Origin of the sequence: Pseudomonas mangiferae (assembly GCF_007109405.1) — a bacterium.
Lineage (GTDB): Bacteria > Pseudomonadota > Gammaproteobacteria > Pseudomonadales > Pseudomonadaceae > Pseudomonas_T > Pseudomonas_T mangiferae.
This window is the reverse complement of the sequence record NZ_VJOY01000004.1, coordinates 57,361-169,177: the sequence shown is the minus strand read 5'-3', so window position 1 is coordinate 169,177 and position 111,817 is coordinate 57,361. Positions and strand designations below refer to the sequence as shown.

Below are 111,817 nucleotides of genomic sequence, written 5' to 3'. Positions count from 1 at the left end.
CACGTCGGCCGTGACCAGATGGCGCTGCAGCCGCTGGGGATCGATGTCCTCGGGCTTCAGGCGGCCCGCCTGGACTTCCCGGGCAAGGTACTGGGCGGCCTGGGTGATGTCCCACTGCCCCCCGTAGTTGGCCGCCACCTGCAAGGTGAAACGGCTCTGCCCGGCGGTCAGCGCCTCGGCATCGCGCATGGCGGCCTGCAGCTCGGGATGGAAACGCGAGCGATCACCGATGATCCGCAGGCGGATGCCATTGTCGTTGAGTCGCCGCACCTCCCGGCGCAGCGCCGAGAGGAACAGTTCCATCAGCGCGCTGACCTCGTCGGCGGGACGCTGCCAGTTCTCGCTGGAGAAGGCGAACAGGGTGAGCACGTCCACCCCGGCCTCGGCACAGGTCTCGATCACCGCGCGCACCGCGTCCACCCCGGCCTTGTGGCCGGCGACGCCCGGCAGCAGGCGCTTCTTCGCCCACCGGTTGTTGCCGTCCATGATGATCGCCACATGGCGCGGCACCGCCGGCGGCGCGCTCTTGCGCTGACTTTTGTCCATGACGCGCGTCCCGGCCGTCAGACGGCCATCAGATCCGTTTCCTTCGCCTCCAGGCCCTTGTCCACCTCGGCGACGAACTTGTCGGTGAGTTTCTGGACTTCGTCGGCGGCGCGGCGTTCCTCGTCCTCGCTGATTTCCTTCTCCTTCACCAGGTCCTTGAGCTGTGCCAGGGCGTCGCGGCGGATGTTGCGGATCGCCACGCGCGCCTGCTCGGCCTCGGCGCGGGCCTGCTTGGTGAAGCCCTTGCGGGTTTCCTCGGTGAGGGCCGGCATCGGCACGCGGATGGTGGTGCCGGCGGTGGCCGGGTTGAGGCCCAGGTCGGAGGTCATGATGGCTTTCTCGACCGCCTGGATCATGCCCTTGTCGAACACGCTCAGGGCCAGGGTGCGGGAATCCTCGACGGTGACGTTGGCCACCTGACGCAGCGGCGTGTCGGCGCCGTAGTAGGACACCATGACGCTGTCCAGGATGCTCGGGTGGGCGCGCCCGGTGCGGATCTTGGCGAACGCGTGATCCAGGGATTCCAGGGTCTTCTTCATGCGTTCCTGAGCGTCTTTCTTGATCTCGTTGATCATTGTGCGTTCTCCTCGATCAGAGTTCCTTCCGCGCCGCCGACCACGATGTTCAGCAGGGCGCCCGGTTTGTTCATATTGAAGACCCGCAACGGCATCTGCTGGTCACGGCACAGACAGATGGCCGTCAGGTCCATCACGCCCAGCTTACGGTCCAGCACCTCGTCGTAGGTGAGGCGCTCGAACTTCTCCGCGTTCGGGTCCTTGAAGGGGTCGGCGGTATACACGCCGTCGACCTTGGTGGCCTTGAGCACCACGTCGGCATCGATCTCGATGGCGCGCAGGCAGGCCGCCGAGTCGGTGGTGAAGAACGGGTTGCCGGTGCCGGCCGAGAAGATCACCACTTCGCCGCCGGCCAGATGGCGCATGGCCTTGCGACGGTCGTAGTGGTCAGTCACGCCGACCATGGAGATGGCGGACATGACCAGCGCCGGGATGTTCGAACGTTCCAGCGCATCGCGCATGGCCAGGGCGTTCATCACGGTGGCCAGCATGCCCATGTGGTCGCCGGTGACCCGGTCCATGCCCGCCGCCGACAAGGCGGCGCCGCGGAACAGGTTGCCGCCGCCGATCACCAGGCCCACCTGGACGCCGATGCCCACCAGTTGGCCGATCTCCAGCGCCATGCGGTCGAGCACCTTGGGATCGATGCCGAACTCTTCGGCCCCCATCAGGGCCTCGCCGCTGAGTTTGAGCAGAATGCGTTTGTAGCGAGGTTGACGACCACTCACCTGCTGAGCCATTGCGTATCTCTCCTGCGGCGTGAATTAGCGGAGCCCGACGCTCCGGCGGTTGGCACACGAGGCGCGCGGCGCCCGGGTTGGCCACCGCGGGAGCCGGCCCGATTCGGCTCCCCAGTTTGACGAAGAGGCCGCACGCGTGAGCGGGCAGCCTCTTGCGGGCGACAGTGCGGGACTGTCTCGTGCTTACTGCTTGGCGGCGGCGACTTGCGCAGCAACCTCGGCAGCGAAGTCAGCCTCGGCCTTCTCGATGCCCTCGCCCACTTCGAAGCGGATGAAGGAAACGATCTCGGCACCGGCTTTCTTGGCCAGGTCACCGACCTTGACGTCCGGATCCTTGACGAAGGCCTGCTCGACCAGGCTGGCTTCGGCCAGGAACTTCGAGATACGGCCTTTGACCATGTTCTCGACGATGTTTTCCGGCTTGCCGGCGATCTTGTCGGCGTTCAGGGCCAGGAAGATTTCCTTTTCCTTGGCGACGGCTTCCTCGGACACCTGCGACGGGTCCAGGAATTGCGGGTTGCTGGCCGCGACGTGCATGGCGATGTCACGCGCCAGTTCGACGTTGCCGCCCTTCAGGGTGACCAGCACGCCGATGCGGTGGCCGTGCAGGTAGGCGCCGACCACGTCGCCTTCGGCACGGGCCAGACGGCGGATGTTGACGTTCTCGCCGCACTTGGCGACCAGCGCCTCGCGAGCGGATTCCTGCTCGGCGATCAGCGGAGCGGCGTCGGTCAGTTTCTGCTCGGTGGCCTTGTTCAGGCTGTCGGCGACGAAGGCCTTGAAGTCATCCTGCAGGGCCAGGAAGTCGGTCTGCGAGTTGACTTCGATGATGGTGGCAGCCTTGGCGTCGTCGGCGACTTTCACCGCGATGGAGCCTTCGGCGGCGATGTTGCCGGCCTTCTTGGCGGCCTTGATGGCGCCGGATGCGCGCATGTCGTCGATGGCTTTCTCGATGTCGCCTTCGGCGGCTACCAGTGCCTTCTTGCACTCCATCATGCCCTGGCCGGTACGCTCGCGCAGTTCTTTGACCAGTGCTGCAGTAATCTCTGCCATTTCGAAATCCTCTTGAAGGTGTTCAACACAGTCCACCCGGCGCACCGGGTGCTTCGAATCCAAGGTGGCAAAAAGGGGGCCTAGCCCCCTTTTTGCGCACTGGCTAACGCTTGACGGTCCGGCCTCAGCCTTCGGCGGCCTCGGAAGCGGCTGCTTCCTCGACGAACTCGTCGGCACCACCGGCACCGTTCTGACGGCCGCGCAGGACGGCGTCGGCCATGGCGCTCAGGTACAGCTGAACCGCGCGGATGGCGTCGTCGTTACCGGGGATGATGTAGTCGATGCCTTCCGGGCTGCTGTTGGTATCGACAACGCCGATGACCGGAATGCCCAGCTTGTTGGCTTCGGTGATAGCGATGCGCTCGTGGTCGACGTCGATCACGAACAGTGCATCCGGCAGACCGCCCATGTCCTTGATGCCGCCCAGGCTGCGCTCGAGCTTCTCGAGGTCGCGGCTGCGCATCAGCGCTTCTTTCTTGGTCAGCTTCTCGAAGGTGCCGTCCTGGGACTGGGTTTCCAGCTCGCGCAGGCGCTTGATGGAGGCACGGATGGTCTTGTAGTTGGTGAGCATGCCGCCCAGCCAGCGGTGGTCGACGTACGGGGAACCGCAACGGGCGGCTTCTTCGCGGACGATCTTGCCAGCGGAACGCTTGGTGCCGACGAACAGCACCTTGTTCTTGCCTGCAGCCAGCTTCTCAACGAAGGACAGGGCCTCGTTGAACATCGGCAGGGTTTTTTCCAGGTTGATGATGTGGATCTTGTTGCGCGCGCCGAAGATGAACTTGTTCATTTTCGGGTTCCAGTAACGGGTCTGGTGGCCGAAGTGCACACCGGCCTTCAGCATGTCGCGCATGTTGACTTGGGACATTTCTATTCCTCGATAAGTCGGGTTAGGCCTCCACGCATCCCGATATCCAACCCTCGCGGGCACCCAGGATACCGTGTCGATACGTGTGTGGGTTCTAGGCGTTCCGGGCGACTGCCCGCAAAGCGGCGCGTTTTATACCACAGTCGCGCCGCCGCGGCTAGGGACCGGTGCCTTTTCCCGGGGCGGCGCGCCTGCAGCGGCCCGCCGCGTTCTGGTAGAATCGCCGCTTCACCATCTTTGCCTTGCGCCGCGCGCGCCTTTCCAGAGAGTCCGCATGACCGTCACCATCAAGACGCCCGAGGAAATCGAAAAAATGCGCATCGCCGGCCGCCTGGCCGCCGAGGTGCTGGAAATGATCGGCGAGCACGTCCGGCCCGGCGTCACCACCGAAGAGCTCGACCGCATCTGCCACGACTACATCGTCAACGTGCAACAGGCCATCCCCGCCCCGCTCAACTACGGTGGCGCCCCGGGCCGCATGCCCTTCCCGAAATCCATCTGCACCTCCCTCAACCACGTGGTCTGCCACGGCATTCCCAACGACAAGCCGCTCAAGGACGGCGACGTGATGAACATCGACGTCACCGTGATCAAGGACGGCTACCACGGCGACACCAGCAAGATGTTCATGGTGGGCAAGGTACCGGAGTGGGCCGAGCGGCTCGCCCGGGTCACCCAGGAGTGCATGTATAAAGGCATCGAGGTGGTCCGCCCCGGCGCGCAGCTGGGGGACATCGGCGAGGTGATCCAGAAGCATGCCGAGAAGAACGGCTTCTCGGTGGTCCGCGACTACTGCGGCCACGGCATCGGCCGGGTGTTCCACGAAGAGCCCCAGGTGGTCCACTACGGGCGCGCCGGCACCGGCATGGAGTTGCGCGAAGGCATGATCTTCACCATCGAGCCGATGATCAACCAGGGCCGCGCGGAAACCCGCCTGCTGGGTGACGGCTGGACCGCCATCACCAAGGACCGCAAGCTCTCGGCGCAGTGGGAGCACACCATCCTGGTGACCGCCGACGGCTACGAGATCCTCACCCTGCGCAGCGACGACACCCTGCCGCGCACACCGGCCTGAGGCCGCGCCATCCCCGCCGGGTCGCCAGGCCCGGCCGACCCGCCGAGCGAGGAGGCAGCCATGCCGCAGATGGATTCGGAATTGTTCGACCACGGCCAGTTCCAGGCGGAACTGGCGCTGGCCTCCAGCCCCATCGCCGCCTTCAAGAAGTCCATCCGCCAGGCCCGCGAGGTGCTGGACCGCCGCTTCACCCAGGGCCGCGACATCCGCCGTCTGGTGGAGGACCGGGCCTGGTTCGTCGACCAGATCCTGCGCGCCGCCTGGCAGCGCTTCGCCTGGGGCGACGACAGCGGCATCGCCCTGCTGGCGGTGGGCGGCTACGGCCGCGGCGAGCTGCACCCCTACTCGGACATCGACCTGCTGATCCTCCTGGACGGCGGCGATCACGAGCGCTACCGCGGCGCCATCGAGGGGTTCCTCACCCTGCTGTGGGACATCGGCCTGGAAGTGGGCCAGAGCGTGCGCTCGGTGGAGGAATGCGCCGAGGAGGCCCGGGCCGACCTGACGGTGGTCACCAACCTGATGGAAAGCCGCACCATCGCCGGCCCCGAGCAACTGCGCCTGCGCATGCAGCAGGTCACCGACAGCGCCCACATGTGGCCGAGCCGGGAGTTCTTCCTGGCCAAGCGTCGGGAACAGAAGGCGCGCCACGCCAAGTACAACGACACCGAATACAACCTGGAGCCCAACGTGAAGGGCTCGCCGGGCGGGCTGCGGGACATCCAGACCATCCTCTGGATCGCCCGCCGGCAGTTCGGCACCCTCAACCTCCACGCCCTGGTCCAGCGCGGCTTCCTGGTGGAAAGCGAGTTCAGCATCCTGGCCTCGGGCCAGGAGTTCCTCTGGAAGGTGCGCTACGCCCTGCACATGCTCGCCGGCCGCGCCGAGGACCGCCTGCTGTTCGACCACCAGAGCCGCATCGCCGCCCTGCTGGGCTACGAGGACAACGACGCCAAGCTGGCGGTCGAGCGCTTCATGCAGAAGTACTACCGGGTGGTGATGGGCATCTCCGAGCTGAGCGACCTGGTCAACCAGAACTTCGAGGAAGCGATCCTGCGGGACGGCGAGCCCGGCCCGGCGCAGCCGCTGAACAGCCGCTTCCAGGTGCGCGACGACTACCTGGAGGTCACCCACCCCAACGTCTTCAAGCGCACGCCGTTCGCCATCCTCGAGATCTTCGTGCTGATCGCCCAGCACCCGGAGGTCCGCGGCGTGCGCGCCGACACCATCCGCCTGCTGCGGGACAGCCGGCACCTGATCGACGACGACTTCCGCCGCGACATCCGCAACACCAGCCTGTTCATCGAGCTGTTCAAGTGCAGCCAGGGCATCCACCGCAACCTGAGGCGGATGAACCGCTACGGCATCCTCGGCCGCTACCTGCCGGAGTTCGGCCACATCGTCGGGCAGATGCAGCACGACCTGTTCCACATCTATACGGTGGACGCCCACACCCTCAACCTGATCAAGCACCTGCGCAAGCTGAAGTGGCCGGAGCTGGCGGAGAAATTCCCCCTGGCCAGCAAGGTCATCGACAAGCTGCCCAAGCCCGAGCTGATCTACCTGGCCGGGCTCTACCACGACATCGGCAAGGGCCGCGGTGGCGACCACTCCGAGCTGGGCGCGGTGGATGCCGAGGCGTTCTGCAGCCGCCACCAGCTGCCGGCCTGGGACACCCGGCTGGTGGTCTGGCTGGTGCGCCACCACCTGGTGATGTCCACCACGGCCCAGCGCAAGGACCTCTCCGACCCCCAGGAAATCTTCGACTTCGCCCGCCTGGTGGGCGACCAGACCCGCCTGGACTACCTCTACGTGCTGACCGTGGCGGACATCAACGCCACCAATCCCAGCCTGTGGAACTCCTGGCGCGCCAGCCTGCTGCGCCAGCTCTACACCGAGACCAAGCGCGCCCTGCGCCGCGGCCTGGAGAACCCCCTGGACCGCGAGGAGCAGATCCGCCAGACCCAGCACGCGGCCCTGGACATCCTGGTGCGCAACGGCATCGACGAGGACGACGCCGAACAGCTCTGGTCGCAGCTGGGGGACGACTACTTCCTGCGCCACACCGCCAGCGACGTGGCCTGGCACACCGAGGCGATCCTCCAGCACCCGGCCGGCAACGACCCGCTGGTGCTGATCAAGGAGACCGCCCAGCGGGAGTTCGAGGGCGCCACCCATATCTTCATCTATGCGCCGGACCAGCACGACTTCTTCGCCGTGACGGTGGCCGCCATGGACCAGCTCAACCTGAACATCCACGACGCCCGCATCCTCACCTCCACCAGCCAGTTCACCCTGGACACTTACATCGTGCTGGACGCCGAGGGCGGGCGGATCGGCGACAACCCGGCGCGCATCCGGGAAATCCGCCAGGGGCTGGTGGACGCCCTGAAGAACCCCGACGACTACCCGGCGATCATCCAGCGCCGGGTGCCGCGCCAGCTCAAGCACTTCGCCTTCGCGCCCCAGGTCACCATCTCCAACGACGCCCAGCGCCCGGTGACCCTGCTGGAGGTCATCGCCCCGGACCGGCCGGGCCTGCTGGCGCGGATCGGCGGGATCTTCCTCGACTTCGACCTGTCGCTGCAGAACGCCAAGATCGCCACCCTCGGCGAGCGGGTGGAAGACGTGTTCTTCATCACCGATGCCCATAACCAGCCGCTGTCCGACCCGGACCTCTGCGCGCGGCTACAGGCCGCCATCGTCGACAACCTGTCCCAGGCCGACGGCCAGACCATGGATACGCTGCGCATCAGCATTTGATCGACCGGGCGCGCCGCCGCGCGCCCGCCTCCAGGAGACCCGATGAACGACGCCCTTTCGCAGTTGCAGCCCTACCCGTTCGAGAAGCTCCGCGCACTCCTGGCCGACGCCCGGCCGCCCGCCGACAAGCGCCCGATCCCGCTGTCCATCGGCGAGCCCAAGCACCCCTCGCCGGCCTTCGTCGCCGAGGCCCTGGCGTCCAACCTCGATCAACTGGCGGTCTACCCCACCACCCTCGGCCTGCCGGCGCTGCGGGAAAGCATCGTCGCCTGGTGCGAGGGGCGCTTCGGCGTGGCCAGCGGCTGGCTCGACCCGGCCCGCCACGTGCTGCCGGTGAACGGCACCCGCGAGGCGCTGTTCGCCTTCACCCAGGCAGTGGTGAACCGTCGCGACGACGCCCTGGTGGTGAGCCCCAACCCGTTCTACCAGATCTACGAGGGCGCGGCCCTGCTGGCGGGCGCCACGCCCCACTACCTGCCGTGCCTGGAGGAGAACGGCTTCAACCCGGACTTCGAGGCGGTGCCGACGGATGTCTGGCAGCGCTGCCAGATCCTGTTCCTCTGCTCGCCGGGCAACCCCACGGGGGCGCTGATCCCCCTGGAGACCCTGGAGCGGCTGATCGCCCTGGCCGACGAGCACGACTTCGTGATCGCCGCCGACGAGTGCTACAGCGAGCTGTATTTCGACGAAGGCGCGCCGCCGCCCGGCCTGCTCAGCGCCTGCGCGGCCCTGGGCCGCAAGGATTTCAAGCGCTGCGTGGTGTTCCACAGCCTGTCCAAGCGCTCCAACCTGCCAGGGCTGCGCTCCGGCTTCGTCGCCGGCGACGCGGACATCCTCAAGGCGTTCCTGCTGTACCGCACCTACCATGGCTGCGCGATGCCGGTGCAGACCCAGCTGGCCAGCGTGGCGGCCTGGAACGACGAGATCCACGTGCGCGCCAACCGCGACCTGTACCGGGCGAAGTTCGCCGCCGTGCTGGAGCGGCTGGCGCCGGTGCTGGACGTGGGCCTGCCGGACGGCGGCTTCTACCTGTGGGCCAGGACGCCGGGGGACGACACCGTGTTCGCCCGCGAGCTGTTCGCCCGCGAGCACGTGACGGTGGTGCCCGGCTCCTACCTGTCCCGCGAGGTGGATGGCGTCAACCCCGGTGCCGGGCGGGTGCGCATGGCCCTGGTGGCACCGCTGGAGGAATGCGTGGAGGCGGCCGAGCGGATCAGGGCCTTCCTCGGCGCCTGAACGAGGCGGGGCTCAGCCCCGCTGCTGCATGGCCTCGCTGATGTCCAGCTCGCGCAGGATGTCCCGCACCACGTCGTCGTCGATCAGGTGTTCCCGGCGCAGGCGATACAGCTCCAGGCGCTGGGCCCGCAGCGCCTGCAGGCGCAGCCGCTGCTCCAGGGCGTGGGCCGCCCGGTAGCGAGCCTGGGACTCGCCGGTGTCGCTGGTCTCCAGCTGCTTGCGGTACTCGGCCATGATGTTGGCCTTGACCTCGGCCCCCAGGGCGGCGGTCTCGGCATCCTCCGAGCGGTCCTCGGTCTGGGTCTCCAGGGCGCGGATCGCCGCCGCGGCGGTTTTGCGCCAGATCATCCGCCGCTCCCGCTCGCGCCACTCCTCGTCGTCCGGTGGCAGGCCGCGCAGCAGCAGCGGCAGGCCGACGCTGGCCATCAGCAGCGACAACAGGATCACCCCGGCGGCGATGAAGATCAGCAGGTCGCGCTGGGGAAACGGCTGGCCGTCGCCTCCCAGCAGGGGCAGCGACAGCACGCCCGCCAGGGTCACCGCGCCGCGCACGCCGGCCAGGCTCAGCACCACCGTCAGGCGCATGTGGGACTGCCCGGCGAAGCGCCGCGGCCGCCCGCGCCAGTCGCGCACCCGCGCCGACAGCCGCCAGTAACCGTACATCCAGAGAAAGCGCAGCAGCATCAGCACCAGGAAGATCGCCAGCACCTCGCCGGCGAGGGTCGCGACGTTCAGCCAGGAGGGCTCGTCGAGGGCGGTGGCCGCCTTGACGATGTCCGGCAGTTGCAGCCCCAGGAGCAGGAAGATCAGGCCGTTGAAGGCGTACTCCAGCATCGCCCAGACGCTGTAGTTGAGCAGGCGCGTGGCGGTCTGCCGCGGCAGCAGGTCCACCCGGCTCTGCATCATGCCCGCCGCCACCGCCGAGAGGATGCCCGACAGCCCCAGATGCTCGGCCGCTACGTAGGCGGCGAACGGCAACAGCAGCATGAACACCACGTGGGTCGCCGGGTCGTCCCAGCCGCGGCCGATCATCCAGGCCCGCACCCGCCCCACCACCGCGCTCAGCAGCATGCCCATGGCCAGGCCGCCCAGGGCCACCAGGAGGAAACTGAAGCTGGCGTCCCCCAGGGAGAACACGCCGGTCAGCGCCGCGGCCACGGCGAACTTGAAGGTCACCAGGCCGGACGCGTCGTTCATCAGCGCCTCGCCCTGCAGGACGTGCATCAGCGCCCGTGGCAGGCGCCCCTGGACGATGGCCGAGACCGCCACCGCATCGGTGGGCGAGAGCACCGCCGCCAGGGCGAAGGCGGCCGGCAGCGGGATGCTGGGGATCAGCAGGTGAATGAACCAGCCGGCGCCCAGCACGGTGAACAGCACCAGACCGAACGCCAGGGTCAGGATCGGCGTGCGCAGGCGCCAGAACTGCCCCTTGGGCATGCGCCAGCCGTCAACGAACAGCAGCGGCGGGATGAACAGCAGCAGGAACAGCTCGGGGTCCAGGCGCACGTGCAGGCCGAAGGCCGGCAGGGCCAGCAACGCGCCCACGGCGATCTGGATGATCGGCAGGGGAATGGGGATGAATTGGCTCGTGAGACGGGTGCCACCGACCACCAGCAGCATGATCAGAATGGTGTAGAGCAGTTGCATTGAAGGCTTCCATGGCGCGGGGACGCCCGGCGGCGTCGCCGGACGATTGACAAGTCTAACGGCCAAATGGCTCCGGAAGCCGGGCCACATCAGGCGTTTTTTTCTGACCGCGCCGGGTCGCCCGGCCCGGTGCCGCAGTCGTCCTCAGGGCTGCGCCGACGCCCGGGCGCTGTAGATGCGCGTGGTGAAGCCGCCCGCCTCCACCGTTTCCATGTCCCATTGCCGGGGGTCGAAGCCGCCGGGGCAGGCGGGCGTCGGGTAGCCGTAGGGCGACACCGCCCCCACCAGCACGTAGGCGGGCCGGCGGGCGGCGATCAGCGCGGCCACCGTGTCGCAGTACTCCGCCTGGGCCGCCGGGTCCTGCAACAGGCGCAGCGGCACGATGATCGGCTTGTAGCGGACCTCGGCACGCTTGCGGAAGAACAGGTTGGTACCCATCACCCGGGTATCCGGCCCGCTGGCCGCGGCCAGGGCCTCGATGCGCGCCAGGGCCACGCCGTCCGACACCGGGTGGCGCGCGGCGTAGGCCTGCAGGGCCTCGTACTTGGCAGGCAGGTGCGCCACCGTCACCAGCGCCAGCACCGCCAGCATCAACCCGCGGGAAAACAGCGACAGCAGGCCCCAGCCATAGGCCACCAGCAAGGCGCCGGGCAGCAGCACCAGGCGATCGCTGATCAGGAAGGACAGGGCCGTCAATCCGTAGAACACCAGCACCAGGCCCACCGCCAGGCCATGGCCGGCACGCGCCGTGCGGCTCCGGGCCAGCAGCCCCGCCAGCAGGCCACCCGCCCCCAGGGCGAGTACCAGCGTGGCGCGCCAGCCGTCCAACTGGAGGAAATTGCGGGCGAAGCCCACTTTGAAGTAATCCACCAGCACCCAGGCGGTCTTGCCGATGAACAGGTCGGGGTGCTGCGCCAGTTCCTTGGACAGCACCGCGCGGGCAGCACTGCGCAGCGCATAGGTGTCGTAGCCCTCCGGCACCGGCAGGCCCAGGGTCGCCCGGTACTGGTAGTAGGAGAACAGCAGGTTGCGCCAGTTCTCCGAATAGAACGGCTCGCCGAACACCCACAGGTTGACCAGCGCCGCCGGCAGGTAGCCCACCGTGAAGCCCAGCAGCACCAGGCCGGCCTGGTGCGCGCAGCCCAGGGGCGACCAGGCCTCGCGCCGGCCCAGCAGCAGGACCACCCCGAGGGGCAGCAGCAGGAATAGCGAGGTGTAGCGCACGCCGGTGGCCGACCCCAGCAGCAGCCCCAGCAGGAGCAGCTGGTTGCGGTTTAGGGGCAATGCCTTCGCCAGCCGCAGGCTCAACAGCAGCGCGCCGGTGAGCAGGGCCCAGAACAGCATGTCCGAGGCCACCCGCACGCTGGCCATGACCAGGGGCAGGCTGCCCAGCAGGAACAGCAGCACCGCCAGCTCGGCGCCGCGGTTGAACAGCTGCCGCACCAGCCGCCCCACGAGCACGTAGAAGGCCATGCCGCTGCACAGGGAAATCAGCTGGCCGGCGAGGAACCCGTCCCGCACCAGCAGCGACAGCAGCGCGCCCAGCAGCGGGTAGTTGGCGGGCCGGAAGCGGTCGGGAGGGAAGATCAGCTGGCAAAAGCTGTCGATCTTCAGCGCGTAGGCGTCCAGCTCGGGGTTGTCGCCGATCCAGTCTTCCAGCACGTGGTAGCGGAAGGCGATGTACAGCAGCAGCACAGCCTGGAGGGCGTAGAGCAGGTAGCGCGCGCCGTCCAGGCAACGCGCCGGGTCGGCCATCCGTGGAAAGCGGCCAAAGACGGTAGTCGGCATGTGGGGTCCCCTGGGCCGGCATCTGCCGGCCGGAGGGGCGACGATACCTGCTGCCCCGGTCGACGACCAGTGGGCGCCGTCCGGCCGCGCCAGAGGGTGAACGAGAGACGACTGAAAGGCACTGCGCGCCGAAGGGCGCGCAGTGGAGGGAACGGGATGCGGCGGAATACGCCGCCGGATCAGCCCTTGCTGTGCTCGGGCGAGCTAGGGGCCTCGACCACGCCACGGGGTCCGGCGACGCCCCAGGCGACCAGCCCCACCACCGGCAGCACGGCGATGGCCAAGGCCCAGACGGCCTTGACGTTCACATCCTTGTCGCTGCGGAACACGCTGACGATGGCCCACAGATCGAGCACGACGATGGCACCCGCCAGGGTGATCGCGGCAATGGACATTAGATCGTTCATGGCTTTTCTCCTCTCGGCGCTTACTGGATCAGGCTCCACCCGGTCCGCGCAGTTCCCGCCTTCCGTCCGCCGGCGCGGTGGCGCGCGCGGGGTCCGAACGCGCCCGCGGGGCGGCAGGGCCGGAAACCCGTGGCATAATCCCGCCATCGTTTTGCAAGAATTCCGCAGGAGAATGGGGAAGCCCTCGCGACCCCTCGTCACCCATGACCTATACCCTCTACGGCATCAAGGCCTGCGACACCATGAAGAAGGCCCGCGCCTGGCTCGACGAGCAGGCCGTCGACTACCACTTCCACGACTACAAGACCGCTGGCATCGACCGCGCGCACCTGCAGCGCTGGTGCGACGAACAGGGCTGGGAAACCGTGATCAACCGGGCCGGCACCACCTTCCGCAAGCTGGACGAGGCGCAGAAGCGCGACCTCGACGCGGACAAGGCCATCGCCCTGATGCTGGCCCAGCCGTCGATGATCAAGCGTCCGGTCCTGGAACTGGACGGCCGCATCCTGGTGGGCTTCAAGCCCGACCGCTACGCCGAGGCGCTCGCGCACTCGGCCTGACCTCTATTTCCGCGCGGCGCCCGGCGCCCGCCTCCCTTTCACAGGAGCCCCTTTTTCCATGTCTACTTCCCTGTTCAGCCTTGCCTTCGGCGTCGGCACCCAGAACCGCCAGGGCCACTGGCTCGAAGTGTTCTACGCGCAGCCGCTGCTGCACCCGGCCGCGGAGCTGGCCGAAGCCGTGGAGACCTTCTTCGGCGAGACCCAGGGCAACCGCACCCTGCCCTTCAGCACCGCCCAGGCCGCCAGCCTCGCCACCGCCCTGCGGGACGTGGCGCCGGCCCAGGCCTCGCTGCTGACCCGCCTGGCGGAAAGCAACAAGCCGCTGGTGGCGGTCCTGCTGGCCGAGGACGCGGCCCCCGCGTCCACCCCCGAGGCGTACCTCAAGCTGCACCTGCTGTCCCATCGCCTGGTGAAGCCCCACGGCGTCAACCTCTCCGGCATCTTTCCCCTGCTGCCCAACGTGGCCTGGACCAGCCAGGGCGCCATCGACCTGGGCGAGCTCGCCGAGCGCCAGCTGGAAGCGCGCCTGAAAGGCGAGTGGCTGGAAGTGATCTCGGTGGACAAATTCCCCAAGATGACCGACTACGTGGTGCCGGCCGGGGTGCGCATCGCCGACACCGCGCGGGTCCGCCTGGGTGCCTACGTGGGCGAAGGCACCACGGTGATGCACGAGGGCTTCGTCAACTTCAACGCCGGCACCGAAGGGCCGGGGATGATCGAGGGCCGGGTTTCCGCCGGGGTGTTCGTCGGCAAGGGGTCCGACCTGGGCGGCGGCTGCTCCACCATGGGCACCCTGTCCGGGGGCGGCAACCTCGTCATCAGCGTCGGCGAGGGCTGCCTGATCGGCGCCAACGCCGGCATCGGCATCCCCCTGGGCGACCGCAACATCGTCGAGGCCGGCCTGTACGTCACCGCCGGCACCAAGGTGGCTCTGCTGGACGAGCAGAACGCCCTGGTCAAGGTGGTCAAGGGCCGCGACCTGGCCGGCCAGCCGGACCTGCTGTTCCGCCGCAACTCCCAAAGCGGCGCGGTGGAATGCAAGACCAACAAGACCGCCATCGAACTGAACGACGCGCTGCACGCGCACAACTGACGAAGCCCGCCGGCGCCCGACGGGCGCCGCGCGACGCGCCGGAATCCCCATGACCCTGTCCTCGCCCTGGCGAACCGACTTCCCGGCCCTGGCCGCCCTCGACGCCCAGGGCCAGACCTACCTGGACAACGCCGCCACCGCCCAGAAACCCCGGGCGGTGCTGAAGGCCCTGTCCGCCTATTACCTGAACGGCGCGGCCAACGTACACCGCGCCCAGCACCTGCCCGCCGACCGCGCCACCCGCGCCTTCGAGGCGACGCGCCTGGGCGTGGCGCGGGCCTTCGGCGCCGCCAGCCCGGCGCAGATCGTCTTCACCCGTGGCGCCACCGAGGCGTTCAACCTCCTGGCCTACGGGCTGGAGCGGCATGTAGGGGCAGGCGACGAGATCGTCGTCAGCGCCCTGGAGCATCACGCCAACCTGCTGCCCTGGCAGCAGTTGGCGAAACGCCGCGGCGCACAGCTGGTGGTGCTGCCCCTGGACGACCGGGGCGACATCGACCTGGCAGCCGCCGCCCAGCGGATCGGCCCGCGCACCCGGGTGCTGGCGGTGAGCCAGTTGTCCAACGTGCTCGGCCGCTGGCAGCCGGTGGCCGAGCTGGCCGCCCTGGCCCGGCGGCAGGGCGCGTTCAGCGTGGTGGACGGCGCCCAGGGCGCGGTCCATGGCCGCCACGACCTGGCCGCCCTGGGGTGCGATTTCTATGCCTTCTCCAGCCACAAGCTGTTCGGCCCCGAGGGGGTCGGCGTGCTGTACGGCCGCGAGACGGCCCTGGCGGCCCTGGCCCCCTGGCAGTTCGGCGGCGAGATGGTGCGCGAGGCGGACTACCAGGACGCGCTGTTCCATGACGCGCCCATGGGCTTCGAGGCCGGTACCCCGCCGGTGGCCGGCGTCATCGGCCTGGGCGCCGCCCTGGACTACCTGAACGGCCTGGACGCCCTGGCCCTGGCGGACCACGAGGCGGCGCTGCACGCGGCCCTGCTCACCGGCCTCGCCGGCCGCGACGGCATACGCCTGCTGGGCGAGCCCCACACCGCCCTGGCCTGCTTCCGGGTCGACGGCGTGCACCATGCCGACCTCGCCCACCTGCTGGGGGAGCAGGGCATCGCCATCCGCGCCGGCAGCCACTGCGCCATGCCGCTGTACCGGCGGCTCGGCCTGGACGGTGCGATCCGCGTGTCCCTGGCGCCCTACACCGACGGCGACGACCTGCAGCGCTTCTTCCAGGCCCTGGACCGGGCCCTGGAGCTGTTGCGATGAGCGACTCCCTGCCCGCCCCGGCCCAGGCGGCGCTGCAGGCCTTCGCCGACCAGCCCGGCTGGGAACAGCGCGCACGCCTGCTGATGCAGTGGGGCGAACGCCTGGAGCCGCTGGACGTGGCCGAGCGGGACGAGCGCCACCGGGTCCGGGGCTGCGAGAGCGCCGTCTGGCTGGTGGCACAGCGCCGTGGCGCCGGCTGGCAGTTTCGCGCCGCCAGCGAGGCGCGCCTGCTGCGCGGCCTGCTGGCGCTGCTGCTGGCCCGGGTCGACGGCCTGCCGGCCGCGGAACTGGCGTCCCTGGACCTGGCCGACTGGTTCGCCCGGCTCGGCCTGTCCCGGCAGCTCAGCCCGTCCCGCAGCAACGGCCTGAACGCCGTGCTGGCGCGCATGCGCGCGTTGATCGCCGAGGACGGTCGCGCCACGGATGGCTCGCCAGGGGCCGGCCCGTCGGAGAACGCCCCGCCAGGAGCCTGACCCGGCGGAACCGGGTCGCCGGCGGTGCAGTCGGACCCTGTATCCCCTCCGCCTGCGAGACGACCATGGCAGACATCCGCATCGGCATCTCCGGCTGGCGCTACGAGCCCTGGCGCGGGGTGTTCTATCCGGAAAAGCTGCGCCAGGCCGACGAGCTGAACTATGCCTCGCGGGCGGTCGGCAGCATTGAGATCAACGGGTCCTTCTATTCCCTGCAACGCCCGGAAAGCTGGGCGAACTGGTACGAGGACACCCCCGAGGACTTCGTCTTCAGCGTCAAGGCGCCTCGCTATATCACCCACATCCGCCGCCTGAAGGACATCGAGAAGCCCCTGGCCAACTTCTTCGCCTCCGGCGTGCTGCGCCTGCAGCAGAAGCTCGGCCCGGTGCTCTGGCAGTTCCCGCCCACCTTCCGCTTCGACCCGGAGCGCTTCGAGGCCTTCCTGCGCCAGCTGCCCCACGACACCGAGCAGGCGCTGCACCTGGCGCGCAAGCGGGAAGCACGCATGGAGGGCCGCGAGCACCTGGCCATCGACGAAGCCCGCCCGCTGCGCCACGCGGTGGAAATCCGCCACGAGAGCTTCGAGGACCGGGCTTTCGTCGACCTGTTGCGGGACTACCACGTGGCGCTGGTGGTGGCCGACACCGCCGGCAAGTGGCCATTGAAGGAGGACGTGACCAGCGACTTCGTCTACCTGCGCCTGCACGGCGAGGAAGAGCTCTATGCCAGCGGCTACACGGACGCCGCCCTGAAGGATTGGGCGCGGCGGATGAAGGCCTGGAGCGAAGGCACCCAGGTGGACGACGCGCGGCTGATCGTCGAGCGCAAGCCGCCATCCCGCAAGCACCGCGACCTGTACTGCTATTTCGACAACGACATGAAGGTCAAGGCGCCCTTCGACGCCGGCAAGCTGGCCCGCCACCTGGGCCTGGACGGCGCCCCCGCGTCCCTGGCGGACCGGGCCGCGGAGGCCGACCGGATCATCGCCGCGCGCGGCGGGCCGCGGCGCAATCCCTCCAAGCCGCGCAAGCAGAAGCCCACGCCGGACGCCTGATCCAACGCTTCCAAGGGTCGGTTTGGAGTCACCCGGCTGCGGGCCTGCGCTGCACGATCGGTCCAGTCTCCAGCGCACCGTGCGCGGCAATGATCGCGGGCCGTTACCCGCGCGGGTGGGGACAGAAGCGCTCAGGCGTCCGGTCGCGTGCGCTCGGCGGGGCGGCGGCTGCCGGCCACCAGCTTGTCCACCGCCTTGGCGGCGGCGGCCATGCCGAAGCTGGCGGTGACCATCATCACCGCGCCGAAACCGCCGGCGCAGTCCAGGCGCACGCCGTCACCCACGAACTGCTTCTGCTGGCACACGCCGCCCTCCGGGCTGGGGTAGCGCAGTTGCTCGGTGGAGAACACGCAGGGCACGCTGTAGTGACGGCCCGGGGTGCGGGAAAAACCATAGTCCCGGCGCAGGGTGGAGCGCACCTTGGCGGCCAGGGGATCGTTGAAGGTCTTGTTCAGGTCGGTGACGCGGATCTGGGTGGGGTCGATCTGCCCGCCGGCGCCGCCGGTGGTGACGATCTGGATCTTGCGCCGCTTGCACCAGGCGATCAGCGCCGCCTTGGCGGCCACGCTGTCGATACAGTCCAGCACGCAGTCCAGGTGTTCGGTGATGTGCTCGGCGAGGGTCTCGCGGGTCACGAAGTCCGCCACCGGGTGCAGGCGGCAGGCCGGGTTGATGGCCGCCAGGCGCTCGGCCATGACCTCCACCTTGGGCCGCCCCACCATGCCGTCCAGGGTGTGGGCCTGGCGGTTGACGTTGCTCACGCAGACGTCGTCCAGGTCGAACAGGGACAGCTCGCCGACCCCGGAGCGCACCAGGGCCTCGGCCGCCCAGGAGCCCACGCCGCCGATACCCACCACCGCCACGTGGGCCGCCGCCAGCCGCTCCAGGCCCTGTTGGCCGTAGAGCCGGGCGATGCCGCCGAACCGTTGCTCGTCCACCTTCGTCATGTGCGCGTCCCCCTGCCGTCCGGCGCGCATTATTGAGGAAGACGCCCCCCCGGTCACCCCCGCCGCCGACGAACTTCTGCGGGCCGCCAGGGACAAACTCTGCAAGGTTCCGCAGCGCCCGCGGCGGCTGGGCGCGGAACCTATACAGTCACAGGTCCGCGGAGTAGCATGCGCGCCGTCCGGCAGCCTGCTGGGCCTTCCCCCGTTCCACGCATCGGAACCCTTTACGTCTATGCCAACGCATAAGTTAGGACTCAACCTGGTGGTCTTCGTGGCGGTGGCCGCGTTGTTCACCGGTTTTTGGGCACTCTACAACCGCCCGGTCAGCGCGCCCGACTGGCCGGAACAGATCTCCGGCTTCTCCTATTCGCCCTTCCGCCAGGGTCAGAACCCGCAACGAGGCATCTACCCCGACGACCAGCAGATCCGCGAAGACCTGGAACTGCTCAGCAAGCACACCGACAGCATCCGCACCTATTCCGTGGACGGCAGCCTGGCCGACATCCCGCGGATCGCCGAGGAATTCGGCCTGCGGGTGACCCTCGGCGTGTGGATCAGCCCGGACGAGGAACGCAACGAACGGGAGATCGCCAAGGCCATCGAGATCGCCAACGATTCCCGCAGCGTGGTGCGGGTGTCGGTGGGCAACGAGGCGCTGTTCCGCCGCGAGGTCACCACCAAGCAGCTGGTCGGCTACATGGACCGGGTCCGCGCCGCGGTCAAGGTGCCGGTGACCACCTCCGAGCAGTGGCACATCTGGAAGGAATACCCGGAACTGGCCGATCACGCCGACCTGATCGCCGCCCACGTGCTGCCGTACTGGGAATTCGTGCCCATGCAGCAGTCCACCCAGTTCGTGCTGGACCGGGCGCGGGACATGAAGAAACTGTTCCCGAAGAAGCCGCTGCTGCTCTCGGAAGTGGGCTGGCCCAGCAACGGCCGCATGCGCGGCGGTGCCGACGCGTCCCAGGCGGACCAAGCTATCTACCTGCGGACCCTGGTCAACAAGCTCAACGCTCAGGGCTACAACTACTTCGTCATCGAGGCCTTCGACCAGCCGTGGAAGAGCGGTGACGAGGGATCGGTAGGCGCCTACTGGGGCGTCTACAACCTGGACCGCCAGGCGAAGTTCGCCTTCACCGGCCCGGTGGTGGCCATCCCGCAATGGCGCCTGCTGGCCATCGCCTCGGTGGTCCTGGCGCTCCTGGCCCTGACCCTGCTGCTGATCGACGGCAGCTCCCTGCGCCAGCGCGGCCGCACCTTCCTGACCTTCGTGGCCTTCGCCGGCGGCTCCGCCCTGGTGTGGATCGGCTACGACTACAGCCAGCAATACAGCACCTGGTTCAGCCTGACGGTGGGCATCCTGCTGGGTATCGGCGCCTTCGGCGTGTTCATCGTGCTGCTCACCGAGGCCCACGAACTGGCCGAGGTGGTCTGGGTGCACAAGCGCCGGCGGCCGTTCATGCCGGTGGCGGGCGACAGCTCCTACCGACCCAAGGTGTCGGTTCACGTGCCTTGCTACAACGAGCCGCCGGAGATGGTGAAGCAGACCCTCGACGCCCTGGCCAACCTGGATTACCCGGACTACGAAGTCCTGATCATCGACAACAACACCAAGGACCCCGCGGTGTGGGAGCCGGTGCGCGACTACTGCGAGCAATTGGGTCCGCGCTTCCGCTTCTTCCACGTGGCGCCGCTGCACGGCTTCAAGGGCGGCGCGCTCAACTACATCCTGCCCCACACCGCGCCGGACGCCGAGGTGGTGGCGGTGATCGACTCCGATTACTGCGTCGACCGCAACTGGCTCAAGCACATGGTCCCGCACTTCGCCGACCCGCAGATCGCCGTGGTGCAGTCGCCCCAGGATTACCGGGACGACAAGGAAAGCCTGTTCAAGAAGCTCTGCTATTCGGAATACAAGGGCTTCTTCCACATCGGCATGGTGACCCGCAACGACCGCGACGCGATCATCCAGCACGGCACCATGACCATGATCCGGCGCAGCGTGATGGACGAGCTGAAGTGGGCCGACTGGACCATCTGCGAGGACGCCGAGCTGGGCCTGCGGGTGTTCGAGAAGGGCTATTCCGCCGCCTACGCCCACGACAGCTTCGGCAAGGGCCTGATGCCGGACACCTTCATCGACTTCAAGAAGCAACGCTTCCGCTGGGCCTACGGCGCCATCCAGATCATGAAGGGCCACGCCCGCAGCCTGCTGATGGGTAAGGGCTCCAAGCTCACCGAGGGCCAGCGCTACCACTTCATCGCCGGCTGGCTGCCGTGGATCGCCGACGGCATGAACATCTTCTTCACCCTCGGCGCCCTGCTCTGGTCGGCGGCGATGATCATCGTGCCGCAGCGGGTCGACCCGCCGCTGCTGATCTTCGCCATCCCGCCCCTGGCGCTATTCTTCTTCAAGGTGGGCAAGATCGTGTTCCTCTACCAGCGCGCGGTGGGGGTCAACCTCAAGGACGCCTTCTGCGCGGCGGTGGCGGGCCTGGCGTTGTCCCACACCATCGCCAAGGCGGTGCTCTACGGTTTCTTCACCAAGAGCATCCCGTTCTTCCGCACGCCGAAGATGGCCTCCAACCACGGCATCCTGGTGGCGCTGGCGGAGGCTCGCGAGGAGGTCTTCATCATGTTGCTGCTGTGGGGCGCGGCGGTGGGCATCGCCATCGTCCAGGGCCTACCCAGCAACGACGTGAAGTTCTGGGTGGCGATGCTGCTGGTGCAGTCCCTGCCCTACCTGGCGGCGCTGATCATGGCGCTGCTCTCTTCGCTGCCCAAGCCGGAGGAGAAGGTCGAGCCGGCCACCGCCTGACGGCGACCGGTTCGGCGAACGGCGGCCTGCGGGCCGCCGTTTTCGTCTGTGCGGAAAGCCCGCCGCGGCGCCACCGTGTCGCCCCGGCCTTGCTAGAATGGCGCCCCTCCCCCGACCGCTAGCCCGCTGGAGCCGTCATGTCCGTCGCGTCCTCGCCCCTCTCGCCCACCCTGGCCCTGGCCTGCCAGTTGATCGAACGCCCGTCCGTCACCCCGCTGGACGCCGGGTGCCAGGCGCTGATGATCGATCGCCTGGAGACCCTGGGCTTCGCGGTGGAGCGCATGCGCGTCGAGGACGTGGACAACTTCTGGGCGACCCATGGCCGCGAAGGCCCGGTGCTGTGCTTCGCCGGCCACACCGACGTGGTGCCCACCGGCCCGGTGCAGGCCTGGCAGACCCCGCCGTTCCAGGCCCGCATCGACGAGCAGGGCATGCTCTGCGGGCGCGGCGCGGCGGACATGAAGGGCAGCCTGGCGGCGATGCTGGTGGCGGTGGAGCGCTTCGTCGGCGAATACCCGGACCACAAGGGTGTGATCGCCTGGCTCATCACCAGCGACGAGGAAGGTCCGGCGCTGCACGGCACCCAGGCGGTGGTAGAGCGCCTGCGGGCGCGGGGCGAGCGACTCGACTGGTGCATCGTCGGCGAGCCGTCGAGCACCGCCCTGGTTGGGGACATCGTCAAGAACGGCCGCCGCGGCTCCCTGGGCGGCCTGCTCACGGTGCGCGGCGTGCAGGGTCACGTGGCCTACCCGCACCTGGCGAAGAACCCGATTCACCTGGCGGCGCCGGCGCTGGCGGAACTGGCCGCCGAGCACTGGGACGACGGCAACGACTTCTTCCCACCCACCAGCTTCCAGGTCTCCAACCTGAATGCCGGCACCGGCGCCACCAACGTGATCCCCGGCGAGCTGCAGGCGCTGTTCAACTTCCGCTTCTCCACCGAATCCACCGTGGACGGGCTCAAGGCGCGGGTCGCGGCGATCCTCGACCGCCACGGCCTGGACTACCAGGTGGACTGGACGCTCTCCGGCCTGCCGTTCCTCACCGAGCCGGGCGAGCTGCTGGACGCGGTGTCCGCCAGCATCCGCAGCGTCACCGGCCGCGACACCCTGCCTTCCACCAGCGGCGGCACTTCCGACGGCCGCTTCATCGCCACCCTGGGCACCCAGGTGGTGGAATTGGGACCGGTCAACGCCACCATCCACCAGGTCAACGAACGGGTCCTGGCCAGCGACCTCGACCTGCTCACCGACATCTATTACCAGACCCTGGTGCGGCTGCTCGCCTGATGCTGATCTGTCCGCTCTGCTCCAGCCCTCTGCAGGACGCCGGCAACGGTGTCGCCTGCGCCGCCGGGCACCGCTTCGACCGGGCCCGCCAGGGCTACCTCAACCTGTTGCCGGTGCAGCACAAGAACAGCCGCGACCCCGGCGACAACGCGGCCATGGTGGAGGCGCGCCGGCGGTTCCTCGACGGCGGCCACTATGCGCCCCTGGCCACCCGCCTGGCGCAGCTGGCGGCCGAACGCCAGCCCGCTCGCTGGCTGGACATCGGCTGCGGCGAGGGCTACTACACCGAACGCCTGGCCCGAGCGCTGCCCGCGGCCGACGGCTACGCCCTGGACATCTCCCGGGAAGCGGTGAAGCGCGCCAGCCGCCGCGCCCCGGACCTGCATTGGCTGGTGGCGAGCATGGCCCGGGTGCCCCTGGCCAACGGCAGCTGCACGCTGCTGGCCAGCGTCTTCAGCCCCCTGGACTGGCAGGAGGCGCACCGCCTGCTGGCACCGGGCGGCGGCCTGCTGCGCATGGGGCCGACCCGGCGCCATTTGCTGGAACTGCGCGCACGGCTCTACGACGACGTGCGCGACTACGACGACCGCAAGCACCTGGCGCTGATCCCCGACGGCATGGCCGCGGTGCACAGCGAGGAACTGGAATTCAGCCTGCCGCTGACCGAGGCCCAGAGCCGGGCCGACCTGCTGGCCATGACGCCCCACGGCTGGCGCGCCAGTGCCGAACGCCGGGCGGCGGTGATCGATCAGCCCTTCGAGGTGACGGTCTCCATCCGCTACGATTGGATCGAACGTTTGCCCTGAGCGGCCCGCGTGCCGAGGCTCGTCGCCCGCCGCCCCGCTCCCCCCACGAGGACGCCATGCGCCAACCGGATATCGAGATCTATGTGAAGGATGCGGACCTGCCGGCGGTGAGCGCCTGGCTGGAAGGCGCACTCGGCCCCTGCAGCACCTGGCGCCAGCAGGGCCAGGTGTACAAGGCCACCGCCGAGGGCGAGGGCGCAGCCTTCCGCCTGGCCTGGCTGCCCAAGGCGGTGGGCAAGTGGCACAGCCTGTTCATCGACAGCCCGGCCACGCCCTGGGAAGACGACCGTGCCTGCGCACGGGCAGCGTTCGCCGCGCTGGGGGTGGAGATTCGCTGCGCCACCGGCGGCTGGGACGAGGAAGAAGACGAGGAAGCGGCCGACCGCTGGGTGAAGGTCGATGCCGAGGGGGAGCGGGAATTCGTCTGGCGTACCGACTGAGCGCCGGCGGCATCACCTATCGGAAAGGCAGAGGCCCGTGGCGACGGGCCTCGTGCCGGGTGCGTCAGACGCGGGACACGTCTTCCGCCTGCAGGCCCTTCTGGCCCTGGATCACCGCGAATTCCACCTTCTGGCCTTCCACCAGAGAGCGGTGGCCGTCGCCGCGAATCGCGCGGTAGTGCACGAACACATCCGCACCGCCGTCCCGTTGAATGAACCCATAACCCTTGGCGTCATTGAACCACTTGACGGTTCCGACTTCACGATCAGCCATTACCACTCTCTCCAACTCGCGATATTTGATCGCCCCTCCCCGTCTGGGAGCGGGCGCCTCGACGGTGCGACGGCGGACGGGCTTCTTGTTGTAACCGCGCTCGGCCGGAGTGAGCCGAGGCGGAATGTCGAATAACGTCCCCGACGCGACCGCCACCGGAGTATGAAAGCAGAAACCGGGCCTGGAAAGCCTTTTTTTCCGCGCCCCGGAACCGCTCGAAAGCCCCGTTCCACCTGCCCTTTACTGGGTCGCGCAGGCACGAAAACAGGGCACGCCGCGGCAGGTTGGACATCGTGGCGACGGTCTGTCTCAGGGCTTCGCCAGGAGACGGTCGAGGGGCGTCGCCAGGGCCTGGTAGCGGTCATCGTCCAGGCGATAGGCCCAGTCGGATCGCCCCGGCCATTGGCCGTCCGTCAGATCGGTACGGCTGTCCAACACCAGCCAATGCTGGTCGCCCTGGGCATAGACGCTGCCGGTGGCCTGCCCGCCGGCGAAGGTTCGCAGGCTGAAGGTGAGCACCGGCGGCGCCTTGAAGGTGGCCTGCTGGCGCGGTGCGGCATCGGCGAAGTCCAGGTCGGCGAACACCGCCGGCAGGCCGTTGGCGACGTCGACCCGGGCCAGATGCCGGCCCACGGGCAGCGGCGCCACGCCGAAGCCTGCGTCGCCAGAGTGCTCGCGGCTCAGGGCCAGGTGCTCGCCGGTGGCGTGCCGGACCTCCAGGCGCTGGATGTCCGCCAGCGGCAGCGCCGCCACCCGCCGGTCCAGCCAGGCCAGTTCCGTGGGCGGCAGCTCGATGTCGCGGTCGATCAGCCAGGCCTGGGACTCGCCGGGAACCCGCACCCACTGGCCCTCCTCCTGCCGGGCCGGCCTGCCCACCAGCAGCGCCAGGGGCGCGCCGCCCTCGCGCTCCAGGTCCAGACGGGTCGCCTGGTTCGCCGGGTCCCCGTCCTCCGCCAGGCCGGGCAGCGCCGGGCTGGCGTTCGTCGCCTGCACCTTGCGCGCACCCGCCAGGGCCTCGAGCAGTTCCACCACGGCTTGCGTCCGGGCCGGGTAGCCCGCCTTGGCCGGCACCCTCCAGCGCTGCCCGTCTTCCCGCTCGACCCGTACCGCCGGCTCGCCCGGACGGTGCACCTCGATCGCCCGCACGCCGGCCGACGGGCTGGCGAAACCGGGGAACAGCGCCTCGCGCTCGACCCGGGCCGGCTTCTCGTCCCGCTGCAGCCAGGCGTACGGCGCGGCCAGCACTGCCACCAGCAGCGCCAGGCCGATCAGGTGCTTGCGTCCCATGGAAAGACTCCTGGTATCCGTTGAAGCCGGGGTGGGCGAGTGCCCGAGCGATCCGCACCGACCACGCGTCGGCGCAGCCCTTACCGCGGCGGCAAGCCTTGTGACCGCGACGAATGCCGGGGGCGACGGGCATCCGGTCGGACGGCTGCGCTCGATCCGCCCCATCGTGCAGCAAGCGCTGCCGCATCGAGGCCGTGCCACCCTCATGGAGGTGCGGCATGTCCTGACCCGCCCGCCGGCGCTTGGTTCCGGCGCCGGGCACGCCCCGGAACCTTGCCGGCTGACCGGTCAGAGGCTAGCGCGCCACCGCGACGGCCGTCGGCGGCCCCTGGCCGGCGGTCCGCCCGACGTGCCGAGCGCGCCGCGCCCACCGTCCCTGCATCCTCCCACCCCGTTCTCCGCCGGCCCGGCGGAGCAAGGAACCCGTCGATGAGTGCCTCCATGGAACGGCTCAGCCAACTCAACCTGAATCACCTGTATGGCTTCGTCGCTGTCGTCGAACACCAGAGCTTCACCGCCGCCGCCGAGGCCCTCGGTTTGTCGAAGTCCCTGCTCAGCGAACAGCTCGCGCGCCTGGAGGCCAGCCTCGGCACCCAGTTGCTGACCCGTACCACCCGGCGCATGGCCCTCACCGACAGCGGCACGCGGCTGTTCGACGTGGCGCGCCGCCTGCTGGGGGAACTGGACAGCGCGGTGGCCGACGTCCGCGATCCCCACGGCGAGCCCAGCGGCCGCCTGCGCATCACCGCGCCCCTGGATTTCGCCAAGCTGCACATCAGCGCCGTCGCCGCCGACTACATCAAGCGCTTCCCCAAGACCCAGGTGGAGATGATCGGCGACGATCAGGTACTGGACCTGGTGGGCCAGCGCATCGACCTGGCGGTTCGGGTCGGCTGGCCCAAGGACTCCGGTCTGCACGCCAACAAGCTGGCCACCTTCGAACAGACCCTGGTGGCGGCCCCGGACTACCTGGCGCAGCACCCGCCGCTGCGGGAGCCGGACGACCTGGCGCGCATCGAGTGGATCGCCCACACCCGCCTGGCCTCGCCCTGGCAGTGGACCTTCCGCCGCGGCGAGGCGCTGCGGGAGGTACGGACCCACGGCCGGCTGCAGGCCAACACCACCCTCTCGGTCTACCGCCTGGTGCGGGCCGGCGCCGGGCTCAGCGTGCTGCCCAGCTTCCTGGTGGCCGGCGACCTGGCCAGCGGGCGGCTGGTGCGGGTCCTGGAGGACTGGAGCCTGCCCCAGGGTGGCATCTACGCCCTGTACCCCTCGGCGCGCTACATGCCGGCCCGAGTCAGGGCGTTCATCCACAGCCTGCGGGAGCGCCTGGACAACGACCCGTTCGGCGCCGTGGCCCGCAGCGCCTGAGCTCAGCGCAGCCCGCTGAGGTAGGCCGCCATCCGCTCGATCTCGGCGTCCTCCAGGGGCTTCGCCACTGCGGCCATGATTGGGCTGGTGGCACGGCTGCCGTCGCGAAAACGCTGCAACTGGGTCGCCAGGTACGGCCGCCACTGCCCCGCCAGCCGCGGCGCCTGGGTCGCCGCCAGGCCCTGGGCGGCGTCGCCATGGCAGGTGACGCAGGCCGGCACGCCCCGGGACGGCGCCCCCTGGCGGAACAGCGCTTCGGCGTCACGCCGGGCCGCGGGCGACAGGTCATCAGGGTCGCCGGGTGCCATGGGCTGGCCGGCAAAGTAGGCGGAGATGGCGTCCACTTCCGCCTCCTGCAGCCGTTCGCCGCGGCCGTCGGTGGCCGGGTTCGGCCGGCGATGCGCCTTGAGGTCGTAGATCTGCTTGCGCAGGTAGTCCTCGCTGAGGCCAGCCAGCTTGGGGTAGGCCTTCACCGGCTGCGGGCCACCATTGCCATCCTCGGCATGGCAGCGGGCGCAGGCCCGCTGGTTGACCGCGGCCCCTCGGGCCAGCCGCTCGGCGTCGGGGTCATTCCCGGACGGCCGCGGGGCAGTGTCGTCCGGCGCGATGGCCGCGGGCAACGGTGCGGCCAGGACGAGCGCGACCGGGCCCGCCCCCACCAGCAGGCACCCCAGCGCCAGGCCCGGGATACGGCGAGCGAACACCCGGCTCATCGCCACGGCCCTCCGCACCAGCCCTGCAGGTCGTAGTCCGCCATGCAGCGCTCCACCAGGGCCTCGCAGGCGCCCAGGTGGCCCCGGCGTCGCGCCCAGTTCAGCGAGTCCAGGCGGATCTGCTCGGCATTGCCCGAGTAATGGCTTTCGTAGACCGCATGGCGCGCGCCGAACTCGCTGCCGGTGGCGTCCCAGATCAGCTTGAACAGCTTCAGCCGCTGTTCCGGCTCCAGAGCCGCGCCTCGGTAATAGCGGTCCACCCAACCGCGCAACTCCGGGTCCAGCAGGTCGGCGGCCGCGGAAACCGTCACCAGGGGCGAGCCGCCCAGGGCGGTTTCCAGCAGTTCGCGCACCCGCTTCCAGATCAGCGGCACCTGGATGCGCAGCGCCGAGGCGTACTCCAGGCGCGGCACACAGGCCCCGGCGGCGGTGCGCTCCGGGTCCCGAGCCATGGCAGCGGTGAGGGCCTGCAGCAGGTGCTGCAGGGCGATCAGTTCCCCCAGGGCCGCCTGGATGCCGCGAAACCCGTCGGTGCCGTTGGCTCGCACACCCAGGGAAAGCAGGCCGATCATCAGCTCCAGCTTCACCGACAGGCGAATGCCCGACTGGAAGTTGTAGAGGTTGGCGAAGCCGGAGCTGGCGTAGAAGCCGGTGGCCCGCTCCCGGTCGCGGTGGACCAGCACGTCCTCCCAGGGAATCAGCGCCTGGTTGAACAGCAGCACGCTGTCGTTCTCGTCGAAGCGGCTGGACAACGGGTAGTCGAACGGGCTGCTGGCCCGCGCCTCGTAGGACGGCCGGCACAGCAGGCGCAGCCCGGGGTTGTCCATGCGAGCGAAGAACACCAGGGCGAAGTCGTCGGCCTTGCCCGCCTCCAGCGCCGCCGAAGCCACCGGGGCGACGAAGGTGGCGTTGGTCAGCGCGCTACCGGTGGCGAGCATCTTGCTGCCGCTGACGATGAGGCCGGCATCGGTCTCCCGCTCGACGTGAACGAATACGTCGCGCATGTCGTGGATCGCCTTGCTGCGGTCCAGGGGCGGGTTGATGATCGCGTGGTTGAGGAACAGCCCCTGCCCAGTGAACGCGCGGTGCCAGCGGCGGGCATTGTCCGCGAAGTCGCCGTAGTAGTCGGCGCCGATGGCCAGGCCGGACATGAACGCCGCCTTGTAGTCCGGCGTGCGCCCCATGAAGCCGTAGGTCATCGTCGACCAGTGGCGGATCGCCTCGCCGGCCGCCTGCAGGTCGGCGGCGTCCCGGGCCGGGGTGAAGAAGCGATGGGTGCGCTGGCCGAAGGCGTCTTCGCAGGTCAGGCGCTCGCGGTGCTCGCCGTGCAGGACGTCGTACAGCGCGGCGATGCTGCGCGCCGCGTTGCGGAAGGCGCGGTGCTCGGTCACGTCGGCCACCCGCTCGCCGTTCAGGTAGACCTGGCGGCCGTCGCGCAGGCTCTCCAGGTAGCCGGAGCCGGTCATCAGGGTCATGGCGTGAGCCCTCCTTGCGCCAGGTGGGGGTTGGCCAGGGGCGGCTCGGCATGGACGTGCACCCGCCGCAGGTGGCGCGCGCAACCCGAGGCGAAGGCCTCGCGGCCGTGGAGCAGGGTGAAGTTGTCGGCGATCAGCAGGTCGCCGCTCTGCCAGCGGTGGGCGTAAAACGCCCGCGGGTCATAGAGCGCCTGGCGCAGGCTGCCCAACAACCGGCCGCGCTCATCCCCGCCGAGGCCCTCGAACCGGTATTCCGAGGGGTTGATGAAGGCCGGGTCGCCGTCGACCGGCGGCTCGCAGACCCGCAGCACCGGGTAGTGCCGGCGCGGATGGCGCTCGATGAGCGGCGCCCGGGCCACGCTGCTGTAGTGGGCGGCGCTGCGCTGGTAATGGCCCTGGGTGCCGGCCCAGAGCGCGCGGCTGGCCTCGTCCGCCAGGCGCAGCGCCAGGGGCGTGTGGGCGAAGGTGGTCCGGCCGCCCTCTCCCTGCGCCGGCGCCGAAGCGCACTGGAACACCTGGAATTCCGGCACCTGCTGCAGGTACATGCCGTCCCAGTGCAGCGGCACGTAGTGGCTGGCGAAGATGTGGTCCTCGGGGGCGGCTTCTTCCCGCAGCTCCAGCACCGCGCCGAACGGCCAGTACAACAAGGGACCGAAGCCTTCGCAGTAGCGGGTCATCGCCTCGCCATCGGCGAAACTCGAGAAGCCCCGCAGCAGGACCAACTGGTGCAGCCCCGCCAGCTGCTTCAGCCAGGCCACCGGCACCTCTCCCACATGCATGCCGGGGCGGCGCGGTTGCAGCATCACGCCGAATTCCGGCGGCGTGCCCTCCTCCACCGGCAGCGGGCCGCAGGCGAGCAGGCGTTCGTGCAGGCAAATGTCCATGTCCACCTCCTTCACGCCGACAGCGCCGCGGGCGCGGCCTCGCAGCAGCGGTAATGACTGGGCCGGCCGTTGATCTCCACCAGCTCGGCGCCCAGGGCCAGAGCCTCGCTGCGCTTCATCAGGATGAAGCGGTTGTCCGCGTTCACCGCCACCCCGTGCCAGGGGGTCAGCCAGTCGTCCCGGGTCGGCAGCATGTGGATGCCCAGCTTGAGGCTGTCGGCCGGCTGCGGGTGGATGGACAAGCGGATCGCCCGGGGGAAGTATTCGGCCAGCAGGTTGCCCCAGGCCCAACTGCGCTGGATCACCCCCAGCGCGCGCTCCTTGGCGTCCCGCTGCAGGGCGGTGCGGGAGCCGGCATAGTCCGGGGTCAGGCCGTCTTCCAGCAGGAAGCGGCTGATGGCGCGGTACAGCATCACCCCTTCGTCGCTGGCCATCAGGGTTCCCCGCACGCTGTCCAGGGAATCGGCATGCTCCCGCAGCAACCGCTCCCGCAGCCAGTCGTGGTCGTCGCCGTGGTCGCCGTAGGCCGCCACGTCCTCCAGGTTGAACAGCCCGATGTGGGTCGCGCCGATCTCGTGGATCAGGCTCGCCAGGGCGTCCTGGTAGGCGCTGATGTCGGTATCGTCGATCTTCACCAGGTCGCCGAACACGCGCCCGTCGGAACACACCACCAGGCGCGCGCCCGGTGGGTAGAACAGCTGGATGCGCTGGCACAGGTGGTTGAGGAACGACAGCGACAGGCGCTCGGCCATGTCCGGCAGGCGGTGCAGCACCTTGCCCGGGTTCGGCGACTTGGCCGGGAAGGCCGGCAGCACGAACTCGATGGGCTGTCCGTCGGCCACGAACGCCGCGATCCGCGGCAACTGCACCGCGGCGATGCGGCGCGCCTCGTCCACCGGATCGCGCCCGGCATGGGCCGGGTAGCGGCGGCGGTAGAGCAACAGTTCATCCAGCACCCGGCGGGCGATGGCGTCGTGTTCGGCAAGAGACATCGGATTTCCTCCCTTGGGTTCGCCCCGAAGGCGAACGGTTTCCTGGAAGGCCGCTATCCTCCGAACCCGCCGGCGGCGGATAAACGCCGGATGGCCGAAAACAGCGTTCGGCCTGGCTGAACAATGGTCGACTGGCGCGTGTTTTCCGGAGGTGGCGCACAGACCGATTGCGCGCCAAGGACTACCCTGGCGCGCTGTTCCGAAAGGGGTACTTCTCGACGACTACTGCCCCCTTTACGGGGTGACGGGTGCTGGCCTTCAGCAACGGCACCGGAGGTAGCGTTGTTCCGGTAAATCACGACTCCTGGCCGTATAGGGGGGTGACAACAGCCTTTTCCTGTGCAGAATTCACCCCCCGCCTGGAACCGGCCTGGACTGACGATGGGTTACGACCTCGATACCCGGGCAACTGCCGGCGGTAGGGTCATTGACCGCTCAGGGCTACCAATGAATCGCCTTGATCTGCCTGGACCAGAACCGATCGTTATCCTTGCTCAAAATATCGGAATTATCTCTAGCGAAATTTATTAAGCATTCACGCCAAAAAACTGCCCACACTTGCAGCCAATTTTATAAATCATGAAAACCCAAGCAAAAGCCAACAAAAAAACAGCCATCCTCATGACTATACTAAAATTCCTCACCATATATATAGTGGTAAAATACCTTTCTGAATACAATGACAAAAAAGCATGGGCCACAATACGAAAAATCGAAACACAACAAGGAAAAGAAACAGTAGAAAATTTCAAATTGATAAAAGAACCCTTTGACACTGACTACGACATATTGGCAATGCCAACGAACGACAAGGAATACCCTATTCTCTGGGCAGTCATATATGACAGAAAATCCTACACTATATTGCCGCGCGACACCGCTATCAAACCAAACTGCAATACGATAGGCCGTTTGCCGCCTGAAGTAATAACCGATAGCACTTCCATGAGAATCATTAGGAGATTTTGTGGAAGCAAAGGGTATGGAATATCCCGTTGAGGTATTGGCTTTCGGATACTTGACCAAGCGCCGTAGAGAAATATTGAAAGCAACGCGCCTGTTCCAAGCTTGCCAAGCTGTGGACCACATGCTGCTGCAGACATCGGATCAGATTTTCCTGCCCGCGATGAACGCCTCTTGAAAGCGCTACGTATAACCGGGTATCTGCGACTGGGAGGCTCGCCGCAGAAAGGCCGACCCCGAGCGGCACTTCTGCTGTCCCCACGATGAGCTCAAATGCTGGAGCAGCAGGGGCGCTACCGTAAAGTTCAAGCGTGTATGGGTCCCAAAGGTACTCAGTTTCATCCTTTACAATTTTTACCATTTCTCGGCTGCTTCACCGCCCGAACCTGCTAGCAGCAAAAGCAGAAAATTTGTTGACCACTTTATTTTGAAATGCTCCAAATAAGCAAACTGGAAGTCCACTATGCTACCCTCTGCGGCTTGAAAGCGGACGTTTCCGCAAGCGTTTCAAAAATTATCGAAACCTGTCAAACCCCCTGGGCGACCCAATGAGCTATAAAGTCACCATGCCAGAGGACCAGAGGACCAGAGGACCAGAGGACAGAATGGAGAAAAGCTTATCCGATTCGTCTTCGATGACGAAAAGAAGGCTTTTTATATCCTGGCCAAGAACGAAACCACTTTATCTTCTCAGGTGCAATTTCAGTTCGGAGGACCTGATGAAACACATGATCGATAACAGTCTGGGCACCAATGAGTCGACGACGATTCTTCATCGAGCTGTACAAGGCGCCTAATAGGGCACAGCGCTCCCTAGTCGACCATCCGCGCTATTTGAGCAACGGGTAGAAGCATTGCGCTCATACAAGGGCTCGAATGATTTCTCTGAAATAGGGAATGCCAAAAACAAAATAGGGATGACCCGCCGCAAGTCAGCGGTTTAATGTCAGCGCACACCTGCTCACTGAGCTCCAGCGATTTTGCCGGCCGCAGGCGGATACGGCACACTAGCGGCCCCGCGCCCGGCGCCGTAAAAGAACACAAGCCGTATGACCCGTTCCCCGTTCCGTCGCCTCGTTTTCGGCACGCTTCGTCGTCTGCTGTACCTGTGGGTCCGTTCGGAAACCATCAACCAGTCGGCCTTCACCCTCAAGCTGGATCGTAGCAAGCCGGTGCTGTACGCGTTGCAGCAGGATTCCATCAGCGACCTGGCGGTGCTGGATACCGAATGCCGCAAGGCGGGGTTGCCGCGGCCGGTGTTGCCGGTGCGGGTGGGCGACCTGCTGGAGCCGGCGGCATTCTTCTACCTGTCGCCGGACCCGGACTGGTTTGGCCGCCAGGACAAGCGCAGCAGCGCGCCGGCGCTGGTGCGGGTGCTGGGGGCGATCCAGCAGCAGGCGGTGGAGGATGCCCAGATCATCCCGGTGAGCGTGTTCTGGGGGCAGTCGCCGGACCGTGAGACCAGCCCGTGGAAGCTGCTGTTCGCCGACGACTGGGCGGTGACCGGACGGCTGCGCCGGCTGGTGACCATCCTGATCCTCGGACGCAAGACCCGGGTGCAGTTCTCCGCGCCGATCCACCTGCGGGCGCTGGTGGACCAGGGCAAGGGTCCGGAGCGCACCCTGCGCATGGTGCAGCGCATCCTGCGGGTGCATTTCCGCAACCAGAAGACCGCGGTGATCGGCCCGGACGTGTCCCACCGGCGCAACCTGGTGAAGGGCCTGGTGCACGGGCCGCAGGTCCGCCAGGCCATCGCCGAGGAACACGAGCGGGACAAGGTGCCGGTGGAGAAGGCCGAGGTCCAGGCCCTGCGCTACGCCAACGAGATCGCCTCGGACTACACCTACACCGCGATCCGCTTCCTCGAGGTGGTCCTGAGCTGGTTCTGGAACAAGCTCTACGAGGGCATCCGGGTCAACCACATCGAAGGGGTGCAGGACGTGGCCCAAGGCCACGAGGTGATCTACGTGCCCTGCCACCGCAGCCACATCGACTACCTGCTGCTGTCCTACCTGCTGTTCCGCAACGGCCTGACGCCGCCCCACATCGCCGCCGGCATCAACCTCAACATGCCGGTGATCGGCGGCCTGCTGCGCCGCGGCGGGGCCTTCTTCATGCGCCGCACCTTCAAGGGCAACCCGCTCTACACCGCCGTGTTCAACGAGTACCTGCACACCCTGTTCAGCCGCGGCTTCCCGGTGGAGTACTTCGTCGAAGGCGGCCGCTCGCGCACCGGGCGCATGCTGCACCCGAAGACCGGGATGCTGGCCATCACCCTGCGCAGCTTCCTGCGCTCGTCCCGCCTGCCCATCGTCTTCGTGCCGGTCTACATCGGCTACGAACGGGTGCTGGAGGGTCGCACCTACCTGGGCGAGTTGCGCGGCGCGAGCAAGAAGAAGGAGTCGATCTTCGACCTGTTCAAGGTCATCAGCGCCATCCGCCGGCAACGCTTCGGCTCGGTGTCGGTGAACTTCGGCGAGCCGATCAAGCTGGCGGAGTTCCTCGACCATCAGCAGCCGGACTGGCGTGAGCAGCCCCTGGCGCCCCATTACCGTCCGGACTGGCTCAACGGCGCGACCAATCGCCTGGCGGTGACGGTGGCGCGCCGGCTCAACGACGCAGCCGCCATCAACCCGGTCAACCTGGTGGCCCTGGCGCTGCTGTCCACCAGCCGGCTGGCCCTGGACGCACGCGCCCTGGCGCGCATCCTCGACCTCTACCTGGCGCTGTTCCGCCGGGTGCCCTATTCGCCCCATGCGACCCTGCCCGAGGGCGACGGCCAGACCCTGATCGAATACGTGCGCAGCATGGACCTGTTGGCCGAGCAGACCGACGCCCTCGGCCGCATCCTCTACCTGGACGAGCAGAACGCGGTCCTGATGACCTACTACCGCAACAACGTCCTGCACGTGTTCGCCCTGCCGGCGCTGCTCGCCAGTTTCTTCCAGAGCAGCTCGCGCATGAGCCGCGAGCAGATCCTGCGCTACACCAAGGCGCTCTACCCCTACCTGCAGGCTGAGCTGTTCATCCGCTGGGACGTGGAGGAGCTGGATGCGGTGGTGGACGAGTGGCTGGCGGCCTTCGTGGAACAGGGGCTGCTGCGGGCCGAGGGCGACGTCTACGTGCGCCCGGCACCCAGTTCGCGGCAGTTCGTGCTGCTGACCCTGGTATCGCGGGCCATCGTGCAGACCCTGCAGCGCTTCTACATGGCCATCGCGCTGCTGCTCAACGGGGGGCAGCACGCGCTGACCGCCGAGGAACTGGAGAACCTGTGCACCGTCATGGCCCAGCGCCTGTCGATCCTGCATGGCCTGAACGCCCCGGAATTCTTCGACAAGAGCCTGTTCCGGCACTTCATCCAGACGCTGCTGGAACAGCGGGTGCTGCGCCAGGACGAGGCCGGCAAGTTGAGCTACCACCCGTTGCTGGGCGAGGTGGTGGAGGGTGCGGCCAAGCGCGTATTGCCCGCCGAAATCCGCCTATCCATCCGCCAAGTGGCGCAGGATCGGCCGGGCGAACCGGACGAGCTGCAGGAGCCCCCACCGGCCGCCGCCTGACGGAACGGCGCAACTTCCCTGGCCGCGAGGTGTCCGACGGGCGTTCTTCGCCCGTCATGAGATCGCCATGCTCCGACCCGCCCTGTTCCTGTCAGCGGCCCTGCTGCTCTCCGCCTGCAGCCTCGGCCAGGCACCGGCCAGCCTGCGGGGCGAGGTCTTCTACCACACCCATGACGACCTGCCGGAAGATGCCGTGCTCAGCATACGGCTGCTGGACCTGACCCGCGCGGACGAGCCGCCCCGGGAGCTCGCCCGGCAGCAGGAATGGGTGCGCGGCCCGATCCCCCGGCGCTTCCACCTGCTCTACGATCCCGCCGACATCCAGCCCGGCCACAGCTACGCGGTTCAGGCGCGCATCCAGTACGGCGAGCACCTGTTGTTCGTCAACACCGTGCACCATGGCGTGCTGCTGGATGGCAGCGACCCGCAGCCGATCCGGGTCCGCGTCGCAGCGCTGGAGTAGGCACTCGGAAAGGCGAACCGGCGTGGTAGCACCCGGCGCATCCTTCGATACCGCGAGTGAACGATGCGTCCACCCCCGGCCTCCTCGAGCTCGCCTTGGTACTCCCCCTGGCAACTGCCGCCGGGGGCGCCCGCCTCGCTATTTCTTCGCCTGCTGGTACAGCGGCAGCACCTTGGGGATCGCCGCCTTCAGCGAGGCGATGCGCGACCCCGACGACGGGTGGGTGCTCAGGAACTCCGGCGGCGCGCCCTCGCTGGCCTTGCTCATCTTGTCCCACAGGCTCAGGGCCGCGTTGGGGTCGTAGCCGGCGCGGGCGGAAAGCTCCAGGCCGATCAGGTCCGCCTCGTTCTCGTTGGCGCGGCTGTTGGGCAGGGTCATCAGGTATTCGACGCCGGTGTTGGCCAGTTGCAGGCTGCCCTGGCCAACGCCCATGGCCGCGCCCACCTGGGACGCCAGCTGCACCCCGTAGGCCTTGGACATGGCCTCGCGACCGTGCTCGCGCAGGGCGTGGGCAATCTCGTGGCCCATGACCGCGGCGAGTTCGTCGTCGGTCAGCTTGAGCTGATCGATCAGGCCGCTGTAGACGATGATCTTGCCGCCTGGGCCGCAGTTGGCATTGAGTTCCTCGCTGTCGATGACGTTGACTTCCCACTTCCACTGGGCGGCATCCGGGCGGAAAACCGGCGCTTGGGCGATCAGCCGGCGGGCCACCGCGTCGACCCGCTTGGCGTCCTGGCTGCTCTTTTCCAGCACGCCCTTGCTGGAGGCTTCCTGCAGGGTCTCGGCATAGGACTGGGCATACATATCGTCCACCTGCTGGCTGGACAGCATGCTGAACATGTACTGCTTGCGCTCCACCCCCACCGCGCCGCCACTGGTGGTGTTCACCGCCTGGCAACCGGCCAGCAGCAGGGGCGCGAGCAGAACGGGCAAGAGACGATCGGAACGGGTCATGACGGACTTCCTCGGAAAGGCGGCCCCTGGCGGGCACGTTGAGTTCGGTCGCGGCTTGCGAGAACGGGCGCCAGCATCTTTGATTGGTGGCAAGCGCCCGATTTTCTGCATGGAAGATCGCCGGCGGCGGTCCGCGCAGGCGGGCGGCAGGGTCCCCACCTGGTTCGGCAGGTGGTCCGTCCCGCACCCTTCTCCTGCCGGCCCCGCTCAGGCTTTTCACCCGGCGCCCTCACGCTCGTCCGCCGCTCGCCGATAAGGCCGGAACGGGCGCAACTGAGACCTCGGGAGCCATTATGAAATTCAAATCCATTCAGTTCACGGTGGCCGCCTTGGCGGGCGCCTGCGTGCTGGCCGTAGTGGTGGCGCTGGTGCTGTACGCCCTGTTCGCCGGGGCACGCACCCAGGAGACGATCCAGGCGCGCACCCGGACCCTGTTCGAACAGGTGATCAACGAGCGCCTGCTGGCCATGGCCCAGGAGCAGGTGGGCGAGATCCAGCGCAGCCTGGCGTACCCGCTGACCGTGGCCACCGGCCTGGCCCAGACCAATGCGCTGATGGGCCAGGCCGACCCCAGCGGCGCGCCGGCCTTGAGCCTGAGCCGCGAGGAGCTGTCCAGCCTGCTGCGCAATACCGTGGCCACCAACGCCAAGGTGATCGACGCCTACATCGGCTGGGAGGCCAACGCCTTCGACGGCAACGACGACCTCTACGCCAACCAACCGGGGTACGACGCCAGCGGCCGCTTCGCCCCCTGGTGGTACCGCGGCCCCGACGGCACGCCCATGGTGGAACCCCTGGGGCCCACCATGCTCAGCGAGAGGCGCCTGCCCACCGGCGTGCGCGAGGGCGAGTACTACCTCTGCCCGCGGGAAACCAAGGCCACCTGCATCGTCGACCCGGCGCCCTACGAGATGGGCGGCAAGATGGTGCTGCTCTCCTCCTTCAACGTGCCAGTACTGGTGAACGGCGAATTCCGCGGGATCGCCGGCGTCGACCTGTCCCTGGACTTCATCCAGCAGGCCCTGGTGGCTGCCAACCAGCAACTCTACGGCGGTGTCGGGCAGATGATGCTGATCTCCACCAACCAGCGCCTGGTGGCCTATACCGCCGACGCCCGCCAGCTCGGCGAACCGGTGGACGCGGTGGGTAATGAACTGGCCGGCGAGCTCAAGCGCCTGCAGGGCGACCAGCCGTTCTACCGGGTGGACGACGCCAATGGCCGCATCATTCTGCTGGTGCCGTTCAAGGTGGCCGACACCCCGACCCGCTGGGTCTTGGGCATCGACCTGCCGATGCAGACGGTGATGGCCGACCTGCAGGGGCTGCAGGACGCCTTCAGCGCCCGGCGCGACGAGGAAATCCTCGGCATGACCCTGACCGGCCTGCTGGTAGCCGGAGTCGGCCTGCTGGTGGTGTGGCTCCTCGGCCACCGCATCGCCCGGCCGCTGCGGCAGATGGTGGCGATGCTGGATGACATCGCCCAGGGCGAGGGTGACCTGACCCGCCGCCTGCGGGTGAACCGGCGCGACGAACTGGGCGCCATCGCCACCGGCTTCGACACCTTCCTGGGCAAGCTGCAGGGCATGATCAGCCAGGTGGTGAGTTCCGTACAGAAGGTCAGCGACGCCTCCGAGCACACCGCCGACATCGCTATTCGCACCAACCAGGGCATCCAGCGGCAGATGACGGAGATCGACCAGGTGGCCACGGCGATCCACCAGATGACCGCCACCGCCCAGGACGTGGCGCAGAACGCCAGCCGCGCGGCGGAAGCGGCCAACCGCGCCGACGACGCCGCGAACCTGGGCCGCCAGGTGGTGGACAGCACGTCCCGCGCCATCGCCGACTTGGCCGGCGAGATCGGCCGCGCCGTAGCGGTGGTGCAGACCCTCGCCCGGGACAGCGAGAACATCAACGCGATCCTGGTGGCGATCCGCAGCATCGCCGAGCAGACCAACCTGCTGGCACTGAACGCCGCCATCGAGGCGGCCCGGGCCGGCGAACAGGGCCGGGGCTTCGCCGTAGTGGCCGACGAGGTGCGCAACCTGGCCCAGAAGACCCAGGAGGCCACGGGGGAAATCCAGAACATGATCCAGCAGCTGCAGGGCGGGACCCGGCAGGTGGTGAAGGTCATGGAGGACAGCCAGGCGAAGACCGACGACAGCGTGCGTCATGCCCGGGAAGCGGCCAGCGCCCTGGACGCCATCACCCGGGCGGTGTCGGTGATCACCGACATGAACACCCAGATCGCCAGCGCCGCGGAAGAGCAGAGCGCAGTGGCCGAGGACATCAACCGCAACGTCACCAACATTGGCCAGGTGGCGGCGGAAGTGGCCAGTGGTGCCGACGAGGCCAGCGTGGCCAGCGGCGAGCTGACTCGCCTGGCGGAGCAGCAGCGTCGGTTGGTCAACCAGTTCAAGGTCTGAGCCCAGAGCGGGATGCCCTCGCATCCGCTCCCGAGCGGTAACCCGCGGCGGGATTTTTCAGGCCGAGGTCAGGCACTCCGGGCCATCCAGGGCCGGGTCGTTGACCAGGGTCGCCAGGGCCCGCTCCCGCAGGACGGGCCCCGGCCGCAGCAACAGGCACTGGAGGTCGTCCAGGGGCGACTGGGGGTCCAGCCAGACGCGCACGCCGGCCTCGTCCAGCACCAGGGGCCGGCGCAGGCTGGCCACCGGCTGGGTGATCATCGCCACGCTGAGGTACTCGCGGTCACCCGCCGGATAAGCCTCCCAGACCGCGGCCAACTGCAGCAGGCCACCGTCGCCGCTCACCCAGTAGGGCCGCTTGCGCACCCCGCGCCACTCATAGAACCCATTGGCCGGCAGCAGACAACGCCGCAAGCGGAAGGCTTCGCGAAACATCGGCTGCTCGGCGAGGGTCTCGGCCCGGGCATGGGCCGGCGTGCGGGACAGGTCGGTCAGCCAGGCGGGGGTGAGGCCCCAGCGGGCCGGATCGGCCCGGAGCGTCAGGGCGTCGCCGCGCAGCATCAGCACCTGGCCGCCGGGCGCCAGGTTCCAGCGGGGCGAGAGGTCGGTGGGAAAACCGGGGGTGGCCGCCAGGGCCGGCGGCCAGCGGAACAGGGCGAAACGTCCACTCATGGAGACACGGCACTCGTCGGGAAGATCAGCAGAGCAGCACACCGGGGGTGTGGGTGCCGTCCGGCTCGTCGCCGGGCAGCGGCTGGGCGGCATTGTACGCCTGGATCAACTGCCGCGCCCGGTCGGCCTCCTCGTCCGGGACCAGCAGGCCGAGCAACCCGCCGATGGGCAGCTCGCCCACCGCCCCCAGCAGGTGGCCGCCGGTGAGGTGCGCATCCACCCCTTCGCTGGCCAGCATGCCCAGCAGCATCTGCGCCTCCAGCAAATCCCGGGGCTCGTAGATGCGGCGCATCAATCGTCCTCCCTGCGCACGTCCAGGCTCCAGTCGCGGCCGTCGGTGCGCAGGTCGAACAACACCGGGCGGCAACATACCTGGCAGTCCTCGATGTACTGCTGATCGCCGGCCGAGAGATCGAGGGCCGTCTCCACCGGTTCGCCGCAATACGGGCACTCATACACCTGGGCTTCCAGCATTCGGGCCTCCACTGTGACTTGCGGGTATACTCGCCGGCTACTCAGGCTCCGCGACGGGAGCCGTACCGTCATCCAGCCGCCTACACCGGATATCAGAACAAGATGGGCGAATTCGAAGCCATCCGACCTTATGCCGACGCCGAAGTCCCGGGCATCCTCTCCCGGCTGTGCGCCGACCAGGCCTTTCTCGACAGCCTGACCCGTTTCCGCTTCCCCCGCTTGGCCGGCCCGTTGGGCTGGCTGCTCAAGCCTGTTATAGCCCATCGGTTGCGCCGCGTGTGCGCCGGCATCCGCACCGTGGCGCAACTGCAGGACAAGGTTGAGCCCTACGTGGACCGCACCGTCGAGCACGCCACGGACGGCATCGGCTATTCCGGCCTGGAGCGCCTCAGGCGCGAGCGCCCCTACCTGTTCCTGGCCAACCACCGGGACATCGTGATGGACCCGGCCTTCGTCAACTACGCGCTGTACCACGCGGGCCTGCCGACCCCGCGCATCGCCATCGGCGACAACCTGCTGCAGAAGCCCTTCGTCAGCGACCTGATGCGCCTCAACAAGAGCTTCATCGTGCACCGCTCCCTCAGCGGGCGGCGGGAGAAGCTGGCGGCGTTCCAACAGCTGTCGGCCTACATCAACCACTCGATCCGCCAGGACCGCGAGTCGATCTGGATCGCCCAGGCCGAAGGGCGCGCCAAGGACGGGGACGACCGCACCGATTCGGCGATCCTCAAGATGTTCCACATGAGCCGCAAGGACGAGCCCTTCGCCCAAGTCATCGGCGAGCTGGGGCTGGTGCCGGTGGCCATCAGCTACGAATACGACCCCTGCGACCTGGCCAAGGCCCGGGAGCTGGAAATCCGCGCCCGCACCGGCGGCTACACCAAGGCCCCCGGCGAGGACGACGCCAGCATCGCCCTGGGCATCACCGGCTACAAAGGCCGTGTGCACATCCACTTCGCCGAGGAAGTGGGCGAGGGTGTCGACGACGCGAAGCAGTTGGCCGCCGAAGTGGACCGGCGCATCCTGGGCAACTACAGGTTGTTCCCGGTGCACTATCTGGCCTATGCCCAGTGGGACGGTCGGGATCCGGCCCTGGACGTGCCCGCCGTGGATACCCTGTTCCCCGCGGCGGACGTGGAGCGCGCCCGCGCCGAACTGCGCAAGCGCCTGGACGCCTGCACGCCGGAGCAGCGCCCGTATCTGGTCCTGCAGTATGCGAACCCGGTCCGTAACCAGTACCGGGTGAAGGCGGGCCTGCCGCTCTAGCGTCGCGCACCACCCTGACGAGGGGGCGTGGCTTCGGCCAGGTATCCGATGACGAGGCCCGCCGACGCGGGCCTCGTCGTGTCAGAGGTGGGTGCTCAGCCAAGACACCAGCAGCGCGGCCGCCAGGCAGGTGCTCCCCGTGCCATTGAAGAAGCGATCCATGCGCGGTGTCAGCAGCTCGTCCACGGGCGCCGTGAGGGACGCCAGCCGGCGGTTCTGGCGCAAGCGGGTGGCGATCAGCAGCCAGCCGCCCATGAAACCGAGGAACAGCGCCAGGCTGTTGACGAGTTGGGCCGGACCGGACAGCCAGCTGAGCATCTGCAACGACATGGGACCTCCGCGATGGATACGCGCCACGTATCCCGCTACGACGGGTTCTGCCCGGCACCTGCCGGGCAACGACGGCGGCGGAGTGTACGGGAGACCCCGGCAGGTCACGGGGCTTTCCGACGGACGCGCGGAAACGAAAAGCCCCGGTGTCGACGGGGTCGGCACCGGGGCTTCGGGGCGGGGCTTATTGCTGGGACAGGACCTGGCCGATGTTCGGGTCCTTGAACACCCGGGTCAGGGCATCGCTGAGCACTTCGCTGATGAGCTTGGTGTTGGTCTGCTCGTTGGGTGCGGAGCCGAAGCGCTGGTTCATCGACGCGGCGTAGCGGCCGGTGAAGCGCCGCGAGCTGTTCTGCACGTCGGCCTGGAAGGCGGCCTTGATGTCGGCCTGGGTGACGTACACACCTTCCTTCGGCGACTGGTACTTCAGCTCGGTCAGAGTGAGGGTCAGTTGCGGCGCGTTGAAGGCGTTGGGCGACGGGGTGAAGCCCAGCAGGCGCACGGCCGCCTCGGTTTCGGTCTGCAGCCGCGGCAGCAGGTCCTGGCCCTGGACGCTGATGTTGCTGGTGTCGGCGTAGAGGCCGCCCCGGGTGCCCAGCACCGGCGACGGACGCCCGTCCACCACCCGCACGTTGACCGGCTGGCCCTGCCCGATGGGCGTGAGCGGGCCAGTGAGCTTGGGTTGCGGACTGAGTTGCTGGGGACTGAGCGCACAACCCGCGAGAGCCAGGCCGATGCCCGCCAGTAGACCGAGCGACGCACGTTTCAGCATGCTGATATCTCCATCAGAAGGGGACGCGAAATGCGGCAGTATACCCAGCGCCGCTTCCCGTCGACAGGTTGAAGGCTCTGACCCTTCGCGCCTTCGCGGGGTTCCTGTCATGCCGCTGTCACGCCGCCGTGGGATAACGGTCGCAGCCATCGGGAGACCCGCCATGCTGACGCTGCTCGCCGCCCTGTTTTCGCCCCGCCCGCCACTGCGGGATTTCGCCCTGCTGGACGACCACGGCCGCTGCCGCGCGTTTCGCCGGGCGAGCCAGGCGCCCGCCGGCGCGGGCTGGGTCGAGGTGAACGAGACCCGCCTGTGCTGGCTGGGCCAGACGCTCCCTGCCGGCGCCTTCCTCATCCCCCGCCGGCGCGCCGCCGCCACCCGCTTCCCCGCCTATGGGACCTGTCCCGCGCGCTGAGGCAAGAAAGTCGCCGCAAACGGACACTTTTCGAATTTCGCCGCTATAATCGCCCGACTACAAGGCCGCCCCCGAGCGAATCCGCGTCGACCCTGCTCCGGCACCGTCGTCGCCCCTCCCGGAGGGCTGCCACTTCGCGCTGTCCAGCCAGCCGCCTCTTCCCGCCCGTAACGCTAGCGCTTTGCTTCCGTGCAGCGTTTTCGCCGCACCGGTGGCAGAGGTCCGCACCTGGAACCGCGCCTTTTCGAGGTTCACGTTTCCAAAAGAACGTGAGATGACGGTTTTCACAACTTCACAAGAGTGTGGCGAGCAATGAACAGTTCTGCGTCGGCAACGAGCACCCCGTCCGCTATTCCGCTTCATCGAGACCTCATGACCTGTACCTGAGGGCCGGTCCGTTCGGATCCGACCACGCACGCGGATGCCGCGCCGATGCGCTCGCCGAGACCCGACGGGTTGGCGAGCCGCCGTGCCGGCCTCCCCGGCGAACGATGCGTTCGCCCCTTGCGACGAATTCAGAGCGGCGGCCCCCGGCGACAGGTTCCGGGAGGCTCCAACCCCCTCCTCCGCGACCTCGCCGATCCCCGATGACGTGCCAGCACGTTCGGGTCCGCCTGCCATCACATCCTGGTGCTGCAGTTTTTTGGAGAAGCGTTGATGACGCAACACGATAACGAAGCGGTGGACATGCTGCTGGTGGGAGCCGGCATCATGAGCGCGACCCTGGGCGTCCTGCTCAAGGAGCTGGACCCGTCGATTCGCCTGGAAGTGGTGGAGCTGCGCGAAGCGGGCGCCACCGAGAGCTCCAACCCCTGGAACAACGCCGGCACCGGCCACGCGGGTCTCTGCGAGCTGAACTACACACCGCAGGCGGCGGACGGCTCCATCGATATCAAGAAAGCCGTGCACATCAACACCCAGTTCGAAGTCTCCAAGCAGTTCTGGGCCCACCTGGTGGGCAAGGGTGCGTTCGGCTCGCCGAAGTCCTTCATCAACCCGGTGCCGCACCTGAGCTTCGTCCAGGGCGACAAGGGCATCGCCTACCTGAAGAAACGCTTCGAGGCGCTGCGTCATCACCATGCCTTCGCCGACATGGAGTACACCGAGGACAAGGCCACCCTGGCCCAGTGGATGCCGCTGATGATGCCGGGACGCGCGCCCGACGAAGCCATCGCCGCGACCCGGGTCGCCGGCGGCACCGACGTAAACTTCGGCGCCCTGACCAACCAGTTGCTTCAGCATCTGGCCAACCAGCCTAACGCGGAAGTCCGCTACAACCAGCGGGTCACCGGCCTGACACGCCAGGGCGACGGCTGGCGGGTGACCATCCGCAACGACCGCAACGGTTCCGAGCGCCAGGTGACTGCGCGCTTCGTGTTCCTCGGCGCCGGCGGCGCCGCGCTGCCGCTGCTGCAGATGTCCGGCATTCCGGAAGGCAAGGGCTTCGGCGGCTTCCCGGTGAGCGGCCAGTGGCTGCGCTGCGACAACCCCGAGGTGGTGCGCCAGCACGAGGCCAAGGTCTACAGCCAGGCCGCCGTGGGGTCGCCGCCCATGTCCGTGCCGCACCTGGACACCCGGGTGGTGGATGGCAAGAAATCCCTGCTGTTCGGCCCCTACGCCGGCTTCACCACCAAGTTCCTCAAGCAGGGCTCGCTCTTCGACCTGCCCCGTTCGATCCGCCTGGGCAACCTCGGGCCGATGCTGGCGGTGGCGCGGGACAACATGGACCTGACCCGCTACCTGATCAGCGAGGTGCGCCAGAGCATGGAGCAGCGCCTGGATTCCCTGCGGCGCTTCTATCCCCAGGCCAAGGCCGAGGACTGGCGCCTGGAGATCGCCGGGCAACGGGTGCAGATCATCAAGAAGGATGCCAAGAAAGGCGGCATCCTGCAGTTTGGCACCGAGCTGGTGGCCGCCGGCGACGGCAGCATCGCCGCCCTGCTGGGCGCCTCGCCGGGCGCCTCGGTCACCGTGTCGATCATGCTGGAACTGATCGAACGCTGCTTCCCGGACCGCAAGGCGCAGTGGGCCGATGCGCTTGGCAACATCTTCCCGGCGCGGGAAAAGATCCTGGAAACCGACGCCGCGCTGTACCGGGAAGTCAGCCGCCAGTCCGACGAGGCACTGGAACTGCTGGCGCCGCACCCGGTGCAGGAAAGCCAGGCCGTGCCGCTGGGCTCCTGAGTCCAGGCCATGGAAAAGCCGCCCGTGGGCGGCTTTTTTTATACCTCGACGAATCAGCCGCGCGCGGCGCGCACCGCTTCCACGTAGGGCTCGGCGTGGCGTTGGTCCTGGATCAGCGCGATGAAATCCTCACCCTGGTCGTTCTTCGCCTCCAGGTCGTACCCCGCCTCGCGGAAGAAGTCGAGAAAGCGCACGAAGTCGTCGATGCGCAGGCCACGGTAGGCCTTGACCAACTTGTGCAGCGAGGCGGGCGTGTCGTCCGCCGGCTCCACCGCCAGGAACAGCTTGATCGCGTCGTCGGTGATGTCCTCGCCGATCACCTGTTGCTTGTCTTTACGCATCTCGTCTCTCTCAGCGCCAGTCAGGAAAGCGGCAGTTTACCCACGGCCGGCGCCACGGCTCAACGCACCCGCACCGCGCCGCTGTGCAGGTCGGCCCACACGTGGCCATTGGCGTAGACCAGGAACTGGCAGTACACCGGCCCGTTGCGGAGCAAGTCCACCAGCGCCGCGTACTGCGCCATGGGGTAGTTCAGGGTGAGGGTACGGCTGGCCTCGTCGTAGGCCGGCCGCTTGAGGCTCTTGCCCTCGCTGTCGAAGGCGATCAGCACCTGCATCGCCTGGGGCTGCTTGCCTAGGGTCTTGCCCTTGAGCCGCAGCCAGGTGGGCGTGGTGATGGGGATCGGCTGCTGGCTGGACTGGCGCTGGTTGCCGATCACCACGGCGTATTCGCTGATCTGCACCAGGTGCTGCTGCTCGGGCCGCTCCTGACGCAGGCCGGCGTCGTCGGGCGGCAGGTACTGGGCATGGGGAAGGGCGTTCTCCGCAGCGAACGCCGGCAGACCGAACGCCAGGGCGCAGAAAAAGGCACAGAAACGGCTGGACATCATCGACTCCGGGGCGGGCAAGGGCGCACTCTAGCACGGGGTCTGACGACCGGCTGTACACGGGTCGCCGCCACCGTTCCACCGCATCAGGAGTTCCCATGCGACTCGCTCTGCCTCCCCTCTTCGCCGCATTGCGCCAGAGCCTGCACACCGGCTACGGCCTGCGCCAGCTGCGCGGCGACCTCGCCGCCGGTCTCACCGTCGGGGTCATCGCCATCCCCCTTGCCATGGCCTTGGCCATTGCCGTAGGGGTGGCCCCGCAGCACGGCCTCTACACCGTGCTGGTGGCCGCGCCGCTGATCGCCCTGTGCGGCGGCTCGCGCTTCAACATCTCCGGCCCCACCGCGGCCTTCGTGGTGATCCTGCTGCCGATCACCCAGCAATACGGCGTGGGCGGGCTGCTGCTGTGCACCCTGCTGGCCGGGCTGATCCTGATCGCCATGGGCCTGGCGCGGGTCGGCCGGCTGATCCAGTTCATCCCCTACCCGGTGACCCTGGGCTTCACCGCCGGCATCGGCATCGTCATCGCCACCCTGCAGGTGAAGGACCTGCTGGGCCTGCAGCCGGCCGGCCAGCCCCACCACTACCTGGAACAGGTGGCGGCCCTGGCCCGGGCCCTGCCCGGCACCCACCCCGGCGACGCCCTGGTGGCCCTGGCCAGCCTGGCGGTGCTGCTGATCTGGCCACGCTGGGTGCCCAAGGTACCGGGCCACCTGGTGGCGCTGCTGGTGGGCAGCCTGCTGGGCCTGGCCCTGGAACGCGCCGGGCTGCCGGTGGTGACCCTGGGCGAGCGCTTCAGCTACACCCTTGACGGCGTCGCCCACCCCGGCATCCCGCCCTTCCTTCCCACCTTCGCCTGGCCCTGGCAGTTGCCGGGGGCGGATGGCGAGCCCCTGACGCTGTCCTTCGAGCTGATCCGCCAGTTGCTGGGCCCGGCCCTGGCCATCGCCATGCTGGGTGCCATCGAGTCGCTGCTCTGCGCGGTAGTGGCCGACGGCATGACCGGCAGCCGACACGACCCCAACGCGGAGCTGATCGGCCAGGGCGTGGGCAACCTGGTCGGCCCGCTGTTCGGTGGCATCACCGCCACCGCGGCCATCGCTCGCAGCGCGGCCAACGTCCGCGCCGGCGCCTCGTCACCGGTGGCGGCGGTTATCCACGCCCTGGTGGTGCTGCTGGCGATGCTGCTGCTCGCGCCGCTGTTCAGCTACCTGCCCATGGCGGCCATGGCCGCGCTGCTGGTGATGGTGGCCTGGAACATGAGCGAGGCGCCCCACGTGCTGCACACCCTGCGCATCGCGCCACGCCACGATGTGCTGGTGCTGCTGGTCTGCCTGACCCTGACGGTGCTGTTCGACATGGTCCTGGCGGTGGGCGTCGGCCTGCTGCTGGCCACCGGCCTGTTCGTCAAGCGTATGAGCGACCTGACCGACGCCGCGCCCCTGAGCCGGGAGTTCCGCCAGTTGCTCGGCGACCTGCCGCCCCAGACCCTGGCCTACGCCATCCGCGGCCCGCTGTTCTTCGGCGCGGCGGAAAAGGCCCTGAGCGTGCTGCGCCGCTACAACCCGGAGGTGAAGGTGGTGATCGTGGAGATCAGCGCCGTGCCGATCCTCGACATGACCGCCCTGGCGGGACTGGAAAACCTGCTGCGGGATTACCACCGCCAGGGCATCGGCCTGATCCTGGTGGGGCCGACGCCCCGGGTACGCCTGAAGCTGCGGCGAGCCGGCATCCGCCGCGAGCCGGGGCAGTTGGCCTACGTGCGCACCCTGCCCCAGGCCCGTGCCCTGGCGCTGGGCTGGCTGCAGGCGGCGCAACCCTGACCGGCAGCGGGCAGCCGCAGTGGTATCGGAGCAATCAGAGAAAGGAGCCAGCCGGACTCACTGGCCAAACGGGACCGAACGGCCCATCCAAGAAGCCCGGCCGCCGTCTACGAGGCGGCGGGCCGGATCGGCCTTACAGGCCCTTCACGGCGAAGATGCCTGCCGCGTTGCGCCAGTAGCCCTTGTAGTCCATGCCATAGCCGAAGATGTAGCGGTCGACGCAGGACAGCCCCACATAGTTGGCCTTCAGGCCGGGGCGGGCCTTGCGGTCGTGCTCCTTGTCGATCAGCACCGCGATGTGCACCGAGGCGGCACCGGCGTGCTGGCAGAAGTCGCTGATGGCCCCGAGGGTGTGCCCCTCGTCGAGGATGTCGTCGATGATCAGCACGTCGCGGTCGATGAAGGAGATTTCCGGCTTGGCCTTCCAGAACAGCTCGCCGCCACTGGTCTCGTTGCGGTAGCGGGTGGCGTGCAGGTAGGACAGCTCCAGCGGGAAGCCCAGCTTCGGCAGCAGCTTGCCGGCGAAGATCAGGCCGCCATTCATCACGCAGAAGACCACCGGGTTGCGCTCGGCCAGGTCGCGGTTGATGGAGGCGGCGACCTGGGCGATGGCCGCCTCGACCTGGGCATCGGTATACAGGCAGTCGGCTTCCGCCATGACTTGGCGGATGTGCGCGAGATCGGCGGGCATCGGGGTGTCCTCTGGAAGTGGATCGGCCCGGCACGGCCGGAGCGGGAGGTGGGCCGGAAAAAGCCGGCAAAGGTACTCATCCGGACCGCCCCGGGCAACCCCCGGCGACGAACGCCGGCCCGGGAGCCGCACCGGTTCGGACGACGAAACGACATAAATCGTCGAGAGTCGGACGAAGGTGCAGCGCCCGACAGGGGCAATGCTTTACTCTAACGCAATTTTTTTGCCAGCCCTCCCGGAGTCCCCCCATGCCCGTTCGTGAGATCCGCCACCCGCTGATCCGCCACAAGATCGGCCTGATGCGCCGCGCCGACATCAGCACGAAGAATTTCCGCGAACTGGCCCAGGAAGTCGGCTCCCTCCTCACCTACGAAGCCACCAACGACCTGCCCCTGGAAACCTACACCCAGGAAGGCTGGTGCGGCCCGGTGGTCGCCGAGAAGATTTCCGGCAAGAAGATCACCGTGGTGCCGATCCTGCGGGCCGGCATCGGCATGCTCGACGGCGTGCTCAGCCTGATCCCGGGGGCCAAGGTCAGCGCGGTGGGGGTCGCCCGCAACGAAGAGACCCTGGAAGCCCGCACCTACCTGGAAAAACTGGTGCCGGAGATCGACGAGCGCCTGGCCATGATCATCGACCCGATGCTGGCCACCGGCGGCTCCATGGTCGCCACCATCGACCTGTTGAAGAAGGCCGGCTGCCGGGAAATCCGCGCCATGGTGCTGGTGGCTGCGCCCGAGGGCATCCGCGCGGTGGAGGCGGCGCATCCGGACGTGGTGATCTACACCGCGTCGATCGACGAACGCCTCAACGAGGACGGCTACATCATTCCCGGGCTGGGCGACGCCGGCGACAAGATCTTCGGCACCAAGCAGAAAGAAGTCTGACCCCCGCGCCGGCCCGTTCGCCGCGGGCCGGTCGCACCGGCGCCCTCCGCCCAACCATTCACGGGACTACCTCGATGCAGCAGTACGACGACCCGCTCTGGCGCCAGATCATCGCCGGCGCCCAGATGCTTTTCGTGGCCTTCGGCGCCCTGGTGCTGATGCCGCTGATCACCGGCATGGACCCCAACGTGGCGCTGTTCACCGCCGGCTTCGGCACCCTGCTGTTCCAGCTGGTCACCCGCCGCCAGGTGCCGGTGTTCCTCGCCTCCAGCTTCGCCTTCATCGCCCCGATCATCGCCGCCAAGGCCGAGTTCGGCCTGCCCGCGACCCTGGGTGGCGTGGTAGCGGCCGGCTTCGTCTACACCTTCCTCGGCCTGGCGGTGAAGGTGAAAGGCACCGGCTTCATCGACCGCCTGTTGCCGCCGGTGGTGATCGCCCCGGTGATCATCTCCATCGGTCTCGGCCTGTCGCCGGTGGCGGCGAACATGGCGATGGGCAAGTCCGGCGACGGCAGCGCCCAGCTGATCCCCTACGACACCGCCATGCTCATCTCCATGCCGGCGCTGCTCACCACCCTGGTGGTGGCAGTGTTCGGCAAGGGCATCTTCCGCCTGGTGCCGATCCTCGCCGGAGTCGCCGTGGGCTACGGCCTGGCGTTCGCCTTCGGCATCGTCGACACCCACGCGGTCGCCGCCGCGCCCTGGCTGGCGCTCCCGGCCTTCGTCGCCCCGGAATTCCACTGGGGGGCGATCCTGTTCATGGTGCCGGTGGCCCTGGCGCCGGCCATCGAGCACATCGGCGGCGTGATCGCGGTGGGCGGGGTGACCGGCCAGAACTACCTGAAGAACCCGGGCCTGCACCGCACGCTGCTGGGCGACGGCCTGGCCACCAGCGCCGCCGGGCTGTTCGGCGGCCCGCCCAACACCACCTACGCCGAAGTCACCGGCGCGGTGATGCTGACCCGCAACTTCAACCCGAAGATCATGACCTGGGCCGCCGGCTTCGCCATCGTCCTGGCCTTCATCGGCAAGTTCGGCGCCAGCCTGCAGAGCATCCCGGTGCCGGTCATGGGCGGCATCCTCTGCCTCCTATTCGGTTCCATCGCGGTGGTCGGTCTGAACACCCTGATCCGCCACCAGGTGGACCTGTCCCTGGCTCGCAACCTGGTGATCGTCTCGGTGACCCTGGTGTTCGGCATCGGCGGCATCGTCATCGGCAACGGCGAGATCGGCCTCAAGGGGATCTCCCTCTGCGGCATCATCGCCATCGCCCTCAACCTGCTGCTGCCGGGTCGCGACAGCTGGCGCAGCCAGGTCCTGGATGGCGAGCAGCCGCGTCCCTGAGACCGGTTCGAGGCAAGCGGCGCGCCTGCGCCGCTCGCCCTAACCCCCACGGTTCCCGTGGTTGTACAAAGGCCGACGCTGCGCTACCGTCCCCCGGCTCGACTCCCTGCTTTCCGACGAGACGCCCATGAGCGTGGCTCCCATCCTGATCACCGGCGCCGGCCAGCGCATCGGCCTGTATTGTGCCGAACGCCTGCTGGACGACGGCCACGCGCTGATCGTCAGCTATCGCCGGGAACAGGAAGGCATTGTCCGCCTGCGTGAGCGCGGCGCCCTGGCCTTGCAGGCGGACCTGTCGGAGCCCAGCGGCATCGAGGCCTTCGTCGAGACCCTGAAACGCCACACCGACTGCCTGCGCGCCATCGTCCACAACGCCTCGGAATGGCACGCGGAACGCGACGGCCACGAGGCCGAGGACTTCCAGCGGATGGTGGGCGTGCACATGCTGGCGCCCTACCTGATCAACCTGCGCTGCGCCGAGCTGCTGCGCTGTTCGCAGCCGGGGGATATCGTCCACATCGGCGACGACGTGGTCCGCACGGGCAGCGCCCGGCACATCGCCTACAGCGCCAGCAAGGCCGGCCTGGAGAACCTGACCCTGTCGTTCGCCGCGCGCTACGCCCCGGCGATCAAGGTCAACGGCATCGCCCCGGCGCTGATCCTGTTCAACGACGGCGACGACGACGCTTACCGCGAGAAGGCCCTGGCCAAGTCCGCCCTGGGCATCGAGCCCGGCCCGGCGGTGATCTACCAGAGCCTGCGCTACCTGCTGGATAACCCTTACGTCACCGGCACCACCCTTACCGTGAACGGCGGCCGTCACCTGAAGTGACCGACCGCGAGGACCTTTCGATGAATCCACACCTGCCCGAACACTACCGTGAAATCCTCCTCGGCCTCGGCGAAGACCCCGAGCGCGAAGGCCTGGTGGACACGCCCAAGCGCGCCGCCAAGGCCATGCAGTACCTGTGCAATGGCTACGGCAAGAGCCTGGAAGAGGTGGTGAACGGCGCGCTGTTCGCGTCCGACAACGACGAGATGGTGATCGTCAGGGACGTGGAGCTCTACTCCCTCTGCGAGCACCACCTGCTGCCCTTCATCGGCAAGGCCCACGTGGCCTACATGCCCACCGGGCGCGTGCTGGGGCTGTCCAAGGTGGCGCGCATCGTCGACATGTACGCCCGCCGCCTGCAGATCCAGGAGAACCTCACCCGGCAAATCGCCGAGGCCATCGCCGGGGTGACCCAGGCGGCTGGCGTGGCGGTGGTGATCGAGGCACAGCACATGTGCATGATGATGCGCGGCGTGGAGAAGCAGAACTCGCAGATGGTCACCTCGGTCATGCTGGGGACGTTCCGCGAATCCAGCACCACCCGCCAGGAATTCCTGCAGCTGATCAACCGGAGCCGATAGATGCGACTGGAGCCCGGAATGGCGCGCATCCGCGTCAAGGACCTGCGCCTGCGCACCTACATCGGCATCAAGGAGGAGGAAATCCTCAACAAGCAGGATGTGCTGATCAACCTGACCATCCTCTACCCGGCCGACGACGCGGTGCGCGACAACGACATCGAGCACGCCCTGAACTACCGCACCATCACCAAGGCGATCATCCGCCACGTCGAGGAGAACCGCTTCGCCCTGCTGGAGCGGCTCACCCAGGAAATCCTCGACCTGGTGATGCAGCACCCCGACGTGCGCTATGCCGAAGTGGAGGTGGACAAGCCCCACGCGCTGCGTTTCGCCGAGTCGGTGTCCATCGCCCTGGCGAGCCACCGCTGACCTTTCCGAATCCCGAGGAGCGTCCATGACCGACCCCGATCGCCAGGAACACCTGGAAGCCGCCGCCTTCCGCCGCCTGGTCCAGCACCTGCGCGAACGCACCGACGTGCAGAACATCGACCTGATGAACCTGGCGGGTTTCTGCCGCAACTGCCTGTCGAAGTGGTACAAGGCCGCCGCCGACGAACGCGGCATTCCCCTAGACATGGATGAAGCGCGGGAACGCATCTACGGCATGCCCTACTCCGACTGGAAGGCGCGCTACCAGACCGAAGCCAGCGATGCCCAGAAGGCGAGCTTCCAGCAGGGTGCCCGCAGCCGCGCGCTCGAGGACTTCCTGCTCTCCCTGCGGACCGGCGCGCCCCTGTTCGCCGATACCCTCGCGTTCGTCGACCAGCACTATGACTACCAGCCCGGCGCCTTCCACAACGGCGAGGTGGCCAACGCCGCCGAGCAGAACGAGGGCTCCTGCAAGCTGCTGGGTTTGGCGCTGCTGGAAGGGTTCAGCCTGGAAGACACCCTGCTGGCGTTCGGCGAGCACTACCGCAGCGTGCAGGGCGAACCCCACGGCACCGACCACGGCAACATCCGCGCGCTGATCGCCCACGGCCTCGATGGCGTGCGCTTCGAACAGCTGCCCCTGCAACGCAAGGGCTGATTCAGACGGCCGGGTCGTCGGGCTCGTCGCTCTCCGGAGCGTCCTGCAGGCGTTGCCACAAACGCTCGGCCTCGGGAAATTCGGTGCCGTAGCTGTCGTCCAGCTCGGACACGTCGTAACGCCGCACACAGCCCTCCCCGAGGACCGGGGGCGGGCTGGACGTGCCGCGTTGCAGGGGATCTTTCATCGGGGCCTCCTGGGTTCGCCGCCCGCGGCATCGGCAGTGCCGGCAGGCGGAACCGGGCCCGACCTCAGTCGAAGACCACGGTCTTGTTATCGTGGACCAGCACCCGGTCTTCCAAGTGATAGCGCAGGCCCCGGGCCAGCGCCATCTTCTCCACGTCCTTGCCCAGCCGCACCATGTCTTCCACGCTGTCGCGATGGCTGACGCGGACCACGTCCTGCTCGATGATCGGTCCGGCGTCCAACTCCTCGGTGACGTAGTGACAGGTGGCGCCGATCAGCTTCACGCCCCGCAGGGAGGCCTGGTGGTAGGGTTTGGCGCCGATGAAGGACGGCAGGAAGCTGTGGTGGATGTTGATCACCCGGTGCGCATAGCGCCGGCACAGGTCGGGCGGCAGGATTTGCATGTAGCGGGCCAGCACCACCACGTCGGCCCGGTGTTCTTCCACCAGGCGCGACACCTCGTCGAACGCCGGCTGCTTGTCCTGGGGGTCCACTGGTACGTGGAAGTACGGGATACCGTGCCACTCCACCATGCTGCGCAGCACGTCGTGGTTGGCGATCACGCAGGGGATCTCGCAATCCAGTTCGTCGCTCTGCCAGCGGTGCAGCAGGTCCGCCAGGCAATGGGATTCGCGACTCGCCATGAGCACCACGCGCTTCTTCACCGCCGAGTCGGTGATCCGCCACTCCATGGAGAACTCCCGGGCGATGGGCGCGAAGGCCTGGCGGAAACCGTCCAGGTCGAACGGCAGGGAGTCCGCACGGATTTCATGCCGCATGAAGAACCAGCCGCTCTGGTTATCCGAATGATGGCTGGCCTCGGTGATCCAGCCGTTGTAGGTGGCCAGAAAGTTACTGACCTTGGCGACGATCCCGACCCGGTCGGGGCAGGCGATCACCAGCCGAAAAGTGCGCATGGGAAACTCCGGAACTTCATGGAGCGGCCATTCTAGCCAGTGCCGAGGAAAACTTCAGTAATCGGCGACGCCCGCCAGGGTGGATAGCGGACTCCAACGAAGGCGATCGTCCGCCTAATTGCCCCACGCTATACAAGGAGTTGAACTCTCCTCGCGGGCGCTTGACGAATTATTTACAAGTTCGCTATTTCGCACAAAAGTTTTCATACATGTTTACTTGGCTAAACCGCCTGACTATTATTGTTTGCATGTATCAATTGTTCCTCCCGAATCCAAGGTAAGCCGTCATGTCGCTGATCAACGAATACCGCACTACAGAAGAGCAGATCAAAGAACTGCAAGAGCGCTTGAAGGCTCTGTCCCAGGACGAGAAGCTGAAAAAGGAACTGGAATTCGAAGGCAAACTGCGCAGCCTGATGGGCGAATATCAAAAGTCCCTGCGCGATATCGTTTCGCTGCTCGACCCGGAAGCCAAGCCCAGCAAGGCACCGCGCAGCGTCAAGGCTGCCCCGGCCAGCAAGCGCGCCCGCAAGGTCAAGCAATACAAGAACCCGCACACCGGCGAGACCATCGAGACCAAGGGTGGCAACCACAAGACCCTGAAAGAATGGAAAGCCAAGTGGGGCGGTGACGAAGTAGAAGCCTGGTCCACCCTCCTGGGCTAAGCACCTTGAAATAAAAAACGCCAGCCTCGCTGGCGTTTTTTATTGGTGCGTCACGAGGCCCCGTTATAAACCGTGACGCCGCCGCAGTTGATCCGCATATCCGCGCCACTCCAGCAACAGCGCCGTTCCCGCGGCATCCGTTTCTTTCAACTGCGCCTGCAGGGCCTGGTCGAAATCCGCCAGGGTATTCGGCGCCCCCCATTCCGCGACACTCAGGCGATCCCGGCAGAATGCCTGCCAGCGAACCTGCTCCTCGGCACTCAAAGTCTGCGGAAAGTTTCTTGCTCGATATCGGAACAGCAACTCGGGCAAGCGAGGATCATCGAAGGGCCAGACACCGCGCGCCAACTCCAGTGGATCGGCCTGGCGCACCTGCTCGCATAAACGCCGGTCACGGTCGCCGAAGAATCCGTCATACAACTGTTGTTCCGGATCGCCATGGGGAACGAACTCGTCGCGCCCGTAGACGTGTTCCAGTTTGTCCTGCCAATGAAGTTGCGCGTCGCGGACCTGCGTCGCCCGTTGCACGTAAAGCGACAGGTCCAGGCCCAGACGCTCGCGGTCCTCTTCGCGCACCACCGACAGCGGCGCCACGATGGGGCAGCGATTGATGTGCAGCAGCTTCAACGGCACCGGCAGTTCGCCTTCTGCCAGGTCGGCGCGCCGGGTGTAGAGCAGGCGCTTGAGGGTCTCGGCATCCCGCTCCAGGAAGGACTCCGGCGGATGAACCAGGTCGAGGACCACCAGGGCATTGCGATTGCGCGGGTGCCAGGCCAGGGGCAGCGCCACCGAGAGGAAATGGCGGTCGGCGGCGAACCGCCCGGACACGTGCAACAGCGGCTGCAAGAGCTGGATCTGCTCCTGGACCCGCTGCTTGTGGCGCAGGCGGAAGAAATAGGCGTAGAGGCGCGGCTGCCGCTCGCGGATCAGCCGCGCCAGGGCGATAGTGGCGCGAACGTCCGAGAGCGCGTCGTGGGCGTGGGTGTGCTCGATGCCATTGGCCCGGGTGAGCAGGTCCAGGCGCAGGCTGATCCGCCCCTGTTCTTCCGGCCAGACCAGCCCTTCCGGGCGCAGTGCGAAGGTGCTACGCACCAGGTCGATGAGGTCCCAGCGGCTGTTGCCGCCCTGCCATTCGCGGCCATAGGGGTCATGGAAATTGCGATACAGGGTGTAGCGGGTGACTTCGTCGTCGAAGCGCAGGCTGTTGTAGCCCGCAGTGCAGGTGCCCGGCTGGGCCAGTTCCGCATGCAGGCGCGCGACGAAGTGCGCTTCGTCCAATCCTTTCTGCGCCAGCGTGGCCGGACGGATACCGGTCACCTGGCACGCCACGGGATGCGGCAGGATGTCGTCGGAAAGCCGGCAGTAGAGGTTGAGCGGCTCGCCGATGGGGTTCAGTGCCTCGTCGGTGCGGATGCCCGCGACCTGCAGCGGGCGATCGCACCGGGGGTCGATGCCAGTGGTTTCGTAGTCGTACCAGAAGATGCTGGAGGTCACGCGGAGTCCTTGCAGAACGGATGGCGTCGTGCCGACGCGGCAAATGTTGACGGGCCGCACAGTGCGAATGATGGCACCTTGCCGCGCGGGGCGCGGGTGCCTAGCATGTCCGCTTTTTACAGGCTTCGGATAGTAAACGCCATGAACGACGTCCTTTCGCAGAACCCGTATGCAGCCCCTGGCAGTGCCCTGCAGGAACAACCCGACCAGGCCGCGGTGCCGACCATCTCCGAGGCGCTCGCCCGCCGCTACGACTTCCAGATCGGCGCCCTGATGAGCGAAGCCTGGGCGCTGGTGAGCGGCACCAAGGGCATCATCATCGGCGGCCTGGTGGTGATGTACGTCGCGCTCTGGGCGCTGATGAGCCTGCTGTCGATGCTGGGCATGGTCGGTTTCGCCGGCGTGATGGGCATCGGCATGCTGGGCGGCGGCGCCAGTTCGGGCGTCGCCCTGCTGGCCCTGGTGTTCGGCTTCCTGGTGTTCACGCTGCTGAGCACCGCCATCGCTTACCCGTTCATGGCCGGCATCACCATGGTCGGCATCCGTCGCGCCGCGGGCCAGCCGGTGCGCTTCAACGAGCTGTTCAACCATTTCGGCCGTACCGTCCCGGTGATCGTTGCCGCCCTGCTGATGACCCTGCTGACCGTCATCGGCTACCTCCTGTTCGTGATTCCCGGCATCTACCTGGCGCTGTCCTACGTGCTGGCCATCCCGCTGGTGGTGGAGCGCGGCCTGTCTCCCTGGCAAGCCATGGAAGCCTCGCGCAAGGCCGTCGGCCAGCACTGGTTCAAGGTGCTGGGGCTGTTCCTGGTGGTGAGCGTGGTGATGATGGTCAGCGCCATTCCCTTCGGCATCGGCCTGATCTGGACCTTCCCCTTCGCCGTACTGACCCTGGGCGTGCTCTACCGCATCATCTTCGGCGTGCTGCCGGCGCCTCGCTGAGCCGCGCCGCTACGGTTGCCTCTGTGCCCGGTGCTCGCTAGCATCGGGCTTCATGCCCTGCGACCCCGCCGAATGTCTCCGATCCCGCCCTCCGCCGACCCGGCCGCGCCTCCGCGCGCCGGGCTCCTGGACACCCGCCACCACGTGGAGACGCCGGAAGGCATCGACCTGATCCTGCGCCCCGCGGGCCTGCTGCCCCGCAGCCTGGCCTACGGCATCGACCTGCTGATCCGCGGCGGGCTGATGCTGCTGATGTTCTTCCTGCTGATCTGGCTGGGCCGCTTCGGCATGGGCCTGGGGCTGATCCTCACCTTCCTCATGACCTGGTGGTACATGGTGCTGTTCGAAGTGCTCGCCCAGGGCCGCTCGCCGGGCAAGCGGTTCATGGGCCTGCGCGTGGTGCACGACGACGGCACCCCGGTGGGCTGGTCGGCCTCCCTGGTACGCAACCTGCTGCGCGTCGTCGACATGCTGCCGTTCGGCTATACCCTGGGCATTCTCAGTTGCCTGGCCAACCCCACATTCAAGCGCCTCGGCGACCTGGCCGCCGGCACCCTGGTGGTCTATCGCGACGAGGAGCCCCAGGTGCCGGCGCTGCCGGAAGCCCCAGCGCAGCGCGCGCCGTTCTCCTTGAGCCGGGACGAGCAGAACGCTGTGATGGGTTTCGCCGAGCGCCATGCCAGCCTGTCCGCGGCGCGCCGCACCGAGCTGGCGAGCCTGCTGGCCGAACCCCTGGAAGTGCCGGCGGAACAGGCCGAGGCCCGCCTCAACGGCATCGCCCGCGGCCTGGTGGATCCCCTATGAAGCAGAGCCAGTTCGAGGCCCGCCACCGCGACGCCTGGGCCGCCTTCACTGTCCAGCTGGAGGCCCTGGAGAAGAGCAAGGCCGATGCCGAGGCCAGCACCCGCTTCGCCGCCGACTACCGGCAGCTGTGCCAGCAGTTGGCCCTGGCCGAGACCCGCGGCTACGGCAGCCACCTGGTGGAGCGCCTGCAAGGCCTGGCGATGCGCGCCCACCAGCAGTTCTACCGCCACCGCAGCCACCTGGCCGCCGACCTGCTGGGGTTCCTGCTGGCCGGCTTCCCGCGCCTGGTGCGGGAACAGTGGCGCAGCGTCGCCCTGGCCAGCCTGCTGTTCTATGGCAGCCTGCTGCTGATGGGCGGACTGGTGTACGTCTTCCCGGACCTGGTCTACAGCGTCATGGACCCGGCCCAGGTGGCGTCGATGGAATCCATGTACGACCCCGATGCCCGGCGCATCGGCCCGCTCAGCGAGCGCGGCTCCGGCGATGACTGGATGATGTTCGGCCACTACATCATGAACAACATCGGCATCGCCTTCCAAACCTTCGCCGGCGGCCTGCTGTTCGGCCTCGGCAGCCTGTTCTTCCTGCTGTTCAACGGCATCACCATCGGCGCGGTGGCCGGCCACCTGAGCGAGATCGGCTACACCGAGACCTTCTGGTCCTTCGTGATCGGCCACGGTGCCTTCGAGCTGACCGCCATCACCTTCGCCGGCGCCGCCGGGCTGCAGCTGGGCTGGGCGCTGCTGGCGCCGGGGCGGTTGCCACGGGCCGAGGCGCTGCGCCGGGCCGCCAGCGAAAGCGTGAAGCTGGTGGCGGGGGTGATCGTCATGCTGCTGATCGCCGCGTTCATCGAGGCCTACTGGTCCTCCATCGCGCTCTCCGCCACCTGGCTCAAGTACCTCATCGGCGGCGGCCTGTGGCTGCTGGTGGGCGCCTATTTTCTGCTGGTAGGGCGTTCGCCGCATGCGCCTGACTGATGCCGCGGTGGCCATCCGGCCGCGCAACGCCTGGGAAGCCATGGACCTCGGCGTGCTGCTGGCGCGTCGGCATGCCGGCCTGCTGACCGCCAGCTGGGCACTGATGACCCTGCCGGTGTTCGTCCTGCTGAGCCTGCTGCTGTGGCAGCAGCCGGGCTGGGCGATGTTCTGCTTCTGGCTGCTCAAGCCGGCGTTCGACCGCCTGCCGCTGCACATCCTGTCGCGGTCGCTGTTCGGCGACACGCCCCGGCTGCGGGACGCCCTGCGGGCGCTGCCCGGTCTGCTCAAGCCGCAGCTGCTGGCCAGCCTGACCTGGCGCCGACTGAGCCTGACCCGCAGCTTCGACCTGCCGGTGCTGCAGCTGGAAGGGCTCGCCGGCAAGGCGCGCAGCCAGCGCCTGACGGTGCTGGGGTTCGGCGAGAGCCGCCCGGCGAGCCTGCTCACGGTCATCGGCGCCCACGTGGAATGGGCCCTCTGGGCCGGACTCACCGCCCTGCTGTTCCTGTTGCTGCCGCAGCAGGTGAAGACCGACATGGACTGGCAGAAGCTGCTCGACCTCGCCGCCGACGAGAACCGCTGGCTGTGGGTGGAGCACCTGTCCAACGCGCTCTACGCCCTGCTGCTGATCGTCTGGGAACCGGTCTACGTCGCCTGCGGCTTCACCCTCTACCTGAACCGGCGCACGCGATTGGAAGCCTGGGACATCGAACTGGTGTTTCGCCGCCTGCGCCAGCGCCTGACCGGCGTGGCCTACCTGCTGGTGCTGGGCGGTTGCCTGCTGCTGGCGCCCCTGCCGCGCCCAGCCCTGGCCGACGACGCCCACAGTTGCCCGATCCCCGCCGAGGCCCTGCAACCGACCAGCAAGCGCCTGACCCACCAGGCCCTCACCAGCGACGCCGCGCACCAGGCCATCGAAGGCCTGCTGGGCGAGCCGCCGTTCAGCAACACGCAGACGGTCACCCGCTGGCGCTTCGGCAATGAGGAAGAAGCCGAGGAGGCCGGCGATCCAGCGGCGATCAACGGGTTCTTCGAGGCGCTGCGCAAGCTGATGCTGCTGGGCAAGCACCTGGAAGGGCTGGCGGTAGCCTTGAAGGTCCTGCTCTGGGCCACCCTGATCGGCCTGCTGGCGCTGCTGCTCTGGCGCTACCGCGAATGGTGGTTCGCCTTCGCCCGGCGTCTGGGCCGACCCTGGCCGGCACGTACCGCCAGCGAGCCCCCGACGCTGATGTTCGGCCTGGATGTGGCGCCGGAAAGCCTCCCGGACGACGTGGCGGCGGAAGTGGAGCGGCTCTGGCCGAGCCACCCACGAGAAGCCCTGGGTCTGCTCTACCGGGCATTGCTCAGCCGCCTGCTGCATCGCTTCCAGTTGCCCCTGAAGAGCGCCCATACCGAGGGCGAGGTGCTGGCGCTGCAACGCGGCCTGGATGACGCCGAACTGGATGCCTTCGCCCGCCTGCTCACCGGCCACTGGCAGAACCTCGCCTATGGCCATCGCTCGCCGCCGGATGCGCTGCGGGCGCAGCTATGCGAGGGCTGGCGCGCCCTGGAACGCCGCGGGGATACGGCATGACGCGGCGCTCCTGGTTCATCCTTGGCGCCCTCGGGGCGCTGCTGCTCGGGCTCCTGGCCATCTACGCGCTGGACCGCCTGCAGCCCTACCAGACCACCATTGACCATGGCCCGGCGCCGGAGGTGGCCGCCAATCCGTACCTGGCGGCAGAACGCTTCCTGCGCCAGCGTGAGGTTACGGTCCGCCGCGCCGATGGCGTGGATGTCATCGACCACCTGCCCGCGCCGGGCCAGACCCTGATGCTGCTGGGCGAACGCAGCCGCATGACCCCACGCCAGGCCGACCAGTTGCTGGCCTGGGCGGCGAAGGGCGGCCACCTGCTGTTCATCGCCGAGCGGGTATACGACGAGAAGACCGGCGAGAGCGGTGACCCGCTGCTGGACCGCCTGGGCATCCAGCAATACCTGAGCGAGGACCTGGACGAAGAGTCGTCCGACGAATCGACCGAGACCGACGGTGACGCTCCCGACGCCCCGCAGACCGAGGCCGCCGCCCCCAAGGGCGACGAGCAAGACGAGCAAGCGGTGGACCCGTTTCCCCAGCTGACCAAGCTGTACCTGGAGAACGAGGACGAGCCGGCCTACTTCTCCTTCGACACCGACTACCACCTGTACGACAGCGAGGACCGCGCCCACGCCTGGGCCAACAGCGCGGCCGCCACCCACATGCTGCAGCTGTACCACGGCGATGGCCTGGTCACCGTGCTCAGTGACCCGTGGATCTGGGACAACGAGAACATCAGCCAGTACGACAATGCCTGGCTGCTCTGGTACCTGAGCCAGGACAGCGAGGTCACCCTGCTCTACCGTGCCGACCACGACGATCTGTTCAGCCTGCTGCTGCGCCACTTCCCCCAGGCCCTGGCGGCCCTCGGCCTGCTGGTGGCCCTGGCGCTCTGGCACCTGGGCCGCCGTCAGGGACCGGTGCTGGCCCCGGCGCCCGCCGCGCGGCGTCAACTGGAAGAACATGTGCGCGCCGGCGCCGACTTCCTGCTCCGCCGCAGCGGCCAGCACAGCCTGCTGGGCGGGCTGCAGCGGGACATCCAGCGCCGCGCGCGGCGGCGCCACCCCGGTTTCGAACGGTTGCCGGTGGCCGAGCAGTGGCAGGTGCTGGGTCGCCTGACCCGCCTGCCCAGCCGCACCATCAGCCAGGCCATGCGGCCGTTGCCCCGGCAACGCTTGTCCGCCGCCGACTTCACCCGGCAGGTCGCCCACCTGCAAAGCCTCAGGAATGCCCTATGAGCGAACAGACGCCCGATACGCCCAGCAGCGCCCCCCTCGACGACGTGCCGGCCAGCCCGGTGGAGGCTCCCGCCGTCGCGCCGGCCGCCACCTCGTCCACCCCGGCCGCCCCCACGCCGCCCAGTGCGCCTACGGGCGGGGCGGCGGCCTCCCAGCGCCAGCGCGCCAGCCAGCTGGCCCAGGCCCTGCGCCAGGAACTGCAGAAGGCGGTGATCGGCCAGGCCGCGGTGATCGACGACGTGCTCACCGCCCTGATCGCTGGCGGCCACGTGCTGGTGGAAGGCGTCCCCGGCCTGGGCAAGACCCTGCTGATCCGCGCCCTGGCCCGCTGCTTTGGCGGCGAGTTCGCGCGCATCCAGTTCACCCCCGACCTGATGCCCAGCGACATCACCGGCCACGCGGTGTACGACCTGCAGTCCGAACAGTTCAAGCTGCGCAAGGGCCCGGTGTTCACCCACCTGCTGCTGGCGGACGAGATCAACCGCGCCCCGGCCAAGACCCAGGCGGCCCTGCTGGAAGCCATGCAGGAACGCCAGGTCACCCTGGAAGGCCGCGCCCTGGCGGTGCCGCAACCGTTCCTGGTGCTGGCGACCCAGAACCCCATCGAGCAGGAAGGCACCTACCCGCTGCCGGAAGCCGAGCTGGACCGCTTCATGCTCAAGCTGCGCATGGACTACCCCCAGGCCCAGGAAGAACTGGCGCTGGTGCGCCAGGTGACCCGCTCGGCCAAGGCCGACATGCTCGAGGTGGCGCCCCTGCGCACCCTGTTGCAGGCCAAGGATGTGTTGGCCCTGCAGCGCATCGCCAGCGACCTGCCCCTGGACGAGCAGGTCCTCGACTACGCCGTGCGCCTGGCCCGGGCCACCCGTACGTGGCCCGGGCTGGCCCTGGGGGCCGGGCCGCGAGCCTCCATCGCCCTGGTGCGTGGCGGTCGGGCCCGCGCCCTGCTGCGCGGCGGCGATTTCGTGGTGCCGGACGACGTCAAGGGCTGCGCCCTGGCGGTACTGCGCCACCGGGTGCGGCTGTCGCCGGAGCTGGACATCGAGGGGCTGTCGGTGGACCAGGTGCTGCAACAACTGCTCGACCAGGTGCCGGCCCCCCGTCTATGAGACCGTCGCGCGCACTGCTCGCCGCCGTCGCCGTCCTCGCGGGCCTGGCGCTGCTGCTGGGTACCCTCTCGGCCCTGGGCATCGCGGTCCCGGCGGTGGCGACCCAGGCCTGGTGGGGCGCGCTGCTGGCCCTGGCGGCGCTGGCTGCCGCGGATGCCTGGCGCCTGCGCCGCCTGCCGACACCCCGGGTCGAGCGCCTGCTTCCCGGGCACCTGCCCCTGGGACGCTGGAGCGAGGTGCGCTTGACCCTGCAGCACGACCTCAGCCGCGCCAGTCGCGTTGATGTGATCGACCACGTGCCGGCCGGTATGGACGCGGAGAACCTGCCCCGGCGGGTCGAGCTGCGGCCTGGCGAGACCACGGCGTTCGACTACCGGGTACGCCCGCTGCGCCGTGGCCATTTCGTCTTCCCTCGTTGCGAACTGGAGTTGCCCAGCCCCCTGGGCCTGTGGAGTGGCCGGCGCTTCGCCGAGTGCCTCGACGCCACCCGGGTCTACCCGGATTTCGCCCGACTGTACGGCGGCCAGTTGATGGCGGTGGATGACTGGCTCAGCCAGAACGGCATCCGCCAGCGTCCCCGGCGTGGCCTCGGCCTGGAATTCCACCAGCTGCGGGAGTTCCGCGACGGTGACACGCTGCGGCAGATCGACTGGAAAGCCACCGCGCGCAAGCGCACCCCCATCACCCGGGAGTACCAGGACGAGCGCAACCAGCAGATCGTCTTCCTGCTGGACTGCGGGCGGCGCATGCGCAGTCACGATGGCGAGCTGGCGCACTTCGACCATGCCCTCAATGCCTGTCTGCTGCTCAGCTACGTGGCCCTGCGCCAGGGCGACGCGGTGGGCCTGTCCACCTTCGCCGGCGAGCGCGACCGCTACCTGGCGCCGGTGAAGGGCGCGGCCCAGCTCAATGTCCTGCTGAACGCGGTCTACGACCTGGACAGCACCCGCCGCCCGGCCGACTTCGCCGTCGCGACCCAGCAACTGCTCGCCCGCCAGCGCCGGCGCGCCCTGGTGGTGCTGGTGACCAACCTGCGGGACGAGGACGACGAGGAACTGCTGGGCGCACTCAAGCGCCTGACCCGCCAGCACCGTGTGCTGGTGGCCAGCCTGCGGGAGGATGTGCTCGACCACCTGCGCCACGAGCCGGTGCAAGGCTACCAGCAGGCCCTCGCCTACTGCGGCACGGTGGACTACCTGAACGCCCGCGCCGGCCTGCACGAGCGCCTGGTGGCCCATGGCGTCCCGGTGCTCGACGTCCGCCCCGGTGAGCTGGGGCCCGAACTGGTAGGGCGCTACCTGGCCTGGAAGAAGGCCGGCGTCCTCTAGCCCGGCCGGGCTCAATCCGTTGTCCAGGAAATGGGCCGTGAACGCAGAGCCCCACGCGCGGCCCGGTCCCGGTCCATGGCCGGATCGACGGGAACGAGAAAACGCACGCAGCCGTCAGCGCTGCGCGGGTGCGCGATCACATCCATGTGAAGGGAAGAGAACGGCGGCAGCCGTCGGGTGACGTCAGGCGGACGCGGCCAGGGCGCGAAAGCTGAAGTAGTGGCGCAGGGTCTCGATCATCTCGACGTACTCGGGCGGCGAGATGACCAGGGCGAAACCGGAATCGTAGTGGCCGGGGGTGACGTCTTCCTGGCACCACTGGCAGGTGGCGCACAGGTCGATGTGATGCACCTGGCTGTCCTGGCCGGGAATCTTCAGGCGCATGTCGAAACACCCACCCACCAGCATCGGCAGCTGGCTGATCAGCATCATCCCGTCCAGGGAAAGGTTGCCGATGTAGCCCATCGGCTTGTCGGTGACGCGGTTGAAGACCTTGAGGTAATACGGCAACTGGTGACGGTCGATTCGACGTTGCATGGGCATAATGGCAAATCGCTATGGATGGCCATTCAGTATGGCCGCACTACTGCCTCGGACCAATCGCTAGCCGCATTGGCTGGCGATCTGCGCGTTGAGTTTTCGACGGGCGGTGTCGATCTCGTCGCTGCTGTAATAACGCCTTTCGCCTTTGCCATCCTGGCTGAAGTACTGGCCGTCCTTAGCAATCTCCGCCAGCTGGTTGCGCAACTGGCGGCACGTCTGATCCTGTTTCTGTCGCTGCGCCGCGGCGTTCTGCGCGGCCTGGGCCTTCTCCTGCTGCCGCGCATCGTTGAAGCGCTCCAGCCGCTCCTGGCGAGCGCGGGTGTCGGAATCGCGCTCCACCACCTGCGGCTTCACCTGGACCTGGGTAGCGCCCTGGCCCGGTTGCTCGCCGAAGTGCACCCGCCCCTGGGCATCGGTCCAGCGGTAGATGTCGGCGCCGGTCAGGACCGGTACGCAGAGAATGCACAACAGCGGCAGGTAACGCACGTTCATTCTCCCGGAACGGCTCCGCGCCGCGCCAAGCGGTCGCTCAGAGCGACGCCGGATGGGCTACGGCGGACGTCGAGCCGCGCAGATGACCAAGCTGTTCGAGGGTGTCCAGGCGAGCCCTGGCGCGGTAAGCATACTCGCTGCGGGGGTAGCGGGCGATGATGAAATCGTAGGTGCGCGCCGCGTCCACGTACAGTTTCTGGCGCTCCAGGCACTGCCCCCGCAACAGGGAAATTTCCGGCTGCACCGCCGGCCGCGAGCGGCTCAGGCGGTCGGCCTGGGACAGGTCCAGCAGGGCCTGTTCGCAATTGTCGCGGTTGTACGCGCGGTAGGCGGCGTTCAAATGATGGTCCAGGGACCAGCGGGTGCAACCGCTGGCGAGCAGGGTCAGCAGCAGGACGCTCAGGATGCGCATGGATGTTCCTCCGCGCCGGAAAAAGACACTGCCAGTGTATCGTTCGCGCGCGGGAAAGCTGCAGGGCTTCGCCACGGGAAAGGCCGATTCCCTCGCCGAACGAGGTAGTGGAGGCGGTAAATGACTACAGCGGCGCACCGTAGTAGCCTCCGGGTCTGCCTGGAAACTGGAGCTTTCGCATGACCGTCCGCCGCACCAAAATCGTCGCCACCCTCGGCCCGGCGAGCAACTCGCCCGAAGTCCTCGAGCAACTGATCCTCGCCGGGATCGACGTCGCCCGCCTGAACTTCTCCCACGGCACCCCCGAGGAACACAAGGCGCGGGCGCGGCTGGTACGGGAACTGGCAGCCAAGCACGGGCGCTTCGTCGCCCTGCTTGGCGACCTGCAAGGGCCGAAGATCCGCATCGCCAAGTTCATCGACAAGCGCATCGAGCTGCACGAAGGCGAGCGCTTCCGTTTCTCCGTGACCCACCCCCGCGATGCCGGCACCCGCGAAGTGGTCGGCATCGACTACCCGGACCTGGTGAAGGACTGCGGCGTCGGCGACGAGCTGCTGCTGGACGACGGCCGCGTGGTGATGCGGGTGGAAGCCACGACCGCCGACGAACTGCACTGCGTGGTGCTGATCGGCGGGCCGCTGTCGGACAACAAGGGCATCAACCGCCGCGGCGGTGGCCTGACCGCGCCGGCCCTGACCGCCAAGGACAAGGCCGACATCAAGCTGGCCGCGGAAATGGACCTGGACTACCTGGCGGTCTCCTTCCCCCGTGACGCGGCCGACATGGACCTGGCCCGCCGCCTGCGGGACGAGTCCGGCGGCAGCGCCTGGCTGGTAGCGAAGATCGAGCGGGCCGAGGCGGTGGCGGACGACGAAGCGCTGGACGGCCTGATCCGCGCCAGCGACGCGGTGATGGTGGCCCGCGGCGACCTGGGCGTGGAGATCGGCGACGCCGAGCTGGTGGGCATCCAGAAGAAGATCATCCTGCACGCCCGCCGCTACAACAAAGTGGTGATCACCGCGACCCAGATGATGGAGTCCATGATCTCCAGCCCGATGCCGACCCGCGCGGAAGTCTCCGACGTGGCCAACGCCGTGCTGGACTACACCGACGCGGTGATGCTTTCCGCGGAAAGCGCCGCCGGCGCCTACCCGGTGGAGGCGGTGAAAGCCATGGCCCGGGTGTGCCTGGGCGCCGAGCGCCAGCCTACCAGCCAGAAGTCCAGCCATCGCCTGGGCCACACCTTCAGCCGCTGCGATGAGAGCATCGCCCTGGCGGCCATGTTCACCGCCAACCACTTCCCGGGGGTCAAGGCCATCATCGCCCTCACCGAGAGTGGCTTCACTCCGCTGATCATGTCGCGGATTCGCTCCGCGGTACCGATCTACGCCTTCTGCCCGAGCCGCGAAACCCAGGCGCGGGTGGCGATGTTCCGTGGCGTCTACACCGTCCCCTTCGACCCGGCGGAAGCCCGCAGCGAAAGCGTCAGCCAGGCGGCAGTGGACGAACTGCTCAAGCGCGGCCTGGTGGAAACCGGCGACTGGGTGATCCTGACCAAGGGCGACAGCTACCACACCATTGGCGGCACCAACAGCATGAAACTGCTGCACGTGGGCGAAGCGCTGGTCTGATCCCGCCTGCCGAACGAAGGCCGCCCATGGGCGGCCTTTTTCATGCCCTGGGGACGCCCAGGCGAATGATCCGGTGCGGCCTGCCGCAGAACGCCCAGAGGCTGGTGGAATGGATTGGGTGGCGTGAGCGGAAAAGCGACAGGGCCTTCACGGCCCGGGCGAGTGGCAGAACGCCGGCGCCACGAGCATGACCCCGGCCGATCATCCCATTGCCCGGCATGGAAACCGTGACCATCCGGCGGAAGACCCAAGAATCGCAGAAACGAAAAGGCCCTGTGGAGACAGGGCCTTTTCGTTCGAATCTGGAGCGGGCGAAGGGAATCGAACCCTTATTAGACAAAAACCGTCTGAAAGTGTGTATCCGTGTAGTCCTAAAGCTATCTGGAGTCTCAGTGAACGCTGGCGATCCTTGGATATCACCATGGTGCACCAAGGTGCATGAAGCGTCACAACGCTTTCGAGCTTCATTCGATGAGGATGGATTCTAATTTTAGCTGCATAACACGCCACCAGGAGAAGCACGCCAAACGGTCTATTGCCCAAGACTGAGAAAGCCCGGCATCAAACGATGACCTACAACGGCAAGGCGTCGCTAGTCGTAGCATGAGCTTTGAGGGCGTCTTGGCGGGATGTGTCAGCGGATAAGACCCCCCTGTTGCTCATCTCGGTTCTATGCTGGTTTTTTCCTTCCATGCCGTCCCTTGCGAAGACAAGTATTCGTAGGGGAACATGAACATTAGCCGTTAGCGACAACTGATAATGCGTCTGGCCATACAGTGTTTGCATGAATGTGTCTCCGAATAAGGGCGCGATTCGAAGAAATCAGGGATGGCCAACGATGCTGCCAACTTTTAAATGCATGCCAAGAGTAACCTTTATAAAGTTCTTTTCGCATACTGGTCATAGATCGCAACGTCGCATCTAGGAATACTTTTTCTATTGAGGTTCCCTGGAGTTCAAGCAGCGACGCTAGATATGCTAGCCATCGTGCAATGTGCTCATACTGAGGCCAAGCATTGTTTTCCTGTGTGAGAGTGTTCTTTTTTTGTATAATATCACCAAGCATTTTGACAACCCGGTGATCGTCGATGCTGAGGCCCAAGGCTGCTACTGCAGGAATTATTTCGTAAAAAGAACTCTCCATCCTGAGGTAGTCATCAGTGAAGTGATGACCCTCATGAATTACCTTGTTTAAGTTGGACAAGAACCTGCTAGCTTCGCTTCAGCGGTCGGCAGTGCGAGATTCAGGGATCTGAAGAAGTCATGGACTTGCGTCCCATCCATCACCCGTATGCCATAGCAATGACCGTAGTAGTCCTTGATGTGCTGAGCCACCGGATCTCTGGATACTAGAAAGATATTCGAGCCAATCACATGTGATTTAGAGAAGCCTTTATAGTCACTTATGATTGCTTTAAGATTTGTGTCGCCAAGGGAATAACCGATGATTACGACAGTATTTTCGTGTAGTACAGTGCTCAGCTTTCTAGAGAAGTATGACTCACCATTGATGAAGCGAAAGTAATCATCCGAGGTGACAACCATGTTGCGAGGAGAATCGATAGATCCGTGCACGTGGAATATTTTTACTTTCGAGTCCAACCGGGGTATAGGAAGCCCAGGCGTTATAGACTGACATTCATTAGGAAGTGCTAACTGCTCAATTAGCTTGTCATAATTAGTTGTAACTACCGTATAGCTTTTTGTTGATAGGAAATCTTCAATTGAAGTGTTGTCGCCTTTTAGTGCTATATTTGAGATTTTTGTTGCAATCTCATCATGTATGATTTTACCGGATTTCGAAAGCTCAATCGAAATCACTTGAGCGGCTTCCTCAAGGCTTAATGTGTGTACCCCATTTGCCGGGAACAAAGCTTTGATCAAACCGTCGGGATCCGTAGTTACGTCACAAACTGATTCGAGCAAACCCTGCCAACTGGGAGCTTCATTCTCCGAAACGGCTTTGGAGAACCCGGTACCTGTGAATAGGCATAGCCGACCGGAGGCGGCAGCGTAGGCAATTTCGAAGAATTCGCTCAATTTTTCAACATCCGTGTTAGGTCATCGCGCAGCATAAATCCGCCGGCGAAAGGCCGCAACATAAGTGCTTTTCAAGGGTAGCCAGTCTGGGGATGCTCGCGTAGCGTGTCTCTTGCTATTCACCGAGTTAAGGCCTTAAGGATTACTCGACTGTTCGCGACGTTTGATAATCACCTGAAACTCATGGCAACGCTGCTGGCGGAAATTGGGACGCAGGGAGCTAGCTGCGCAGTCATGGCGCGTTTGTCCCAGTGGTGGGCACCGAAGGAGGCGGAGCTGATCGCGCAAGTCCTTATGGAGCAGGTTGAGCGGATCTACAGTGAGCACCATGTTCCCAAAACGTCCGACGATCCCGATTTCATTCCAAAGATGATCGCCAAAGGCGAGCGAGCCATTATTGACGCGCTATAGGGCCCAATCCCACGGGTGTCTCATGGAAAAATGACGTGGTCGAGTTCGAGCTTTCCGGAGATGCCTTTCAGCTGTTTACCTTGTTTCTTGGCCCAATCTGGCTCGATGCTGAAGCCGTAGGCAATCTTCCCACTGACATGATTGATCAGCCCCTGGAGCGATTGAAACCCATGACGTTTGGCGTGGGCCATAGGGGCGATCTTGGGGTGGGACAGGTAGTAGAGTTGATCACTCACGTACTTCTTATAGGACTTGGAAAGCCGGGGCTCATCGCCGTCGACCAGCAGTCCCAGCACGATCTTGCGAGCTCCGGGCGGGACGATTTTCGTCTTCGCCTCATTGAGCCAGAACCCCTCTTCGATCAAGCACTTGCCGATCAGCTTGATGTGTTGGATTGCCTCTTGCCGGTCGAACGCATTCTTCGAAGAGAACACCAGATCGTCCGCGTACCGCGAGTACACCAGCTCATTGTCGCAGGCGTAGTCGTGCAGGCTTTCATCCAGAGACTGCATCACCAGGTTGGCAATCCTCGGAGACGTCGCGGCGCCTTGGGGGAGGTGGCCGATGCGGGGATCTGCGGGGTAAGGCAGGCCTGCAGGAAGCTCCCTGTTGCCGAACCTTCGATCAGGGTTACCGCTTGCTCGGACGCGGGTACAGAGCCGGGCAAGCTCGAATGCCACCAGCGGTTGGTACCCGAACGACCTGAAAAGCTCGTAAACTCGAGGCTCCAAGACAGACTCGAAGAAGTTTGTGAGGTCGAGTTTTATCAGCCATTGAGCCCCGCAATGAAGCTCAGCTGCATCCAGCACACCGTGGCGGTTGTCATAGGCATAGCTGGCTTCGTGGGGTTCAACCTTGGACAGAATGTGCGTATTTATCCAACGCTGAACTCGGAGGAGTTCTTCGCTCGGTGCACATATCCATCGGAAGCGATCCGCACTATGGCCTACGTTTGGCTTCCTGAGCTTGAAGACGTTGTATGCCTCCGTTCTGTAGGTTCGGCTGACCATCCGGTGAAGGAAGGAATGGGGAACGCCTGTCAGATGCGAGAGGTGATTCAGGGTGAGGATAGGCGGGCAGCCTTGCTTCACCTGCTTTGCCGTCTTCACAGCATTCTTGAGTACGTCCCCAGGCACGCCCGCTTTGCGGCCTGCCTTTAAATAGGGCTGAGAGCTCCAGCGACTCATCTACCTTTAAATTCCGCCCTGGCGGATGGCAGGCTTCTGGCGCCAGACTTCGATAGCGAACACCATGGAGCCTGCCGCCCTCCAGTAGGCGTGAGATCGTTCAACGGTAAGCATAGTTTGCTCCCAAAAACGCCCCGCACAATGTGCGGGATACTAGATTCCGCTACAGCGGAGCCCTCAGCTGCGTTGGATAATACGAAGCGAAGGGATCCGGGGCCACAAAATTCTTCCTCCCTTGACGACGGAGCAAGCGGATCGCTTTATGCCCAGCGAGGGTCAGCGCGCCCGATCGTGTGAGCCAGCCTCTGCTGACCGCGCGGTCTTTTGCACTGATGAGGACGTCCAACGACAATGGCAATACTCGACGAAGCTCTGCCAATCGCCGCTTTCCTTGAGCATGGGCGAGCAGAATGATGAAGGCCGATTTGCTCTTGGTGTTTGATTTACGAAAGCGGGGGGATTTTGAGATTTCTGGGATGTTCAGCTCATCAAGGGCATGGGAGATGACCTCGCTCATGTCGACTTCAGCTGTTCTCCAGAGGTTCTCCGTAACGCGCTTGGGGAACAGCGGCGTCCATTTTTTTGCCCCCCTGGATTTCCCTGAAACGAAAATCGCAGGCATGTTGTTCGGTGCCCCATGCTCGAATGCCAACAGCGCTGCGGTCTTTTTCCAGCCCAATGGGTCTTTGCTGAAGTAACCATACTTCTTACAGAGCTCGATCATTTCGTCCTTACCCTCCCCGAAACTGTTGAACAGGGTCGGGCACTCGTTGACGATATGAACATTGGGAGAAAACCGGTGGTTGCGGACGTTTTGCACGCCTATGTCTGTGCCGCTGTAGGCCATGACCCAGAACTTGATAAATTTTCCTGAGTGCCAGCTTCGTATAGACGCAACGTTCCACATGGCATCGAGCAGCGTTCGTGCCCGGTCGCCACTTCCAATGAAATCGGTCAGGATGACAAAATTTCTGACTTTGGACTTTCGTACATTTTCAGCTGTAGGGTGAAGCAGGAATCGGCGGTCATTCTTGCGGCACAGCGTACTGGCGACATGCGCTGTCAGCGCTTCGCTCCCAATATCTTGAGACGTGTATCGAAGCGATTTTATGGCCTGTATCGCGGCCCCATGCGCCCGTTTGTGCTTTTTCTTCGAAATTGGATTGAGAGTTTTTTTCTGCTTGTAGATGGGGGGTGGAAGCGTTGCTTTAGTGGGCTGTAACTCTCGCTCTATGAAAAGAGCAGAAGGCTGCCTCAGTGGAAGCTTGGTTTTTATCAGTTTGATTAAGTTGTTTTTGAATTCGCTGAGTGTGCAGTAGAGAATTGAATCGACGAGCTGTTCAGCCAGTTCCAAATCCTTTGCGCAGTGGTCGAACTGGCTAAGCCAGAGCTTTTTCTCCTCTTGTTCTTTCAACTGATACACGCTAGTAGTCCTTTAGGTCTGCCCCTAGGCAATGCATGTCTGAGGGGCTCGCAACCCTTGTGGCATGATCGCCCTTGAGGGGGGCTGGTAGCAACCGGTGTCCAGCGTGGTAGGCCCCCCTCCTTATCCCACAGGCGTGTGCTAGCGGTCAGGCAGTGCCAGGACATCAGGGAGCTTCTGTCGATTGGTGGAGTTGCCCCACGCCGACCGACACCAACAAGCCAGGCAGCATCGTCATTAACCCTCCACCCTGGTTGCCAGCAGTCCAAATCGCATCTTAAAGTGACCGCCTTGTTCATCAAGGTCAGACACATGGAACAACCCACAAGGAGTTTGAACGAGCTCAAGATTGCGTTGGCAATCCTTCTACTGAGCTCGGAGGTTGGGGCGTCTCGCTCCCGTGTAATCAGCTCGACTGCACTCATTTTCTGCTGGAGAAATTGCCCTCCTGACACCTTGATCGAGGTGCTTCAGCCGCGTATCAAAGGGAAATATCCGCAGGCCATCTTTGAAGTGCTCACAGATAATGTGGATGAGATCGACCTCGACAATGGCGCCGTCGATGCCGAGGCATTTCTAAGTGCGCGCGTACCGTCCGTGGCTAGCGTACCGGCCACCATCAGACACCCTGTGTTCAAGCGAGCGATCAGCGAGGCGGTTGTTTTTTCGGCCAAGATCGATCATTTGATCGAGCGCCTGCAACGCCCAAAACCTGCACCTGACGGCGCTGTCATTCAGTCTCGGAATACCTACTACAGCCGGGAACCAGTGCCGCGAAACTACACGACTTATCCGATTTTCTATGGCACAGATCGGCTACTTGAGCCTGGACGCACCGTGAGGCTTGGCGGTTTTCGCAGCGATGACGCGATCTCGTTCGGTATCGCCAATGTGTCCATCCCCCATATCCACAGAGAGGGAAATCTTGAGCGACCTTGGCTCCGGCCTACCCAATCCAAGGGAAGCCCCAACAAGCACATTGTTGTTCATGACAATGAGGTCATGGCTCTGGAGGCGTGGCTAGCAAGCGCGAAGGCGTATCTGAGCAAACTGGAACTGGGTCATGATCCGTCCAGAAAAGAAGGTTTGCTGTTCATCCACGGGTACAACGTCAGCTTCGATGGCGCACTATGGCGAGCCGCGCAGCTCTGTCACGACCTCAAGTTCCCGGGCATGATGCTTTGCTTCTCCTGGGCATCACTTGGTACGCCTGGCGCGTATCCGGCGGATGAGGCAACGGTAGATTGGTCAGCGGGAAATCTCAGGCAGTACCTGAGGCATGTGACGGAGGAGCTGGGTTTGTCAGCCTTGCATATCGTTGCCCACAGCATGGGCAATAGAGCGCTTTTGTCAGTGCTTGAAGGCTGGACGCACACACCCGGGACAACGCCCATCCACCAAGTCGTCCTGGCGGCTCCAGACGTGGACAGCAGCCGCATGAAGCAGCTTGGGAAAGTCTTCGATGCCTACGAGCAAGTGACGCTTTACGCCTCCAGGCATGACAGAGCGATCGCAGTGTCCAGACTTGCGCACCGCTATCCTCGGGCGGGCGATGCCAACCCACCCTTGGTCATGCGCTACTTATCCACCGTAGACGTGTCGGCTGCCGGTAAAGACATGTTTGGCCTTGGCCATAGCTACATGGCTAACGTCTCCAAGGTATTTCGGGATCTGTTCTACATCGTCAGGCATCGTCACAAACCTGATCAGCGCGCCGGCATCCGAAAGAGGGAGGAAGGCTACTGGGAGCTCACCTAGTGTGAGCGTTGATCGTCTCAGAGCTCATTGTCTGCCCGATCAACCTCAGCCTCATCTCCGTTTGATGCCAGCATCGGGGTTTACAGGCGCCCTGATTGACCAGTCTCGTGATTACCGGGACTGGTTTGATCCATCGGAAGCCTGATGGATCTTGGAGTTGTCCATCCGTTCGATATTGATGGTGTGGTATGTGATCGACTGAGCAAGCTGCTCCTCAGCTTTGCTGAACCGGATTCCTTCACCCAGTATCCCGCGAGTTTCCAGATCCAGCGCGAAGTCGAGAATCTTTGTCTTGGTGACGTCGACAATGCGCACGAGCTGGTGCACGGGGATGTGCAGAGCAGGTTCAATGTCCCGCCCGATCATCCGCATGATGGTCATGCTCATGTCCTGAGGAAACTTGATCATCACGCTGCCGCCATCAGATCGTTCGACCAGATCGATGATTTGGCTCACTGAGTCGTGGATGGGCGTGACACTGATCATGTCGTTGATGTCGTCACCAAGCATCATCGGTATCCAACCTCTATATGGGTTGAAGCCTTTAAGCTCGCCAGTGAGAGTCCGATAGCTCGGTACCGATTTGCCGTTGTATCCATTCAGCTCGTCGCTCAGCCATTCTTCAATGTCTGAGATTTTGAGCTTTCGTGAGACCAGCAGTGCTTTACGTAATAGATCAGTGATGTGAATCGAGCGATCAAGCACGTCACGCTGCAGTTCGAGTACCAGGCTATCCATCTCTTCACATGCTCCCAATTAGCGCGATGACGCTGGGGAGATAGGTTGCCAGGACATTGCCAACCAAGGTGGCGATTGCTTGATTGACCTCAGAAGATTTACTAATCACCAACCGGGCGCCGTCACGGTTTGGGGGGGCGTGGGAGGAGGCGGATGAGCCTTTTGGGATTTATTGGGTGGCAGCAAGCTGGAGGTCTGCTGGTTGGCTCGTCATTTCGGACGGCGTCGACGGTGCACCAAAACTTGGTGACTCAAGGCGGCTTTTTGGTAGGGCTAGGGTGGGGACTTGGATGCTGGAGGGAGAGGTTGTGATGGGGGTTCTGGGATTGGGGGATTCCCTAGAGGGCCCGGAAACACTGGCTGGAAGGTGGAGCGGGTAGAGGGAATCGAACCCTCACCGATTGCTTGGGAAGCAATAGTTGTACCATTCAACTATACCCGCTTATCTCGTCTCGGCGGTGCACCAAAGTGGCGTGTCCAATAAGAACCCTCGTCATGAGCTTGGGAAGCTCAGGTAATGCCATTATACGACGCCCGCTTGGACGGGTGCCTTTGTACCAGAAGTGAGCCCTGAAATGAAGCCTCCGTCACCGCGGGGTTTCCGTTCATGCCTGGGGAGCGGCGCTGAGCCTTCACGCTTTGGTGACCGTGGCGTAGACCATGGCCGGCCTTCGGGACGACGGCGAGTGAGGACTGGACCACCGGCGTCGGTTGGTTGGAACGACTCGGGGAATCTGCCTCATGAGCATCCAATGCCAGCCCCCGCCGGTTCGATATCGAAGTCCCGGGCCGAAAGCCGCAAGCCCCCCGGGGTTCGCCAGAATGGCGATGCATGCCATCCCCCTGCCCTGCCCCTCCGACCCCGACCATTGGCCCCGGCCCCCGACCGGTCACTCGACCCGTGGCAGGAACGCCTCGGTGAGCAACTGGGTGCGTGGCAGGCCGGCCATGTACAGGCGGCGCGACAGGTCGTCGACGAAGGCCAGGGAGCCGCAGAGCAAGGCGCGGGTCGGGCGGGGAACGATGCGAAGCCCGGCCAGGACGGTCTGCAGCGCGTCGGTCTCCGGCAGCTCGACCTGCACATGGGGATGCGAGGCGGCGAGCTGGCGCAGGGGTTCGCCCAGGTAGTGCTCGCCCGGACGCGCCAGGTGCAGCAGGCGGATCGGCCCCCGGTGCCCCTGGCGCAAGGCCTCCCGCAGCACGCTCCAGAGGGGCGCCAGGCCGGCGCCGGCGGCCAGCAGCCACAGCGGCGCATCCTGCCAGTCCGCCTCGTAGCGCAGGCCACCGCCCAGGGGCGGCCCCACACGCAGGGTGTCGCCCGGCCGCAGCAGGCGGGCCCGGCGGGTGAAACCGCCGTCGTGCCGGCAATCCAGGTGGAATTCCAGCCGGTCGTCCTCCCCGGGCAGGCTGGCCAGGGAGTACGGCCGGGCCTGCCCCTCGTCGTTCCACACCAGCAGGTGCTGGCCGGCGGCGTAGCGCAGCGGTCGCTGCGGGCGAAGACGCAGGCGCAGGACCGAGGGCGCCAGCCAGTCGACCGCCAGCACCTGGGCGGGCAGGCCGTCGCGAGCGGGATCATGGTCCGCCACCCGCAGGTCGCCCACCACCCGGCACTGGCAGGCCAGCCGCCATCCGGCCGCGCGCCGCGCGGGGTCCGGAAGGCCCGGCAGGACATCCTCCGGCATGCCTTCCAGGCACTGCACCAAGCAGGCCTGGCAGGCGCCGGCACGGCAGCTGTAGGGGATACCCAGGCCGGCCCGATTCAGCGCATCCAGCAGCAGCGTGCCCGGCGCCACCGGCCAGCGGCGCGCGCCCACGGCGAGCCGCGGCCAGCCCGGGTCGGCAGGGGAATCGTCGGAAACGCTCATGTTCGGGGCATCGTCGGGAGAAGATCGCGCAGCCTAGGCGCGGGAGGCCCTCGCCGTCGAGAGGCGGCCCTCCGGCCGGGATCGACGGGCGCGCGGCGGGCCCACTTAGTATTCCCAGGCGGCCTCGCAGCGGTTGCGGCCACTGCGCTTGGCCCGGTAGAGGGCCTGGTCGGCCCGCTGCAGGGCATCGTCCAGGTGTTCGCCGGGCTCCAGCAGGGTCATCCCGGCGGACAGGCTGAGTCCGTCCAGCCGCAGCCCCACCGGCTCGGCATGGGCGAAGGCGTCCCGCAGCCGCTCGCAGCAGGCGGCCAGGCGGTCGGCCTCGCAGTCCGGCAGCAGCAGCACGAATTCCTCGCCCCCGTAGCGGGCCAGCACATCGCCTTCCCGCAGGCAGGCCCGCGCCACCGAGGCGAAGGTCTGCAGCACGCGGTCGCCGGCGGCATGGCCGTGGGCATCGTTGATGCGCTTGAAGTGGTCCAGGTCGATCAGCGCGAGACCGTGCTGGCGGCCCAGGGTCAGGTCCTCCACCGCCAGGCCCGCCAGGCGCAGGAAATGCCGGCGGTTGAACAGCCCGGTGAGCTCGTCGGTGGCTACCAGGTCCTCCAGCTGGCGCATCATGCCGCGCAAGGTGTCCTGGTGGGCCTGCAGGGCGAAGCGGCGCTGTCGCATGCGCTGGCGCATGTCGTGCAGGTACTTGGCGAACAGCCCCAGCCAGACCAGCAGAACGAACAGCACGCAGACCTGCAGCAGCGCCAGGCCGGGGTCCGCCAGCTGCAGGTGGTAGGCCTCCCACAGGTTCAGGCCGGTGAAGGTGAAGAAGGCGAAGGCGGCACAGCGCACGAAGCCCCGGGACTTCAGTTGGAACACGCCGAACAGCATGATCAGCGCGTAGAACACCAGCAGGGTGCCGCGGGCGTTGTCCAGCACCGACAGCAGGTAGACCAGCCAGGCCAGGGCCACCAGCATCTGCGCCTCGGCCAGGCTCGGGTCGCGGCACTGGCGGTTGAGGCCGCTGCAGAACATCAGCAGGAAACCCAACTGGCTGAGCACCACCAGGCCGCTGCTGACCAGGGCGGTGTCCAGCGAGGCACGGTAGAGATCGCAGAACAAGGCTACCCAGGTCAGCGAAAGGACCAGGGCATAGGTGGCGCAGGCCATGGCGAAGCGCTTGAGCAGCAGCTTCTGCAAGGCGCGCGGAGAGGATCGCGGGCTTCCTGTGCTCATGGGGCTCCGTCCCGTACTGGCACCTCGCCGCCACTCTACCTAGGTGTCCGGAAAATGCCTAGGCTCTGTTCGTCCGGTCGTGGCCGCCCGCGCGGGTGCCGAGGGGCCGGCCGGCGCGCTATACTGCCGCGCTTTTTTTCATCGAAAGCGCGCCGGGCGTCCGGCGTTTCCTAGAGGTTCCCGTTCGAAGAGGAGCGCCCCCATGACCGTGATCAAGCAGGATGACCTCATCCAGAGCGTCGCCGACGCCCTGCAGTTCATCTCCTATTACCACCCCGTGGACTTCATCCAGGCCATGCACGAGGCCTACCTGCGCGAGGAGTCCCCGGCGGCCCGCGATTCCATGGCGCAGATCCTGATCAACTCGCGTATGTGCGCCACCGGCCATCGCCCGATCTGCCAGGACACCGGCATCGTCACGGTCTTCGTCAAGGTGGGCATGGACGTGCGCTGGGACGGCGCCACCCTGAGCCTGGAAGACATGATCAACGAGGGCGTGCGCCGCGCCTACAACCTGCCGGAGAACGTCCTGCGCGCCTCGATCCTGGCCGACCCGGCGGGCGCCCGCCGGAACACCAAGGACAACACCCCGGCGGTGATCCACTACGCCATCGTCCCCGGCAACACCGTCGAGGTGGACGTCGCGGCCAAGGGCGGCGGCTCGGAGAACAAGTCTAAGATGGCCATGCTCAACCCGTCCGACTCCATCGTCGACTGGGTGCTCAAGACCGTGCCGACCATGGGCGCCGGCTGGTGCCCGCCGGGCATGCTGGGCATCGGCATCGGTGGCACCGCGGAGAAGGCCGCGGTGATGGCCAAGGAAGTCCTGATGGACGAGATCGACATCCACGAGCTGAAGGCCCGCGGCCCGCAGAACCGCATCGAGGAACTGCGCCTGGAACTGTTCGAGAAGGTCAACCAGCTAGGCATCGGCGCCCAGGGCCTGGGCGGCCTGACCACCGTGCTGGACGTGAAGATCAAGGACTACCCGACCCACGCCGCCTCGCTGCCGGTGTGCATGATCCCCAACTGCGCCGCCACCCGCCACGCCCACTTCATCCTCGACGGCTCCGGCCCGGCCGTCCTGGAGGCGCCGTCCCTGGACGCCTACCCGGAGATCGTCTGGGAAGCCGGCCCGTCCGCGCGCCGGGTGAACCTGGATACCGTGACCCCGGAAGAGGTGCAGAGCTGGAAACCGGGCGAGACCCTGCTGCTCAACGGCAAGATGCTCACCGGCCGCGACGCCGCCCACAAGCGCATGGTGGACATGCTCAACAAGGGCGAGCCGCTGCCGGTGGACCTCAAGGGCCGCTTCATCTACTACGTCGGGCCGGTCGACCCGGTGGGCGACGAAGTGGTCGGCCCCGCCGGCCCCACCACCGCCACCCGGATGGACAAGTTCACCCGGCAGATCCTCGAACAGACCGGCCTGCTGGGCATGATCGGCAAGTCCGAGCGCGGCCCCATCGCCATCGAGGCGATCCGCGACAACAAGGCCGTCTACCTGATGGCCGTGGGCGGCGCCGCTTACCTGGTGGCCCAGGCCATCAAGGCGTCGAAGACCCTGGCCTTCGCCGAACTAGGCATGGAAGCCATCTACGAGTTCGAGGTGAAGGACATGCCGGTGACCGTGGCCGTAGACACCCAGGGCGAGTCGGTGCACATCACCGGCCCGGCCATCTGGCAGAAGAAGATCGCCGAGAACCTGGCGGTGGAAGTGCAGTAACCGCCACGACCCGCGACACGAAAAAGCCCGGCCCTGCCGGGCTTTTTCATTTCCCCTTTCACGGCTGTCGCTCGGTTTGGGGTCGAAGACACGAACCGAAAAGCCGTCAGGCCGAAGACCGCAGTGCCCGGGCGAGGCGTTCAGCCAGACGGGCCAGGCCGTTTTCGTCAGCTAACCCAGAAATACAGCAGGCTGAGGTTGGCCAGGCTGATCAGGGCGAACAGCGCCCAGGCCAGGGCGGCCACCAGGCGACCGTTGGCGAAGGGGCCCATGAGCTGGCGGTCGCTGCTGAAGCGGATCAGCGGCCAGAGGGCGAACGGCAGTTGCAGGCTGAGCACTACCTGGCTCAGCACCAGCAGGCTGCCCACCGCCCGCTCGCCCAGCCAGAGCACGCCCACCAGGGCCGGCAGCAAGGCCAGGGCGCGGGTGATCAGGCGCCGCTGCCAGCAGGGGATCTTCGCCTGCAGGAAGCCTTCCATCACCACCTGCCCGGCGATGGTGCCGGTGAAGGTGGAACTCTGCCCGGACGCCAGCAGCGCGATGCCGAACAGCAGGCTGGCCAGGGTGCCGCCCACCAGGGGGTCCAGCAGGTGGTAGGCGTCCTGGATTTCCACCGTGTCCTGGTGGCCGCTGCCGTGGAAGGCCGCGGCCGCCAGGACGATGATCGAGCCGTTCACCAGCAGCGCGAGGGACAGCGAGGCCAGGGTGTCCAGCCGGGCGAAGCGGATCGCCGTGCGCCGGGCCTGCTCGGAGCCGTCGGAGACCCGGGTCTGTACCACCGAGGAATGCAGGTAGAGGTTATGGGGCATCACGGTGGCGCCGAGGATACCGATGGCCAGGTACAGCGGCTCCTGGCTGCTCAGCACCTCCCAGGAGGGTTTCAGGCCGGCGGCCACGTCCGGCCAGTGGGGTTTGACCAGCAACAGCTCGACGAAGAAGCAGCCGCCGATGGTGGCGATCAGCGCCAGCACGATGGCCTCCAGGCGGCGGAAGTTGGCCCCCTGCAGCACCAGCACCAGCAGGGTGTCGAAGGCCGTCAGCAGCACCCCAGTGGTGATGGACACCCCCAGCAGCAGGTGGAACGCCAGCGCCGCGCCCAGCACCTCCGCCAGGTCGGTGGCGACGATGGACAACTCCGCCAGCAGCCACAGCCCCCGCGCCACCCCGGGCCGGTAGCGCTCCCGGGACAGCTGCGCCAGGTCGCGGCCGCTGGCGATGCCCAGGCGCGAGCAGAGGTTCTGCAGGAGCATGCCGGCGAGGCTGGCGAACACCGCGACGAACAGCAACGCGTAGCCGAAGCGTGAGCCAGCCTCGATGGCCGTGGCCCAGTTGCCCGGGTCCATGTAGCCCACCGACACCAGCAGGCCGGGCCCGGCGTACAGCAGCAGCTTGCGCCAGAGGGGTGCGTTGGCGGGGATGGCGACGGTCTGGTTGACCGCCGACGGGCAGAACGGCGCCGTGGCGGTGGTGGGCAGCTTGAAGATCACGGGGCCCTGCGTCAGCGAAACGGAAGAGCCTCCAGCTTAGCCGGAGCGCGGCGGAAAAGCCTCACCGGGGCGACCGGCACCGGATGCCGTCTAGCCGTGCAGCGGCACCACCCGGGCCGGCACGCCGGCGCGGCGCTGGCCCAGGTAGCGGGTGCAGCTCACCCGCAGGAACGACGCGAAGTTCACCACCTCGCCGCGGTAGTCCATGACTTCGTCGTAGAGCTTGCCGATCAGCTGGTTGACGGTCATCCCGTCCACCTCGGCGATCTCCCGCAGGATGTCCCAGAACTGGTTCTCCAGGCGCAGCGTGGTGACCACCCCGCGCAGGCGCAGGGAGCGCGAGCGGGACTCGTAGAGGATCGGGTCGGCCTTGACGTACAGCTCGCACATGGGTGGCGCTCCGCAGCGGTGTGGAAGGGGCGGCGCCCGGCCGCCCCGTGGGCATCAGGGTTCGATGCGGGTGCCCAGCAGGCGCAGGAACGCCGCCAGCCAGGCGGGATGGGCCGGCCAGGCCGGGGCGCTGACCAGGTTGCCCTGGACGTGGGCCTGGTCCACCGGGATGTCCACGTACTCGCCGCCCGCCAGGCGCACTTCCGGCGCGCAGGCCGGGTAGGCGCTGCAGGCGCGGCCGCGCAACACGCCGGCGGCCGCCAGCAGCTGGGCGCCGTGGCAGACCGCGGCGATCGGCTTGCCGGCGGCGTCGAAGTCCCGCACCAGGGCCAGCACTGCCTCGTTCAGGCGCAGGTATTCCGGCGCGCGGCCACCGGGGATCACCAGGGCGTCGTAGTCCTCGGCGCGCACGCCGTCGAAGTCGTGGTTCAGGGCGAAGCGGTGGCCCGGCTTCTCGCTGTAGGTCTGCTCGCCCTCGAAGTCGTGGATGGCGGTGCGCACGGTGTCGCCGGCGCGCTTGTCCGGGCAGACGGCGTGGACGGTGTGCCCCACCATGCCCAGGGCCTGGAACGGCACCATGGTCTCGTAGTCCTCGACGTAGTCGCCCACCAGCATGAGAATCGTTTTCGCGGCCATCTTGGTCTCCTCGGGAAACGGGTGTCGCGGCAGTATCCGCCGCCGGCCGGCGGCGCGGGTAACAGCCCCCTACTACAGAGGCGGCTCAGCTGCGCCGGTTCAGCAGGTCCACCACCCAGCGGTCCAGTGAGCCCCACAGGCGCTGGTAGAAACGCTTGAGCAACGGCCGCGCGCGCCAGTCGGCCAGGGTGATCTCGCGGCTCAGGGCGAAGTCGTCGCCGAAGCAGTCGGCCACTGCGCCGGTCAGGGCCGGGTCCACCGCCTCCAGGTTCGCTTCCAGGTTGAAGCGCAGGTTCCAGTGGTCGAAGTTGCACGAGCCGAGGCTGACCCAATCGTCGGCCAGCACCATCTTCAAGTGCAGGAAGCGCGGCTGGTACTCGAAGATCCGCACCCCGGCCTTGAGCAGCCGCGGATAATAGCGCTGGCCGGCGAAGCGCACCGGCGCGTGGTCGGTGCGCCGGCTGGTGAGCAGCAGGCGCACGTCGACGCCCCGGCGGGCGGCGCGGATCAGCGCGCGGCGGACCTTCCAGCTGGGCAGGAAGTACGGCGTGGCCAGCCAGACCCGCTGGCGCGCCCGCTTCAGGCTGCGCATCAGCGACTGCACGATGTCCTGGTGCTGGCGCGCATCGGCGTAGGCGACCCGGCCCAGGCCCTGCCCCGCCGGCGGCCGCGGCGGCAGGTGCGCCAGGCCGGGGGCTTCCTCGGGTTTCCACGGGTGGCGGTCGAGGCTGGCCAGCCACTGCACGTTGAACAGCACCTGCCAGTGGGCCACCAGCGGCCCTTCCATCTCCACCATCACCTCGTGCCAGGCGCTGGCGTCCGCCGCCGGCTGCCAGAACTCGTCGGTGGAGCCGGCGCCGCCGACGAAGGCCACACGGTCGTCCACCACCAGCAGCTTGCGGTGGTCGCGGTACAGGTTGTTCAGGCCGCGCCGCCAGCGCACCGGGTTGTAGGCCTGCAGCTGCACCCCGGCGGCGGCCAGCCGGGCCCGCGGCGCAGTGCCCAGGCGCAGGCTGCCGAAGCCGTCGAACAGGCAGCGGACCTTCACCCCGCGCGCGGCGGCGGCGCACAGGGCGTCCGCCAGCGCCTCGCTGCACTGGCCGCTCTCCACCAGGTACAGCTCCAGGGCCACCTGCCGCTGGGCGCCGGCGATGGCCGCCAGCATGCGCGGGAAGAAGCGCGGACCGTCGACCAGCAGGGTGAAGCGGTTGCCGTCCTGCCAGGGGAAGATGCGGCCCATGGGCTCAGCGTTCTTCGAAGATCAGCACGGCGCTGACCGGCACCGACGGGCTGATGAGGGTCAGGCCGGCGCTCTCCCGCAGGCGCTCGAGGCCCGGCAGTAGGTCGAAGTCGGCCGCCTGCAGCACCAGGGGCGAGAGGGTCACAACCTGGAAGCGATGGTCGTCCAGGCGGGTCGCCAGCAGCTCCGCGATGAAGTGGTGGGTGCGCCCGTGCAGGGCCAGGGTCAGGGGCAGGCGCAGCTCCTGCTGGGCGCCGGGGGCGAGCCCGGTGATGGGACCGGGGTCGAGGCGCGCCGAGACGATCGCCTCGGGGTGGCGGGCCACCTCGAAGAGCATCTGCCGCAGGCGCTGGTCGCGCAGCGGGATGCCGGTGAGCACCGAGTCCAGCTGGATGCGCAGCTGCGCCTGGCCGGCCGCGTCGATCTTGCCGTGCAGGGTGAGGAAGCGGTGGACTTCGGAGAGGTTGCCCTGCTTGCTGGAGATGAACGACAGGCGCGACGATTCGTTGTCCAGGTACCAGTCGGCCTGGACCGGCAACGCCGCGCAGAGAAGCAGGAAAAAGGGATACAGCCGGGACATCGGGCCCTCGCGGGTGAAACGACAAGGGCGGAACGATAACCGCCCCGACCGCCCTTGCCCACCCTCGGCAGGCGCCTCAACGCGGCAGCTGGTAGTCCTCGGGGCCCATCAGGTCGAGGCCGCACTCGAGGTTCTCGATCCAGTCGAGGAATGCCCCGATCATCGCCGGCCCGACGAACGGCCGGCCGTGCTGCGGCACGATCATCGCCACGTCCATCTTGCGCACCATGGCCACCCACAGCCGGCAAACCTTGTTGCTGGCCATGTAGCGGCGGTGGAAGCCGGCCATGTGCGGCAGGTGCTCGGTGAAGTCGGCCACCGGCGTGGCGTCGTCCACCAGGGATGCGCCCATGTCCCCGGAGAAGAGAATCTTGCTGACGGGGTCGTAGAGCTGGAAGTTGCCCACCGAGTGAAGGAAATGCGCCGGCACCGCCTTGAGGGCGGAGCGACCCAGGGGAATGCTCTGGCCGCGGTCGGGCAGCGCAATGATGCGGTCGTAGGTGGAGATGCCGTGGCTGATGGCCAGGTAGCTGGCGGTGAGGTGCGGCAGGAAGCGCGCCCACAGCTTGGAGCAGATCACCTTGGCGCGGGTGTGCAGCAGCCACTTGTCCAGGGAGGCGATGATGTCCGGGTCCTGGTGGCTGGCGAAGATGTAGGTCAGCTCCTGCACGTTGATGTGCTTGGACAGCTCCAGGGACAACGGCGTGTAGGTCAGGTCGCCGCCCGGGTCCAGCAGCAGGTGCTGGTCGTGGTCGACGATCAGGAACTGGTTGGATTGCACGCCGTCGCCGCTGACCAGGTCATCGAACATGAGGCATTGATGGGTGCCGTTTTCGAACAGCACGATGGGTTCCCGGCGCATGGCGGCCCTCTCTGAAAATGCGCCGACGTTAACGGGGGCGGCGAGTTGCCGCACTGACCTGGATCAAGTCGGCGACCGCCCGGTCGCGCCGCTCAGCCGAGGCCGAGGGCCGTGCGGGCCTTGTCCAGGCGCCGGGCGCGGGCACTGCCGGCGAGCCCGAGGATGCCGCGGTCGCGTTGCCAGAGCGCCGACCAGGGCCCTGGGGTGCCGGCCAGGGCCGCCTCGAGGGGCTCGTGCAAGGCCTCGAACTGGGCGAACAGGCCGGCCAGCAACCAGTGGCCCGCGGCCGCCGACGGGCACTGCCGGGCGACCTCGGCGCAGCCCGCCAGCAGGCCGGCGAGGCGCAGGCGCAGCGCCTCCGGCCAGGCCTGGTCGAGGCCGATGCCGTACAGCCAGGCGCTTAGCGCCGCCAGCACGTGGAGGTCTTCCAGGGTGCGGAACGGCCGCGCGTAGTCGGCCCAGCCGTCGCCGGGCAGGCGCTCGCAGGGGGCGCCGTCCAGGTGCAGCCGGGCACGGCCGACATCGGGCACCAGGGGCAACGCCGGCAACGGTTCCAGGCGCACCCCGGGGTCGCCGTTGCCCACCACGCGCAGGGCCAGCCGCGGCGCCTCCCCGTCCGCCTCTTCCCGGGCCGCCACCAGCAGCCAGTCGGCCGCCCCGGCGGCGCTGACGAAGTCCTTGCGCCCCACCAGGCTCAAATGGTCGAGGCGGGTGCCCAGGTCGGCCGGGCGCAGGCTGCGGTTCTCGGTGATGCAGAAGGCCCCGGGGCTGGCCGGCGCCGACGGCCACAGGGCCCGCAGCGCGCCCTGGTAGCCGGCGAAGAACGCCAGCCCCGGCGTCGCCGCCAGGCGCCCGCCGAGGATCGCCAGGGCCAGGGGCTGCGGCGGCTCGTCGGCCCGGGCCAGCAACGCTGCGTACCAGTCGTCGAGGGCCGCCGGTTCCAGGCGTTGCAGGGGGCCGAGCAGGGTGTGCCAGGGCATGGGAAAGGTCCTCGTCGGGGCGGGCGGTCACTGTCACACAAGCATCACGGCGGCGTCACGGCGCTGACACCGGGTCGGCCTAGCCTCCAGCTTGCACAACGAGCCCGACCGACCGCAACCGGAACCGCGCCGGCCACTGGAGGCCCTCATGACCCAGATCGCCCTCACCCACGACGTCGCCCTTCGACCGGAAAAGCGCCCACGCCGCCTGCGCGCCGAGCGCCTGGAGGACATCGCCGCGCTGCGCGAGGCCCAGGCCCTGCGCTACCGGGTGTTCAGCCGGGAGTTCGACGCCCGCCTGCAGGGTGCCGAGTTCGGCCTCGACATGGACGACTACGATCCCCACTGCGCCCACATCGGCGTGCGCGACCTGGACAGCGGCGACCTGGTGGCCACCACCCGGCTGCTGGACCACCACGCCGCCGCCAGCCTCGGGCGCTTCTACAGCGAAGAGGAATTCAGCCTGCACGGGCTCGCCCACCTGCAGGGCCCGGTGCTGGAGATCGGCCGCACCTGCGTCGAGCCGGACTACCGCAACGGCGCCACCATTGCGGTGCTCTGGGGCGAATTGGCGGACGCCCTGAACCGTGGCGGCTACCGCTACCTCATGGGCTGCGCGAGCATCCCCATGCGCGACGGCGGCATCCAGGCCCAGGCGATCATGCAGCGCCTGCGGGAACGCCACCTGTGCACCGAGCACCTGCGCGCCGAGCCGAGGAACCCGCTGCCGGCGCTGCACCTGCCGGACAACCTCAGCGCCGAGCTGCCGCCGCTGCTCAAGGCCTACATGCGCCTGGGCGCGAAGATCTGCGGCGAACCCTGCTGGGACCCGGATTTCCAGGTGGCCGACGTGTTCATCCTGCTCAAGCGCGACGAGCTGTGCCCGCGCTACGCCCGGCACTTCAAGGCCGCGGTGTGAGGCGGCTACGGCGCGTACTGCGCCTGGCGCGGCTGCTGGCGGTGCTGGGGCTGGGGGTCGTCCTGGCCGTGGCGGTCGGCCCTCTGGAGCGCCTGGGCCGACCGCGCCAGGTGCGCCCACGCCTGACCCGCTGGTTCCTCGCGCGCCTGGCGGGCTGTCTGCCGTTCCGCGTACGGGTCCACGGCCAGCCTGGCGCCGAGCCGATGCTGTGGGTGGCCAACCACGTGTCCTGGACCGACATCCCGCTGCTGGGCGCGCTGGCGCCGCTGGCTTTCCTGTCCAAGGCCGAGGTGCGGGCCTGGCCCCTGGCCGGCTGGCTGGCCCAGTGCGGCGGCACGCTGTTCATCCGCCGCGGCGCCGGCGACAGCGGTCAGCTGGGCCGCCAGTTGGCGGCGCAGTTGCGCCGGGGACGGCCGCTGCTGGTGTTCCCGGAAGGCACCACCACCGACGGCCAGGCGCTGCGCCCGTTCCATGGGCGGCTGATGGCCTGCGCGGCGGATACCGGCTGCCGCGTGCAACCAGTGGCGATCCGCTACCGGCGCGCGGGTGCGCCGGACCCTCTGGCGCCCTTCATCGGCGATGACGACCTGGTGAGCCACCTGCTGCGGGTGTTCGACGCCGACCCTGGCGAGGTGGACATCCACCTGCTGCCGCCCCTGGCCGCCGCCGGGGTGCCGCGCAACCAGCTGGCGCGCCAGGCGCGCGCCGCCATCGCCGAAGCCCTGGGGCTGGCGCCCGTGCCCGTACCCGAGGAAGTCGCCGAGGCAGCCTGAACCGCCTCAGGCGTGGGGCACGGTGAGGATGTCGCAGGGGAATTCCCGCAGCAGCGCGGTGGCCACCGTGCCGAGCATCTTCTTCTTCAGGCTCAGGTGCCCGTGGGTGCCGATCACCAGCAGGTCCGGCTGCAGCTCCTGGCAATGGCGCCGCATCACGTCCAGCGGCGCCCCTTCCGTCACCCGCAGCCGCTCGCGGGGGAACAGCACTTCTTCCTCGGCGAGAAACCGCTGCAGCGCCTCCCGGGCGCGCCGCTCGGTCTCGGCGACGTGGGCATCCATCTTCGACGGCGCGACCCCGGCGTACTGCATGAAACCCTTGGCGAACGGCTCGAAGGCATACACCACGTGGGGCTCGTAGTGGGACGGCAGGCCCAGCTCGCGGCTGCGGCGCAGGGCCTGGGCGGAGGTGGGCGACAGGTCCAGGGCCAATAGCAGGCGGCGGTAGTCACGGTCCGCCGGGCCACCCACCCGCAGCACCGGCAGCCGCGCGCTGCGGATGATCCGCTCGCCGGTGGTGCCGATGAACAGCTCCCGCGCCGAACTGGGCCGGTGCGGGCCCAGCAGCACCAGGTCGGCGTCCAGCTCGGTGCCCATGTCGAGGATGCAGCGCTCGGCGTCGCCGGTGGCCACCGCCACCCGGGGGGTGCGCCCGCACAGCTCGCCCAGGCGGTCCACCCGCGCCAGCAGCATGTCGGTGATCTGCGCCACCTCCCGCTCCAGCAGGGGCTCCGGGTAGTCCTCGTCCACCACGTGCAACAGCGTCCAGTCGCAGCCGAAATCCCGGACCAGGCGCGCGGCGCGCAGGATCGCGCACTCCGAGCGAGCGGACAGGTCGGTGGCGACCAGCAACCTCTTCATCGATAAGCTCCTGACAGGCCTGGGAAAAGGCGGTCATTCCACCGCATGGGGCGGGGGCCGCCGTTGATGCAGATCAACCGCTGTCGCGCCTCGCGGGGGGCGCCCGGACGGCCGGTGGCGATTACCGCCCGCCGCGCCATGCCGGTATACTCGACCGCTTTCGATCAGCCGCCAGCAAGAATCCGCGCCCATGGACAAGACCTACCAGCCCCACGCCCTCGAGACCTCCTGGTACCAGACCTGGGAGAGCCGTGGCTACTTCGCTCCCCAGGGCTCCGGCGAGCCCTACACCATCATGATCCCGCCGCCGAACGTCACCGGCAGCCTGCACATGGGCCACGGCTTCAACAACGCCATCATGGACGCGCTGATCCGCTTCCGCCGCATGCAGGGCCGCAACACCCTGTGGCAGCCGGGCACCGACCACGCCGGCATCGCCACCCAGATGGTGGTGGAGCGCCAACTGGCCGCCCAGGGCGTCAGCCGCCACGACCTCGGCCGCGAGCAGTTCCTGAAGAAGGTCTGGGAATGGAAGGGCGAGTCCGGCGGCACCATCACCCGGCAGATCCGTCGCCTGGGCTCCTCGGTGGACTGGTCGCGGGAGCGCTTCACCATGGACGACGGCCTCTCCGAGGCGGTGAAGGAAGCCTTCGTTCGGCTGCACGAAGACGGCCTGATCTACCGCGGCAAGCGCCTGGTGAACTGGGACACCAAGCTGCACACCGCCATTTCCGACCTGGAAGTGGAGAGCCATGACGAGAAGGGCTCCCTCTGGCACCTGCGCTACCCGCTGGCGGACGGCGCCCGCACCGCGGACGGCAAGGACTACCTGGTGGTCGCCACCACCCGCCCGGAAACCATGCTGGGCGACGCCGCGGTGGCGGTGCACCCGGAGGACGAGCGCTACAAGGCGCTGATCGGCACCTTCGTCGAGCTGCCCCTGGTGGGCCGGCGCATCCCCATCGTCGGCGACGACTACTGCGACCCGTCGTTCGGCACCGGCTGCGTGAAGATCACCCCGGCCCACGACTTCAACGACTACGAAGTGGGCAAGCGCCATGCCCTGCCGCTGATCAACATCTTCGACAAGAACGCCGCGGTGCTGGCCAGCGCCCAGGTGTTCACCCTCGACGGCAGCGTCGACCACGCCCTGCAGGCGGGCATCCCGGCGGACTACGCCGGCCTCGACCGCTTCGAGGCGCGCACACGCATCGTCGCCGCCTTCGAGGCCGCCGGCCTGCTGGAGAAGATCGACGACCACGCCCTCAAGGTGCCCAAGGGCGACCGCTCCGGCACGATCATCGAGCCCTGGCTCACCGACCAGTGGTACGTCTCCACCCAGCCCCTGGCGGAGAAGGCCATCGCGGCGGTGGAGAGCGGCGAGATCCAGTTCGTGCCCAAGCAGTACGAGAACATGTACTTCAGCTGGATGCGCGACATCCAGGACTGGTGCATCAGCCGCCAGCTCTGGTGGGGCCACCGCATTCCGGCCTGGTACGACGAAGCGGGCAACGTCTACGTCGGCCGTGACGAGGCCGAGGTACGGCGCAAGCATGGCCTGGGCGAGGCGGCATTGCGCCAGGACGAGGACGTGCTGGACACCTGGTTCAGCTCCGGCCTGTGGACCTTCTCCACCCTCGGCTGGCCGCAGCAGACCGACCTGCTCAAGACCTTCCACCCCACCGACGTGCTGGTCACCGGCTTCGACATCATCTTCTTCTGGGTCGCCCGGATGATCATGCTGTCCACCCACCTGACCGGGCAGATCCCGTTCAAGACGGTCTACGTCCACGGCCTGATCCGCGACGGCCAGGGGCAGAAGATGTCCAAGTCCAAGGGCAACGTGCTGGACCCCCTGGACATCGTCGACGGCATCGACCTGGAATCCCTGGTGGCCAAGCGCACCAGCGGCATGATGCAGCCCAAGCTGGCCGAGAAGATCGCCAAGCAGACCCGCGCCGAATTCCCCGAGGGCATCGCCAGCTACGGCACCGACGCCCTGCGTTTCACCTTCCTGTCCCTGGCCACTACCGGCCGCGACGTGAAGTTCGACATGGGCCGGGTCGAGGGCTACCGCAACTTCTGCAACAAGCTGTGGAACGCCGCCAACTTCGTCATCGAGAACACCGACGGCCGGGACACCGGCGCCACGGGCGACGCCGCGGTGGAGCTGTCCGCCGTGGACCGCTGGATCCTCTCCGCCCTGCAGCGCTGCGAGCAGGACGTCACCCGCCACCTGGATGCCTTCCGCTTCGACCTGGCCACCCAGGCCCTCTACGAATTCGTCTGGGACGAATACTGCGCCTGGTACTTGGAGCTGGTGAAACCGGTGCTGTGGGACGACAACGCGCCCCTGGAACGCCAGCGCGGCACCCGCCGCACCCTGGTGCGGGTGCTGGAAGTCATCCTGCGCCTGGCGCACCCGTTCATGCCGTTCATCACCGAGGAAATCTGGCAGCGGATCAAGGCCCAGGCCGGGCAGCAGGGCGACACCCTGATGCTGCAACCCTGGCCGGTGGCCGACCAGGGCAAGGTGGATGCCGCCGCCGAAGGCGACATCGAGTGGGTGAAGACCTTCATGCTGGGGGTACGGCAGATCCGCGGTGAGATGAACATCTCCATGGCCAAGCGCATCGACGTGGTGCTGGGCAACGCCAGCGACGCCGACCGCCGGCGCCTGGGCAGCTTCGAGCCGCTGCTGGCCAAGCTGGCCAAGCTGGAGTCGGTGCGGGTGCTGGGCACCGGCGAGGACGCGCCCATGTCCGCCACCGCCCTGGTGGGCGACATGCAGGTGCTGGTGCCCATGGCCGGGCTGATCGACAAGGGCGCCGAGCTGGCGCGCCTGGACAAGGAGATCGCCCGCCTGGACGGCGAGGTCAAGCGGGTCGGCGGCAAGCTGGGCAACGAGGCCTTCGTCGCCAAGGCCCCCGCCGAGGTGATCGACAAGGAGCGCGCCAAGCTGCTGGAGGCCGAGCTGGCCTTGGGCAAGCTGGCCGAGCAGCGCGAGAAGATCGCCAACCTGTAAACGAAGAAGCCCCCTCCCGCGGGCTTTTTTCTGCACGGTGCCACCATGATCGAGCTGCGTTTTGAATCCACCCTGCCCACCACGCCGGACATCGCCTGGCGCTGGATCACCGACGTGCGCCACCTGCGGGAGGAAATGCGCCCCTGGCTGTGGATGAGCGTGCCCCGCGGCGTCCGCAACCTGGAGGACGTGCCGGTGGTGCCGGGGCAGCCCGTGTTCACCAGTTGGCTGTGGCTGCTGGGCCTGCTGCCCCTGGGGACCTCGCGGCTGACGCTGCTGGCGATGGACGCCCGCCAGGGCTTCGTCGAACAGTCGCCCATGACCGGCATGCGCCTGTGGCGCCATGCCCGCCACCTGGAGCCGGTGGCGGACGGCGTGCGCCTGGTGGACCGACTCAGCGTCGAGCCGCGGCTGCCGGCTCCCCTGGTGAGGCTGTTCCTGCGCCTGCTGTTCGCCAGCCGCCACCGGACTCTGCGCCGCCGCGCGGCCCGCTGCGCCAGCCGCGGCTGAACTCGCGCGCGGGCGCCCAGCCGCTCACGGTCGACGACGCCCGGTCAACGCAGGCCAGCCGCTGGGGCGATCGCCCGAACGAACCAGGCCCGCCGGCGGCGGGCCTGGTTTCCTGTCAGCCGAAAGACACCGCGCCGCGGGCCACCGGAGCCGGTCGCCCGTCGCTAAGCCGCTTGCGGGTGGCCATCCGCAGCTAGCCGCCCGCAGCTGGCCGCCTGCAGCTGGCCGCCGGCCTCATTCGATACGGATCGTCCGCAGCGCGACGCCCAGCATGCGCTCGTCGGCGACGTTGGGCGCGCGGGCGTCCGGGGTCAGGATGCGCACCACGTTGCGGCCTTCCCGGTAGGGCACGTGCTGCAGGTCGATGCGCTGCTCGCCGTCGACCGAGCCGCTGAAGACCCGGATATCGTTGAGCCACAGCTCGACGGCCTGCTGCCCGAGGGCCGTCAGTTCCAGGCCCAGCTCGCCCTTCAGGGCCGCTACGTCCTGCACCCCGAAGGCCAGTTCCGACGCCGTGCCCAGGGTCCAGCGGTGGGTGGGTTCCGGGGTGGACCAGTTCTGGAAACTCAGGCGCGGGTCGGCGAAGCCCAGGGTGCCCGACACCGCCGCCTCGCCCCCGCCCAGGGGCAGGTCCACGGCGAAGCCGTCGTTGCACTGGGGGAAGCGCACGGTGGGGTTGAACATGGGGCAGGCCAGCACCCGGTAGGCGCCCTCGCCCACGGCCGCCAGGGGCACATCGACGGTGACGGTCTCGCCCTGGGCGAGCGGCCGGTCCAGGGGGAGGAAGACATGGCGCATGTCGGCCCCGGCGTTATCCACCACGCTCACCTGCCAGCCCACGGTGTGCGGGTCGTCGATCAGCCGGGTCCAGCTCTCGGCGCCGGTCTTTTTCAGCCGCAGGCGCAGGCTGGAGCGGTCGGCGCTCAGTTGCCCGTCGGCCTCGAAGGCGAACCGCCCCTCGCCCGCCGGCCGCGGCGTGGCTCGGCGCACGAACAGGTGGGGGATGTACGAGGCCGGGTCGAGGTCGTACCAGCGCTGGAAGGCCTGGGTGTAGAACAACAGCTGGCTGCCGCGGAAGTCCGGCGAGGGCAGCACCTCGTCGGTGGACGGCTCCCGGTAGGTGTGCAGCTGGATGACCCGGGGCGCCAGGGACAGCACGTAGTCGTTGTCCCACTTCTGCATGAAGCCGCCTGGCAGCTGGGAAATGTGCCGGTTGTTCAGGCCCACCATGTCGATGGTCGGCAGGCCGGAGTAATAGGGGATGGCGCCGGCGTCCACCACGGCGATACGGCTGTCGGGCGGCAGCGCCATCTCGGCGATGCGCTTGCCCATGACCACGTCCCACTCGGTGGCCATCCGCTCGGTGCGGGCCTCGGCGTACAGCTGGGTGGAGAGCCAGAGGGAATAGCCGACGAACGCCACGGCCAGCAGGCCGGCGGCCCGCGGCAACCCGGTCAGGGCCAGGGCACAGATGCCGATCATCAGCGGCGCCACCGGCATCAGGAAGCGGTAGCCGATCATCCAGTCGCCGCCCACCAGCAGGTTGAACGCGAGGTACCCGCCGACGTGGATGAAGACGATCCAGGCCCACCAGCCCGGGTTACCGCCCCGGCGCAGCAGCAGTGCGGTGGCCGCCAGGTAGGGCAGCAGCAGGTAGCCGTAGTCGGTGGCGAAGCGGGTCACGTAGCGCAGGCCTTCGGCGACCTGGGTGGCGAGGTCGCCGGTCTTCGCCGACACCGTGGTGGGCAGCAGCTCGCCGAACAGCCGGTAGCGCCAGAGCAGCAGCAGGCCCAGCACCCCGGCGAACACCAGGGCCGCCGCCAGCAGCCCGCGCGCGGACACCGGGCGCCCCCGCAGTGCGCGGCTGGCGGCGTACACCAGGAGCGCGCCGAAGAACGCCCCGCCCTCCGGGCGGGTCAGCGCCAGGCCGCCGAAGACCAGGCCGGCCAGCGCGAAGTGGCGCACCCGGCCGGTCTCGCCAGCCAGGAAGCAGGCGTAGCAGCTGGCCACCAGCAGCAGGGCGAAGAAGATCCCCTCCATGGCGGCGGGCGCCCACAGCGCCAGCAGCGGGAAGGCCACGAACATCGCCAGCAGGGCCAGGCGCGGCCCCGCCTGGACGCTGCCCTCGAAGCGCCGGTGGAGATGCAGCAGCAGGGCCGCCGTCGCCAGGTAGCTGGCCAGGCCCAGGGCCTTGGCCGCCTGCAGCGGCTCCGCGCCGCACCGGGCGAGCAGGGCGCTGAGCCAGGTCCAGCTGACGCTGGAGAACCCTTCGACCCGTTCGCCGTTGAAGGTCATCCCGTTCCCGGCCACCCAGTTCTTCACGTAGACCGCGTAGATGAAGGCGTCGTCCGGCTGGTAGAACCAGTAGAGGGCGACGTGCAGGAGGCCGAGGGCGAACAGGGCAGCCAGCCCCAGGCAGGTAGCGTTGCGCGCAGAAAGCATGAGGGTTCCTTGTATATCCCAGCGGGCGTCCGGTGCCGGAGCGGCTGACCTCTCAGGGGCCGGCATTTCGATCGGACGGGCGACCTTATACCAGATGACGCCGGGCGCCTGGGCCCGCCCGGGCTGGCCACGCCGGCCGTGGCTGCTATCCTCCCGGCCCGATGGCCGTGCCGCGGCGCCCCGGAGGATTCCCATGGAAATCAGCAAGACCCGCACCAGTTTCTACCGCCGCCTCTACGTCGCCTGGCTGATCGACAGCGGCGGCGCCGCCACCGTCCCCGCCTTGATGGACGCCACCGGGATGCCCCGGCGCACCGCCCAGGACACCCTGGCCGCCCTCGCCGAGCTGGACATCGACTGCCGCTTCGAGCAGGACGCCGGCGCCCGCAACAACGCCGGCCACTACCGCATCCACGACTGGGGCCCCATCGACCGCGCCTGGGTCGCCGCGCAGTTGCCGCGCATCAAGGACACGCTGGGCTATCCGTGACAGCCTGGGCTACCGTTGACGCCCCGAGGACCCGATGAACCCGCAACTGATCTGGGTATTGACGCTGCTGGCCGTGGCGGTGGCGCTGTTCGCCGCCAACCGGCCGCGCATGGACGTGGTGGCGGTGCTGGTGATGGTGATCCTGCCGCTGTCCGGGGTGATCGACGTGCAGGACGCCCTGGCCGGCTTCAGCGACCCCAGCGTGGTGCTGATCGCCGCGCTGTTCGTGATCGGCGAGGGGCTGGTGCGCACCGGCGTGGCCTTCCGCCTCGGCGGCTGGCTGGCGCGCCGCGCCGGCAGCAGCGAGACCCGGCTGCTGGTGCTGCTGATGCTGGCGGCCGCCGGCCTCGGCTCGGTGATGAGTTCCACCGGGGTGGTGGCGATTTTCATCCCGGTGGTGCTGAGCATCGCCTCGCGCCTGCGGGTGTCGCCGCGCCGGCTGATGATGCCGCTCTCGGTGGCGGGGCTGATCAGCGGCATGCTGACCCTGGTGGCCACCGCGCCGAACCTGGTGGTGCACAGCGAGCTGCGCCGCGCCGGCTACGACGGCCTGGGCTTCTTCAGCCTGACCCCGTTCGGCCTGGCGATCCTGCTGCTGGGGGTCGTCTACATGCTGCTCACCCGGCGCTGGCTGAGCAGCCCGCCGGCCGGCGCGGACGCTTTGCGCAGCCGCCGCACCCTGCTCGACCTGGTGCGCGACTACCACCTGGCCGGCCGCGAGCGGCGCCTGCGGGTGCGCGACGACTCGCCCCTGATCGGCCGGCCGCTGCAGGAGCTGCACCTGCGCACCCTGCACGGCGCCAACGTGGTGGGCATCGAGCGCCAGTACCGCTTCGGCCGCGAGGTGCTCAGCCCCGGCGCCAGCACCGAGATCAAGGCCGGCGACGTGCTGCTGCTGGACGTCTTCGCCCCGCTGGAAGACCCCCATGCCCTCTGCGAGCGCCTGGGCCTCGACCCACGGCGCCTGCGCGGCAGCTTCTTCACCGACCAGTCCCGGGAAGTGGGCATGGCCGAGGTCACCCTGCCGCCGGACTCCACGCTGATCGGCAAGACCCTGCTGGAACTGGCCTTCCGCAGCCAGTACGGGCTCAACGTGATCGGCCTGCGTCGCGAACGGGAGCCACTGCAGGACAACCTGGTGGAGGAGCGCCTGCGCTTCGCCGACACCCTGCTGGTGATCGGCCCGTGGAAGGCCATCCGCCAGTTGCAGACCCAGCAGCGGGACTTCCTGGTGCTGAGTCTGCCGGCGGAGATCGACGAGGTGGCGCCGGCCGCCAGCCAGGCGCCCTTCGCCCTGCTGGCCCTGGGGCTGATGGTGGTGCTGATGATCGGCGGCTGGGTGCCCAACGTGCTGGCGGCGCTGATCGCCTGCCTGGCCATGGGCGCGTTCCGCTGCCTCGACATGGACAGCGCCTACCGCTCGATCCACTGGCAGAGCCTGATCCTCATCGTCGGCATGCTGCCCTTCGCCCTGGCGCTGCAGAAGACCGGCGGCATCGAGCTGGCGGTGCAGGCCCTGGTGGGCCTGGTGGGGGACGCCGGCCCCTACGCGATCCTCGCCAGCCTGTTCACCCTCACCGCGCTGATTGGCCTGTTCGTCTCCAACACCGCCACGGCGGTGCTGATGGCGCCGGTGGCGATCGCCACCGCCGAGCAGATCGGCGCCTCGCCCTACCCCTTCGCCCTCACCGTGGCCCTGGCCTCCTCGGCCGCCTTCATGACCCCAGTGTCGTCGCCGGTGAACACCCTGGTGCTGGGCCCCGGCCAGTACCGCTTCGGCGACTTCGTCAAGGTGGGGGTGCCGTTCACCCTGCTGGTGATGGTGGTGACCGTGCTGATGGTGCCCTGGCTGTTCCCGCTGTAGCGCCGCGGGCGGCTGTGGGAGAATGCGCGCCCCGTTGCCAGGAGCGCCCGCCATGTCCCGCCCCCGCGGCCGAACCCCGCGCGCCACGCCGCCCGCCGCGCCCGCCTCCCGGGAGGCGGCGCTGCACCCGCGCAACCGCCACCAGGGCCGCTACGACTTCCCGGCGCTGATCGCCGGCAGTCCGGAACTGGCGGCCTACGTGATCCTCAACCCTTACGGCAAGCGCAGCATCGACTTCGCCGACCCGCAGGCGGTGAAGGTCTTCAACCGCGCCCTGCTGCGCCATTACTACGGCATCCGCCACTGGGACATCCCGCCCGGCTACCTGTGCCCGCCGATCCCCGGCCGCGCCGACTACCTCCACGGCCTCGCCGACCTGCTGGGCGAGGACGCCGGCGCCACCGGCATCCCCCGCGGGCCCGGGGTGCGGGTGCTGGACATCGGTGTCGGCGCCAACTGCATCTACCCGCTGATCGGCCACTGCGACTACGGCTGGCGCTTCGTCGGCGCCGACATCGACCCCCAGGCCCTGGACGCGGCCCGCGCCCTGGTGGCCGCCAACGGCCTGGGCGATGCCATCGCCCTGCGCCGCCAGGCACGCCCCGAGCGGCTCTTCGACGGCGTGCTGGAGGCCGGCGATCGCTTCGACCTGACCCTCTGCAACCCGCCGTTCCACGCGTCCCTCGACGAGGCCACCCGCGGCAGCCAGCGCAAGTGGCGCAACCTGGGCAAGCTCGACCCCAGCCGGCGCCTGCCGGTGCTGAACTTCGGCGGCCAGGGCGCCGAACTCTGGTGCGAGGGCGGCGAGGCGGGCTTCCTGCAACGGATGGTGGCCGAGAGCAGGGCGTTCGCCGGGCAGGTGCTGTGGTTCAGCAGCCTGGTCTCCAAGGCCGCCAACGTCGCCGGCATGCAGGCCCACCTGCGCCGGGTCGACGCCTGTGAGGTGCGCACCGTGGCCATGGCCCAGGGCCAGAAGCAGAGCCGCTTCATCGCCTGGAGCTTCCACGACGCCACGGCACGGGCCGCCTGGCACGCCGGACGCACGGCGGACTGAAAGGGGATCACGGGCCCGGCAGAAGGCGGATGACGCCGCCAGGGGCTCGGCTGATGGCCTGCGCGGCCCGGCCTGCGCAGCCCGACCTGTGCGACCCGACCTGCACAGCGCGCGGCCAACCGGGAAATGTCTGCTTCGTACCCCGGCGAAGGGCGGGCAGCCTGCCTTCCGAACCCGGCCGATCAGCCTCCGCCGCTGACGGCTCCACCCATGCCCGAGCCCAGTCACTTGGGACGCCTGGGCAAGCCAGGCCGGATCAGCGACGACGCGCCCGTCGGCCCGCGGGCTCCTAGGTTCTGTACGAAAAGTAGTCGAGCGAAGGTCAGGCAAGGCAAAAACAGGCGAAGAAGCGCAGTTTACGTGCTGTAAATGAGCATTCTGAGCCTGTTTTTTAACGCAGCATCACCGAGCGCAGGCACGTTTCGTACAGAACCTAAGGGGCGTCCGGCGTTTCCCGTTCCAGCAGGAGCCGCTTGCGCTCCACGCCCCAGCGATAGCCCGACAGGCCGCCGTCGCTGCGCACCACCCGGTGGCAGGGGATCGCCACCGCCAGGCGGTTCGCCCCGCAGGCCTGGGCCACCGCCCTTACCGCCCGCGGCGAGCCGATGCAGGCGGCCACCTCGGCGTAGCTCAGGGTGCGGCCCGCAGGAATCTCCCGCAGCGCCTGCCAGACCCGCTGCTGGAACGCGGTGCCGCGGATGTCCAGGGGCAGCGCCAGGCCCAGTGCCGGCGCCTCGACGAAGCCCACCACCTGGGCCACCAGGCGCTCGAAGTCCGCCTCGCCGCCACGCAGGTCGGCCCGGGGAAAGCTGTCCTGCAACTCCCGCAGCAGCGCTTCCGGGTCGTCCCCCAGAAGGATCGCGCAAACACCCCGCTCGCTGCGCGCCACCAGGATCGCGCCCAGGGCGCACTCGCCCAGGGCGAAGTGGATCACTGCGTCGCGTCCGCCGGCCCGGTAGGCGCTGGGGGTCATCCCCAGCATGCCGTCGGAGGCCTCGTAGAAGCGCCCGCTGGAGGCGAAACCCGCGGCGTACAGGGCGTCGGTCACCGTGGCGCCCTCCTCCAGGCCCTCGCGCACCGCCCGCGCCCGCCGGGCCTCGGCGTAGCCCCGCGGCGTGAGGCCGGTCAGGGCCTTGAACACCCGGTGGAAATGCCAAGGGCTGAGCCCGGCGCGGTCGGCCAGGGCCTGCAGGGAGGGCGGCTGCTCGGCGGCCTCGATCCAGCGGCAGGCCGCCGCCACGGTGCTCGCCCACTGCGCGTCGATGGCGCTGCGGTCCGCCGCCACCCGCCGGCTCGGCCGGTAACCGGCGGCCTCGGCCTGGGCGGGCGTGTCGAAGAACTCCACATTCTCCCGCCGTGGCAGGCGCGTCGCGGCGCTGGGCCGGGCGTACACCCGGGTGGTGCGCACGCCATAGACGAAACGCCCGTCGGCGGCCGGGTCGCGGCGCAGCAGGGCCTGCCAGCGGGGGTCGTCGTCGGCGACGGGGAAGCGGGAAGGGTCGGTGTCCATGGCAGTCTCCGATTGGAACGGTGCCAGCGTACCCGCCGGCGCCGGGGCTCGCACTCCGCCGCTTGCGGCCGAATTCCTCAGCCCGCCGGCACCCGCCAGAGGTACCAGGCGGCGGCGGTGCGATGGGGACTCCAGGCCAGGCCCAGCTGCGCCAGCTGGCGCGGCTTCGGCTGCTCCGCCAGGCCCTTGAGCCGACGGTAGCCTTCGCGCACGCCGAAGTCGTCCACCGGCAGCACATCCGGCCGCGCCAGGCTGTAGATCAGCAGCATCTCCACGGTCCAGCGGCCCACCCCGCGCAGCGGCAGCAGTCGCCGCACCAGGGTTTCGTCGTCCAGGGCCAGAGCGTCCTTCAGAGCGGGCACCGTGCCTGCCAGGGTCGCCTCGGCGATGCCCTGCATGGCCAGCACCTTGCCGGCGGAAAAGCCGCAGCCGCGCAACGCCTCGGGGCCGACGGCCAGCAGCAGCCGCGGCGTCGGGAACGTGCCGTCCGGGGACAGCGCCAGCAGCCGGGCGAGCATGGCGTCGCCGGCCCGCGCGTGCAGCTGCTGGTAGGCGATGGCGCGCACCAGCGCCTCGTAGGGCTCGCGGTCCGGCCGGGGGCGGTGGGCGCAGGGCCCCACCCGGGCCACCAGCCGTGCCCAGTCCTCGTCCAGCCCGGCGAGGAAGGCCTCCGCGGCCTGCGGCGCCGGGGCGCTCATGCCGACCCCACCGCGTAGCGCCGGTCCAGGCGGCTATGGCCCAGGCCGGCGGTCTTGTAGACATTCAGCTGCACCGGCACCCGCTCCTTGAGGGCCTCGATGTGGCTGATGATGCCGATGGTCTTGCCGCTGGCGTTGAGGGCATCCAGGGCGTCCAGGGCGATATCGAGGGTCTCGCCGTCCAGGGTGCCGAAGCCCTCGTCGAGGAACAGTGAGTCGATGCTGGCCTTGTGGCTGACCAGGTCCGACAGGGCCAGCGCCAGGGCCAGGCTGACCAGGAAGCTCTCGCCGCCGGAGAGGGTGCGGGTGTCCCGGGCCACGTCGCCCTGCCAGGTGTCCACCACCTCCAGTTCCAGGTCGCCGCCGCCCCTGCGCGCCAGCTGGTAGCGGCCGTGCAGGCGCTCCAGGCGGCGGTTGGCCAGGTGCACCAGGTGGTCGAGGGTCAGGCCCTGGGCGAACTTGCGGTACTTGGCGCCGTCGGCCGAGCCGATCAGGCCGTTGAGCTGGTTCCAGCGGGCGTGCTCCGCCTGCTGCCCGGCGATGGCGGCGAACAGCGCCTGCTGGTTCTGCCGCCGCGCGTCGTCCGCCTGCAACTGGGCGCGGATTTCCCCCTGGCGCTGGGACAAGGCCCGGGCCTCGGCCTGCAAGGCCTGCAGGCGCTCGTCCAGTTGCTCGTCGGACAGGGACGTGCGGGGCGCCGCGGCCAGCGCCGCCAGCGCCTGCTCCGCGGCCGCGCGCAGGGCCTGGGCGTCGCCCAGGGCGCGCTGCAGGGCCTCCCTGCGCGCCTGCAACGCGGCGCGCTCGGCCTCGTCCAGGCAGGCGGCGAGGAATGCCCCTTCGTCGGCGAACGGGCTGACGGCCAGGGCCTCATCCCAGGCGTGGGTCGCCGCCCGGGCCTCCTCCTGCTGGCGCTCCAGCAGGCGCGCCAGGGCCCCCTGCTCGCCCTGCACCTGTTCGCCGCGCCGCTGGGCCGCGTCGAGCCGGGCCTCGGCGTCGGACAGGGCGCGCTCCAGCGCCTGGACGTCCGCCGGGTCCTCCACCGTCCCGGCCGGGGCCACGCCGTCCCCCCGGGCGCTCCAGGACTCGGCGCGCTGGTTGGCTGCCCGCGACTCGGCCTCCAGCCGCACCTGCTGCTCGGCCAGGGCCTGGACCCGCGTCCGCGCCCCTTGCCAGGCTTCCACCTCCGCCTCCCGCTGGCGCAGCCAGGCCTCGCCCTCGTCCGGCAGGGCGTGACCCAGCTCCGCCAGCTCCCTCGCCAGGTCGCCCTCCAGGGAACGCTGGCGGTCGTCCGTGGCCTGCACCCGCTGAGCCAGTGCGTCCAGCCCGTCCTGGGCCCGCACACGGGCATTGTCGGCCGCCGTCACGGCCGCCGCGGCCTCGGCCTCGGCAGCCGTGGCCACCTGCACAGCGCCGCGTGCGTCGTCCAGCCCGGCCTTGAGGGCATCGAGGCGCGCCAGGGTCGCCTGCGCCGCCGCCAGCGCCTGGCCTTGCTGCGCCCGTTGCCGCGCCACCTCGTCGTCGTCCGCGGAGGCCAGGCCCAGCGCCCGCGCCTCCTGCTCCAGGCTGTCCAGCAGGGCGGCCTGCTGCCGCTGCCCGTCCTCCTGCTGCGCCGCGAGCTGCCGGACCTGCTCGTCCAGGCGTTCCACCTCGCCCTTGAGGTCCTGGCCGCGCTCGTTCAGGCGCTCCAGCTCCGCCCGGGCCGCCGCCAGGGCGCGTTGTGTCTCGGAGACGTCCAGGGCCTGGTAGGCGGCGATGGCCGGGTGTTCGTGGGCGCCGCACAACGGGCAGGCTTCGCCGGGCTGGAGCTGCGCCCGGTAGGCCTCCAGGGCCTGGATGCGTTGCTCCTGCTGCAACAGGGTGTCCTTGTCGCGGACCTGCTGCTGCACCGTGCGGTAGCGTTCCCGCAGGGCGGCCAGCTCGGCGTGCGTGTCGGCCTGCTGGCGGGTGCGCTCGGCCAGGGCCTCGGTCCAGCGGGCCAGCTGCTCCTCCCGTTCGCGGCGCTGCGCGGCCAGCGCCTGCAGCCGCTCCAGGCCGCGGCCGCGGTCGTGCAGGCGCTGCCAGTCGGCGCGCCAGTCGGCCTCGCCGCGTTCCCCCAGGGTTTCCCGCCACTGCCGTTGCAGGTCGGCCTCGGCCTGGCGTGCCGATGCCATCGCAGCGTGGGCGTGGTCCAGGACGACCTGCCGGGCCGCCAGGTCGTCGCCGGCCCATGCCAGCGCCTCGGCCCCCTCGCGCTGGCGGGCCTGGAGATCGGCCATCTCCAGGCGATTGGCCGCGCGGGCGGCGAAGCGGCTGCGCCAGTCGCTCAGGCGCTCCAGCAACACCCCCAGGTGGGCCTGGCCGGCCACTTGCCGCGCCAGCGCCTCGCGCTGATGCGCCACCGCCTGGGCCGCGGCCTGGTGGGCGGCGGCGAGCTGGCGGGCGGCCCCTTGCGCGTGCCCCAGGTGCCGACGCGCGGCCTCGGTGATCTGCTCGTGCTCCAGGCGCACCCCGGCCAGGGTCTGCTGGGTGGCCACCAACTCCCGCCCGGCGGCCTGATGCGCCCGGTGCAGCGGCTGCAGGCGCGCCGCCGGCTCGCTGGCGGCCAGCCGCTGCAGGTCGTCGGCAGCCTCGGCCAGGGCCTGGCGGGCGCGCTGCTCGTCCTCCGTGGCGGCGCGCTGCCGCGCTTCGCCGGCGGCCAGGGCCGTGCGCCACTGACGCTGGGCGGTGGCGTCCTCCAACTGCTGGCGAAGCTCCGCGTCGTGCTGCTCCAGGCGCGCGCCTTCCTCGGCCAGGGCCTGGCGCTGGGCGTCGTCCAGCAGCTCTACCCCCTCGGCCCGGGCGCGCAGGTGGTCCAGGGCCTCGCGCACCTCGCGGGCCCGCTCGAATACCCGCTGGGAAAGCCGGCCGTAGATGTCGGTGCCGGTGAGCTGCTCCAGCAGCTCCGCGCGGCTGCGGGCGTCGGCCTCCAGGAAGGCGGCGAAACCGCCCTGGGCCAGCAGCATGGAGCGGGTGAAGCGGTCGAAATCCAGCCCGGTGAGGCGTTCCACTTCGCGGGGTTTGTCGCTCAGGCGGTCGCAGATGATCCGCCCGTCCAGGTGGGCCAGCTCGGCCTTGGCCGGCTGCAGTGCGCCGTCGGCCCGGTCGCGGGCGCGGCGTTGGCTCCAGAAGGCGCGGTAGCCCTCCCCGCGCACCTCGAATTCCACCTCCGCCAGGCAGTCGGCGCAGTGCCGGGTCATCAGCTCGTTGCTGCTGGCGGACAGCGCGCCCATGCGCGGCGTGCGGTGGTAGAGGGCCAGGCAGATGGCATCCAGCAGGGTGGTCTTGCCGGCCCCGGTGGGGCCGGTGATGGCGAACAGGCCGTTGTCGCGGAACGGTTCGGCGGTGAAGTCGATCTTCCACTCGCCTTTCAGGGCGTTGAGGTTCTTCAGGCGCAGACTGAGGATTTTCATGGGGTCACCGGAGGGGCCAGGGGGCGATTCTGGCATCCGCAGCCCGTCGCTGCGAACCCGGAGCGGGGAAACCTGCGGAGGCGGCGTGCGTTCGAAGGTCCATCGCCAAGGGGAATCCCGCCATGACCGATAGCCTGTGGAACCAGACCCTGGCCGATTTCCGCGACGCCCTGGGCGCGGACCGGCCCACCCCCAGCTGCGGCGCCGCCAGCGCGGTGAGCGCCAGCCTGGGCATGGCCCTGGTGGGGATGGCCGTGCGCATCACCCTCGCCGATGCAACGGAGGCTGACCGGCTACCGCTGCAGGACCTGCTGAGCCGCTGCGATACCCTGACCGAATCCCTGGGGCAGCAGGCGGACGCCGACGTGCGGGCCTTCGACGCTTACCTGGCCAGCGACAAGGAGCATCCCGAAGGCCCGGCGCCGGAGGCGCTCCGGCAGGCACTGGCCGTGCCCCTGGCCAGCGCCCGGCTCTGCCACCAGGGGCTGGAGGCGGCCCGGGCCGCCTTGCCCCTGTGCAAGCCCGGCCTGCGCAGCGACGTGGTGGCGGGCGCCGGGCTGCTGCATGCCGCGCTGGGCGCGGTACTGCTCAACCTGGACGCCAACCTGGACGCGCGCACGGCCGCGGAAGAACGCGCTGCCCTGGAGCAGGCCCGGGACACCCTGCAGGCCGACGCGGATGCCCTGCTGCAGGCGATCCGCGCCGGCTGAACGTCAGGGCCGGAAGACCGCCCGCATGCAGCTGTCCTGCTTGTCCTTGAACAACCCGTAGCCGGCCGGGGCGTCCTCCAGGCTCATGGGGTGGGTCAGCAGGTAGGAGGGGTCCAGTTCGCCCTTGCGGATGTGCTCGAACAGCCGCTCGGCATAGCGCTGGCCGGGCTGCTGGCCGGAGCGCAGGGTCAGCGCCTTGTTGACGATGGCGCCCATGGGGAACTTGTCCAGCACGCCGCCGTAAACGCCGATCACCGACACCGTGCCGCCCTTGCGGCAGGCGCGGATCGCCTGGCGCAGCACCGAGCCTCGTTCGGTGTGCAGGCGCAGCATCTGCTTGGTGCGGTCGTAGAGGTAGTCCGGCTGGGTGCCGTGGGCTTCCATGCCGACGCAGTCGATGCAACGGTCCGGGCCGCGGCCGCCGGTGAATTCCAGCAGCGCCTCGTGGACGTTGGTGGTCTCGTAGTTCAGCACCACTGCGCCGGCCTTGCGCTCGGCCAGGTCCAGGCGGTCGGGGAAGCGGTCGATGGCGATGACCCGCTCCGCGCCCAGCAGGTAGGCGCTGCGGATCGCCATCTGCCCGACCCCGCCGCAGCCCCACACCGCCACCGTGTCGCCGGGCTGGATACCGGCCAGGTCGGCGGCGAAGTAGCCGGTGGGCGCGGCATCGGAAACGAACACCGCCTGCTCGTCGCGCACCCCGTCGGGCACCTTGAACAGGTTGACGTCGGCATAGGGCACCCGCACGTAGGTGGCGTGGCTGCCGGCGTAGCCGCCGAAGGCGTGGCTGTAGCCGATGATCCCGCAGCACGGCTGGCCGTAGGCCAGGTCGGTGGCCTCCGGGTTGGGGTTGGAGTTGTCGCAGCAGGAGAAATCGCTGCGCTTGCAGTGCTCGCAGTCGCCGCAGCCGATGATGGAGATGCTGATCACCCGGTCGCCCTTGGCGAAGCCCTTGATGGCCGAACCCACCTCCACCACCTCGCCGAGGAATTCGTGGCCGATGATGTCGCCGGGCTTCATCGCCGGCACGTAGCCGCCCAACAGGTGCAGGTCGGAGCCGCAGACCGAGGACAGGGTCACCCGCAGGATCACGTCCCGGGGGTTGAGGATGGCGGGGTCCGGGACGGTGTCCACCTGCAGTTTATTGGGGGCCTGCCAGGTCAACGCTCTCATGCCGTGCCCTCCCCGTTCGCCAGGGTCGCCGAGGCTTGGCCAGCATCGGTTCGCTCAGCAGAGGGGCGACCAGACGAGGCGGCACTGTCTGCCGAGGTCCGGCCTGCGGAGGGGCGCTCGTCCTTGTCGGCAGCCTGGGCAGCGATGGCCGGGCGTTCGCCGGCGGTGGGGATCTCGCCGGTTTCCAGGTACTGCTTGAGACGCCGCAGCTCGCGTATCAATACCGTGCCGGTGACCCGCCCGAACAGCGATGCGGCGGCGTAGCCGACCCGCCCCGCCGGCGGCTCGCAGGCCAGCAGCACGCGCAGCTCGGTGCCGCGGCCATGGGGCGCGTCGGCGAAGCTCAGGGTGCAGCGGTGGGGCAACCAGCGGGCGTCCTCGGTCATCCACACCAGGCGCTCGTCGTCGCGGCACTCCTCGCGCTTCAGGGTCAGGTCGAAGGTCTTGCCCAGGGGCGCGCCGAAGGTCCAGCGGGAGCGGCCATCCTCCAGCGCCTCGATGCGCTCCACGCCGCCCAGGGCCTCGACCAGCGCGTCCGGCTCGGCCAGGCGCTGGAACACCTCGCTGCGGGGCCGGGCGATGGTGACGCTGCGGCTCAGGGCCTCCAGGTTGCGCCAGCCGTAATGCTGTTGCAGGCGGCGCTCCAGGGGCGAGGCGGTGGTGGCCTGCTTGAGGCGGCAGTGGCCGCTGGCGCCGCGCCAAGCCAGCAGCGCGCCCATGCCGGCCTGCAGCAGGCCGCCGACGCCGCCTTCGCGCAGGCCGTTGAACAGCAGCGCGCCGCCGCCCACCAGGGAAAGGGTACGCTCGGTACGGTCCAGGTTTTTCGTGCGCACCTGGTCCGGGGCCCGCCGGGTAGCGGACAGGGGTTCGTCGAACTCGGACATCGTGGTCTCCTTGCGAGGGGGTACAAGGAGGTGACTGGGCCCGGCGCGGGCTTGTTCCAGCCCATCGGCGCAGGCCCGACGAACGTCGCCCGGGGCTCAGCCGGGCAGGTCGGCGAGCACCGCGCGGTAGAGCTGGCGCAGCCGTTCCCGCTCGTCGTCGGCCAGGGCTTCGCCTGCCAGGCGCTGCTCGAACACCTCCAGGGGGCCCAGCTCGTCCAGGGTCGCGGTCTGCCCGGGGAGACCGGCGACGGCGCGGCCGCGCTCGCGGCGGATGCGCAGCACCTCCACCGGCAGGCCGTCGTGGAGCGCCGCCAGGGGCGCGGCGAGGTCGCTGAGGTAGTCGTCGCCGCAGACCAGCGCATCCACCCACACCGGCCGCTCCGGGCTGCCGGCCCGGGCCGCGTCGCGCAGCGCCGTACCCAGCTCGGCCAGGGTACCCCGCAGGGCCGCCAGGGGCTGGAAGCACGGCACCGGCAGCGGCGTCACCGCGCGCAGGCCGTCGGCGTCCAGGTCCACCTGAAGCACCTGCTTGGCCTGGCCCACCTCGTCGAAGGCCAGGGGGATCGGCGAGCCGCTGTAGCGCACGTGGGCCAGCCCGCCCACGGTCTGCGGCCGGTGGATGTGGCCCAGGGCGATGTAGTCGGCGGCCGGGAAGGCGTGGGTGGGAAAGGCCTCCAGGGCGCCAACGTAGATTTCCCGCACCGCGTCGCCGCCGCTGGCGCCCACCGTGGTCAGGTGGCCGGTGGCGACGATGGGCAGGGCCAGGCCCAGCGCCGCGCGCCGCGCCTCGGCCCGCTCGAACAGCGCCTGATAGTGCCGGCGGATGGCGTCCTGCAAGGCCCGCTGCTTGTCCTCGGCGCTCTGCCCGGCCTCGCTGCGCAGCACGTCCCGCGGGCGGATATAGGGGATCGCGCAGAGCAATGCGCCAGGGGTGCCGTCGCGTCGCGCCAGCAGCTGCACCTGCTCGTCGGGGTCGTCGCTCACCGCCGGGATCACCCGGGTGTTCAGGCACGCCAGCAGGGTGCGGGACTCGCCCAGGGTGGCCACCGAATCGTGGTTGCCGCCCAGCACCACCAGCTGCGCGCCGGTGTCGCGCAGGGCGACGATGAAGTCGTTGTACAGCTCGCGGGCGTAGCTGGGAGGCGCGCCGGTGTCGAACACGTCGCCGGCCACCAGCACGGCGTCCACCTCGCGTTCCCGCACCTGCTCGATCAGCCAGCGGAGGAAGGCACGGTGCTCGGCCTGGCGGGTCTTGCCGTGGAAGTGCTGGCCCAGGTGCCAGTCGGAGGTGTGCAGCAGCCGGATCACATCGCCCACTCCTGCACCACCACATGGGTCTTCACACGCTGCATGCCGGGGTAGCCCTCGATGGCGGCGCGGATCTCGCTGAGCCGGGCCATGGACGGCGCCTCCACGTAGACCAGCATGTCGGTCTCGCCGCTGATGCCGCAGCAGCGGCGGATCTCGGGGAACGCACGCATCCGCGCCACGTGCTCCAGGCAGCGGGTGTCCTTGTAGAACAGCTCCAGGTAGGCCTGCACCCCGCTACCGGCGCCGGGCTCGGCCACCTGGGCATGGTAGCCGCGGATCACCCCGTCCGCCTCCAGGCGCCGGACCCGCTCGCTCACCGCCGAGCGCGACAGGCTGACCTCGCGGGCGATATGGCTGACGGGGGTGCGCGCATCGGCGCGCAGCAGGGCGAGGATCTGGCGGTCGAACTTGTCCACGAACGGTGTCCTTGGGGTTTACGCCACCGGCCGGGCGGCGCGTCGGCGCGAGGGCCGACCCGGCGGCGGGCGGGCGCGGGGAAGCGGTGCAGGTCGAATGGGTTTTCCGTCGGAACGCCGGCCAATGCCGACGTTTCGCCGCACGCCGCGGCGGCGCGCGTCCCCTACCATGGGGGACCGACGACAACGTGGACACGAGCATACAACATGAGCCGTCTGAATCCGGAACTGGGCCTCTGGCAGGGCGTCGCCCTGCTCAGCACGTCGCTGCTCGGCACCGGCATCTTCGTGGTGCCGGCCCTGGCCGCCACCGCCGCCGGCCCGGCCTCCCTGTGGGCCTGGCTGATCCTCATCGCCCTGGTGCTGCCGGTGGCCTTCACCTTCGCCCAGCTGGGTCGCCGCTTCCCCCATGCCGGCGGCGCGCCGCACCTGATCGGCCGGGCCTTCGGCCTGCGCCTGGAACGGCTGACCGCCCTGCTGTTCCTCGCCGTGCTGCCGGTGGGGCTGCCGGCGGCGCTGAACATTGCCACCGGGTTCTGGCAGGCGCTGTTCGCCCTGGGCCGCGGCGAGACCCTGGCGATCCAGTTCGCCACCCTGGTGGCCTTCCTGCTGCTGGGCCAGCGCCCGGCCCGGGCCTCGGGCTGGGTGCAGGGGCTGATCGCCCTGGCCATCGTCGCCAGCGTCGGGCTGATCTGGTGGTTCGGCGACCTGCCCCGGGCCAGCCAGCCCCTGCTGCCGCCCCTGGGCGAGGACGGCGCGCGGCTGGCCGGCGCCCTGGGGGTGATGTTCTGGTGCTTCGTCGGCCTCGAGGCGTTCACCCACCTGGGCGAGGAATTCAAGCGCCCGCAGCGGGATTTCCCCCTGGCGCTGCTGCTGGGAGTGCTGCTGGCCGGGCTGGTGTACTGGGCCTGCTCGGTGGCGGTGCTGAGCTTCGGCACCTATGGCGACCCGGCGCGCAACGCCGGCGCCCTGCCGCTGCTGTTCGACCAGGTGCTGGGCGGCCACGCACGCTGGCTGGCCGCGGTAGTGGGCTACCTGGCCTGCTTCGCCTCGATGAACGTGTACGTCCAGGGCTTCGCCCGGCTGATCTGGAGCCTCGCCGACGAAGGCAAGCTGCCGGCGCCCCTGGCGCGGCGCAACGCCCACGGAGTGCCGGCGCGGGCCCTCGCCCTAGTGGTGCTGATCTGCGCCCTGTGCACCGTCCTGGCCGCGCTGTCCGGGCTGTCGGTGGACCACCTGATCCGCTACGCCAACGGCAACTTCGTGGTGATCTACCTGCTCAGCATGGCCGCCGGTTGCGTACTGTTGAAAGGCATCTGGCGGGCAGTCGCGGCGCTGTCCACGCTGCTCTGCAGCGGGGTGCTGCTGGCCCTGGGCGGCGATGCGCTGTATGCCCTCGGCCTGCTGGCGATCCTTGCCCTGCTGGACGGGCTGCGCACCCGCCGGGCGCGGCCGGCCCTGCACGACGGCGAACCTTCGGCCTGAGCCCCCGCCTCGGTTACCATGGGTGCCTTCGCTTGCCATCGAGACGCCCATGCCCATCCGCCAATGCATCGTCCACCTGATCGAGAAGAAGCCCGACGGTTCGCCGGCGGTGCTGCATGCCCGCGACAGCGAACTGGGCGAGTCGCAGGCCATGGAGAACCTGCTGGCCGACCTCAACGACAGCTACAACGCCAAGCAGAACAAGGCCTGGGGGCTGTTCCACGAGGAATCCGGGGCCTACCCGTTCAGCGGCTGGCTGACTGCCTACCTGAACGAGGAGCGGGACTTCACCGCCTTCAGCCGCGAGGCCGTGGAGCACCTGACCCGGCTGATGGAGGAGTCCAACCTGTCGGTGGGCGGCCACGTGCTGTTCGCCCACTACCAGCAGGGCATGACCGACTACCTGGCCATCGCCCTGCTGCACCACAGCGAAGGGGTGGCGGTCACCGAGGCCCTGGAGGTGAGCCCGGCGCGGCACCTGGACCTGGGCCAGCTGCACCTGGCGGCGCGCATCAACCTGTCGGAATGGCGCACCAACAAGCAGTCGCGGCAGTACATTTCGTTCATCAAGGGCAAGAACGGCAAGAAGGTCTCGGACTACTTCCGCGACTTCATCGGCTGCCAGGAAGGCGTCGACGCCCCCTCGGAGACCCGCACCCTGCTCAAGGCCTTCAGCGACTTCGTGGAAAGCGAGGACCTGGCCGAGGACCAGGCCCGGGAGAAGACCGAGGCCCTGGTGGACTACGCCAGCACCCAGGCGCGCCTGGGGGAACCGATGACCCTGGAGGAGCTGTCCGGGCTGATCGACGAGGAGCGGCCGAAGGCGTTCTACGAGCACATCCGCAACAAGGACTACGGGCTGTCCCCGGAAATCCCGCCAGACAAGCGCACCCTCAACCAGTTTCGCCGCTTCACCGGCCGCGCCGAGGGGCTGTCCATCAGCTTCGAATCCCACCTGCTGGGTTCGAAGATCGAATACGACGAAGTCCGCGACGTGCTGATCATCCGCCAGGTGCCGACCCAGTTGCGCGACCAGCTCAAGCGGCGCCAGGACTGAGATGAAGCGCGCCCTGACCCTCCTCGCCCTGACCGGCCTGTTCGCCTGGCAGCACCGCGAGCGCCTGGACGCCTGGCTGCACCCGGCGCCGGTGGCATCCGGCTCCGGCGAGGTGGTGCTCTACGCCACGTCCTGGTGTGGCTACTGCGCCAAGACCCGCGCCCTCCTCAAGGAACACGCCATCCCCTACCGGGAATGGGACGTGGAGCAGTCCGACGAAGGCCGCCGCGCCTTCCGGGCCCTGGGGGGCCGTGGCGTCCCGCTGGTGGTGGTGCGCGGCACGGTGATCGCCGGCTACGACCCCGACGGCGTGCTGGCGGCCTACCGCGCACCCTAGGCCAACCCCGGCAAGCACCAGGGTGCAAGGCGGGCTCGGCGTGGGTCCTCGTGGCCTTGCTCCCGCCGTGCCCTGCCGGTGCGCCAGCCGGCCCGAGTCATCGTAAAGCAGGTGCGGTTCTCGTCGCGGGCGCCCAGCCTGTTCAAGCGCAGGTGGTTAGGGTCGACGGGCGAGGGCTGGACCATTCGCTAGAGGCGCTGAATGGCCTCGATCAGCCCCTCTCCGTCATGGGCGCGACACCTTGCTCGAGCCTTCGGCAAGGTACTGCGGCAGCATGAGTGGGTGCATTTCGCCGATCACCTTGGCGTCGTCGGCTGGCGCGGTAGTTGGCCGCGGGTGGGGCGACCATCGGGCGCCACAGCTGCGCGTCGCAGGCCAAGCGAGCCTGGCGCTTTTCATGTCCGCAAAAACGTGTTCAGCGCCTTGGCGAACCTCGTCAGCAGGTTACCCCAGGCGTTGTAGTCGATATCGGGAATGTAATAGTCGCCCAGCCAACGGACATGACAGCGGTCGATCAGATCGACGGCCGCTTTTCTGCGGGTTTGGGCAGGCAGCTGTTCATCGAGCACCTCGTGGGTCAGCTGTCGGATGTGCCCGGCCTCGTCATCGAAGCCTCCGTGCAGCAGGTGCTGGCGAATTTCATCGCTGTATTTCGCAATGGTGTTCATGGGCGGTCGTCGCTCCTGAATATTGGCCGCCTGCGGTGACACCTGCGAGCCACCGCCGACCTCCACTCGCCACTTTATCTTCCAGCAGCACCTGATCGGGGGTGAGCGCTACCTTGCCTTCATTGGTCGCCAAGTTGTTCGGCGGCAGGGCGAGGTTGGCGCGGCTTGCCGCTCACGGAAGAGCCGCAACTCCTGCCCGGCGGGTCGATCCCGCTTATGGGGTTGGGTGCGCAGGCATGCAGGTTGAGGCCACCGTCCAGTCTGCCTGCTGGCCTTACCCTCGCGGGGCGACGCTGCGAAAACCCCGGCGGCGCCCGGACCGAGGGGCTTCCCCCGGCCCGCGGCGCTGTCTCAGCGGGCCTCGA

At 68.1% G+C, this 111,817-nt stretch carries 102 protein-coding genes, 1 tRNA gene and 4 pseudogenes (2 of these 107 running past the window's edge); 52 read left to right on the top strand and 55 right to left on the bottom strand.

What is annotated here, in order from left to right; all coding sequences use genetic code 11:
* The 5 genes from uppS to rpsB all read right to left on the bottom strand — a co-directional run.
* On the bottom strand, positions 1–546 hold the 5' portion of the coding sequence (gene uppS, locus FM069_RS06945) for a polyprenyl diphosphate synthase (RefSeq protein ID WP_143487562.1). It extends 219 nt beyond the left edge of the window; the window shows 546 of its 765 coding nt (coding positions 1–546); the start codon lies at positions 544–546; its stop codon lies off the left edge, out of view.
* A gap of 17 nt (positions 547–563) precedes the next feature.
* Positions 564–1,121, bottom strand: coding sequence for a ribosome recycling factor (gene frr / locus FM069_RS06940; protein WP_143487561.1), 558 nt, complete (start codon positions 1,119–1,121; stop codon positions 564–566).
* Complete coding sequence (gene pyrH / locus FM069_RS06935) at positions 1,118–1,861, bottom strand: UMP kinase (RefSeq protein ID WP_143487560.1); 744 nt, start codon at positions 1,859–1,861, stop codon at positions 1,118–1,120. Before pyrH ends, frr begins: the two co-directional genes overlap by 4 nt.
* Before the next feature lie 183 nt (positions 1,862–2,044).
* Positions 2,045–2,914: a translation elongation factor Ts gene (gene tsf, locus FM069_RS06930; RefSeq protein WP_143487559.1), complete on the bottom strand. Its 870-nt coding sequence runs from the start codon at positions 2,912–2,914 to the stop codon at positions 2,045–2,047.
* Between the two features lie 124 nt (positions 2,915–3,038).
* Positions 3,039–3,782, bottom strand: a complete 744-nt coding sequence (gene rpsB / locus FM069_RS06925; RefSeq protein ID WP_143487558.1) for a 30S ribosomal protein S2 — start codon at positions 3,780–3,782, stop codon at positions 3,039–3,041.
* A 274-nt stretch (positions 3,783–4,056) separates the two neighbouring features.
* Between rpsB and map the strand changes: the two genes are divergently transcribed.
* Genes map through dapC form a run of 3 tightly spaced genes read left to right on the top strand, consistent with a single transcriptional unit; the run spans position 4,057 to position 8,856 of the window.
* Positions 4,057–4,857 carry a type I methionyl aminopeptidase gene (gene map, locus FM069_RS06920; protein ID WP_143487557.1) on the top strand — a complete coding sequence of 267 codons (801 nt, stop codon included), beginning with the start codon at positions 4,057–4,059 and terminating at the stop codon, positions 4,855–4,857.
* A gap of 60 nt (positions 4,858–4,917) precedes the next feature.
* Positions 4,918–7,620, top strand: coding sequence for a [protein-PII] uridylyltransferase (locus FM069_RS06915; RefSeq protein ID WP_143487556.1), 2,703 nt, complete (start codon positions 4,918–4,920; stop codon positions 7,618–7,620).
* Between the two features lie 42 nt (positions 7,621–7,662).
* A complete protein-coding gene (gene dapC, locus FM069_RS06910; protein WP_143487555.1) occupies positions 7,663–8,856 on the top strand; it encodes a succinyldiaminopimelate transaminase in 1,194 nt (397 codons plus the stop codon).
* Positions 8,857–8,868: 12 nt separating this feature from the next.
* On the opposite strand, the gene FM069_RS06905 is transcribed toward dapC, so the two are convergent.
* From FM069_RS06905 to FM069_RS06895, 3 genes are all read right to left on the bottom strand, one after another.
* Positions 8,869–10,503 (bottom strand): Na+/H+ antiporter, encoded by a 1,635-nt coding sequence (locus FM069_RS06905; RefSeq protein WP_143487554.1) that lies wholly within the window; start codon positions 10,501–10,503, stop codon positions 8,869–8,871.
* 144 nt (positions 10,504–10,647) lie between these two features.
* Positions 10,648–12,291 (bottom strand): glycosyltransferase family 39 protein, encoded by a 1,644-nt coding sequence (locus tag FM069_RS06900; RefSeq protein ID WP_143487553.1) that lies wholly within the window; start codon positions 12,289–12,291, stop codon positions 10,648–10,650.
* A gap of 179 nt (positions 12,292–12,470) precedes the next feature.
* Positions 12,471–12,698: a PLD nuclease N-terminal domain-containing protein gene (locus tag FM069_RS06895; protein ID WP_143487552.1), complete on the bottom strand. Its 228-nt coding sequence runs from the start codon at positions 12,696–12,698 to the stop codon at positions 12,471–12,473.
* A gap of 203 nt (positions 12,699–12,901) precedes the next feature.
* Between FM069_RS06895 and FM069_RS06890 the strand changes: the two genes are divergently transcribed.
* The 5 genes and pseudogenes from FM069_RS06890 to FM069_RS06870 form a co-directional block, all read left to right on the top strand.
* On the top strand, positions 12,902–13,258 hold the full coding sequence (locus tag FM069_RS06890; RefSeq protein WP_143487551.1) for an ArsC family reductase: 357 nt from the start codon (positions 12,902–12,904) through the stop codon (positions 13,256–13,258).
* A gap of 58 nt (positions 13,259–13,316) precedes the next feature.
* Positions 13,317–14,351 (top strand): 2,3,4,5-tetrahydropyridine-2,6-dicarboxylate N-succinyltransferase, encoded by a 1,035-nt coding sequence (gene dapD, locus FM069_RS06885; RefSeq protein ID WP_143487550.1) that lies wholly within the window; start codon positions 13,317–13,319, stop codon positions 14,349–14,351.
* Between the two features lie 49 nt (positions 14,352–14,400).
* A complete protein-coding gene (locus FM069_RS06880; protein WP_143487549.1) occupies positions 14,401–15,606 on the top strand; it encodes an aminotransferase class V-fold PLP-dependent enzyme in 1,206 nt (401 codons plus the stop codon).
* Positions 15,603–16,079: a SufE family protein gene (locus FM069_RS06875; RefSeq protein WP_143487548.1), complete on the top strand. Its 477-nt coding sequence runs from the start codon at positions 15,603–15,605 to the stop codon at positions 16,077–16,079. The genes FM069_RS06880 and FM069_RS06875 overlap by 4 nt, the downstream gene beginning before the upstream one ends.
* Positions 16,080–16,144: 65 nt before the next feature.
* Positions 16,145–17,014, top strand: a pseudogene (locus FM069_RS06870) (DUF72 domain-containing protein); the annotation flags it as partial.
* A gap of 251 nt (positions 17,015–17,265) precedes the next feature.
* Here FM069_RS06870 and tcdA read toward each other — a convergent pair.
* A complete protein-coding gene (gene tcdA / locus FM069_RS06865; protein WP_143487546.1) occupies positions 17,266–18,081 on the bottom strand; it encodes a tRNA cyclic N6-threonylcarbamoyladenosine(37) synthase TcdA in 816 nt (271 codons plus the stop codon).
* 232 nt (positions 18,082–18,313) lie between these two features.
* Here tcdA and FM069_RS06860 point away from each other — a divergent pair, with 232 nt between their 5' ends.
* The 4 genes from FM069_RS06860 to FM069_RS06845 all read left to right on the top strand — a co-directional run bounded on the left by FM069_RS06860 (position 18,314) and on the right by FM069_RS06845 (position 23,437).
* A complete protein-coding gene (locus FM069_RS06860) occupies positions 18,314–20,902 on the top strand; it encodes a glycosyltransferase (protein ID WP_143487545.1) in 2,589 nt (862 codons plus the stop codon).
* A 137-nt stretch (positions 20,903–21,039) separates the two neighbouring features.
* Positions 21,040–22,191: a succinyl-diaminopimelate desuccinylase gene (gene dapE, locus FM069_RS06855; protein WP_143487544.1), complete on the top strand. Its 1,152-nt coding sequence runs from the start codon at positions 21,040–21,042 to the stop codon at positions 22,189–22,191.
* A complete protein-coding gene (locus tag FM069_RS06850) occupies positions 22,191–22,997 on the top strand; it encodes a putative RNA methyltransferase (protein WP_143487543.1) in 807 nt (268 codons plus the stop codon). Before dapE ends, FM069_RS06850 begins: the two co-directional genes overlap by 1 nt.
* Positions 22,998–23,053: 56 nt before the next feature.
* Positions 23,054–23,437 (top strand): hypothetical protein, encoded by a 384-nt coding sequence (locus FM069_RS06845; protein ID WP_143487542.1) that lies wholly within the window; start codon positions 23,054–23,056, stop codon positions 23,435–23,437.
* A gap of 64 nt (positions 23,438–23,501) precedes the next feature.
* Here FM069_RS06845 and FM069_RS06840 read toward each other — a convergent pair whose 3' ends face one another.
* Complete coding sequence (locus tag FM069_RS06840) at positions 23,502–23,711, bottom strand: cold-shock protein (RefSeq protein WP_143487541.1); 210 nt, start codon at positions 23,709–23,711, stop codon at positions 23,502–23,504.
* A gap of 309 nt (positions 23,712–24,020) precedes the next feature.
* The gene (locus FM069_RS06835; RefSeq protein ID WP_143487540.1) at positions 24,021–24,998 is read right to left on the bottom strand and encodes a DUF4340 domain-containing protein; all 978 of its coding nucleotides are present in this window, start codon (positions 24,996–24,998) and stop codon (positions 24,021–24,023) included.
* A 429-nt stretch (positions 24,999–25,427) separates the two neighbouring features.
* Here FM069_RS06835 and FM069_RS06830 point away from each other — a divergent pair, with 429 nt between their 5' ends.
* Positions 25,428–26,369: a LysR family transcriptional regulator gene (locus FM069_RS06830; protein ID WP_143487539.1), complete on the top strand. Its 942-nt coding sequence runs from the start codon at positions 25,428–25,430 to the stop codon at positions 26,367–26,369.
* Between the two features lie 2 nt (positions 26,370–26,371).
* On the opposite strand, the gene FM069_RS06825 is transcribed toward FM069_RS06830, so the two are convergent.
* From FM069_RS06825 to FM069_RS06810, 4 genes are read right to left on the bottom strand one after another with little or no spacing between them, the layout of a single operon-like run.
* Positions 26,372–27,082, bottom strand: a complete 711-nt coding sequence (locus tag FM069_RS06825; protein WP_143487538.1) for a c-type cytochrome — start codon at positions 27,080–27,082, stop codon at positions 26,372–26,374.
* Positions 27,079–28,557, bottom strand: coding sequence for a 4-hydroxyphenylacetate 3-hydroxylase family protein (locus tag FM069_RS06820; RefSeq protein WP_143487537.1), 1,479 nt, complete (start codon positions 28,555–28,557; stop codon positions 27,079–27,081). The genes FM069_RS06825 and FM069_RS06820 overlap by 4 nt, the downstream gene beginning before the upstream one ends.
* Positions 28,554–29,441, bottom strand: a complete 888-nt coding sequence (locus tag FM069_RS06815) for a TauD/TfdA family dioxygenase (RefSeq protein ID WP_143487536.1) — start codon at positions 29,439–29,441, stop codon at positions 28,554–28,556. The genes FM069_RS06820 and FM069_RS06815 overlap by 4 nt, the downstream gene beginning before the upstream one ends.
* A gap of 11 nt (positions 29,442–29,452) precedes the next feature.
* Positions 29,453–30,433 carry an L-tyrosine/L-tryptophan isonitrile synthase family protein gene (locus tag FM069_RS06810; RefSeq protein WP_143487535.1) on the bottom strand — a complete coding sequence of 327 codons (981 nt, stop codon included), beginning with the start codon at positions 30,431–30,433 and terminating at the stop codon, positions 29,453–29,455.
* Positions 30,434–31,415: 982 nt separating this feature from the next.
* On the opposite strand from FM069_RS06810, the gene FM069_RS21575 reads away from it, so the two are divergent.
* The 3 genes from FM069_RS21575 (at position 31,416) to FM069_RS06795 (ending at position 35,416) form a co-directional block, all read left to right on the top strand.
* Complete coding sequence (locus FM069_RS21575) at positions 31,416–31,574, top strand: hypothetical protein (RefSeq protein ID WP_178106681.1); 159 nt, start codon at positions 31,416–31,418, stop codon at positions 31,572–31,574.
* Between the two features lie 871 nt (positions 31,575–32,445).
* Positions 32,446–34,953 carry a glycerol-3-phosphate 1-O-acyltransferase PlsB gene (plsB, locus tag FM069_RS06800; RefSeq protein WP_143487533.1) on the top strand — a complete coding sequence of 836 codons (2,508 nt, stop codon included), beginning with the start codon at positions 32,446–32,448 and terminating at the stop codon, positions 34,951–34,953.
* 67 nt (positions 34,954–35,020) lie between these two features.
* Positions 35,021–35,416: a YbaY family lipoprotein gene (locus FM069_RS06795; RefSeq protein WP_143487532.1), complete on the top strand. Its 396-nt coding sequence runs from the start codon at positions 35,021–35,023 to the stop codon at positions 35,414–35,416.
* 138 nt (positions 35,417–35,554) lie between these two features.
* Here FM069_RS06795 and FM069_RS06790 read toward each other — a convergent pair whose 3' ends face one another.
* A complete protein-coding gene (locus FM069_RS06790; RefSeq protein ID WP_143487531.1) occupies positions 35,555–36,370 on the bottom strand; it encodes a M48 family metallopeptidase in 816 nt (271 codons plus the stop codon).
* Positions 36,371–36,663: 293 nt separating this feature from the next.
* On the opposite strand from FM069_RS06790, the pseudogene FM069_RS22255 reads away from it, so the two are divergent.
* Both FM069_RS22255 and FM069_RS22250 read left to right on the top strand, forming a co-directional pair.
* Positions 36,664–37,938 (top strand): annotated as a pseudogene (locus tag FM069_RS22255) (HAMP domain-containing protein); the annotation flags it as partial.
* A gap of 15 nt (positions 37,939–37,953) precedes the next feature.
* Complete coding sequence (locus tag FM069_RS22250) at positions 37,954–38,796, top strand: methyl-accepting chemotaxis protein (protein ID WP_407681565.1); 843 nt, start codon at positions 37,954–37,956, stop codon at positions 38,794–38,796.
* 57 nt (positions 38,797–38,853) lie between these two features.
* Here the strand turns inward: FM069_RS22250 and FM069_RS06780 are convergent, their stop codons facing one another.
* From FM069_RS06780 to FM069_RS06770, 3 genes are read right to left on the bottom strand one after another with little or no spacing between them, the layout of a single operon-like run.
* Entirely contained in the window at positions 38,854–39,468 is a 615-nt protein-coding gene (locus FM069_RS06780; RefSeq protein ID WP_143487529.1) for an SOS response-associated peptidase, read from the bottom strand.
* A gap of 25 nt (positions 39,469–39,493) precedes the next feature.
* Entirely contained in the window at positions 39,494–39,760 is a 267-nt protein-coding gene (locus tag FM069_RS06775) for a putative signal transducing protein (RefSeq protein ID WP_143487528.1), read from the bottom strand.
* Positions 39,760–39,942, bottom strand: a complete 183-nt coding sequence (locus FM069_RS06770) for a CPXCG motif-containing cysteine-rich protein (RefSeq protein ID WP_143487527.1) — start codon at positions 39,940–39,942, stop codon at positions 39,760–39,762. The genes FM069_RS06775 and FM069_RS06770 overlap by 1 nt, the downstream gene beginning before the upstream one ends.
* Before the next feature lie 102 nt (positions 39,943–40,044).
* Here FM069_RS06770 and FM069_RS06765 point away from each other — a divergent pair, with 102 nt between their 5' ends.
* A complete protein-coding gene (locus FM069_RS06765) occupies positions 40,045–41,208 on the top strand; it encodes a 1-acyl-sn-glycerol-3-phosphate acyltransferase (RefSeq protein WP_143487526.1) in 1,164 nt (387 codons plus the stop codon).
* 81 nt (positions 41,209–41,289) lie between these two features.
* Here the strand turns inward: FM069_RS06765 and FM069_RS06760 are convergent, their stop codons facing one another.
* Positions 41,290–41,538: a hypothetical protein gene (locus FM069_RS06760; RefSeq protein WP_143487525.1), complete on the bottom strand. Its 249-nt coding sequence runs from the start codon at positions 41,536–41,538 to the stop codon at positions 41,290–41,292.
* Positions 41,539–41,722: 184 nt separating this feature from the next.
* A complete protein-coding gene (locus FM069_RS06755) occupies positions 41,723–42,310 on the bottom strand; it encodes a YajG family lipoprotein (protein ID WP_143487524.1) in 588 nt (195 codons plus the stop codon).
* Between the two features lie 163 nt (positions 42,311–42,473).
* On the opposite strand from FM069_RS06755, the gene FM069_RS06750 reads away from it, so the two are divergent.
* Together FM069_RS06750 and mqo are read left to right on the top strand one after the other, a co-directional pair.
* Entirely contained in the window at positions 42,474–42,725 is a 252-nt protein-coding gene (locus FM069_RS06750; RefSeq protein WP_407681563.1) for a hypothetical protein, read from the top strand.
* A gap of 630 nt (positions 42,726–43,355) precedes the next feature.
* Complete coding sequence (gene mqo, locus FM069_RS06745; protein WP_267904177.1) at positions 43,356–44,909, top strand: malate dehydrogenase (quinone); 1,554 nt, start codon at positions 43,356–43,358, stop codon at positions 44,907–44,909.
* 53 nt (positions 44,910–44,962) lie between these two features.
* Here the strand turns inward: mqo and FM069_RS06740 are convergent, their stop codons facing one another.
* Complete coding sequence (locus FM069_RS06740) at positions 44,963–45,250, bottom strand: PA4642 family protein (RefSeq protein WP_143487522.1); 288 nt, start codon at positions 45,248–45,250, stop codon at positions 44,963–44,965.
* A 59-nt stretch (positions 45,251–45,309) separates the two neighbouring features.
* The gene (locus tag FM069_RS06735) at positions 45,310–45,795 is read right to left on the bottom strand and encodes a hypothetical protein (RefSeq protein ID WP_143487521.1); all 486 of its coding nucleotides are present in this window, start codon (positions 45,793–45,795) and stop codon (positions 45,310–45,312) included.
* Between the two features lie 98 nt (positions 45,796–45,893).
* Between FM069_RS06735 and dauA the strand changes: the two genes are divergently transcribed.
* Complete coding sequence (dauA, locus tag FM069_RS06730; RefSeq protein WP_143487520.1) at positions 45,894–47,618, top strand: C4-dicarboxylic acid transporter DauA; 1,725 nt, start codon at positions 45,894–45,896, stop codon at positions 47,616–47,618.
* Between the two features lie 133 nt (positions 47,619–47,751).
* Here dauA and FM069_RS06725 read toward each other — a convergent pair whose 3' ends face one another.
* Positions 47,752–48,309 carry a hypoxanthine-guanine phosphoribosyltransferase gene (locus FM069_RS06725; RefSeq protein ID WP_143487519.1) on the bottom strand — a complete coding sequence of 186 codons (558 nt, stop codon included), beginning with the start codon at positions 48,307–48,309 and terminating at the stop codon, positions 47,752–47,754.
* Positions 48,310–48,557: 248 nt separating this feature from the next.
* Here FM069_RS06725 and upp point away from each other — a divergent pair, with 248 nt between their 5' ends.
* From upp to FM069_RS21820, 7 genes and pseudogenes are all read left to right on the top strand, one after another.
* Positions 48,558–49,196: a uracil phosphoribosyltransferase gene (upp, locus tag FM069_RS06720; protein WP_143487518.1), complete on the top strand. Its 639-nt coding sequence runs from the start codon at positions 48,558–48,560 to the stop codon at positions 49,194–49,196.
* A gap of 74 nt (positions 49,197–49,270) precedes the next feature.
* A complete protein-coding gene (locus FM069_RS06715) occupies positions 49,271–50,539 on the top strand; it encodes a uracil-xanthine permease family protein (protein WP_143487517.1) in 1,269 nt (422 codons plus the stop codon).
* 127 nt (positions 50,540–50,666) lie between these two features.
* The gene (folM, locus tag FM069_RS06710; protein WP_143487516.1) at positions 50,667–51,371 is read left to right on the top strand and encodes a dihydromonapterin reductase; all 705 of its coding nucleotides are present in this window, start codon (positions 50,667–50,669) and stop codon (positions 51,369–51,371) included.
* Positions 51,372–51,391: 20 nt separating this feature from the next.
* The gene (gene folE, locus FM069_RS06705; RefSeq protein ID WP_218570288.1) at positions 51,392–51,952 is read left to right on the top strand and encodes a GTP cyclohydrolase I FolE; all 561 of its coding nucleotides are present in this window, start codon (positions 51,392–51,394) and stop codon (positions 51,950–51,952) included.
* Positions 51,953–52,321 (top strand): dihydroneopterin triphosphate 2'-epimerase, encoded by a 369-nt coding sequence (folX, locus tag FM069_RS06700; RefSeq protein ID WP_143487514.1) that lies wholly within the window; start codon positions 51,953–51,955, stop codon positions 52,319–52,321.
* Between the two features lie 25 nt (positions 52,322–52,346).
* Positions 52,347–52,631: pseudogene (locus FM069_RS21825) on the top strand (DUF1244 domain-containing protein); the annotation flags it as partial.
* Between the two features lie 27 nt (positions 52,632–52,658).
* A complete protein-coding gene (locus FM069_RS21820) occupies positions 52,659–52,979 on the top strand; it encodes a HopJ type III effector protein (RefSeq protein WP_233282002.1) in 321 nt (106 codons plus the stop codon).
* A 1-nt stretch (position 52,980) separates the two neighbouring features.
* Here FM069_RS21820 and FM069_RS06690 read toward each other — a convergent pair whose 3' ends face one another.
* Both FM069_RS06690 and purU read right to left on the bottom strand, forming a co-directional pair.
* Positions 52,981–53,166: a hypothetical protein gene (locus FM069_RS06690; RefSeq protein ID WP_143487512.1), complete on the bottom strand. Its 186-nt coding sequence runs from the start codon at positions 53,164–53,166 to the stop codon at positions 52,981–52,983.
* A 64-nt stretch (positions 53,167–53,230) separates the two neighbouring features.
* Positions 53,231–54,082 (bottom strand): formyltetrahydrofolate deformylase, encoded by an 852-nt coding sequence (gene purU, locus FM069_RS06685; RefSeq protein ID WP_143487511.1) that lies wholly within the window; start codon positions 54,080–54,082, stop codon positions 53,231–53,233.
* A 287-nt stretch (positions 54,083–54,369) separates the two neighbouring features.
* Here purU and mvaT point away from each other — a divergent pair, with 287 nt between their 5' ends.
* Positions 54,370–54,747, top strand: coding sequence for a histone-like nucleoid-structuring protein MvaT (gene mvaT, locus FM069_RS06680; protein ID WP_143487510.1), 378 nt, complete (start codon positions 54,370–54,372; stop codon positions 54,745–54,747).
* A gap of 63 nt (positions 54,748–54,810) precedes the next feature.
* On the opposite strand, the gene sbcB is transcribed toward mvaT, so the two are convergent.
* A complete protein-coding gene (gene sbcB / locus FM069_RS06675) occupies positions 54,811–56,241 on the bottom strand; it encodes an exodeoxyribonuclease I (RefSeq protein WP_143487509.1) in 1,431 nt (476 codons plus the stop codon).
* 141 nt (positions 56,242–56,382) lie between these two features.
* On the opposite strand from sbcB, the gene FM069_RS06670 reads away from it, so the two are divergent.
* From FM069_RS06670 to FM069_RS06640, 7 genes are all read left to right on the top strand, one after another.
* The gene (locus FM069_RS06670) at positions 56,383–57,183 is read left to right on the top strand and encodes a hypothetical protein (protein WP_143487508.1); all 801 of its coding nucleotides are present in this window, start codon (positions 56,383–56,385) and stop codon (positions 57,181–57,183) included.
* Positions 57,184–57,255: 72 nt separating this feature from the next.
* On the top strand, positions 57,256–57,987 hold the full coding sequence (locus FM069_RS06665) for an RDD family protein (RefSeq protein WP_143487507.1): 732 nt from the start codon (positions 57,256–57,258) through the stop codon (positions 57,985–57,987).
* Entirely contained in the window at positions 57,984–58,964 is a 981-nt protein-coding gene (locus FM069_RS06660) for a stage II sporulation protein M (RefSeq protein ID WP_143487506.1), read from the top strand. Before FM069_RS06665 ends, FM069_RS06660 begins: the two co-directional genes overlap by 4 nt.
* Positions 58,951–60,534 (top strand): DUF4129 domain-containing protein, encoded by a 1,584-nt coding sequence (locus FM069_RS06655; protein ID WP_143487505.1) that lies wholly within the window; start codon positions 58,951–58,953, stop codon positions 60,532–60,534. The genes FM069_RS06660 and FM069_RS06655 overlap by 14 nt, the downstream gene beginning before the upstream one ends.
* Positions 60,531–61,775 carry a DUF4350 domain-containing protein gene (locus FM069_RS06650; protein WP_143487504.1) on the top strand — a complete coding sequence of 415 codons (1,245 nt, stop codon included), beginning with the start codon at positions 60,531–60,533 and terminating at the stop codon, positions 61,773–61,775. Before FM069_RS06655 ends, FM069_RS06650 begins: the two co-directional genes overlap by 4 nt.
* On the top strand, positions 61,772–62,884 hold the full coding sequence (locus FM069_RS06645; protein ID WP_143487503.1) for an AAA family ATPase: 1,113 nt from the start codon (positions 61,772–61,774) through the stop codon (positions 62,882–62,884). The genes FM069_RS06650 and FM069_RS06645 overlap by 4 nt, the downstream gene beginning before the upstream one ends.
* Entirely contained in the window at positions 62,881–64,212 is a 1,332-nt protein-coding gene (locus tag FM069_RS06640) for a DUF58 domain-containing protein (protein ID WP_143487502.1), read from the top strand. Before FM069_RS06645 ends, FM069_RS06640 begins: the two co-directional genes overlap by 4 nt.
* A 183-nt stretch (positions 64,213–64,395) precedes the next feature.
* Here the strand turns inward: FM069_RS06640 and FM069_RS06635 are convergent, their stop codons facing one another.
* Genes FM069_RS06635 through FM069_RS06625 form a run of 3 tightly spaced genes read right to left on the bottom strand, consistent with a single transcriptional unit; the run spans position 64,396 to position 65,659 of the window.
* Positions 64,396–64,755, bottom strand: a complete 360-nt coding sequence (locus FM069_RS06635; RefSeq protein WP_143487501.1) for a PilZ domain-containing protein — start codon at positions 64,753–64,755, stop codon at positions 64,396–64,398.
* A 60-nt stretch (positions 64,756–64,815) separates the two neighbouring features.
* A complete protein-coding gene (locus tag FM069_RS06630; RefSeq protein ID WP_407681562.1) occupies positions 64,816–65,247 on the bottom strand; it encodes a DUF4124 domain-containing protein in 432 nt (143 codons plus the stop codon).
* Positions 65,248–65,284: 37 nt separating this feature from the next.
* Positions 65,285–65,659, bottom strand: a complete 375-nt coding sequence (locus tag FM069_RS06625; protein ID WP_143487500.1) for a tetratricopeptide repeat protein — start codon at positions 65,657–65,659, stop codon at positions 65,285–65,287.
* Between the two features lie 179 nt (positions 65,660–65,838).
* On the opposite strand from FM069_RS06625, the gene pyk reads away from it, so the two are divergent.
* Positions 65,839–67,290, top strand: a complete 1,452-nt coding sequence (pyk, locus tag FM069_RS06620; RefSeq protein ID WP_143487499.1) for a pyruvate kinase — start codon at positions 65,839–65,841, stop codon at positions 67,288–67,290.
* Between the two features lie 1,191 nt (positions 67,291–68,481).
* Here pyk and FM069_RS06615 read toward each other — a convergent pair.
* Positions 68,482–69,330, bottom strand: a complete 849-nt coding sequence (locus FM069_RS06615) for an SIR2 family NAD-dependent protein deacylase (protein ID WP_233281997.1) — start codon at positions 69,328–69,330, stop codon at positions 68,482–68,484.
* Between the two features lie 183 nt (positions 69,331–69,513).
* Between FM069_RS06615 and FM069_RS06610 the strand changes: the two genes are divergently transcribed.
* Complete coding sequence (locus FM069_RS06610) at positions 69,514–69,741, top strand: hypothetical protein (RefSeq protein WP_143487498.1); 228 nt, start codon at positions 69,514–69,516, stop codon at positions 69,739–69,741.
* Between the two features lie 20 nt (positions 69,742–69,761).
* Here the strand turns inward: FM069_RS06610 and FM069_RS06605 are convergent, their stop codons facing one another.
* Positions 69,762–70,928, bottom strand: coding sequence for a reverse transcriptase family protein (locus FM069_RS06605; RefSeq protein WP_143487497.1), 1,167 nt, complete (start codon positions 70,926–70,928; stop codon positions 69,762–69,764).
* Positions 70,929–71,091: 163 nt separating this feature from the next.
* A complete protein-coding gene (locus FM069_RS06600) occupies positions 71,092–72,351 on the bottom strand; it encodes a phosphoribosyltransferase-like protein (RefSeq protein WP_143487496.1) in 1,260 nt (419 codons plus the stop codon).
* Positions 72,352–72,663: 312 nt separating this feature from the next.
* On the opposite strand from FM069_RS06600, the gene FM069_RS06595 reads away from it, so the two are divergent.
* The gene (locus tag FM069_RS06595; RefSeq protein ID WP_143487495.1) at positions 72,664–74,109 is read left to right on the top strand and encodes an alpha/beta hydrolase; all 1,446 of its coding nucleotides are present in this window, start codon (positions 72,664–72,666) and stop codon (positions 74,107–74,109) included.
* Between the two features lie 111 nt (positions 74,110–74,220).
* Here FM069_RS06595 and FM069_RS06590 read toward each other — a convergent pair whose 3' ends face one another.
* The 4 genes from FM069_RS06590 to FM069_RS06575 all read right to left on the bottom strand — a co-directional run bounded on the left by FM069_RS06590 (position 74,221) and on the right by FM069_RS06575 (position 77,936).
* A complete protein-coding gene (locus FM069_RS06590; protein ID WP_143487494.1) occupies positions 74,221–74,847 on the bottom strand; it encodes an AbiTii domain-containing protein in 627 nt (208 codons plus the stop codon).
* A gap of 368 nt (positions 74,848–75,215) precedes the next feature.
* Positions 75,216–75,289 (bottom strand) — tRNA-Gly (locus tag FM069_RS06585).
* A 448-nt stretch (positions 75,290–75,737) separates the two neighbouring features.
* Positions 75,738–76,712, bottom strand: a complete 975-nt coding sequence (locus FM069_RS06580; RefSeq protein ID WP_143487493.1) for an iron-sulfur-binding ferredoxin reductase — start codon at positions 76,710–76,712, stop codon at positions 75,738–75,740.
* A 105-nt stretch (positions 76,713–76,817) separates the two neighbouring features.
* A complete protein-coding gene (locus FM069_RS06575; protein ID WP_143487492.1) occupies positions 76,818–77,936 on the bottom strand; it encodes a GGDEF domain-containing protein in 1,119 nt (372 codons plus the stop codon).
* Between the two features lie 202 nt (positions 77,937–78,138).
* On the opposite strand from FM069_RS06575, the gene FM069_RS06570 reads away from it, so the two are divergent.
* A complete protein-coding gene (locus FM069_RS06570) occupies positions 78,139–79,662 on the top strand; it encodes a fumarate hydratase (protein ID WP_143487491.1) in 1,524 nt (507 codons plus the stop codon).
* A gap of 167 nt (positions 79,663–79,829) precedes the next feature.
* Here the strand turns inward: FM069_RS06570 and FM069_RS06565 are convergent, their stop codons facing one another.
* The 7 genes from FM069_RS06565 to FM069_RS06535 all read right to left on the bottom strand — a co-directional run bounded on the left by FM069_RS06565 (position 79,830) and on the right by FM069_RS06535 (position 85,837).
* Positions 79,830–81,137, bottom strand: coding sequence for an Nramp family divalent metal transporter (locus FM069_RS06565; RefSeq protein ID WP_233282001.1), 1,308 nt, complete (start codon positions 81,135–81,137; stop codon positions 79,830–79,832).
* A 102-nt stretch (positions 81,138–81,239) separates the two neighbouring features.
* Positions 81,240–81,539 carry a ribbon-helix-helix domain-containing protein gene (locus FM069_RS06560; RefSeq protein WP_143487489.1) on the bottom strand — a complete coding sequence of 100 codons (300 nt, stop codon included), beginning with the start codon at positions 81,537–81,539 and terminating at the stop codon, positions 81,240–81,242.
* Between the two features lie 54 nt (positions 81,540–81,593).
* Positions 81,594–82,175, bottom strand: a complete 582-nt coding sequence (locus FM069_RS06555) for a DJ-1/PfpI family protein (RefSeq protein WP_143487488.1) — start codon at positions 82,173–82,175, stop codon at positions 81,594–81,596.
* An 85-nt stretch (positions 82,176–82,260) separates the two neighbouring features.
* On the bottom strand, positions 82,261–83,415 hold the full coding sequence (locus FM069_RS06550; RefSeq protein ID WP_143487487.1) for a phospholipase D-like domain-containing protein: 1,155 nt from the start codon (positions 83,413–83,415) through the stop codon (positions 82,261–82,263).
* 4 nt (positions 83,416–83,419) lie between these two features.
* Positions 83,420–83,995 (bottom strand): YceI family protein, encoded by a 576-nt coding sequence (locus FM069_RS06545; RefSeq protein WP_143487486.1) that lies wholly within the window; start codon positions 83,993–83,995, stop codon positions 83,420–83,422.
* A 76-nt stretch (positions 83,996–84,071) separates the two neighbouring features.
* Entirely contained in the window at positions 84,072–84,857 is a 786-nt protein-coding gene (locus FM069_RS06540) for an oxygen-binding di-iron domain-containing protein (RefSeq protein ID WP_143487485.1), read from the bottom strand.
* Positions 84,858–84,949: 92 nt separating this feature from the next.
* Positions 84,950–85,837 carry an acyl-CoA dehydrogenase family protein gene (locus tag FM069_RS06535; protein WP_143487484.1) on the bottom strand — a complete coding sequence of 296 codons (888 nt, stop codon included), beginning with the start codon at positions 85,835–85,837 and terminating at the stop codon, positions 84,950–84,952.
* Between the two features lie 148 nt (positions 85,838–85,985).
* On the opposite strand from FM069_RS06535, the gene olsB reads away from it, so the two are divergent.
* Both olsB and FM069_RS06525 read left to right on the top strand, forming a co-directional pair.
* A complete protein-coding gene (olsB, locus tag FM069_RS06530) occupies positions 85,986–86,756 on the top strand; it encodes an L-ornithine N(alpha)-acyltransferase (RefSeq protein ID WP_143487483.1) in 771 nt (256 codons plus the stop codon).
* A complete protein-coding gene (locus FM069_RS06525; protein WP_143487482.1) occupies positions 86,753–87,529 on the top strand; it encodes a lysophospholipid acyltransferase family protein in 777 nt (258 codons plus the stop codon). Before olsB ends, FM069_RS06525 begins: the two co-directional genes overlap by 4 nt.
* 6 nt (positions 87,530–87,535) lie before the next feature.
* Here FM069_RS06525 and FM069_RS06520 read toward each other — a convergent pair whose 3' ends face one another.
* Positions 87,536–88,390, bottom strand: a complete 855-nt coding sequence (locus FM069_RS06520) for a universal stress protein (protein ID WP_143487481.1) — start codon at positions 88,388–88,390, stop codon at positions 87,536–87,538.
* A 190-nt stretch (positions 88,391–88,580) separates the two neighbouring features.
* Between FM069_RS06520 and FM069_RS06515 the strand changes: the two genes are divergently transcribed.
* Positions 88,581–91,415 (top strand): valine--tRNA ligase, encoded by a 2,835-nt coding sequence (locus FM069_RS06515; protein WP_143487480.1) that lies wholly within the window; start codon positions 88,581–88,583, stop codon positions 91,413–91,415.
* A gap of 45 nt (positions 91,416–91,460) precedes the next feature.
* Complete coding sequence (locus tag FM069_RS06510) at positions 91,461–91,925, top strand: hypothetical protein (RefSeq protein WP_143487479.1); 465 nt, start codon at positions 91,461–91,463, stop codon at positions 91,923–91,925.
* Between the two features lie 234 nt (positions 91,926–92,159).
* Here the strand turns inward: FM069_RS06510 and FM069_RS06505 are convergent, their stop codons facing one another.
* On the bottom strand, positions 92,160–94,367 hold the full coding sequence (locus FM069_RS06505; protein ID WP_143487478.1) for a hypothetical protein: 2,208 nt from the start codon (positions 94,365–94,367) through the stop codon (positions 92,160–92,162).
* A gap of 193 nt (positions 94,368–94,560) precedes the next feature.
* Between FM069_RS06505 and FM069_RS06500 the strand changes: the two genes are divergently transcribed.
* From FM069_RS06500 to rlmF, 3 genes and pseudogenes are all read left to right on the top strand, one after another.
* Complete coding sequence (locus tag FM069_RS06500) at positions 94,561–94,857, top strand: winged helix-turn-helix domain-containing protein (protein ID WP_143487477.1); 297 nt, start codon at positions 94,561–94,563, stop codon at positions 94,855–94,857.
* Positions 94,858–94,891: 34 nt separating this feature from the next.
* The gene (locus FM069_RS06495; RefSeq protein WP_143487476.1) at positions 94,892–96,721 is read left to right on the top strand and encodes an SLC13 family permease; all 1,830 of its coding nucleotides are present in this window, start codon (positions 94,892–94,894) and stop codon (positions 96,719–96,721) included.
* A gap of 52 nt (positions 96,722–96,773) precedes the next feature.
* Positions 96,774–97,797, top strand: a pseudogene (gene rlmF, locus FM069_RS06490) (23S rRNA (adenine(1618)-N(6))-methyltransferase RlmF); the annotation flags it as partial.
* Between the two features lie 411 nt (positions 97,798–98,208).
* Here the strand turns inward: rlmF and ada are convergent.
* The 3 genes from ada to FM069_RS06470 form a co-directional block, all read right to left on the bottom strand.
* Complete coding sequence (gene ada / locus FM069_RS06480) at positions 98,209–99,285, bottom strand: bifunctional DNA-binding transcriptional regulator/O6-methylguanine-DNA methyltransferase Ada (RefSeq protein ID WP_143487474.1); 1,077 nt, start codon at positions 99,283–99,285, stop codon at positions 98,209–98,211.
* A gap of 77 nt (positions 99,286–99,362) precedes the next feature.
* Positions 99,363–99,983, bottom strand: a complete 621-nt coding sequence (locus tag FM069_RS06475) for a DNA-3-methyladenine glycosylase family protein (RefSeq protein WP_143487473.1) — start codon at positions 99,981–99,983, stop codon at positions 99,363–99,365.
* Entirely contained in the window at positions 99,980–103,411 is a 3,432-nt protein-coding gene (locus FM069_RS06470) for an AAA family ATPase (protein WP_143487472.1), read from the bottom strand. Before FM069_RS06470 ends, FM069_RS06475 begins: the two co-directional genes overlap by 4 nt.
* A gap of 122 nt (positions 103,412–103,533) precedes the next feature.
* Here FM069_RS06470 and FM069_RS06465 point away from each other — a divergent pair, with 122 nt between their 5' ends.
* Positions 103,534–104,121, top strand: coding sequence for a cyclodeaminase/cyclohydrolase family protein (locus FM069_RS06465; RefSeq protein ID WP_143487471.1), 588 nt, complete (start codon positions 103,534–103,536; stop codon positions 104,119–104,121).
* 3 nt (positions 104,122–104,124) lie between these two features.
* Here the strand turns inward: FM069_RS06465 and FM069_RS06460 are convergent, their stop codons facing one another.
* The 4 genes from FM069_RS06460 to FM069_RS06445 form a co-directional block, all read right to left on the bottom strand.
* Positions 104,125–105,294, bottom strand: coding sequence for a zinc-dependent alcohol dehydrogenase (locus FM069_RS06460; RefSeq protein ID WP_143487470.1), 1,170 nt, complete (start codon positions 105,292–105,294; stop codon positions 104,125–104,127).
* A complete protein-coding gene (locus tag FM069_RS06455) occupies positions 105,291–106,178 on the bottom strand; it encodes an SRPBCC family protein (protein WP_143487469.1) in 888 nt (295 codons plus the stop codon). Before FM069_RS06455 ends, FM069_RS06460 begins: the two co-directional genes overlap by 4 nt.
* A 96-nt stretch (positions 106,179–106,274) precedes the next feature.
* Positions 106,275–107,483, bottom strand: a complete 1,209-nt coding sequence (gene sbcD, locus FM069_RS06450) for an exonuclease subunit SbcD (protein ID WP_143487767.1) — start codon at positions 107,481–107,483, stop codon at positions 106,275–106,277.
* Positions 107,483–107,905, bottom strand: coding sequence for an Lrp/AsnC family transcriptional regulator (locus tag FM069_RS06445; protein WP_143487468.1), 423 nt, complete (start codon positions 107,903–107,905; stop codon positions 107,483–107,485). Before FM069_RS06445 ends, sbcD begins: the two co-directional genes overlap by 1 nt.
* Before the next feature lie 207 nt (positions 107,906–108,112).
* On the opposite strand from FM069_RS06445, the gene yjeH reads away from it, so the two are divergent.
* Genes yjeH through FM069_RS06430 form a run of 3 tightly spaced genes read left to right on the top strand, consistent with a single transcriptional unit; the run spans position 108,113 to position 110,784 of the window.
* Entirely contained in the window at positions 108,113–109,390 is a 1,278-nt protein-coding gene (yjeH, locus tag FM069_RS06440) for an L-methionine/branched-chain amino acid transporter (RefSeq protein ID WP_143487467.1), read from the top strand.
* A 49-nt stretch (positions 109,391–109,439) separates the two neighbouring features.
* A complete protein-coding gene (gene yejK, locus FM069_RS06435) occupies positions 109,440–110,447 on the top strand; it encodes a nucleoid-associated protein YejK (RefSeq protein ID WP_143487466.1) in 1,008 nt (335 codons plus the stop codon).
* Position 110,448: 1 nt separating this feature from the next.
* A complete protein-coding gene (locus tag FM069_RS06430; protein ID WP_143487465.1) occupies positions 110,449–110,784 on the top strand; it encodes a glutaredoxin family protein in 336 nt (111 codons plus the stop codon).
* A 395-nt stretch (positions 110,785–111,179) separates the two neighbouring features.
* Here FM069_RS06430 and FM069_RS06425 read toward each other — a convergent pair whose 3' ends face one another.
* Entirely contained in the window at positions 111,180–111,452 is a 273-nt protein-coding gene (locus FM069_RS06425) for a hypothetical protein (protein WP_143487464.1), read from the bottom strand.
* A gap of 351 nt (positions 111,453–111,803) precedes the next feature.
* Positions 111,804–111,817, bottom strand: partial view of a glutathione S-transferase family protein gene (locus tag FM069_RS06420; RefSeq protein ID WP_143487463.1) — the end only. Its footprint extends 919 nt past the window's final position; 14 of the gene's 933 nt are visible here — the last part of the coding sequence; the start codon falls outside the window, past its right edge; its stop codon occupies positions 111,804–111,806.

Coding starts and splice junctions, on each gene's coding strand:
- frr (WP_143487561.1), bottom strand. CDS start 1,121: ATGATCAACGAGATCAAGAAAGACGCTCAGGAACGCATGAAGAAGACC.
- pyrH (WP_143487560.1), bottom strand. CDS start 1,861: ATGGCTCAGCAGGTGAGTGGTCGTCAACCTCGCTACAAACGCATTCTG.
- tsf (WP_143487559.1), bottom strand. CDS start 2,914: ATGGCAGAGATTACTGCAGCACTGGTCAAAGAACTGCGCGAGCGTACC.
- rpsB (WP_143487558.1), bottom strand. CDS start 3,782: ATGTCCCAAGTCAACATGCGCGACATGCTGAAGGCCGGTGTGCACTTC.
- map (WP_143487557.1), top strand. CDS start 4,057: ATGACCGTCACCATCAAGACGCCCGAGGAAATCGAAAAAATGCGCATC.
- FM069_RS06915 (WP_143487556.1), top strand. CDS start 4,918: ATGCCGCAGATGGATTCGGAATTGTTCGACCACGGCCAGTTCCAGGCG.
- dapC (WP_143487555.1), top strand. CDS start 7,663: ATGAACGACGCCCTTTCGCAGTTGCAGCCCTACCCGTTCGAGAAGCTC.
- FM069_RS06905 (WP_143487554.1), bottom strand. CDS start 10,503: ATGCAACTGCTCTACACCATTCTGATCATGCTGCTGGTGGTCGGTGGC.
- FM069_RS06900 (WP_143487553.1), bottom strand. CDS start 12,291: ATGCCGACTACCGTCTTTGGCCGCTTTCCACGGATGGCCGACCCGGCG.
- FM069_RS06895 (WP_143487552.1), bottom strand. CDS start 12,698: ATGAACGATCTAATGTCCATTGCCGCGATCACCCTGGCGGGTGCCATC.
- FM069_RS06890 (WP_143487551.1), top strand. CDS start 12,902: ATGACCTATACCCTCTACGGCATCAAGGCCTGCGACACCATGAAGAAG.
- dapD (WP_143487550.1), top strand. CDS start 13,317: ATGTCTACTTCCCTGTTCAGCCTTGCCTTCGGCGTCGGCACCCAGAAC.
- FM069_RS06880 (WP_143487549.1), top strand. CDS start 14,401: ATGACCCTGTCCTCGCCCTGGCGAACCGACTTCCCGGCCCTGGCCGCC.
- FM069_RS06875 (WP_143487548.1), top strand. CDS start 15,603: ATGAGCGACTCCCTGCCCGCCCCGGCCCAGGCGGCGCTGCAGGCCTTC.
- tcdA (WP_143487546.1), bottom strand. CDS start 18,081: ATGACGAAGGTGGACGAGCAACGGTTCGGCGGCATCGCCCGGCTCTAC.
- FM069_RS06860 (WP_143487545.1), top strand. CDS start 18,314: ATGCCAACGCATAAGTTAGGACTCAACCTGGTGGTCTTCGTGGCGGTG.
- dapE (WP_143487544.1), top strand. CDS start 21,040: ATGTCCGTCGCGTCCTCGCCCCTCTCGCCCACCCTGGCCCTGGCCTGC.
- FM069_RS06850 (WP_143487543.1), top strand. CDS start 22,191: ATGCTGATCTGTCCGCTCTGCTCCAGCCCTCTGCAGGACGCCGGCAAC.
- FM069_RS06845 (WP_143487542.1), top strand. CDS start 23,054: ATGCGCCAACCGGATATCGAGATCTATGTGAAGGATGCGGACCTGCCG.
- FM069_RS06840 (WP_143487541.1), bottom strand. CDS start 23,711: ATGGCTGATCGTGAAGTCGGAACCGTCAAGTGGTTCAATGACGCCAAG.
- FM069_RS06835 (WP_143487540.1), bottom strand. CDS start 24,998: ATGGGACGCAAGCACCTGATCGGCCTGGCGCTGCTGGTGGCAGTGCTG.
- FM069_RS06830 (WP_143487539.1), top strand. CDS start 25,428: ATGAGTGCCTCCATGGAACGGCTCAGCCAACTCAACCTGAATCACCTG.
- FM069_RS06825 (WP_143487538.1), bottom strand. CDS start 27,082: ATGAGCCGGGTGTTCGCTCGCCGTATCCCGGGCCTGGCGCTGGGGTGC.
- FM069_RS06820 (WP_143487537.1), bottom strand. CDS start 28,557: ATGACCCTGATGACCGGCTCCGGCTACCTGGAGAGCCTGCGCGACGGC.
- FM069_RS06815 (WP_143487536.1), bottom strand. CDS start 29,441: ATGGACATTTGCCTGCACGAACGCCTGCTCGCCTGCGGCCCGCTGCCG.
- FM069_RS06810 (WP_143487535.1), bottom strand. CDS start 30,433: ATGTCTCTTGCCGAACACGACGCCATCGCCCGCCGGGTGCTGGATGAA.
- FM069_RS21575 (WP_178106681.1), top strand. CDS start 31,416: ATGGAATATCCCGTTGAGGTATTGGCTTTCGGATACTTGACCAAGCGC.
- plsB (WP_143487533.1), top strand. CDS start 32,446: ATGACCCGTTCCCCGTTCCGTCGCCTCGTTTTCGGCACGCTTCGTCGT.
- FM069_RS06795 (WP_143487532.1), top strand. CDS start 35,021: ATGCTCCGACCCGCCCTGTTCCTGTCAGCGGCCCTGCTGCTCTCCGCC.
- FM069_RS06790 (WP_143487531.1), bottom strand. CDS start 36,370: ATGACCCGTTCCGATCGTCTCTTGCCCGTTCTGCTCGCGCCCCTGCTG.
- FM069_RS22250 (WP_407681565.1), top strand. CDS start 37,954: ATGATCAGCCAGGTGGTGAGTTCCGTACAGAAGGTCAGCGACGCCTCC.
- FM069_RS06780 (WP_143487529.1), bottom strand. CDS start 39,468: ATGAGTGGACGTTTCGCCCTGTTCCGCTGGCCGCCGGCCCTGGCGGCC.
- FM069_RS06775 (WP_143487528.1), bottom strand. CDS start 39,760: ATGCGCCGCATCTACGAGCCCCGGGATTTGCTGGAGGCGCAGATGCTG.
- FM069_RS06770 (WP_143487527.1), bottom strand. CDS start 39,942: ATGCTGGAAGCCCAGGTGTATGAGTGCCCGTATTGCGGCGAACCGGTG.
- FM069_RS06765 (WP_143487526.1), top strand. CDS start 40,045: ATGGGCGAATTCGAAGCCATCCGACCTTATGCCGACGCCGAAGTCCCG.
- FM069_RS06760 (WP_143487525.1), bottom strand. CDS start 41,538: ATGTCGTTGCAGATGCTCAGCTGGCTGTCCGGTCCGGCCCAACTCGTC.
- FM069_RS06755 (WP_143487524.1), bottom strand. CDS start 42,310: ATGCTGAAACGTGCGTCGCTCGGTCTACTGGCGGGCATCGGCCTGGCT.
- FM069_RS06750 (WP_407681563.1), top strand. CDS start 42,474: ATGCTGACGCTGCTCGCCGCCCTGTTTTCGCCCCGCCCGCCACTGCGG.
- FM069_RS06740 (WP_143487522.1), bottom strand. CDS start 45,250: ATGCGTAAAGACAAGCAACAGGTGATCGGCGAGGACATCACCGACGAC.
- FM069_RS06735 (WP_143487521.1), bottom strand. CDS start 45,795: ATGTCCAGCCGTTTCTGTGCCTTTTTCTGCGCCCTGGCGTTCGGTCTG.
- dauA (WP_143487520.1), top strand. CDS start 45,894: ATGCGACTCGCTCTGCCTCCCCTCTTCGCCGCATTGCGCCAGAGCCTG.
- FM069_RS06725 (WP_143487519.1), bottom strand. CDS start 48,309: ATGCCCGCCGATCTCGCGCACATCCGCCAAGTCATGGCGGAAGCCGAC.
- upp (WP_143487518.1), top strand. CDS start 48,558: ATGCCCGTTCGTGAGATCCGCCACCCGCTGATCCGCCACAAGATCGGC.
- FM069_RS06715 (WP_143487517.1), top strand. CDS start 49,271: ATGCAGCAGTACGACGACCCGCTCTGGCGCCAGATCATCGCCGGCGCC.
- folM (WP_143487516.1), top strand. CDS start 50,667: ATGAGCGTGGCTCCCATCCTGATCACCGGCGCCGGCCAGCGCATCGGC.
- folE (WP_218570288.1), top strand. CDS start 51,392: ATGAATCCACACCTGCCCGAACACTACCGTGAAATCCTCCTCGGCCTC.
- folX (WP_143487514.1), top strand. CDS start 51,953: ATGCGACTGGAGCCCGGAATGGCGCGCATCCGCGTCAAGGACCTGCGC.
- FM069_RS06690 (WP_143487512.1), bottom strand. CDS start 53,166: ATGAAAGATCCCCTGCAACGCGGCACGTCCAGCCCGCCCCCGGTCCTC.
- purU (WP_143487511.1), bottom strand. CDS start 54,082: ATGCGCACTTTTCGGCTGGTGATCGCCTGCCCCGACCGGGTCGGGATC.
- mvaT (WP_143487510.1), top strand. CDS start 54,370: ATGTCGCTGATCAACGAATACCGCACTACAGAAGAGCAGATCAAAGAA.
- FM069_RS06670 (WP_143487508.1), top strand. CDS start 56,383: ATGAACGACGTCCTTTCGCAGAACCCGTATGCAGCCCCTGGCAGTGCC.
- FM069_RS06665 (WP_143487507.1), top strand. CDS start 57,256: ATGTCTCCGATCCCGCCCTCCGCCGACCCGGCCGCGCCTCCGCGCGCC.
- FM069_RS06660 (WP_143487506.1), top strand. CDS start 57,984: ATGAAGCAGAGCCAGTTCGAGGCCCGCCACCGCGACGCCTGGGCCGCC.
- FM069_RS06655 (WP_143487505.1), top strand. CDS start 58,951: ATGCGCCTGACTGATGCCGCGGTGGCCATCCGGCCGCGCAACGCCTGG.
- FM069_RS06650 (WP_143487504.1), top strand. CDS start 60,531: ATGACGCGGCGCTCCTGGTTCATCCTTGGCGCCCTCGGGGCGCTGCTG.
- FM069_RS06645 (WP_143487503.1), top strand. CDS start 61,772: ATGAGCGAACAGACGCCCGATACGCCCAGCAGCGCCCCCCTCGACGAC.
- FM069_RS06640 (WP_143487502.1), top strand. CDS start 62,881: ATGAGACCGTCGCGCGCACTGCTCGCCGCCGTCGCCGTCCTCGCGGGC.
- FM069_RS06635 (WP_143487501.1), bottom strand. CDS start 64,755: ATGCCCATGCAACGTCGAATCGACCGTCACCAGTTGCCGTATTACCTC.
- FM069_RS06630 (WP_407681562.1), bottom strand. CDS start 65,247: ATGAACGTGCGTTACCTGCCGCTGTTGTGCATTCTCTGCGTACCGGTC.
- FM069_RS06625 (WP_143487500.1), bottom strand. CDS start 65,659: ATGCGCATCCTGAGCGTCCTGCTGCTGACCCTGCTCGCCAGCGGTTGC.
- pyk (WP_143487499.1), top strand. CDS start 65,839: ATGACCGTCCGCCGCACCAAAATCGTCGCCACCCTCGGCCCGGCGAGC.
- FM069_RS06610 (WP_143487498.1), top strand. CDS start 69,514: ATGGCAACGCTGCTGGCGGAAATTGGGACGCAGGGAGCTAGCTGCGCA.
- FM069_RS06605 (WP_143487497.1), bottom strand. CDS start 70,928: ATGAGTCGCTGGAGCTCTCAGCCCTATTTAAAGGCAGGCCGCAAAGCG.
- FM069_RS06595 (WP_143487495.1), top strand. CDS start 72,664: ATGGAACAACCCACAAGGAGTTTGAACGAGCTCAAGATTGCGTTGGCA.
- FM069_RS06590 (WP_143487494.1), bottom strand. CDS start 74,847: ATGGATAGCCTGGTACTCGAACTGCAGCGTGACGTGCTTGATCGCTCG.
- FM069_RS06580 (WP_143487493.1), bottom strand. CDS start 76,712: ATGAGCGTTTCCGACGATTCCCCTGCCGACCCGGGCTGGCCGCGGCTC.
- FM069_RS06575 (WP_143487492.1), bottom strand. CDS start 77,936: ATGAGCACAGGAAGCCCGCGATCCTCTCCGCGCGCCTTGCAGAAGCTG.
- FM069_RS06570 (WP_143487491.1), top strand. CDS start 78,139: ATGACCGTGATCAAGCAGGATGACCTCATCCAGAGCGTCGCCGACGCC.
- FM069_RS06560 (WP_143487489.1), bottom strand. CDS start 81,539: ATGTGCGAGCTGTACGTCAAGGCCGACCCGATCCTCTACGAGTCCCGC.
- FM069_RS06555 (WP_143487488.1), bottom strand. CDS start 82,175: ATGGCCGCGAAAACGATTCTCATGCTGGTGGGCGACTACGTCGAGGAC.
- FM069_RS06550 (WP_143487487.1), bottom strand. CDS start 83,415: ATGGGCCGCATCTTCCCCTGGCAGGACGGCAACCGCTTCACCCTGCTG.
- FM069_RS06545 (WP_143487486.1), bottom strand. CDS start 83,995: ATGTCCCGGCTGTATCCCTTTTTCCTGCTTCTCTGCGCGGCGTTGCCG.
- FM069_RS06540 (WP_143487485.1), bottom strand. CDS start 84,857: ATGCGCCGGGAACCCATCGTGCTGTTCGAAAACGGCACCCATCAATGC.
- FM069_RS06535 (WP_143487484.1), bottom strand. CDS start 85,837: ATGCCCTGGCACACCCTGCTCGGCCCCCTGCAACGCCTGGAACCGGCG.
- olsB (WP_143487483.1), top strand. CDS start 85,986: ATGACCCAGATCGCCCTCACCCACGACGTCGCCCTTCGACCGGAAAAG.
- FM069_RS06520 (WP_143487481.1), bottom strand. CDS start 88,390: ATGAAGAGGTTGCTGGTCGCCACCGACCTGTCCGCTCGCTCGGAGTGC.
- FM069_RS06515 (WP_143487480.1), top strand. CDS start 88,581: ATGGACAAGACCTACCAGCCCCACGCCCTCGAGACCTCCTGGTACCAG.
- FM069_RS06510 (WP_143487479.1), top strand. CDS start 91,461: ATGATCGAGCTGCGTTTTGAATCCACCCTGCCCACCACGCCGGACATC.
- FM069_RS06505 (WP_143487478.1), bottom strand. CDS start 94,367: ATGCTTTCTGCGCGCAACGCTACCTGCCTGGGGCTGGCTGCCCTGTTC.
- FM069_RS06500 (WP_143487477.1), top strand. CDS start 94,561: ATGGAAATCAGCAAGACCCGCACCAGTTTCTACCGCCGCCTCTACGTC.
- FM069_RS06495 (WP_143487476.1), top strand. CDS start 94,892: ATGAACCCGCAACTGATCTGGGTATTGACGCTGCTGGCCGTGGCGGTG.
- ada (WP_143487474.1), bottom strand. CDS start 99,285: ATGGACACCGACCCTTCCCGCTTCCCCGTCGCCGACGACGACCCCCGC.
- FM069_RS06475 (WP_143487473.1), bottom strand. CDS start 99,983: ATGAGCGCCCCGGCGCCGCAGGCCGCGGAGGCCTTCCTCGCCGGGCTG.
- FM069_RS06470 (WP_143487472.1), bottom strand. CDS start 103,411: ATGAAAATCCTCAGTCTGCGCCTGAAGAACCTCAACGCCCTGAAAGGC.
- FM069_RS06465 (WP_143487471.1), top strand. CDS start 103,534: ATGACCGATAGCCTGTGGAACCAGACCCTGGCCGATTTCCGCGACGCC.
- FM069_RS06460 (WP_143487470.1), bottom strand. CDS start 105,294: ATGAGAGCGTTGACCTGGCAGGCCCCCAATAAACTGCAGGTGGACACC.
- FM069_RS06455 (WP_143487469.1), bottom strand. CDS start 106,178: ATGTCCGAGTTCGACGAACCCCTGTCCGCTACCCGGCGGGCCCCGGAC.
- yjeH (WP_143487467.1), top strand. CDS start 108,113: ATGAGCCGTCTGAATCCGGAACTGGGCCTCTGGCAGGGCGTCGCCCTG.
- yejK (WP_143487466.1), top strand. CDS start 109,440: ATGCCCATCCGCCAATGCATCGTCCACCTGATCGAGAAGAAGCCCGAC.
- FM069_RS06430 (WP_143487465.1), top strand. CDS start 110,449: ATGAAGCGCGCCCTGACCCTCCTCGCCCTGACCGGCCTGTTCGCCTGG.
- FM069_RS06425 (WP_143487464.1), bottom strand. CDS start 111,452: ATGAACACCATTGCGAAATACAGCGATGAAATTCGCCAGCACCTGCTG.